This window comes from Longispora urticae (assembly GCF_053902585.1).
Genome location: NZ_JAQZSH010000042.1, coordinates 282,502 through 378,298, shown reverse-complemented (window position 1 = coordinate 378,298; position 95,797 = coordinate 282,502). Strand labels below are relative to the sequence as shown.

The window sequence follows — 95,797 nt, the reverse complement described above, 5'->3', positions numbered from 1 at the left end:
CGGGACGACGCGGCACGTGCCGCGTCGTCCCGGCCCCGGCGCCGCGCTATTCCGCGTAGGGCTGGTCCGTGCCCTGGTCGCTGTAGCCGAGGCTCCAGATGTAGCCGTCCGGGTCGGCGAAGGAGCCGCCGTAGCCGCCCCACGGCAGGGCGCCGGCGGGCTGGAGGATCGTGGCGCCGGCCTGCTGGGCCTCCGCCATGATCTCGTCGACCCGCGCCTCGGTGCGCACGACGTACGTCAGGACCAGCCCGCTGAAGCCGCTGCCCTCGGGGCTCGTGCCGACCTGGCCGGCCAGGCCCTCGCGGCTGTAGAAGCCGACCGGCGAGGCGCCGTCGGAGGCGAAGAACACCGAGATGCCGTAGTCCTTCTCGATCTTCCAGCCGAGCCCCTCGGTGTAGAACTGCTTGGCCCGGTCCATGTCCCGGACGCCGAGGAGAATTGAGCTGACGTGCGCTTTCATGGACTGCTCCTTGGCTACGCGCGAGTCGTATTTGATCTTGACACTAACGGTACCGACGCGTGCCCTGCAAGATCCATCGCGGACGAGCCACCCTCGGCCGCACACCCGAACGGGCGCGGCCGCCCGCGCCCCACGAACGCCGCCGACCACCCGACCCACCAGGCACCCCAGTGCCTCCGCCCCAGGCCACGCCCCACCGTAACCATCAAAGCTCTCGGTTCTTGATCTAACACGAAGTGGCCCGCCGAGGACGGCGCTGGCAAACGAAAGAAGCACCCGCCAGGGCAGAGCCCTGCGGGTGCTTCCTTCGTGCAGTCCAGCGTCGTTCTCAGCGGGTCCAAACGGCCTAGGCGCCGGCGGCGGACTTGAGCTCGGCGACCCGGTCGGTGCGCTCCCAGGTCAGGTCCGGCAGCTCGCGGCCGAAGTGGCCGTAGGCGGCGGTCTGCTGGTAGATCGGGCGGAGCAGGTCCAGGTCGCGGATGATCGCGGCCGGACGCAGGTCGAAGACCTCCTGGACGGCCTTCTCGATCCGCTCGACCGGGACGACCTCGGTGCCGAAGGTCTCGACGAAGAGGCTGACCGGGTGGGCCTTGCCGATCGCGTAGGCGACCTGGACCTCGCAGCGCTCGGCCAGGCCGGCGGCGACGACGTTCTTGGCGACCCAGCGGGTGGCGTAGGCGGCGGAGCGGTCGACCTTGGACGGGTCCTTGCCGGAGAAGGCGCCGCCACCGTGCCGGGCGTAGCCGCCGTAGGTGTCCACGATGATCTTGCGGCCGGTGAGGCCGGCGTCGCCCATCGGGCCACCGATCTCGAAGCGGCCGGTCGGGTTGACCAGGAGGCGGTACCCGTCGGTCTCCAGGCCCAGGGCCTCGATCTCCGGCGCGATGACGTGCTCGCGGATGTCCGGGGTGAGCAGCGACTCGAGCGAGATGTCCGGGGCGTGCTGCGAGGAGACGACCACGGTGTTCAGCCGGACGGGGCGCAGGCCCTCGTACTCGACGGTGACCTGGGTCTTGCCGTCCGGGCGCAGGTACGGCACGGTGCCGTCCTTGCGGACCGCGGCGAGGCGGCGGGCGAGCCGGTGCGCGAGGGCGATCGGCAGCGGCATCAGCTCGGGGGTCTCCGAGCAGGCGAAGCCGAACATCATGCCCTGGTCGCCGGCGCCCTGGAGGTCGAGCGCGTCGCCGGACTCGCCGGACCGGTTCTCGATGGCGGTGTCGACACCCTGCGCGATGTCCGGCGACTGCGCGCCGATCGCGATGTTGACCCCGCAGGAGGCCCCGTCGAAGCCCTTCTTCGACGAGTCGTAGCCGATCCGCAGGATGGTCTCACGCACGATGGACGGGATGTCCGCGTACGCCGAGGTGGTGACCTCGCCGGCCACGTGCACCTGTCCGGTGGTGATCAGCGTCTCGACCGCGACCCGGCTCTTCGGGTCCTGGGCGAGCAGCGCGTCGAGGATGCCATCGCTGATCTGGTCAGCGATCTTGTCCGGGTGACCTTCGGTCACAGACTCGGACGTGAACAGACGGCGTGCCACAGCTCTCCTAGCGGGGTTTGTTGGGTTTGGGGAAGTCTAGCTCCGTGCGCTGACCGTGGCCTAGCAGCCTCGTCAGACCTGAATCTGTAATCCCTACCACAGCGGTAGGACAATATCCCACACCGCGTCGGCGATGTCCTCTTTCGGCGCCGCCGACATGGTCGTCTCTTTTCCGTCCCGTGTGAGCACCGTGACCGCGTTGTCGTCGGTGCCGAAGGCCTTTCCGTTTCCGACCTCGTTCACGACGATGAGGTCGGCGTTCTTGCGGGTCAACTTGCCGCGCGCGTTGCGCACGAAGTCCTGTGTCTCCGCCGCGAAAGCGACGAGTAGGCGACCGGGCCGGCGGTCGGCACCCAACTCCGCGGCGATGTCGGGATTATTCGTCAGTTCGATGACGGGCGCTATCCCGTCGACGGTCTTCTTGATTTTCTGTTCCGCGTATTTCGTCGGTCTGAAGTCGGCGGGCGCGGCCGCCATGACGACGACATCGGCGTCCTCCGCGTGTTCCAGCACCGCGGTGCGGAGTTCGGCGGTGGAGCCGACCCGGACCACGTCCACCCCGGCAGGGTCGGGCAGGGAGACGTTGGCGCTGATCAGGGTGACCCGCGCCCCCCGGGCCACGGCCGTGCGCGCGAACGCGTAACCCTGCTTGCCGCTGGAGATGTTGCCCAGGTAGCGGACCGGGTCGAGGTGCTCGCGGGTGCCGCCGGCCGTGACGAGGACGTGCCGACCCGCCAGGTCCGTGGCGACCCGGCCCCGCAGCAGCCGCAGGGCCACCGCGAACAGCTCGGTCAGGTCGGGCAGCCGGCCCTTGCCGGTGTCGGAGCCGGTCAGCCGGCCGACGGCGGGCTCGACGACGACCGCGCCCCGGGCCCGCAGGGTGGCCACGTTGGCGACGGTGGCCGGGTGCTCCCACATCTCGGTGTGCATCGCCGGGGCGAACATCACCGGACAGCCGACGGTGAGCAGGGTGTTGGTGAGCAGGTCGTCGGCGAGGCCGTGCGCGGCCTTCGCCAGGAGGTCCGCCGTCGCCGGGGCCACGATCAGCAGGTCGGCCTCGCGGCCGATCCGGACGTGCGGCACCTCGTGCACGTCGTGGAACGGGTCGGCACTGACGGGCTGGTGCGACAGCGCCGCCCAGGTGGGCGCGCCGACGAACTCCAGGGCGGCGGCGGTGGGCACGACCCGGACGGAGTGGCCCGCCTCGGTCAGCAGGCGCAGCAGCTCGCACGCCTTGTAGGCGGCGATACCGCCGGCGACACCGAGGACGATCCGCACCCGTGCACCTCCTGGAAAGAAAATGACGAACCCCGTGACCCTATTGGATCACGGGGTTGAGCATCGCAGGCGCCGCCGCGAGGCGGCATCCCGCGATCGCGGGGGTCTCAGCCCTCGGTCGGCTCGGCGGTCAGCAGGCCGGCGTTGATCTCCCGGAGGGCGATCGACAGCGACTTCTCCTGCGGGGTGGTCTCGACCAGCGGGCCCACGTACTCCAGCAGGCCCTCGCCCAGCTGGCTGTAGTACGCGTTGATCTGGCGGGCGCGCTTGGCGCCGAAGATCACCAGGGCGTACTTCGACTGGGTCTTGTCGAGCAGCTCGTCGATCGGCGGGTTGGTGATGCCTACGGGGTTCGCAACGGTTCCAGACAAAGCGGATCAACCTCTGGATCGACGGTGACTCACGGGAGTCTTGGATGAGGAATCGAGCAATTGTATCAACTCGGCCGCGGCCTTCTCGACGGAGTCGTTGACGACCGTCACGTCGAACTCGGCCTCGGAGGCCAGTTCCTCGCGGGCGTGCTCCAGGCGGTGCGCGATCGTCGCCGCGTCGTCGGTGCCCCGGCCCCGCAGGCGGCGCTCCAGCTCGTCCCAGCTCGGTGGGGCGAGGAACACCAGCAGCGCCTCCGGCATCGTCAACTTGACCTGCCGGGCGCCCTGGAGATCGATCTTGAGGAGGACGGGTACGCCCTCGGCCAACCGGGCGAGCACCTGCTTGCGCGGGGTCCCGTACCGGTTGCCGGCGAACTCCGCCCACTCGAGCAGCTGCCCCGTTTCGAGCAGCCGGTCGAACTCGGCGTTGTCGACGAAGAAATAGTGATCTCCGTCGACCTCGTACGCGCGCCGCGGCCGGGTGGTCACCGAAACCGACAGCCAGAACTCATGCGGGTGGCTCCGGACCCACTCGATCACGCTGTCCTTGCCGACCCCGGAGGGGCCGGAAAGGACCAGCAGTCGAGCGTCACTCCACCCGGCCGGACGTGCGTCTTCGTCAAAGCTCACTAGGTGTTTCTAGCAACCGCTCACTTGCCGGCTGCGGGGAACTCCCCCAGAAGTGCTTTGCGCTGCTGCTCGCCGAGGCCCCGCAGGCGGCGGGAGTCGGCGATCTTCAGGCGCTCCATGATGGCGGTGGCGCGGATCTTGCCGATGCCGGGCAGTGCTTCGAGCACCGCCGACACCTTGAGCTTGCCGACGACGTCGTCGGCGTCAGCGAGCTCGATGACCTCACCGAGGGTCTTCTCGCCGCGCTTGAGCTTGTCCTTCAGCTCAGCGCGTGCCTTACGGACTACGGCGGCCTTCTCCAGCGCGGCGGCGCGCTGCTCGGGGGTGAGCGTGGGGAGCGACACCAGGTCTCCTTTGGTCGAGGAACAGGCGAAAGGTGGTTCCAGCGCTGGAAACCTAGTGGCCAAAGGCCCATTCCGGCAACGTAGCCATGCGTGATCAGTTAAGTACGGAGAGATATTCTGGAGGAATTTCGGGGCAAACCGTACTTATCGGGCGTAAATTTTTGGTCGTTTCTCTTCGGTCACAGGGCGGCGCGGCAGGCCTCGAGGGCCCGGTCGGCGGCGTCGCGCAGGCCCGTCACGCTGGGTCCATGGCTCAACACCTCGCGGGAGTACGAGGGCACGACGCCCGCCGTTGCCGCGCCGAAAATGCGCCGAAGATCCTCGGGACGGCCACCCTGGGTACCGAGCCCCGGGACGAGAATTGGACCGTTAAGTCCGGAAATATCGTGTGCAGTCTCCCCGATTGTCGCGCCGACGACGACTCCGAACGAACCGAGCGGTACCGCACCGGCATTGAGCTCGGCCACTGCGTCCACCATCGTCTGGGCCACGGTGACCCCCTCGGTGGTGATCGCGTGCTGGACCTGCGGACCCTCCGGGTTCGAGGTCAGGGCCAGCACGAACACGCCCCCACCATGGGCGGCCGCAGTGTCAATTATCGGACTCAACGAGCCGAACCCCAGGTAAGGGCTTACCGTCACGGCGTCCACGGCCAGCGGACTACCGGGTTCCAGGTACGCCTTCGCGTACGCGGCCATGGTCGAACCGATGTCGCCCCGCTTGACATCGAGGATCACCAGTGCCCCGGCCGCGCGCGCGTCCCGGACGACGCTCTCCAGGACCGCGATCCCCCGCGCGCCGTGCCGCTCGAAGAACGCCGACTGGGGCTTGAGGGCCGCGACCCGGCCCGCGAGGGCCTCCACGACCGTCCTGCTGAACTTCTCGAGGCCCACCAGGTCGTCGTCGAGGCCCCAGTGGGCCAGGAGCTGGCTGTGCGGGTCGATGCCGACGCACAGCGGGCCGCGCTCGTCGAGGGCGGCGTGCAGCCGGGTACCGAAGGACTCCATGCGTGTCTCCTAGACGTGGTCGGTGCCGGGCGGGCCCCGCGGCCCGCGCCGGTCAGGAGGTCGGGCGGGTGGCCACTGCCCTGTTGATCGCGCGGACCAGGGGCGGGCCGTGGTAGATGAAGCCGGTGTATAGCTGTAGCAGGCTCGCGCCCGCGTCGAGCATCCGCAGCGCGTCGTCCGGGCTGCCGAGGCCGCCGACGCCGATGATCGGCAGCGTGCCGCCGGTCTCCTTCGCGACGAGGGCGACCACCTCGCGGGCCCGCTCGGTCAGCGGTCGGCCGGACAGCCCGCCGGCCTCGGCGCCGAGTGCCTGGTCGGACGGGGCGAGGCCGCCGCGGCCCAGCGTGGTGTTGGTCGCGATCAGGCCCGCGACGCCGTGTTCGGCGCACACCTCGAGCAGCTCGCCGATCGCGTGGTCGGTGAGGTCCGGGGCGATCTTCACCAGGATCGGCTTGTCCCCGCGCAGGGCCTTGAGGATGTCGCCCAGGGCGGCTTTGTCCTGGAGTGCGCGCAGGCCAGGGGTGTTGGGCGAGCTCACGTTGACCGCGAAGTAGTCCCCGTAGCCCTTTAGAGCCCCGTAGGAGGCCGCGTAGTCCTCCGCGGCGGCTTCCAGGGGTGTCACCTTGGACTTGCCCAGACTGATGCCCAGCGGGACGCTGAGCGGCCCGAGCCTGGCCAGACGGCCTGCGAGCGCCTCGGCGCCGGCGTTGTTGAAGCCCATCCGGTTGACGATCGCCTCGGATTCCCGCAGGCGGAACAGCCGCGGCCGGTCGTTGCCGGGCTGGGCGTGCCGGGTGACCGTGCCGACCTCGACGAAGCCGAAGCCGAGCGCGGGCCAGGCCGGCAGCGCGTGGCCGTCCTTGTCCATGCCGGCGGCCAGGCCCACGGGTGACGGGAATCTCACCCCGAAGAGCGTCCTAGGAGCCTGGACCGAAAAGAGCTTTCGGAGGGTACGCACCATCGCCGGTCGCCCCGCCAGTGCCGCGAGCCGGCGCATGGTCCACTCGTGCACCCGCTCGGCGTCGCCGCCCTGGAGGCGGAACAGGACGGGGCGCACGGTCTTCTCGTAGATCACCGGGACACTCCCCCGCCGGCCGGAACGCCGGGGGCGGCCGGGGCCGACCGCCACGCGACGGGGGCGGCGGCATGGGTGGACCGGAGGCCGACCGGAGCCGTGTTTCCGCTGGCCAGGGCCCGGGCGGGCCCCGTACGGGGTGCCGTCGTCCGGGCAGCGTGGGGCCCGGGGCCGGCGGGGAACCCGCCGACCCTCGTACCCGTCGTCACGCCTTGGCCTTCAGCGCCGCGTGCAGGGCCTGGAGCGGGCGGACCCGCAGTTCGCCGTGGATCAGGGCCTCGATGCCCATCACCGCCGCCGCGGCGGCCTGCACCGTCGTGATGCACGGGGTGTCGGTGGCGACGGCGGCCGAGCGGATCTCGTAGCCGTCGACCCGGGCCCCGGAGCCCGCCGGGATGTTGATGACCAGGTCGGCGTTGCCCGCCTCGACGAACTCGACCGCGTGCATGACGCCCTCGACCGCGTCGAGGTGCTTCGGGATCACCTGGCACTCGATGCCGTGCCGGCGGAGCATCTCGGCCGTGCCGGCCGTGGCCACCAGGTCGAAGCCCAGGTCCGCGAGCCGCTTGGCCGGGAAGACCATGGCGCGCTTGTCCCGGTTGGCGACCGAGATGAACACCGTGCCGCTGGTGGGCAGGGAGCCGTAGGCGGCGGCCTGGGACTTGGCGAACGCGTGCCCGAAGGCCACGTCGATGCCCATCACCTCGCCCGTGGACTTCATCTCGGGGCCGAGCAGGTTGTCGACGCCGCGACCGGAGGGGGTGCGGAACCGCTTGAACGGCAGCACCGCCTCCTTCACCGAGATCGGCGCGTGCGGGGGCAGCTTGCCGCCGTCCCCGGTCGCCGGCAGCATGCCCTCGGCGCGCAGCTCCGCGATCGTGGCGCCCAGGGCGATCCGCGCGGCGGCCTTGGCCAGCGGCACGGCCGTCGCCTTGGACACGAACGGCACGGTCCGCGACGCGCGCGGGTTGGCCTCCAGGACGTAGAGGATGTCGTCCTTGAGCGCGTACTGCACGTTGAGCAGGCCGCGCACCCCGATGTCGCGGGCCAGGGCCTCGGTGTGCCGGCGGATCTCGGCGATGTTGGCGTCCCCGAGGGTGATCGGCGGCAGGGCGCAGGCCGAGTCGCCGGAGTGGATGCCGGCCTCCTCGATGTGCTCCATGATGCCGCCGAGGAACACCTCGCCGTCCGCGTCGCAGAGCGCGTCGACGTCGACCTCGATCGCGTCGTCGAGGAACCGGTCGACCAGGACCGGGTGCTCGGGCGAGATGTCGGTGGCCCGGGAGATGTAGGCCTCCAGCACGGAGTCCTCGTAGACGATCTCCATGCCGCGGCCGCCGAGCACGTAGGACGGCCGGACGAGGACCGGGTAGCCGATCTCGTCCGCGATGGCCTTGGCCTCGGCGTACGAGGTGGCCATGCCGTACTTCGGCGCCGGCAGGCCGGCGCGGGCCAGCAGGGCGCCGAACGCGCCGCGCTCCTCCGCCAGGTGGATCGAGGCCGGGGAGGTGCCGACGATGGGCACGCCCGCGTCCTCCAGCCGCTGGGCCAGGCCGAGCGGGGTCTGACCGCCGAGCTGCACGACCACGCCGACGACCCCGGGGCCGCCGCCGGCCGCGCCGGAGGCGTTCTCCGCGTGGATCACCTCCAGGACGTCCTCGAAGGTGAGCGGCTCGAAGTACAGCCGGTCGGCGGTGTCGTAGTCCGTGGACACCGTCTCCGGGTTGCAGTTGACCATGACGGTCTCGTAGCCGGCCTCGCGCAGGGCCATCACGGCGTGCACGCACGAGTAGTCGAACTCGATGCCCTGGCCGATCCGGTTCGGGCCCGAGCCCAGGATGACCACCTTGGGCCGGTCGCTGGGCGCGACCTCGTTCTCCTCGTCGTACGTCGAGTAGTGGTACGGCGTGGCCGCCGCGAACTCGGCCGCGCAGGTGTCCACGGTCTTGTACACGGGACGCAGGCCCAGGCGGTGCCGCAGGAGGCGGACCCCGTCCTCGCCGGCGAACTCGGGGCGCAGCTCGGCGAGCTGGCGGTCGGACAGGCCGGCCCGCTTGGCGGCGCGCAGCAGCTGCTCGTCGAGCACGGGCGCGGCCTGGATCTCGGCGCGCAGCTCCACCAGGTACAGGATCTGGTCGATGAACCACGGGTCGATCCCGCCGGACGCGTCGCGCACCTCCTCCACGCTGTGCCCGGCGCGCAGGGCGGCCTCGACGGTGTAGAGCCGGCCGTCGTGCGGGATGCGGAGCTTGTCGAGCAGGTTGCCCTCGACCGGCGGCCCGGTCCAGAACCCGGCCCGCTTCTCCTCCATGGAGCGCATCGCCTTGCCGAGCGCCTCGGTGAAGTTGCGGCCGATGCTCATCGCCTCGCCGACGGACTTCATCGTGGTGGTCAGCTCGGCGTCGGCCCCGGGGAACTTCTCGAACGCGAACCGCGGGATCTTGACGACCACGTAGTCCAGGGTCGGCTCGAAGGCCGCCGGGGTCTCCTTGGTGATGTCGTTGGCGATCTCGTCGAGGGTGTAGCCGATGGCCAGCTTCGCGGCGATCTTCGCGATCGGGAAGCCGGTCGCCTTCGACGCCAGCGCGGACGACCGCGACACCCGCGGGTTCATCTCGATGACGATCAGGCGCCCGGTCTCCGGGTGCACCGCGAACTGGATGTTGCAGCCGCCGGTGTCGACGCCGACCTCGCGGATCACGGCGATGGCCAGGTCGCGCATCCGCTGGTACTCGCGGTCCGTGAGCGTCATGGCCGGCGCGACGGTCACCGAGTCGCCGGTGTGCACGCCCATCGGGTCGATGTTCTCGATCGAGCAGACGACCACCACGTTGTCGTTGCGGTCGCGCATCAGCTCGAGCTCGTACTCCTTCCAGCCGAGCGCGCTCTCCTCGATCAGCACCTCGTGCACCGGGGAGGCGGCGAGACCCGCGCCCGCGATCCGCTCCAGGTCCTCGTGCGTGTGCGGCATGCCCGAACCGAGGCCGCCCATGGTGAACGACGGCCGGACGACGACGGGGAGCCCGAGCTCCTCCACCGTCGACCGGACCTCCTCCATGGTCTTGCAGACCCGGGAGCGGGGTACGAGGGGCTCGTCGCCCCAGCCCAGGGCCGCGCCCGCCTTGGCGACGATGCCCTTGAAGATCTGCCGGTCCTCGCCCCGGTGGATGGCCTCCATGTTCGCGCCGATCAGCTCGACGCCGTACTTCTCCAGCACGCCCGCCTCGTGCAGCGCCACGGCCGTGTTCAGGGCCGTCTGCCCGCCCAGGGTGGCCAGCAGCGCGTCGGGGCGCTCCTGGGCGATGATCTGCTCCACGAACTCGGGCGTGATCGGCTCGATGTAGGTGGCGTCGGCGAACTCGGGGTCCGTCATGATCGTGGCCGGGTTCGAGTTGACCAGGGAGACCCGGATGCCCTCGGCGCGCAGTACCCGGCAGGCCTGGGTGCCCGAGTAGTCGAACTCGCAGGCCTGGCCGATCACGATCGGCCCGGAGCCGATCACCATGACGTGCTTGATGTCCTCGCGCTTAGGCATTGTTCCTCGTCCCTTCGATCAGCTCGACGAGACGGTCGAACAGGTAGTCGGCGTCGTGCGGGCCCGCCGCGGCCTCGGGGTGGTACTGGACGGAGAACGCCGGCACGTCGAGGCACCGGAGCCCCTCGACCACGTCGTCGTTGAGGCAGACATGGCTGACCTCGACCCGGCCGAACTCGGTGTCGACCACCTCGTCCAGCGGCGCGTCGACCGCGAAGCCGTGGTTGTGCGCGGTCACCTCGACCTTGCCCGTGGTGCGGTCCATGACGGGCTGGTTGATGCCCCGGTGGCCGTACTTGAGCTTGAAGGTGCCGAAGCCCAGCGCCCGGCCGAGGATCTGGTTGCCGAAGCAGATGCCGAACAGCGGCAGCTTGCGGGTCAGCACCTCGCGGACCAGGGTCAGGTCGGCCGTGGCCGGGTCGCCCGGGCCGTTGGACAGGAAGACCGCGTCCGCACCCGTCGCCAGGACGTCGGCGATGGTCGCCGTGGCCGGCAGCACGTGGGTCTCGATGCCGCGCTCGGCCATCCGGCGCGGGGTGTTGCTCTTGATGCCCAGGTCGATCGCCGCCACCGTGTAGCGCTTGTCGCCGACGGCCGGGATGACGTAGGGGGCGCTCGTCGTGACGTCGGCGACGAGGTTCGCGCCGGTCATCTCGGCGGACGCGCGGACCTTCGCGAGCAGCGCGTCCACGTCACCCGAGACGCTGGAGATGCCGACCCGCATCGCGCCGCGTTCGCGCAGGTGCCGGGTGAGCGCCCGGGTGTCGACGCCGGCGATGCCGACGACGCCCTGCCGATCCAGCTCGGACTCCAGGGACCGGGTCGAACGCCAGTTGGAGGGCACCCGGGCCGGGTCGCGGACCACGTAGCCGGCGACCCAGATCCGGGAGGACTCGTCGTCCTCGTCGTTCCAGCCGGTGTTGCCGATCTGCGGGGCCGTCATGGCGACGACCTGCCGGTGGTAGGACGGGTCGGTCAGGGTCTCCTGGTAGCCGGTCATGCCGGTGGAGAACACCGCCTCGCCGAAGGTCTCGCCCACGGCGCCGTAGGCCTGGCCGCGGAAGGTGCGGCCGTCCTCGAGTACCAGGATCGCGTCAGTCACTTCTGAGCCTTTCCGTCGAGCACGGTCGCCTCGCCGCGCAGGAAGGTCGCGACGACCCTGCCGGGAAGTTCCATTCCGGTGTACGGGGTGTTCCTGCTCCGGCTCGCCAGCGCCGCCGGGTCGACCGTCCAGCGCGCGGCCGGGTCGACCAGGGTCAGGTTGGCGGGCGCGCCGGGCACCGGGTCGTGGCCGTGGCCGGTGAGGCCGGCGATCCGGGCGGGGGTGCGGCTCATCCGCTCGGCGACGAGGTCCCAGAGCGCGGGGCCCTCGGCGCGGTCGCCGAGCACCTCGAGGGTGATCGACAGCGCCGTCTCCAGCCCGAGCATCCCGGGCCGGGCCCGGGCCCACTCGCATTCCTTGTCCTCGGTCGCGTGCGGCGCGTGGTCGGTGGCCACCGCGTCGATGACGCCCTCGACCAGGCCGGCGCGCAGCGCGTCGATGTCGCTCTGGGTCCGCAGCGGCGGGTTGACCTTGTTCACCGGGTCGTAGGTGCACGCCCGGGTGTCGGTGAGCAGCAGGTGGTGCGGGGTGACCTCGGCGGTGACGTTGACCCCGCGCGCCTTGGCGTGCCGGAGGATCTCGACGCTGCCGGCGGTGGAGACGTGGCACACGTGCAGCCGGGAGCCGACGTGCTCGGCGAGCAGCACGTCCCGGGCGATGATCGCCTCCTCGGCGACGGCGGGCCAGCCGGTCAGGCCGAGCTTGGCGGACTCGACGCCCTCGTGCATCTGCGCGCCGACGGTGAGCCGGTGCTCCTCGGCGTGCTGGGCGATCACCCCGTCGAAGGCCTTCACGTACTCGAGGGCCCGTCGCATGAGGCGCGGATCGTGGACACAGAACCCATCATCGGAGAACATCCGCACCTTGGCCGGCGAATCGGCCATCGCGCCGAGTTCGGCGAGCTGCTCGCCGGCCAGGCCGATGGTGACGGCCCCGATCGGCTGGACGTCGACCAGTCCGGCGGCGGTGCCGAGCCGCCAGACCTGCTCGACGACGCCGGCCGTGTCGGCCACCGGGTCGGTGTTGGCCATCGCGCACACGGCCGTGTAGCCGCCGAGGGCGGCGGCCCGGGAGCCGGTCTCCACGGTCTCGGCGTCCTCGCGGCCGGGTTCGCGCAGGTGGGTGTGCAGGTCGACGAGGCCCGGGAGGGCGACGAGGCCGGTGCCGTCCACGGTGACGTCGGCGGTCTGCCCGGCGCCGTCGTGCACGAGGCCGTCGCGCAGCAGCAGGTCCGTGGGCGCGGCGCCGAGCACCGAGACATTCTTGATCAGGTACGTGGTCACTGGGTGCCTTTCGTGCACTGCGGCGGGGCTGACGGGTTCACTCGACGCGCTCACAGCGACCTGCCGCCCAACAGCAGGTAGAGGCAGGCCATCCGGACGCTGACGCCGTTGGCGACCTGCTCGACGATCGTGGAGCGGGGTGAGTCGGCCACCTCGGGGGCGATCTCCATGCCCCGGATCATCGGACCGGGATGCATAATTATTGCATGCTCTGGAAGAAGTTTCATCCGGCGGACGTCGAGGCCGTACCGGCGGGCGTACTCGCGGGTCGAGGGGAAGTACGCCTCGGTCATGCGTTCGCGCTGCACCCGCAGCATCATGACCACGTCGGAGTCGGGGAGCGCCGCGTCGAGGTCGTACGACAGCTTCGCGGGCCACTCCTTCGCCCCGACGGGCACCAGGGTCGGCGGGCTGACCATGGTCACCTCCGCGCCGAGGGTGGTGAGCAGCAGCATGTTGGACCGGGCGACTCGGCTGTGCAGCACGTCGCCGACGATGGTGACCCGCAGCCCCTTGAGCGTGCCGAGCCGCGAACGCATCGTGTACGCGTCGAGCAGGGCCTGCGTCGGGTGCTCGTGGGTACCGTCGCCGGCGTTGATGATCGAGCCGTCGACCCACTGGCTCAGCGTGGTGGGCGCGCCGGACGCGGGGTGGCGGACCACGACGCCGTCGATTCCCATCGCCTGGAGGGTCAGGGCGGTGTCCTTGAGGCTCTCGCCCTTCTCCACCGAGGAACCCTTGGCCGAGAAGTTGATCACATCGGCGGACAGCCGCTTGGCCGCCGTCTCGAACGAGACCCGGGTGCGGGTGGAATCCTCGTAGAACAGGTTCACCACGGTCCGGCCGCGCAGGGTGGGGAGCTTCTTGACCTCCCGGGACGCCATCGCGGCCATCTCGGTGGCCGTGTCGAGGACCAGGGTGGCGGCATCGAGGTCGAGGTCCGCCGCGGACAGGAGGTGCTTGATCATCAGATGTTCCCGGTGAGCAGGACGGCGTCGGTGCCGTCGATCTCGGCGAGGGAGACCCGGACACTCTCCGACAGGGAGGTGGGGATGTTCTTGCCGACGTAGTCGGCGCGGATCGGTAGCTGGCGGTGGCCCCGGTCGACCAGGACCGCGAGCTGCACCTGCCGGGGGCGGCCGAGGTCGCTGAGCGCGTCGAGGGCGGCCCGGACGGTGCGGCCGGAGAAGAGCACGTCGTCGACGAGAATGACCCGTTGGCCGTCGATGCCGCCGGGCGGCAGGTCGGTGGGGCCGACGGGGCGGGCGCTGTGCAGCCGCAGGTCGTCGCGGTAGAGGGTGATGTCGAGGGTGCCGTGCGGCACCGCGATCCCCTCGAAGGCGTGGATGCGCTCGGCCAGCCGGCGGGCGAGCGGGGTGCCCCGGGTGGGGATGCCCAGCAGGACGGTGTCGGCGGCCCCGGAGGTCTTCTCCAGGATCTGGTGCGCGACCCGGTCCACGATCCGGGTGATGTCGGACGCGGAAAGAATTTCCTTCACGTCTGACATTTCGGGCATAGTTATCTTATCCATATCAATCAAACCGCCTTCCCCGCCTCACGGGACGGGTCGTTAAAGGTTGTCTGGCGCGCTCGAGCCTAACAACTGCCCGGCAGAACTCAACGGGTGGGTAACAACCACTTGACCGAGCCCACAAAGAGCCGTACCGTCACGCTCCGTAGCGATGAACTGGGGAGCGTCCCCGGGCAAGTGACTGGGAGTGTCCGCATGCCCTCTGAGTACGCGAAGGCCCTCGGCTCTCGGCTCCGCTCCATCCGGCAGCAGCAGGGGCTGTCCCTGCAGGGTGTCGAGGAGAAGTCGAGCGGTCGGTGGAAGGCCGTGGTTGTCGGTTCCTACGAGCGCGGCGACCGTGCCGTAACTGTCGCCCGCCTGGCAGAACTCGCCGAGTTCTACCGGGTTCCGGTCGGCGAGCTGCTGCCGGACGGTAGCAGTGTCCGCCATGAGCAGGCCAACAAGATCATTCTCGATCTTGAGAAGTTGTACGAGCACACCGCCGACGAGCTGACGGTGGTCGCCCGGTACGCCCGGGGGATCCAGCAGCAGCGTGGCGACTACAACGGCCGGGTGCTGTCCATCCGCGCCGACGACCTGCGCACCCTCGCCGTCGTGTTCGACACGACCCCGTCGGGCCTGGTCGAGCAGCTGAACGAGTTCGGCGTGCTGGTGGCCGACCCGCGTTCGCTGATGCAGAACCAGGGTGGCCAGAACTAACGCAATACCGGCCAGGTATCCTGAAAACGCCTGAACCGGGCACCGCGAGACATCCCCCCGTCTCGCAGTGCCCGGTTCAGTTTTTTGTTGGGGCCCTGGATGGTCCGGGTAGGTGAGTCCGGGGCGGGTTCGTCCGAGGAGAGAAGAGCCTTTGACTCTCCTCGGACGACCCCGCCCCGGACCGTACCGGTCGGCGCGTGGGTTGCCGGGGCTTCCGCGGTGGTGTGGGCGGCGCGGCCGGGTGAGTCGGGTCGGGGCGGGTTCGGTGGGAGAGAGTCGAACGCTCTTCTCTTCCAACGAACCCGCCCCGACCGTGCCGGACGTCGCGTGCGCGCCCTTGTACTACCAGCGGCCGGAATAGTCGGATATCCGACCCAGGACGCCGTTGATGAAGCGCGGGGAGTCGTCCGTGGACAGCTCCTTGGCCAACTCGACCGCCTCGCTGATCGCGACCGGCGCGTCGATGCCGTCGCCCCACATCAGTTCGAACACCGCGATCCGCAGCAGGTTGCGGTCCACGGTCGGCATCCGGTCCAGCGTCCAGCCCTCGGCGTACGTCGAGATCAGCTCGTCGATCTCCTCGCGCTTCTGGGCGACGCCCTCCACCAGGGCCACCGCGTACTCCGAGAACTTCGGGGCCTCCGGCTCGCGCAGCGAGATCTTCTGCCGCGCGGTCAGCACGCCGAGCATGCCGATCTGCCGGATGTCCGCCTCGTACAGCACGTCCAACGCGCGCCGGCGCGCCTTGCGGCGCGCCGGGTTGTACGCGGGGTCGTGGGAGGACTCAGGCACGACCGAGGTACCGCTTGTCACGGGTGTCGATCTTGACCTTCTCGCCGATGCTGATGAAGAGCGGGACCTGCACCTCGGCGCCGGTCTCCAGCGTCGCCGGCTTGGTGCCGCTGGTGGAGCGGTCGCCCTGCATGCCCGGCTCGGTGTAGGTGACCTCGAACAGCGCGCTGGTCGGCAGCTCGATGAACAGCACCGCGCCCTCGTGGGTCGCCACGGTCACGACCATCTCGCCGAGCAGGAAGCCCGCGTCGTCGCCGACGATCTTGCCCGAGATGTGCAGCTGCTCGTAGCTGGACGTGTCCATGAAGACGAAGTCCTCGCCGTCCGCGTACAGGTACTGCATGTCGCGCTTGTCGACGGTCGCGGTGTCGACCTTGATGCCCGCGTTGAAGGTCTTGTCGACCACCTTGCCGGACAGCACGTGCTTCAGCTTGGTCCGGACGAATGCCGGGCCCTTGCCGGGCTTGACGTGCTGGAACTCGATGACGGTCCAGAGTTCGCCATCGAGGTTGAGGACGAGGCCGTTCTTGAGCTCGTTAGTGGATGCCATGCCTCGTTACGTCCTCTTTCGTATGGGTTGACTACTTCGGTACGGTGGCCGCTGATGGCCGTCGGACAGTCTACCGGCTCGGCGTGAGCGACCCGCCACCGCCAATCTGGGCGAACCGCTCCAGGGCGAACCGCATGCCGTCCGGCCCGACGGCGGTGGCCCGGCTGAACGGGAACTCCAGCTGGTACACCGCGTAGAGGAGCATCACCACCATCATGGTGACCGTCACGACCATTGTCGCGTGCGCGAGCCGGCCGGGCACCCCGAACAGGTAGGCGAACGCGACGAAGAGTACGGCGCCGCCGATCAGCGCGAACCACAGCACCGGGTTGACCCCGCCCTCGACCGACGCCAGCCGGGTACCCCGCGCGGTGACGACCTCCTTGAGCTTGTCGGCCGTCTCCTGGTACCGGCGGGAGGTGACCTGGTCCGCGGACTTCAGGCCCTCGACCTCGACCCGCAGGTCGTCGAGGATCTGGTAGCCGGTCGGGGACACCGCCTCGCGGGCGGACATCCGGGGCCACTCGTCGTCCACGACCGCGTTCGCGTACTGCCGGCTGAGCGCCTCGATCCTCGCGCGCTGGGGCTCGGGGGCGTGGTGGCCGACCCAGTAGACCTCGACGAGGGCGTTGGCCTCCTTGTACGAGTTGTCCTCGGCCTCGTTCATGGTGTCCCAGACCGCGATGACGATGAAGGCGAGCATCACCGCGTACAACACGCCGATGATCTCGAAGAACGCGCCGGTGACGTCGTTGTGCTGGGCGCGGAGCTCGGAGGAGAGATAGCGGTGCTGGAGGTAGACGAGCACGCCGGCCACGACGCCCGCGCCGACGACCCACAGCAAACCTTCGAGGTAGATGTTCACGCTGAGCATTTTGGCGTAATAAAGTACCAGAATCATGTTTATTATCTGGTTTTCGCCGATTTTTATGCTGGGCAGCATCGTGGTCGACGGGACGCCGGCCGAACTGCCCTGCGCCCACCTCGTGTACGCGGCCACCCCGTACACGGACTCGACGCTGGTCTGGCCCGACGGGCACACCACCCGGACCGGGTACCAGCTGAACGCGCTCGCCGCCGACGGGCCCCGGATGCACGCGCTGGCCATCCGGCACGGCGGCGCGGCGTTCGGCGACGGCGCGCACCTGGTGACGATCGAGCCGGACGGCACGGTCCGCGACCGGGGCACGGTCGGCCCCCGGTTCGACGAGTCCTACGCGGGCGCGATGGTCGCCGGGCACTACCACGTGGCCGCCGAGGGCCGGATGTACGTGCTCGACCCGGGCACCGCCACCGTGCTCGCCAGCGCACCCATGGACGTCACCGCGACCGTGGGTGACTGGGAGTACGACCCGACCGACGGCGGGCTGTACGGGGTGACCGCCGAGGGGCACGGGCCCGCGCTCCTGCTGCGCACCGACCCGGGCACCGGGAACACCCGGACGGTGGGCCGGCTGCCCGAGTCCGCGTACGGGTCGGCGTTCCTCGGGCCCGACCGGACGCTCTACACCCTCGCGAACAACGACGCCGGCAGGTCGAGCTGGTACGCCGTGCCGCTGGCCCGGCCCGCCGACACCGCGAAGCTCGGCGCGGGACCGCAGGCGGCCACGAGTGACGCCACCGGGTGCGCGCCCAAGGCGGCTCCGGGGACGCCCGCGGCGACGCCCAAGCCGAGTCCGTCGCGGCGGGCCGCTCCCCCGCCGGCGGCCGTCGCCGCGCAGGCGCCGCCGAGCGCCACGCCGCCGGCCAGGAAGAGCCCGCCACCGCCGCCCCCGCCGCTGCCGTTCGAGCCCGTGGCGGCCCCGACGGCGCACACGCCCGTCGAGAGTTGGACGACGAAGCACTGGATCGCGTTCATGGTGTTCGCGTTCGGGGCGACCGGGGTGGGGGCGCGACGGCTGCGCGCCAGGTGACCTCGTACCCGGAGAAGGGTGTTCCGGGTGTGACCCGGTGGCCGCCGGGCCGGGGCGGCTAGGCGCTGAGGGGCTTCGGCCGCCGGCTGGCCAGGTGCAGGAGGGCCAGCCGGTAGCCGTCCACGCCGAGGCCGACGATGACGCCCGTGGCGACCGCCGAGATCACCGAGTGCTCCCGGAACGCCTCCCGGGCGTGGATGTTGGAGATGTGCACCTCGACCAGCGGGCCGGTGAGCTGCGAACACGCGTCGCGGACCGCGATCGAGTAGTGCGTCCACGCCGCGCCGTTGAGCACCACCGCCGCGCCCTCGTCGGCCGCGTCGTGCAGCCAGCCGATCAGCTCGTGCTCGGCGTTGGTCTGTCGGACCTCGACGTCGAGGCCGAGCTCCTTGCCCGTCGTCTCGCAGAGGGCCACCAGGTCGGCGTAGGTGGTGGAACCGTAGATCAGGGGCTCGCGGGTGCCGAGCCGGTTCAGGTTCGGCCCGTTGAGGACGTAGACCTTCGTGGAACCGCCGTGGGAGCCCGTCATGTCCGCCCGATGCTCGCTCACGCCGCCACCTCCGCGTAGGCCGCCTCGAGGAGTTCCTCGGACGGGCCCGTCATGATGGCCGGCTTCGCCAGGCCGTCGAGGACCACGAACCGCTGGGTCGCGCCCTGCGCCTTCTTGTCGACCCGCATCGCGGCCCGCAGCTCGGGCCAGGCGTCCGACGGGTACGCCGTGGGCAGGCCCAGTCCGTCCAGCACCGTCCGGTGCCGGTCGGCCGTCGGCGCGTCGAGCCGGCCGTCGAGCCGGGCCAGCGCGGCGGCGAACACCAGACCCACGGAGACCGCGTGGCCGTGCCGCCAGCGGTAGTTCTCCCGGTTCTCGATCGCGTGCCCGAGGGTGTGCCCGTAGTTGAGGAACTCGCGGCGGCCCGTGTCGCGCAGGTCGTCCACGACCACGTCGACCTTCACCCGCACCGAGCGTTCGACCAGCTCCGGCAGGTGCCTGCGGTAGTCGTCGGCGATCAGGTCCAGGATCACCGGGTCCGCGATGAACCCGCACTTGGCGACCTCGGCCATGCCGTTGACCAGCTCCGGCTCCGGCAGGGTGTCCAGGGTCGCCAGGTCGCACAGCACCAGGGCCGGCGGGTGGAACGCGCCCACCAGGTTCTTCCCGGCGGCCGTGTTCACGCCGGTCTTGCCGCCCACGGCCGCGTCGACCATGCCCAGCAGGCTCGTCGGGACCTGCACCACCCGGACGCCGCGCAACCAGCACGCCGCCACGAACCCGGCCAGGTCGGTGACCGCCCCGCCGCCGACCCCGACCACCAGGTCCCGGCGGGTGAAGCCGGCCGCGCCGAGCCGGGCCCAGCAGTCCTCCGCCGTGGTGATGGACTTGCCGTGCTCGGCGTCCGGCACCTCGATCAGGGTGACCTTCGCGTCGATCCGGGCCGCGATCCGCTCGGCGTGCGCGCGCAGCGGGGCCGCGTACAGCACGGCCGCCTGGTCGGCCTTCGGGAGTTCGACCGGCAGGTCCCGGCCGATCCGCACCTCGTAGTCGTCGCCGACCGGGATCGTCGTCACAGGGCCGACAGCTCCTTCAGGGCACTCGTGATCATCGCGACGACCTCGGCCGGGGGTACGGCGGCCGGCACGATCACGTCGGCCACCTCCTCGTACAGCGGGCGGCGCTGGTCGAGCAGGAACCTCAGGGTCGCGCGCGGGTTGGACATCAGCAGCGGCCGGCCGCCCTGGAGGCCGACCCGGCTCACGGCCGTGGAGAGGTCCAGCTCCAGGTAGACGACGACGTGCGCCATCAGCAGGGCCCGGGTCTCCTCGGCCAGCACGGCCCCGCCGCCCAGGGCCAGCACGCCCGGGTGGCTGCCGAGCGCGTCGGCGACGGCCCGCCGTTCCAGGGCGCGGAAGACGTCCTCGCCGTCGTCGACGAAGATCTCGGTGATCTCCTTGCCGGTGGCGGCCACGATGTCGGCGTCGGTGTCGCGGAAGGTCACGCCGAGCGCCTCGGCGAGGGCCTGGCCGACCGTGGTCTTGCCGGCACCGGGGGGGCCGACGAGGACGCAGACGGGGCGGGTGGCGCCCGCCCCGGGCCCGCTCGCCGAGCCGTCCACCGGCTGTGCGGCCGGGCCGGTCACGCCAGGCCGTCCAGGTAGCCGGCGACGTTCCGCCGGATCTCGGCCACCGAGTCGCCGCCGAACTTCTCCGCCGCCAGGTCCGCGAGCACCAGCGCGACCATCGCCTCGGCGACGATCCCGGCGGCCGGCACGGCACAGACGTCGGACCGCTGGTTGATCGCGGTCGCCGCCTCGCCGGTCGTGGTGTCGAACGTGGCCAGCGCGCGGTTCAGCGAGGAGATCGGCTTCATCGCGGCCCGGACCCGGACCGGCTGCCCGTTGGACATGCCGCCCTCGATGCCGCCCGCGCGGTCGGTCTCCCGCCGCACGCTGGTCGCGTCGGTGCGGCCCTCGGCGGCCGGGTACATCTCGTCGTGGGCCACGCTGCCGCGCGACCGGGCCTGGGTGAAGCCGTCGCCGACCTCCACGCCCTTGATCGCCTGGATGGACATCAGGGCGGCGGCCAGCTTCGCGTCGAGCCGGCGGTCCCACTGGGTGTGGGTGCCGACCCCGACGGGCACGTTGTAGGCGAGGACCTCGACGATGCCGCCGAGGGTGTCCGCGTCCTTCTTCGCCGCGTCGATCTCGGCGACCATCCGCGCGCTCGCCTCGGGGTCGAGGCAGCGCAGCGGGTCGGCGTCGAGCCGTTCCTCGTCGGAGGGCAGCGGGAGCACCCCGGGCTTGGCGGCCACGGAGCCCAGCTCGACGACGTGCGAGACGATCTCGATGCCGTACGCCTGCTTCAGCAGCGCCTTGGCCACCGTGCCGATCGCGACCCGGGCGGCCGTCTCCCGGGCACTGGCGCGCTCCAGGATCGGCCGGGCGTCGTCGTGCCCGTACTTCGACATGCCGGCCAGGTCGGCGTGCCCCGGGCGGGGCCGGGTCAGCGGCGCGTTGCGGGACTGCGCGGCGAGCTCCTCGGCGGGCACCGGGTCGGCGGCCATCACCGTCTGCCACTTCGGCCACTCGCTGTTGCCGACCCGGACCGCGAAGGGACTACCCAGCGTCACGCCGTGCCGCAGCCCTCCGATGATCTCGATGACGTCGCGTTCGAAGCTCATCCGGGCGCCGCGGCCGTAGCCGAGCCGGCGTCGGGCGAGCTCCCGCTCGATCTCGGCACTCGTCAGCTCGACCCCGGCGGGCACCCCCTCGAGGATGGCGACCAGGGCGGGACCGTGGGACTCTCCAGCAGTAAACCATCGCAGCACACGCCGAGTCTTTCACGCGGCGGGAACGGTCACCATGGCGGCTCCGTGGCGTGTTCGCGCGATTCTCAGCCTCTGGGACCGGGGGCGGCCCGAGCTGCGCGGATCCGGCCGCGAACCGGGTCAACAGGTGGCCGGGCCGGGCCCGGCGGGTCGGGGCCGGACCAGGCCGGATGCGACCGGCGCGCGGGTCCGGGTGGCGGCGCGGGCGCCGGGATCCGAGCCGGGCGGGGCGGGGACGGGCCGACCCGTCAGAGGGGCACCGTGAGCGCCGCCAGGGTGCCGACGAGCATCGCGGGGCCGTAGGGGGCCGGGCCGGGCGGGCCGGCGAGCCTGCGGGTCACGGCGTGCGCCGCGCCGAGCACGAGGGCGAACAGCACCCCGGCCGCGACGGCGCGCCAGGACACCCAGCCGGTGGCCAGGCCGAGGAGTCCGCCGAGTTTGACATCGCCGAAGCCGAGTCCGCCGGCCGCGCAGAGCAGGCCGTAGCCGAGCAGGCAGCAGGCGGCGGCGAGCAGGGCGCGCGGCGCTCCGGTGGGGGCGAGAAGAGCCAGGGGCAGGGCGATCGTCGGGTACCCGGGGAGCACGAGCGCGTCGGGCAACCGGAGCGCGGCGAGGTCCACCCTGGCCAGCACCAGGCCCAGGCATGCCAGGGCGGCGTAGCAGGCGATGAGCGCGAAGGCGTGGCCGGCACCCGGGGCACCCGTACCCGTCAGGAGGGGTTGCCCGAACTCTTCCGGCCATCCGACCGGGTGCCCGGCGAGCTCCGGCACCGGGAGGCGGGCCGTCAGGGCGGCGAGCGCCCCGGCGAGGACCGCCGCGCCGACCAGCCGGGTCCGCCACGTGGCCGGCGTCGGGCACCACGGGTCGGCTGCGCCGGTCAGGACCGGGCCGACCAGGACGCCGAGCACCACCGCCACCCAGATCACCGTGCGTTTCTACCGAACAGGCGCAATGATTTCATGATCAATATCACAACGTGCAACCTTGTCATGGTGACCTAGCGTTTAGGCGCTGGAATCCCTCATCGACAGGAGTCACCGGCATGACCCCATTCACCCGGCTCCGGCTGGCCGCGGGCACCGCGCTCGTCGCCATGGCCGCGACCCTCGCGGTGACGTCGCCCGCGGGCGCGACGACGGACACTCCCCCGGCACAGACGCTCACCTGGAGCACCTGCGCGGACGGGTACGAGTGCGCCACCGCCGCCGCCCCCCTCGACTACGACCGGCCGCGCGGCGAGCAGATCTCGCTGTCGCTGATCCGGATGCCCGCCACCGACCCGGCGCGCAGGATCGGTTCCCTGTTCGTCAACTTCGGCGGCCCCGGCGCGTCCGGCGTCGACCGGCTCCAGTGGCGCGGCCACTGGGACTGGCTGTTCTCCCCCGAGCTGCGCGCCCGGTTCGACGTCGTCTCCTGGGACACCCGGGGCGTCGGCCGGAGCACGGCGATCCGATGTTTCGAGACGAAGGCCGAGCAGGAGGCGTACTTCAACGCCGTCCCCGCGTTCCCGGCCACGGCCGCGCAGGAGCCCGCGTTCTACGCGCAGGCCGCCGACCTCACCACGCGCTGCAAGGAGCGCGGCGGTGACCTGATCAACCACCTGTCCACGGCCAACACGGCCCGCGACCTCGACGTGATGCGCCGCGCCGTCGGCGACGAGAAGCTGAGCTACCTCGGCCTGTCGTACGGCACGCACGTCGGCGCGACCTACGCGAACCTGTTCCCGAACAAGTTCCGGGCGCTGGTCCTCGACGGCGCGCTCGACTTCCAGGGCAGCGCCACCGGGCACGGGATCGAGGGGCTGACCAAGCCGATCGACACCCGCCAGGACGTGCCGCGCGGGCTGGCCGAGACGTTCGACCAGTTCCTCACCCAGTGCCAGACGGCCGGCCCGGAGCGGTGCGCGTTCGCCAAGGGTGACGTCGCTCCGAAGGCCCGGTTCAAGGCGTTGACCGACCGGGCGCGGGTCGCGCCGATCGTGCTCGACGGCGAGAGCTGGTCGTACACGACGATCATCAGCACGGTGCAGGGCAACCTGGCGCACCCGCTGTGGTGGAAGGACCTCGGGATCCTGCTCGACCGGCTCGCGAACGTCCAGCCGGCCGCGCGCGCGTTCGGGGCGGTGCGGGAGGCGACCCCGAAGCTGGGTGAGCAGTACCTGGACAACCGCAGCGAGGCGTACTTCGCGATCAACTGCACCGACAGCGTCTCGCCCCGCAACACGTCCACGTACAGCCGGCTCGCGGAGCCCGAGGACCGCCGGGTGCCGTACTTCGGCCGGATCGGCGTCTTCGGCTACATGCCGTGCGCCACCTGGCCGGGCCGGGACACCGACCGGTTCATGGGTCCGTGGAACACCCCGACCGCCGCGCCGATCCTCGTGGTGAACAACCGCTACGACCCGTCCACCCCGCTGCACGGCGCGCAGGACGGCACCGCCGAGCTGGCCAACGCGCAGCTCATGGTGATCGAGGGCGCGGGCCACACCGGCATGTACACGCCGAGCACCTGTGGCGAGAAGGCCAAGCGGGACTACCTGTTCACCGGTGTCCTGCCGCCGAAGAACCTGGTGTGCGCGGCGGACGACAGCCCGTTCTAGCCGCACGGACGCCGCGAGCCGACCCCACCGGGCCGGTTCGCGGCACGCCCCCGGAGCTGCGAGGCCCGACGCCGGTCGTTTTCGGCGCGCGGGACGCGTACCCGTCGCATGGTTTGGTGTTCTTCTGAGGCCCGTCCACAGGTCGTGGGCGGGCCTCAGCCCCGTGCGGCGACCGCCGCGTCCAGGGCCGCGCGCATCGGCGCCCTCGGGGCGGGCACCCCGGTGAACAGCGCGAACTGCAGGTACGCCTGGGCAGCCAGCAGGTCCAGCCCGCTCACCACCCGGCAGCCGGCGGCCAGCGCGGCGGCCGCGAGCGGGGTCGGCCACGGGTCGTAGAGCACGTCGAAGACGACCGTGTCGCGGTGCGGCTTGAGCTCCGCGAGGGTCCCGGCGGCGCCCTTCGGCACCGTGGACACGATGACGTCCGCGTGCGCCGCGTCGGCCACGTCCTCCCAGTGCGCGGCGACGATCCGCACGTCCAGGGCCGCCGCGACCGGCAGCAGTTCCGTCACCGCCTCGGGACGGCGCGCGTAGACCGTGGCCCGGGCGCCCAGCGACGAGGCCGCCGCCAGCGCCGCGCGGGCCGTGCCCCCGGCGCCCAGGATCGCCATCTCCGCGGCCGCCACGCAGCCCACCTGGGCCAGCGCGTCGACCGCGCCCGGCGCGTCGGTGTTGTCCAGGAACCGGGTGCCGCCGCGCAGCACCAGGGTGTTCGCCGCGCCCAGCACCCGGGCCAGCGGCGTGACGTCCCGGCCGACGGCGAGCGCGACCTCCTTGAGCGGCATGGTCAGCGACAGACCGGCCCACTCGGGCCCCAGACCGTCCACGAAGGACGCCAGCTCGTCCTCGCCGACGTCGACCGCCGCGTAGGACCAGTCCAGGCCGAGGGCCGCGTAACCGGCGTTGTGCAGGACAGGGGACAGCGAGTGGCCGACGGGTCGGCCGAGCACCGCGGCCCGCATCAGCACGCGGCTCCGGTGAGAACCCCCGCCTGGCACGCCCTGCGCCGGTTCGCGTCGTGCTCGGCGAGCGTGACGGCGAACGCGGAGTGGCCCTCCTTGTCGACGGCCACGAAGTACACCCACTCGCCGGCAGGGGGTTCGATCGCGCCCTTCAGGGCCGCCGCCCCCGGGTTGGAGATCGGCCCGCCCGGCAGACCGCGCACGCTCTTCACGTTGTACGGGCTCTTCGGGTCGTCCATCTCTGCCGCCGTCAGGTCCGAGGAACTCTTCGACGGCTTGCCCTGCTTGATCAGCCAGTAGTTGGCCGTCACGTCGAACTCCAGAGGCATGTTCTTCTTGTACGCCCGGTTGTACGCCACCCGGGCCACCTTCCCCAGGTCGTCCGCGTTGCCGGCCTCCACCTGCGCGAGCGAGGCCACGATCAGCGCCTCGAACGGCGAGATCTGGCGCTCCTTCTCGGCCCGGGCGATGAACCCGCTGGACTCCATCTCCGCGTTGAACCGGGCGACCAGCTTCGTCAGGATCGAGGTCGCCGTGAAATTGGGCTCGAACTCGTAGGTGTCCGGGAACAGGAAGCCCTCGATGGACTTCTCCACCGGCTTGCCGTCGTTGCGCTTGAACCAGAACTCGGGCACCCCGAGCGCGACCGGGTCCTTGGCGACGGCCTCGAAGTCGGCGGCCGGGATCTTCGTGGCCTTCTCCAGCTCCGCGAACGTGCCCTTGAACGTCAGGCCCTCGCGCAGGGTCACCCGGGTGGTGATCTTGTTGTTCAGGTCGAGCAGCGCGGTCACCGCGTCCTTGGCCCGCATCTGCTTGCGCACCCGGTACGTGCCCGGCTGGAAGGACGTGCCCTTCGGGTTCTCCTTCGCGGCCTCGACGAACGCCTTGGCGCTCTTCACCACGTCGGCGGTGTAGAGGGTGTTGGCGATGTCGGCCACGGACTGGCCCTTCTTCACCGTGGCCGTGGTGTCGCTCGTGCCCCCGGTGGCGTAGTCGGGGGTGGCGAGCATGTCACTGATCTTGGTCGCGCCCCACCAGGCGCCCCCGCCCAGCACGAGCAGGATGACCACCGTGAGGATCAGCGCGAGCCCGCTGCGGCCCTTCTTCTTTCTGCGACGGCGGTGCCGGCCGGGGTCGACGTCCTCGTACAACCCCAGTTCGTCCATCATCCGCGTAGCCTCCGCTGAGCGTCGAGCCAACCCTGCAGGATCTCCACCGCGGCCGCCTGATCGACGACAGCGCGCTGGCGCTTCCCCTTGACACCCCGTTCTGCGAGCCTACGTCCCGCCACGACGGTTGACATCCGCTCGTCGGCCATGTGTACCGGGATCGACGGCAGGGCCTCGGTCAAGCGGGCAGCGTAGCCACGCACGGCGGCCGCCGCCAGTCCCTCTTTGCCGTTCAGGGCGATCGGCAGACCCACGACGATGCCTATCGCATCATATTCCTCGACCAGTTTGGCGATTTCCGCCAGATCGGTCGGCTTGTCCGTCTCCGACTGGTCCCGGGCCACGGTCACCACCGGAGTGGCCAGGATGCCGTCCGGATCGGAGCGCGCGACGCCGATCCGGACGTTCCCGACATCAATGCCGAGTCGGACGCCGCGCTGCCAACCGGTCCCGCTCAAGCCCGCTCCGCCACCAGCTTCTCGACCGCGTCGAGCAGCGCGCCGGCCTGGTCCGCCGGGATCCCGCCGCCCTGGGCCAGGTCCGCGTTGCCGCCGCCCTTGCCCGACAGCGCGCCCTTGACCAGGTCCCCGGCCGAGAGGCCCGCGATCTTCGCCGCCGCGTTCACCGCGATCACGATGGACGCCTTGCCGTTCGCCCGCGCAGTGACGGCCACCACGGCAGGCCGCTTCGGGTCGATCTTGCCCCGGACGTCCTGCGCCAGGGTCCGCACGTCGTTCGCGCCGGTGCCCTCGGGGGCCTCCGCGCCGACGTAGGCCACGCCGCGCACGTCCTTCGCGCCCGCCGCCAGGCCGCCGGAGTTCGCCAGGACCATCTGGGCCCGCAGCTTCTCCAGCTCCTTCTCGGTGTCCTTGAACTGGGCCATCATCTGCGCCACCCGGTCACCCAGCTGGTCGCTCGGCACCCGGAACAGCTCGGCGAGGCGCAGCACCAGATCCCGCTCGCGGGCCAGGTACCGGAACGCCTCGTGGCCGACCACGGCCTCGATCCGGCGCGAACCCGCGCCCACCGAGGACTCACCGGTCACCGCCATCGGGCCGATCTGCGCCGACCGCTCGACGTGCGTGCCACCGCACAGCTCGCGCGACCACTCGCCGCCGATCTCCACGACCCGGACGTCCTCGTCGTACGTCTCGCCGAACAGGGCGATCGCGCCCAGGTCCTTGGCCTTCGCGATCGGCATCACGTTCGCCGTGACCAGCAGGTCGCTGCGGACCGCGAGATTGGAGACCTCCTCGATCTCGCTGCGGGTCTCCGCCGACAGCGCGCCGCGCCAGGAGAAGTCCAGCCGCAGGTAGCCGGGACGGTTGTACGAACCCGACTGCAGGGCCGCCGGGCCGAGCACCTGGCGCAGGGCCGCGTGCACCACGTGGGTACCCGAGTGGGCCTGGCGCGCGCCGATCCGCCACTCGGCGTCGACGGCCGCGTGCACCTTCTGGCCCACGTGCAGCTCGCCGTGCAGGACCCGCACCTGGTGCGAGACCAGCTTCTTCACCGGCCGCTGCACGTCGAGCACCTCGGCCTCGACATCCGCGCCGACCAGCCGGCCCGCGTCGGAGTCCTGGCCGCCGGACTCGGCGTAGAACGGGGTCCGGTCCAGGATCACCGTGACGACCTCGCCGGGGGCCCCGTGCCGGGTCGGCAGGCCCTCCTTCAGCATCGCCAGGATCGTCGCGTCGGACTCCAGCGTCGAGTACGCCACCCAGTCGGTCGGGCCGTGCTCGTCGAGCACCGACCGGAACGCCGAGAGGTCCGCGTGCCCGCTCTTGCGCGCCGCCGCGTCGGCCTTCGCCCGGGTCCGCTGCTCCAGCATCAGGGCCTTGAAGCCCTCCACGTCCACGGACAGGCCCTGCTCGGACGCGATCTCCAGGGTCAGGTCGATCGGGAAGCCGAACGTGTCGTGCAGCTGGAACGCCTTGGAGCCCGCGAGCTTCTCGCCGCCGGCCGACTTGGTCTCCGTCAGGGCCAGGTCCAGGATCGTCGTGCCCTGCCGCAGGGTGGACAGGAAGGCGTCCTCCTCCGCGTAGGCGTACCGCGCGATCCGGTCGTAGTCGCTGGCCACCTCGGGGTAGCTCGGGGCCATGCAGTCCCGGGCCACCGGCAGCAGGTGCGGCATGGCCTGGCCCTCGAAGCCCAGGAGCCGGATCGAGCGGATCGCCCGGCGGAGGATGCGGCGGAGCACGTAGCCCCGGCCCTCGTTGCCCGGGGTCACGCCGTCGCCGATCAGCATCAGGCCGGTGCGGACGTGGTCGGCGATGACCCGCAGCCGCACGTCGTCGGGGTGCGACTCGGAGGCCACGTGGCTCTTCGACGCCCCGTACCGCTTGCCGGCGAGCTCCTCGGCCTTCTCGATCAGCGGCCGGACCTCGTCGATCTCGTAGAGGTTGTCGACGCCCTGCAGGACGGAGGCGATCCGCTCCAGGCCCATGCCGGTGTCGATGTTGCGCGCCGGCAGCTCCCCCAGGATCGGGAAGTTCTCCTTGTCGGTGCCCGGGCCGCGCTCGTACTGCATGAAGACGTTGTTCCAGATCTCCATGTAGCGGTCCTCGTCGACCTCCGGACCGCCCTCGCGGCCGTAGGACGGGCCGCGGTCGACGAAGATCTCCGAACACGGGCCGCACGGGCCGGGGATGCCCATCGACCAGTAGTTGTCCTTCTTGCCCCGGCGCACGATCCGCTCCATCGGCAGGCCGACCGTGCGGTGCCAGATGTCGATGGCCTCGTCGTCGTCCAGGTAGACCGTCGCCCAGAGGGTCTCCGGGTCCAGGCCGTAGCCGCCGTCGGTGAGGGACTTCGTCAGCAGGTCCCAGGCCATCGGGATGGCCTCGGCCTTGAAGTAGTCGCCGAAGGAGAAGTTGCCGTTCATCTGGAAGAACGTGCCGTGCCGGCTGGTCTTGCCGACCTCGTCGATGTCGGGGGTCCGGATGCACTTCTGCACCGAGACCGCGCGCTTCCACGGAGCTGCCTGCTGGCCCAGGAAGTAGGGGACGAACTGCACCATGCCGGCATTGATGAACAGCAGGTTCGGGTCATCAATCGCTGGCAGCGGTGCGCTGGGCACGACCGTGTGCCCGTTCGCCTCGAAGTGGGCCAGGAACCGGCGCTTAATCTCCGCGGTCCGCATCAGTATTCTTCGCTTTCCTCAGTGTCATCGGTGATCAGAAGGCCGTGCGCGATGGCGTCGGCGATCTCCGCCTCGCGCTCGGCCGCGCCCTCGCGGACGTCCTCGACAAAGCTACGCACGGAATCGAGCAGCCCGCCGGCGGACTGCCCGAGGTTACCCGCGATGCCGGCCGGCGTGAACGCGTGCGCGGTCCGGGTCAGCTTGCGCACGACCACCACCCCGACGGCCACCCCGACGCCCAGCCACAGCAGTCGCTTGAACATCTCAGCCCTTCCTGGCGGCCTTGCGGCGCGACTTCAGCTCGTCGCGCACCTCGCGGTCCTCGTCGGCCGCGCGGCGCTTGGCGGCGGCCTTGCGGAAGCCGTAGCCGAGGGCGGCGACCTTGACCAGCGGGTTCGCGACGGCCGCCGACACCAGGGTGCTCACGTTCGCCACGTTGGCCGTGAGCTGCGAGGCGTGGCTGGTGATCGTGTCCACCCGGGCGAGCTGCTCGTTCACCCCGTCGAGGGTGACCTGCACCTGGCCGAGGGCCACGTTGACGTTGTCGACCGTCGTGTTGACGTTGCCGAGCAGCGGGCCGGTCCGGTCGGTGAGGTCCGTGAGCGCCCGGGTCGCCGCGTCCACGGTGTGCCGGAGCCTCAGGATCGGCACCGCGAGGGCCGCCACCAGACCTACGAATGCGACGGCCGCGATCAGGGCCGCGACCTCTCCGAACGACACTGGGGTCCCCCTTCGTGACAAACCTCTCGGGCTGACCCTATCGCCTACCCCGTGAGGGCCTGCGTTAGGCCTTGGCGGACACGCGCGGGTGGGCCGGGGCGCACGGGATGCGCGGCCCGGGCCTTCGCGGGGCGGGTGGCCGGGACCCCGCGTGGTGCGTGGCCGGGGCCGGGCGGGGCTGGTGGCCGTGCCGGGTGCGCGCCCGGGCCTTCGGGGGCCCCTGCCGGGTGCGCGACCCGGGCCTTCGCGGGCCCGCGCCGGACGGGCGCTAGCCCTTCGCCGACACCACGACGGTCAACGTGATCGCCGGGGTCGCGTCCGGCGTCGCGCTGTCGTTGCCGCTGCCCGACACGGTGATCAGCAGGTCGTCGGCCGTCCAGCAGCCGTCCTTCGTCGGGTTCTTCCCGCAGGTCGGGCCGCCCTCGTGGAACCGCCAGCCGGCGCGGTCCAGCGCCTGCGAGTACGCCGACTCGGCCTCCGCCGCGCGCCGGGGCACGCCCACGTACGTCCGGACGAGGTTGTCGCCCTTCGTGGTGTCGGCGGGCTTGCCCAGCCACTCGGGGGCCTCGACCTTGGCCAGCGCGTCGGCCGCGCCGCTCGGGCCGCCTGCGCAGCCGGTCAGGGCCAGGGCCGCCACGGACAGGGCGACCAGGAACTTCGTGCGCACTAGGAGTCTCCCCGGGAACGGATGATGGTCCGCAGCTTGTCGATGCGTTCGGACACCGCGCGCTCGGCGCCGTGCGTGGTGGGCCGGTAGTAGTCGCGGCCGACGGTCTCGTCCGGCGCGTACTGCTGGGCGACGACGCCGCGCGGGTCGTCGTGCGGGTAGCGGTAGCCGGCGCCGTGGCCGAGGCCCTTGGCGCCCGCGTAGTGCGCGTCGCGCAGCGCCGGCGGCACGTTCCCCGTCCGGCCGGCCTTGACGTCGGCGATGGCCTCGAAGATCCCGGTGGTGACCGTGTTGGACTTCGGGGCCGTGGCCAGGTGCACGACGGCCTGGGCGAGGTTGAGCTGCCCCTCGGGCAGGCCGATCAGCTGCACGGCCTGGGCGGCGGCCGTGGCGACCAGCAGGGCGGTGGGGTCGGCCATCCCGACGTCCTCGCTGGCGAAGATCACCAGGCGGCGGGCGATGAACCGGGGGTCCTCGCCCGCGACGAGCATCCGGGCGAGCCAGTGCAGGGCGGCGTCGACGTCGGAGCCGCGCATGCTCTTGATGAACGCGCTGGTCACGTCGTAGTGGCCGTCGCCGTCACGGTCGTAGCGGACGGCGGCGACGTCGATGGCGGCCTCGATCGTGGCGAGATCGATCGTCGGGGTACCGGCCGGGGCGGGGCCGTCCGGTGCCGGGCCCGGGGCCAGCGCCGCCGAGGCCGCCGCCTCCAGGGCCGTGAGCGCCTTGCGCACGTCGCCCCCGGCCAACCGCACCAGGTGGTCGCGTGCCTCCGCCGTCAGGGTCACCGCCCCCGCCAGCCCGCGCTCATCGGTCAGCGCCCGGTCCACCAGCGCCCCGACCGCCACCTCGTCCAGCGGCTTCAGGGTCAGCAGCACGCACCGGGACAACAGCGGTGAGACGACCGAGAAGTACGGGTTCTCCGTGGTCGCGGCCAGCAGCGTGACCGTCCGGTCCTCGACGGCGGCCAGCAGCGAGTCCTGCTGGGTCTTGGTGAACCGGTGCACCTCGTCGATGAACAGCACCGTGGCCCGCCCGGTGCGCCGCCGGTCGGCCTTGGCCGCGGCGATCACCTCGCGGACGTCCTTGACCCCGGCCGACAGCGCGGACAGGGCGACGAACCGGCGCTGGGAGGACCGGGCGACCAGGTGCGCGACCGTGGTCTTGCCGGAGCCGGGCGGCCCCCAGAGGATCACCGACATCGGCGAGTCGCCGCTGACCAGCTGGTGCAGCGGCGCGCCGGCGGCGAGGAGGTGCTCCTGCCCGATCAGCTCGTCGATGGCGCGGGGTCGCATCCGGACGGCCAGCGGGGCCCCCGGCGGCACGTCCGCGAAGTCGTTCGAGGACGCCGAGGCGGAACCTCCGGGCTCCGACAACTCGAACAGCGCGTCCACGCCGCAGACCTTACCGCCGGGGTCCGACGGAACCCGGCGAATGTCCGGTTCGCGGTGACGCCGCTCACGGGTACGGTCGGGGCGTGGAACCCCGCATCCTTGCCGACGCCGCCGCCGTGCGCGCCGCGGACGACTCCCCCTACCTGCGGCTCATCCTCCAGATGGACGGCCCCGTCACCGGTTACGCGTACGAGGGCTCCGTGCTCGTCGTCGGCCGGCCGCCCGGTCGCGACCCCCGGGCGCACGCCGTGGGCGACCCGGACACGTGCACGGCGCTGGTCGACTTCGTCCGGGCCGCCGGGGAGCTGTCCGCCGGGAACTGGGTCAACGGGCCGCGCGGGGTGGACCCCGGCTTCGAGGGCCGGGTGCACGAGTGGGACTTCCGGTGGACGGAGTCCGCGCCCGCCGACCGGCCGGGGGCTCCCGACGCGGTCCGGGCCGACCCGGGGGACGCGGTCCGGCTCGACCCGGCCGACGACGCGGAGATCAACGCCGTTCTCGATCTCTCGTTGCCGGAGAGTTCGGTCCGGCCGGGCGACGCCGACGCGGTGGCGTGGTACGGGATCCGGGTCGCCGGCCGACTCGCCGCGGTCGCCGCCGACGTGTCCCCGCCCGGGTTCGGGGTGGTCTCCGGGATCGCCGTGCACCCCGCCCACCAGGGCCTGGGGCTGGGTGGGGCGCTGACGACGGCCGTGACCCGGGTGCTGCTCGCCGAGCACGGGATCGCCGGCCTCGGGGTGTACTCGGACAACTCCCGGGCCTCCGCGCTGTACGAGCGGCTGGGCTTCCGGGCGGTGTGCCCGCGGACCGCTGGCATGTTGGCATCGTCCGATTCGCGTGTTCGGGGGCCGATACCGGGCTAGGCTGGAGGGCAAGTCACGCGGTAGCAACAGAAAGGCCGGGTCAATGGCCGAAGGTACAGTGAAGTGGTTCAACGCCGAAAAGGGTTTCGGCTTCATCACTCCGGACGACGGCGGGCAGGATCTCTTCGTGCACTTCTCCGCTATCGCGAGCCAGGGCTATCGCAGCCTGGATGAGAACCAGCGGGTCGAGTTCGATGTGGGCCAGGGTCAGAAGGGCCCGCAGGCGGAAAACGTTCGCGCGATCTGACGGCAGTCAGCTCCTCCCCGCCGTGAGACCGCGCCCTATGGGTTGCGGGAGGCAGTGATGGTTGAGCGACGCACGTTGAGCATTGTGGACTGGCACGCTGACGGTAGCGCGTCATCCGCTTTCTGGGCGATCACGGTCGAACAGCGCGCCCAGGTGGAGGCCATCCTCGGACGGTCCTCCGACGTGAACGGACTGGTGACGGCGGCGCAGGCCGAGCAGGCCCGCGAGGCGACGAGCGGGTGGCTCTCCTGCGCCAACGACACGCGGCTGTAGATCTGGATCAGGCCGCCAGTTCCCGGACACCCCGGAGCCTGGTACGCAACAGGTCCTGAGCAAGGCTGATGTCGAGGCGGATCTCCCCCGGGCACGCGGACGGGGCGGGTCCGCCTCGCAGTCTGTCCGCCGCGATCCCGAGGCGCGCGGCGAGCAGGTGGCCGAGTTCGTAGCGGCTGACCGCGTCGGGGCCGGCGACGTTGAGGACGCCCGCGTGGTCGTTGACGGCCAGCTCCAGCACGGCCGAGGCCAGGTCGGACACGTGCACCGGGCAGCGCAGTTCCTCCGTGAACAGGATGCCCTCCCGGCGGCCCTCGGCCAGTTCCCGGATCATCTGCTCGTGGGCGCTGTCGCCGTCGCCGAGGATCAGGGAGTTGCGGACGATCGCGGCGTCGGCGTGCACGGCGTGCACGGCGGTCTCCGCCGCCGCCTTCGCCGCCCCGTAGGCGTTGACCGGCTCCGGGACGGCCTGCTCGGTGTAGGGCTCGGTGCGGCCCGCGAACACGGCGTCGCTGGACACGTGCACCAGGCGGGCGCCGACGGCCGCGAGGGCCACGTTGGCCGTGCCGTCGGCGGTGACCGCCCACGAGTTCTTCGCGAACGCCGTGTGCACGACCGCCGTGGGGGCGGCCTCCTCGACGAGCGCCGTGACGGCGACCCGGTCGGTCACGTCGAGCCGGTGCCAGGTGACGCCGGCGATCTCGGGGACCTGGGACTGGTAGGTGCCGACGACCAGCCAACCGGCGGCGACCGCCTGGCGGGCCACCTCCCGGCCGAGGAAACCGGACGCGCCCGTGATCAGAAGAGTGTCCACGGACTCAGACCCTAAACCCTCCCGAGGGGTACGAGACGGCAGCCGCCCGCCGGAACCGGTCGCCGAGGTGCCGGCGGGGTCCCGGGGGCGGCTGCGCGCGTACCCGGAAAAGGGGTGTTTCTAGGCCTTCTTCGGGGGGCCGTCCACGCCGGCCTCCAGGCGCTGCACGGCCGTGATCGGGGTCGGCGCGCCGGTCAGCGGGTCGTAGCCGCCGCCCGACTTCGGGAACGCGATCACGTCGCGGATCGTGTCCGAGCCGGCGAGCAGCATGCAGACCCGGTCCCAGCCGAACGCGATCCCGGCGTGCGGCGGCGGGCCGTAGTTGAACGCCTCGAGCAGGAAGCCGAACTTGTCCGCGGCCTCCTCCTCGGTGATGCCCAGCAGGTCGAAGACCCGGCGCTGGACGCTGCCCTTGTGGATACGGACCGAGCCGCCGCCGATCTCGTTGCCGTTGCAGACGATGTCGTAGGCGTAGGCCAGCGCGCCGTCCGGGGACTCCTCGAACTTCGGCTCCCACTCCTCGTTCGGCGAGGTGAAGGGGTGGTGCACGGCCGTCCAGCCGCCGCCGTCGATCTGCTCGAACATCGGGGCGTCGACCACCCAGCAGAACGCCCACGCCGACTCGTCGATCAGGTTCGACCGCTTGGCGATCTCGATCCGGGCCGCGCCCAGCAGCTCCTGGGACGCCCGGCGCTCGCCGGCGGCGAAGAACACCGCGTCGCCCGGCTTCGCGCCCGCAGCGTCGGCCAGGCCCGCGAGGTGCGCCTCGGACAGGTTCTTGGCGACCGGGCCCCGGGCCTCGCCCGTCTCGGCGTCGAACAGCACGTACGCCAGGCCGCGCGCGCCCCGGGACTTCGCCCAGTCCTGCCAGCCGTCGAGCTCCTTGCGGGTCTGGGCCGCGCCGCCGGGCATGACGACCGCGCCGGTGTACGGGGCCTGGAAGACCCGGAACTCGGTGCCCTGGAAGTAGGTGGTGAGTTCGACCAGCTCCACGCCGTAGCGCAGGTCGGGCTTGTCCGAGCCGTACCGGTCCATCGCGTCGTGCCAGGTGATCTGCGGCAGCGGCCGGGGCATCTCGTAGCCGACGAGCTCGCGCCACAGGGCGGCGGCGATCGACTCGCCAAGCTCGATGATGTCCTCCTGGGTCACGAAGGACATCTCGATGTCGAGCTGGGTGAACTCCGGCTGGCGGTCCGCGCGGGAGTCCTCGTCGCGGTAGCAGCGGGCGATCTGGTAGTACCGCTCCATGCCGGCGACCATCAGGAGCTGCTTGAACAGCTGCGGGGACTGCGGCAGCGCGTACCACGAACCGGGCTTGACCCGGACCGGCACCAGGAAGTCGCGGGCGCCCTCGGGGGTCGACCGGGTCAGGGTCGGGGTCTCGATCTCCACGAACTTGCGCTCGTTGAGCAGGTCGCGGGCGATCCGGTTCGCGTCCGAGCGCATCCGAAGCGCCTTCGCGGGGCCGGAGCGGCGCAGGTCCAGGTAGCGGTAGCGCAGCCGGGCCTCGTCGCCGACCTCGACGTGGTCGTCGATCGGCAGCGGCAGCGGGGCGGCCTCCGACAGGATGACCAGCTCGGTGACGTTCAGCTCGATCTCGCCGGTGGGCAGCTCGGGGTTCTCGTTGCCGGCGGGGCGGAGCTCGACGGTGCCGGTGACCTTGACGCAGTACTCGTTGCGCAGACCGTGGGCGGCCTCGTCCTCACCGCGGAACACCGCCTGGACGAACCCGGAGGCGTCCCGGAGATCGATGAAGATGACACCGCCGTGGTCACGGCGCCGGGCGACCCAGCCCGCCAGGGTCACGCGCTCGCCGACGTGCGTGGAACGCAGCGCCCCGGCCTCGTGGGTGCGGATCACAGAGCTTCTCCTTCGTCCGTTTTCGTCGCGCAACATTCTCGCAGAGCGCCGGGGGCGGGCCGGCGGGGCACCCCCGGCGGCAGCGCGCGGACCGGCCGGGCCGACGGGAGGGACACCGGCCGTGCCTCACCTGCGCGGCCGGCCGGCCGTCCCCTGGTGGCCAGCCCGCTTCCCCGGGGCGGGCAACTCGGCCGTTGTCCGACGGCAGTATGGGGCGAAATCCTACAATCGGGGCAGAACCACGCGGCCCCGAGGAGCCCAGATGGATCTCAGCGCGTTCTACGGCGTCGTCGCGGGCATCAACTTCACCCTGCTCGGGCTGTGGTGGGTGGCCGCCAAGGACCGGCCGGACATGTCGGTGCGGGACTCGGCGGGGCGGCGGATGGCGTACCTCGTGTCGCTGCAGTTCGTCGTCCCCGGCACCGTGTCGCTGCTGTCCCAGGTCGCCCCGGACGTGCCGACCCTGTGGCGGGCCTCGTTCACCTTCGCCGGGCTGGCCGGCGCGCTCGGCATCGCGCTGCTGGTCCCGGCGCTGCGGAAGTCGACCGGGCAGCCCCGGACGGCCCGCGCGCTGCTGTGGGGGGCCGTGCCGGTGTACCTGGTGGTCGCCGCCGTGGCCGCGATCCCGCCGCTCGGGGACGCGATCCGCGGGAACCTGACGAGCCTGCAGGTCGAGGCGATCCTGCTGTGTCTGCTGGTGTTCCTGGGGGTGCAGTCGGCGTGGGTGGTGGCGATGGCACCCAGGGAGCCGGGGCCCACCTCGGCGGGTCCCGGCAAGGTCGGTCCGGGGCCGGACGCCAGGGCCGGCGGCTGAGCCGGCCCCGCGTCCCTCCGCGCTACGCCACCGTGGGCCGCAGATCCCCCGCCGGAGGCGCCCACGTCGCCGGGTCGGCCGCCGCCTGCTCCCCGCTGCGGATGTCCTTCACCGTCTGCTCGTCCCCGGGGAACCACACGAACGGGATACCCCGCTTCTCGGCGAACTTGATCTGCTTGCCGAACTTCGCCGCCGCCGGGGCGACCTCCACCGGGATCCCCCGCCCGCGCAGCGCCGCCGCGATCCGGTTGCACGCCGGCCGGTCCTCCTCCGCCGGCAGCGCGACCAGCACGCACGTCGGGGTCGGCCGGCTCACGGTCAGCGCGCCGGAGCCGAACAGGACGCCGAGGATCCGGCTCACCCCGATCGACAGGCCGACGCCCGGGAAGGTGTCGTTGCCGGACTGGGCGAGGGTGTCGTACCGGCCGCCGGAGCACACCGAGCCGTACTTCTCCCGGCCCTCGATGAACGTCTCGTACACGGTGCCGGTGTAGTAGTCCAGGCCCCGGGCGATCCGCATGTCCGCGACGAGCAGGCCCGGCGCGTGCTCGGCGGCGGCGTCGAGCACGGCGGCCAGCTCCTCCAGGCCCTCGTCGAGCAGCGGGTCGCTGACGCCGAGCGCCCGGACGGCGTCGGCGAAGGAGCTGTCCGGCGTCGAGATGTCGGCGAGCTTGAGGCACGCGGCGGCCTGCGCCCCGGTGGCCCCGGCCTGCTCGGCGAGCATCGCGGTCACCTTGTCCGGGCCGACCTTGTCCAGCTTGTCGATCACCCGGAGCGCGGCCATCGGGTCGGTCAGGCCCAGGCCCCGGTAGAAGCCCTCGGAGAGCTTGCGGTTGTTGACGTGCATCGTGAACCGGACCGGCAGGGTCGCCAGCGCGTCGGCCACCACGACGGGCAGCTCGGCCTCGTAGTGGTTCGGCAGCGTCTCGCGGTCGATGATGTCGATGTCGGCCTGGTAGAACTCGCGGTAGCGGCCCTCCTGGGGGCGCTCGCCCCGCCAGCACTTCTGGATCTGGTACCGGCGGAACGGGAACGTCAGCTTGCCCGAGTTCTCCAGCACGTACCGGGCGAACGGCACCGTCAGGTCGAAGTGCAGGCCCAGCCCGGAGTCGGAGGAGTCGGCCCCCTCGGCCTGGAGGCGGCGCAGGACGTACACCTCCTTGGAGGTCTCGCCCTTGCGGAGCAGCTGGTCCATCGGCTCGACGGCGCGGGTCTCGATCGGCGCGAAGCCGTGCAGTTCGAAGGTGCCCCGGATCCGGTCGAGGACGGTCTGCTCGATGATGCGCTGGCCGGGCAGCCACTCGGGGAAGCCGCTGAGCGGAGTCGGACGGGTCATGTCGGGTGCTCTCTCTCGTTTCACAGTCTTCGCCGTGCCGGGTCGCGGCCCGCACGGAAGGGTCGCCGTCCCCGCGGAAAGGACCAACGACGCGGACGGGTACTAGAAGCCGGTCCGCCGGGTGTCCGGCGCGGCCAGGCCGGTCAGGTAGGGGTTCGACACGCGCTCGCGGCCGATCGTGGTGCGCGCGCCGTGGCCGGGCAGGCAGACCGTCGCGTCGTCGAGGGTGAGCAGCCGGTCGCGCAGGCTGGCCATCATCGTCGCGGAGTCGCCGCCCGGCAGGTCGGTGCGTCCGATGGTGCCCTCGAACAGGACGTCGCCGGTGAAGCAGACGGGTTCGGCGCCGAGGGTCCGGTACAGCACCGACCCGCCGGTATGGCCGGGCACGTGGTCGACGGTGAACGCCGTACCCGCGAGTTCCAGCACGTCGCCGTCGGTGACCAGGCGCGGGTCCTCCAGGCCGGTGTAGGTCCGGCCGGGGCCCACGAGCTGCGCGAGGCTGATCGGCAGGCCCATCGTCGGATCGTCGAGCAGCCCCACGTCGGCCGCGTGCACGTACGCCGGCAGGTCGCGGGCCGCGCACAGTTCCGCCGCCGACCAGACGTGGTCGAAGTGCCCGTGGGTCAGCAGGACGGCCACGGGGGTGAGCCGGTGTTCGGCGAGGAGCGCGTCGAGGTCGGCCAGGACGCCGAGGCCGGGGTCGACCACCACGCACGTGCCGCCCGGCCCGTCGCCGGCGGCAACGTAACAATTCGTGCCGAGGGCGGCGGCGGGAAACCCGGCAATAAACACGTAAAGGGTCCTTCTGGGCGAGGTGACGGCTCCGCCGTAGAGCCTACCGAGCCTGTCCGGACGGTCGCACGGAGATACAGGTTGACCCGGTACCCTATCGAACCGACCCGACCGTACACTCGGGCGGATGTGACCTACGGCACGGATCGACCGTGCCCACCTTGGGGAGGGAGCACACGTGGCTTCCAGCAGAGACCGGCAGCGCCAGCTGGCCCGGGCGAAGCTCGACCGACAGACCGCTCGGCGGACTGCGCACGCCCGTCGACGGCGGCAGATCCGTGCCGGCGTCGCCGGCGGGATCGCGCTGCTCGTCATCATCGTCGGCGCGTTGTGGATGGGCGGGGTCTTCGACAAGAAGCCCACGCCGCCCGCCGCGATCGGCGACTGCACCTGGCAGCCCAACACGGCTCCCACCGTGAAGGACGTCGGCAAGCCGCCGACGACAGGGATGGCGAAGGCCGGCGTCGCGCCGACGGTGATCACCACGAACCTCGGCGCGATCTCGGCCGAGCTGGACGTGGCGAAGGCCCCGTGCGCGGCGGAGAGCTTCCGGTACCTGGCGAGCAAGAAGTACTTCGACAACACGGCCTGCCACCGGTTGTCCCAGGAACAGCTGTTCGTCCTGCAGTGCGGCAGCCACAACGCGGAGGGCACCGGTGAGCCCGGCTACACCTACGCCACCGAGAACCTGCCCCAGGCGCCGGTGCCGGACCCGACCGCCAGCGCCCCGCCGTCTCCGACGGTGACCTATCCGGCGGGTACGATCGCCCTGGTCAACAAGGGTGCGAACACCAACGGCGGCCAGTTCATGATCTTCTACAAGGACACGCCGGCCAGCCCCGCGTACGCCATCGTCGGCAAGGTCACCAAGGGTCTCGAGCTGATCACAAAGGCCGCCGAGGCGGGTGCCGTGGACTCCAGCGGTGCCAAGGTGAATGACGGCAAGCCGAAGAACGACATCATCATCCAGACCCTGACCGTCGCGAAGCCGACCGAATCGGCCACCTGAGCGACAGAGGAGCAGTTCACGTGAGTTCTCAGCGGGAGCGCGTGCAGCGGGACGCCGCGCGCGCCAAACTCCAGCAGGGCATGACCGTCAAGGCCGAAGCCGCAGCGAAGCGTCGCAAGCTGCAGGCCGCGATCGGTTCCGCGATCGCCCTCGTCCTGGTCGTCGGCATCGGCATCTGGGTGGGTATCGCCGTGTTCGGCGGCGAGAAGAAGAAGGACGACACGGCCAGCCCGGGGGCGACCCCGTCGGCCGGCGCGAACGCCTGCAACTGGCTGCCGGAGGAGAAGAACGGCAACCCGAGCCTGCGTGACGTCGGCACCCCGGCGAAGGGCGAGCCCCGCACCGGCACCCGGACGATGGACATCACGTCCGGCGCCGGCGAGGTGTCCTTCGAGCTCGATGTCGCGAACGCGCCGTGCGCGGCGGCCAGCTTCGCGTTCCTGGCGGAGAAGAAGTTCTTCGACAACACGAAGTGCCACCGCCTGACCACCGAGGGCATCTTCGTGCTCCAGTGCGGCGACCCGTCGGCGTCCGGCATGGGCGGCCCGATGTACAAGTTCGCCGAGGAGAACCTGCCGACCGGCAAGAAGCCGACCTACCCGGCCGGCACCCTGGCCATGGCGAAGACCAACGCGCCGAACTCCACGGGCAGCCAGTTCTTCATCGTGTACGCCGACACGGACCTCCCGGCCAGCTACACGGTCGTCGGCAAGGTCACGAAGGGCCTCGACCTCGTCAAGGCCGTGGCCGCCAAGGGCGCGACGAAGGACGGCAAGGACGCGACGGACGGCGCTCCCAAGGAGCCGTTCGAGATCAAGTCCCTGAAGGTCGGCCCCGCGTCGGCCGCGGCGTCCCCGTCGCCGAGCGCCGGCGCCAGCCCGACCGCGGCGCCGTAACACCAGGTCACACCGCACGAGAAGGGGGCGCTCCGGGATTTCCCGGAGCGCCCCCTTTCACACCCTGAGACGGGTACGCGTACCCGTCGGATCTGCCTTTGTCGTCCGCCGCCAGGCCAGGACGGTCGCCCGGCACCCGGTCACCGCCGACGGGGCCGCGCCGGCCCGGCGACGCACGCACCGCCGTCGGGGCCGCACCACCCCGCCGGGGCGGGCACCACCGCGCCACCCCGGCCGCCGTGGCCGGACCCGGGAAGGTCAGGCCCCGGACGTCACCCGGTAGGCGTCGTAGACCCCGTCAACGCCACGCACAGCCCTCAACAGGTGCCCGAGGTGCTTCGGGTCGGCCATCTCGAATGTGAACCGGCTGACGGCCACCCGGTCCCGGGTCGTGGTCACGGTCGCCGACAGGATGTTGACCTTCTCCTCGGACAGCACCCGGGTCACGTCGGCGAGCAGCTTGTGCCGGTCGAGCGCCTCCACCTGGATCGCGACCAGGAACGTCGACCCCGCCGACGGCTTCCAGGTCACCTCGACGAGCCGTTCGGGCTGGCTGCGCAGGTCGTCGGAGTTCACGCAGTCCTGGCGGTGCACGCTCACCCCGCCGGACCGGGTCACGAAGCCCATGATCTGGTCGCCGGGCACCGGGGTGCAGCACCGGGCCAGCTTGATCCAGACATCGGAGACACCGTGCACGACGACGCCCGGGTCGTACTGGCCGCGCGAGCGCGACACCCGGGTGGGCAGGGCGGTCTCGGCGACATCCTCGACCAGGCCCTCCTCGCCCCCGTAGCCGGCGACGAGCTTCTGCACCACGGACTGGGCGGACACCTGGTGCTCGCCCACCGCCGCGTACAGCGAGGAGACGTCCTGCAGGTGCAGGTCGCGCGCGATCGTGGTCAGCGAGTCGAGGGTGAGCATCCGCTGGAGCGGCAGGCCCTGCTTGCGCATGGCCTTGGTGATCTGCTCCTTGCCGTCCTCGATCGCCTCCTCGCGGCGCTCCTTGTTGAAGTACTGCCGGATCTTGGTGCGCGCACGGGGGCTCTTGACGAAGCCGAGCCAGTCCTGGGTCGGGCCGGCCGTCTCCGACTTCGACGTGAAGATCTCGATCACGTCGCCGTTGTTCAGGGACGATTCGAGGGGTACGAGCTTGCCGTTGACCCGCGCGCCGATGCACTTGTGCCCGACCTGGGTGTGCACCGCGTACGCGAAGTCGACCGGCGTGGACCCCTTGGGCAGGGCGATGACGTCGCCCTTGGGGGTGAAGACGTACACCTCCTGGCTGGAGAGGTCGTAGCGCAGCGCGTCGAGGAACTCGCTCGGGTCGGCGGCCTCGCGCTGCCAGTCGAGGAGCTGGCGCAGCCACGCCATCTCGTCGATGTGCGCGGGCGGCCCGACGATCGTGGCGCCCTTGGTCTCCTTGTACTTCCAGTGCGCCGCGATGCCGTACTCCGCCGTGCGGTGCATCGCGTAGGTGCGGATCTGCATCTCGACCGGCTTGCCGTTCGGGCCGATCACGGTGGTGTGCAGCGACTGGTACATGTTGAACTTGGGCATCGCGATGTAGTCCTTGAACCGGCCCGGGACGGGCTGCCAGTTCGCGTGGACGACGCCGAGCGCGGCGTAGCAGTCGCGCACGGTGTCCACCAGGATCCGCACTCCGACCAGGTCGTAGATGTCGTTGAAGTCGCGGCCCCGGACGATCATCTTCTGGTAGATCGAGTACAGGTGCTTGGGGCGGCCGGTGACGCTCGCCTTGATCTTCGAGGTGCGCAGGTCGGTGTTGACCCGGTCGGTGACCTGGACCAGCAGGGCGTCGCGCTGGCCGGAGTGGTCCTGCACGAGCCGGCGGATCTCGTCGAACCGCTTCGGGTACAGCGTGCCGAAGGACAGGTCCTCCAGCTCCCACTTGATCGTGTTCATACCGAGGCGGTGGGCCAGGGGCGCCAGGATCTCCAGGGTCTCGCGGGCCTTCTGCTCCTGCTTGGCCTGCGGCAGGAACGTCAGGGTGCGCATGTTGTGCAGCCGGTCGGCGAGCTTGATGACGAGGACGCGCGGGTCCTTGGCCATGGCGACGACCATCTTGCGGATCGTCTCCGCCTTGGCCGCGTCGCCCAGCTTGACCTTGTCCAGCTTCGTCACGCCGTCGACGAGCAGCGCCACCTCGCCGCCGAAGTCGCGCCGCATCTCCTCCAGGGAGTAGGGCGTGTCCTCGATCGTGTCGTGCAGGAGCGCGGCCACCAGGGTCGTGGTGTCCATCCCGAGGTCGGCGAGGATCGTCGCCACCGCGAGCGGGTGCGTGATGTACGGGTCACCGGACTTGCGGTACTGCCCGGTGTGGTAGCTCGCCGCCACGTCGTAGGCCTGCTGGAGGAGGCGGACGTCGGCCTTGGCGTGGCTGGCGCGGTGGGTGGCGACCAGCGGCTCGAGGACCTCGCGGACCTGGGTGCTCTGCCACGGCGCGTTGAACCGGGCGAGCCGGGCCCGGACCCGCCGGCCGGTGGGCACGTTGCCGAGGCCGGGGCGGACGCCGCTGGCCTCCTCGCCGGGGACCACGGGTTCCTCGGTGGCCACGACGTTCAGCACGGATTTTTGCCCGTTAACGGCGGAGGTGTCCGTGGGACCTGGCGGGACCGGCGCGCCGGAACCCGCCACGGAACCCTCCGCTGGGGATGTGACGTCGCTCGACAACCGCCTGCTCCTCGCCATGAGATCTCTCAGGACGTCTCATCGTAGCCCTTGAGCGTCCCTCACTCCCCCGCGTCGTACCCCAAGCTACGTCAAACCGTCAGGAGGGCATGCACCGGGCGCGGGGCCAGGCGCTCGCGGCCGGGCAGGAAGCCGAGTTCCAGCACGACGCTGAACCCGCTCACCACGCCGCCGGCCCGCTCCACCAGGCCCAGGGTGGCCTCCGCCGTACCGCCCGTGGCCAGGACGTCGTCCACGACCAGGACCCGGGTGCCCGGGGCGAACGCGTCGGCGTGCACCTCGAGGGTCGCCTGGCCGTACTCCAGGTCGTAGGAGGCCGACAGCACCTCGCGGGGCAGTTTCCCCGCCTTACGGACCGGGACGACGCCCTTGGTGGTCGCGTACCCGATCGCGGCGGCGAGCAGGAAGCCCCTGGCCTCCATGCCCGCGACCACGTCGAAACTGTCCGCGCCGTGGAACGCGACGATCTCGTCCACGACGGCACGGAACACCGCGCCGTCCCCGAACAGCGGGCTCAGGTCCTTGAACAGGATGCCCGGTTTCGGGAAGTCCGGCACGTCGGCCACCCGGCTGGAGACCAGCCGGGCGGCCTCGGGACCGCTGTCCCCCGTGAATGCCACCAACTACCGCTTCCGGGGCCGGCTGACCGGACGCTGACCCGGCTTCGGGGCCAGGGTGCCGCCGTCCGCCGCGAACACCGGGGTGCGCGGGGTCGGCACGCCGTCCTCGCCCTTCTCGGCGATGCTGGCCCGTCGGGCGAGCACCCGCTGGGTGTGCGCCACGACCCGGGGCTCCTTCTCCTTCAGCCAGCACAGAACCGGCGTGGCGAAGAAGATCGAGGAGTAGACCGCCGCGCCCATACCGATGAACAGCACGAGGCCGAGGTCCTTCAGGGTGCCCGCGCCGAGCAGGCCGGCGCCGATGAACAGCAGGCCGCCGACCGGGAGCAGCGCGACCAGACCGGTGTTGATCGAGCGCATCAGGGTCTGGTTGACGGCCAGGTTGGCCGCCTCCGAATACGTCATCGTGTTGCGGGCCAGGATCCCGGCGGTGTTCTCCTGGACCTTGTCGAACACGACGACCACGTCGTACAGCGCGAAGCCGAGGATCGTCAGGAAGCCGATCACCGTGGACGGCGTGATCTCGAAGCCGACCAGCAGGTACACGCCGGCGGTGAGCGTCAGGTCCAGCACCAGGGAGGCCACCGCGCCGATCGCCATCCGCCACTCGAACCGGATGATCAGGTACCCGATCACGATCGCGAGGAAGACCCCCAGACCCGTCAGGGCCTTCGAGGTGACCTGGCTGCCCCACGCGCCACTGACCTGCGTGTCGCTGATCTTGGTCACGTCGATGCCGAACTTCTTCGCCAGCGCCGTCTTGACCTTGAACGCCTGGTCCGGGTTCAGCGACGTCGTCTTGACCTCGTAGCTGGTCTCGCCGCCACCGATCTTCACGGCCGCCAGGGTCTTGCCCTTGGGGTCGACGTCCGTCACGGCCTTGGTGATGGCCGACTCGACCTCGTGGGCCGTGCCGACGCTGGCCGGCACCTGGAACTTGTTGCCACCGGTGAAGTCGATGCCCAGGTGCGGGCCCTGGAACACGAAGCTCAACACGGCGATCAGGAGGACGACACCGGCGACGGTGAACCAGACCTTCTTCCTGCCGATGATGTTGAGGCCGGCGTTACCGCTGTAGAGCCGGTTAGCGAGACCGGAACCAGCCATGTCACGCCTCCTTCGGGTTGGTGCTGACGGGGAGGTCGCCCTGCTCGGTGGGCTTCTGCAGCACCCGGCCGAGACCACTCACCCGGGGGGAGAGGAACGCCTTGGTACTGGCGAAGGCCGCCATGATCGGGTGTCGGAACAGGAACACCACCATGAGGTCGAGCACCGTGGCGAGACCCAGCGCGAACGCGAAGCCCTGCACCGTGCCGATCGCGAAGATGTAGAGCACCACGGCCGCGAGGATCGAGATCGCGTTCGCCGAGATGATCGTCCGGCGGGCCCGGGCCCAGGCGCGCGGCACGGCGCTCCGGGGACTGCGGCCCTCGCGGATCTCGTCCTTCAGTCGTTCGAAGTAGATGACGAACGAGTCGGCGGCGACGCCCAGCGAGACGATGAATCCGGCGATGCCGGCCAGCGTCAGGGTGAAGCCGATCTGGCGGCCGAGGAGCACCAGGGCGCCGAAGACCAGGATCGCCGACATGATCAGGCTCAGGAAGATGACCGAGCCGAGCAGCCGGTAGTAGAAGAACGAGTACAGGATGACCAGCAGCATGCCGATGCCGGCCGCGAGCAGACCCGCCTTGAGCTGGGCGGAGCCCAGGGTCGGCGAGATCGTCTGCGCCTGGCTCTGCTCGAAGGTCAGCGGCAGCGAGCCGAACCGGAGCTGGGCGGCCAGGTTGGTGACGTCCTCACGGCTGAACGTGCCCGTGATCTGCGCGTCGCCGTTGATGACGCCCTGGATCGCCGGGGCCGACACGACGGTGTTGTCCAGGACGATCGCGACCCGGTCGGTACCGTTCTGCGCGGCGGCGTTCTGGCCGTTGTTGTAGGCGAGCTTCGTCAGCTCGGTCCACTTGTCCTGGCCGGCGCCCTTGAACTTCATGTTGACCTTCCACCCGGTGTCGTAGGACCCGGTGGCGTCGGCCACGTCGGTGCCGAGCACCTTGGCGACGTCCAGGACGTACTTCGTCCAGGTGGTGGTCTTCTTCTTGGTCTTCGGGTCGGTGCTGGTGTCCTTGCCACAGGCGACGACCTGCTGGTCGATGGCCTGCACGGCACCGGGCGCGCGCTCACCGAGCTGCTTGCACGAGATGTTGTAGATGCCGAACTGCATCTTGAGCGGCAGCGCGTCGACCTGGGCCCCGGTCAGCTTGCCGAACGGCTTGAGCTGGTTGTAGACCTCTTTTTCCTTGCCCTGGAACTGGGTGGCGTCGGCGACGAGGGCCTCCGCGAGCGCCCAGTTGCTGTCGCCCACGGCGGCCTTGGCGGCAGCGAGGTCGGTGGCCCGGCGCGAGGCCAGGTCCGGGTCGACCTTCGCGCTGGGGCTGGGGGCCGGGCTGCCCGAGGGGGCGGCGCTGGCGGACGGGGCCGCGCTGGGCGACGCGCTCGCCGACGGGGTGGCGCTCGGGGCGGCACTCGCCGACGGGGTCGGGGACACCGCCGCGCTGGGGCTGGCGGAGGTCGACGGGCTCGCGCTCGGCGCCGGGGAACCGGACGCGCTGGGCGACGGCGACGGGGTGGCGTTGACCGCGGCCTCGTCGATGTCCGGCGTCGAGGTCACCACCTGGCGGAACCGGAGCTCCGCCGGGGCGACCAGCGCGCGGAAGCCGTCACCGGTCTGCGCGCCGGCGATGTTGACGACGATGTTGCGGTCACCCTCGACGACGACCTCGGGCTCGGCGACACCGGTCGCGTTGACCCGCTGCTCGATGATGTTGCGGGCCTCGTCGAGCTTGTCCTTGGCCGGGGGCTTGCCGTTGTCCGTCTTCGTCTGCAACGTGATGCTCGTGCCACCCTGCAGGTCGAGGCCGAGCCGGGGCTTGAGCCGGTCGGTGATCGAACCGGAGCCGGTTCCGAATACCAACGCGAAGAGCACCGCTGTGATGCTCAAGAGCGAGATGAAGTACCACTTCACCCGCAGCTGTCCTTGTGGTGCTGCCACGGCTGTCCCGTCTCCCTGCAATGTCGTCGCCGGCGCAGGCCGGCCCAGGCCGCATGTCCGGCCAATACTGGCCGGACATGACTATTCAGTATCCGCGGCCACTCGGGAAGAGTCCCTCCCCGAATCCACGGGAAAACGTTACTTAGCGGAGTCGCCGTCGCCGGTTTCGTCAGCGATGGACTCGTTGGAACCGTCCTGCTGGGTGACGACGCGACCGAAGGCCTGCCGTGCGTACTTCGCGTCGACACCCTCGGCGATACGCAGCGTCATCGTCTCGTCATCAAGAGCGACCACGGTGCCGTACAGGCCGCCGATGGTGACGATCTCGTCGCCGATCCCGATGTTGCGCTGCTGCTCCGCCATCTCGCGGCGGCGCTTCTGCTGCGGGCGGATCAGCAGGAAATACATCCCGACGATCAGGGCTCCGAACATGATCAGCGGGAAGAGGCTGCTGCCGCCAGAGCCTTCTGCTGCGAGAAGCACTTGTATTGCCTTCCGGTCACGCGCGATGAGTTGGATCGCGGGGGAGTCTAGTCGGCGCCGTGGAACACACCGGTAGTGGCGTGGGTCACGGTCCGATCACGGATCAGATCCAAAGATATCCGGAACGTCGATCCGGGTCTGCGCCGCCCCGAACGCGCTGTCCGGCGGCTGGAGTCCCAGGTGCCGCCAGGCGGCCGGCGTGGCCATCCGGCCCCGGGGTGTCCGGGCGAGCAGACCGGCCCTGACCAGGAACGGTTCGCACACCTCCTCGACCGTGTCCGGCTGCTCCCCCACGGCCACGGCCAGGGTCGACAACCCCACCGGCCCGCCGCCGAACGAGGTGACCAGGGCACGGAGCACCGCGCGGTCGAGCCGGTCGAGCCCCAGCTCGTCGACGTCGTACACCTTCAGGGCCGCCTGGGCCGCCGCGAGGGTGACCTTGCCGTCGCCGCGGACCTCGGCGTAGTCGCGGACCCGGCGCAGCAGCCGGTTGGCGATCCGGGGTGTGCCCCGCGACCGGCCGGCGATCTCCACGGCCCCGTCGTCGGTGACGTCCACGCCGAGGATCCGGGCCGAGCGGTGCAGGATGTGCCGCAGCGCGTCGGGCTCGTAGAAGTCCAGGTGCGCGACGAAGCCGAACCGGTCGCGCATCGGGCCGGTCAGCAGGCCGGCGCGGGTGGTGGCCCCGACCAGGGTGAACGGCTCCACGTCCAGCGGGATCGCGGTGGCCCCCGGGCCCTTGCCGACGATCACGTCGACCCGGAAGTCCTCCATCGCCGAGTACAGCAGCTCCTCGGCGGGCTTGGCGATCCGGTGGATCTCGTCGATGAACAGCACGTCGCCCGGCCCGAGCCCGGTCAGGATCGCGGCCAGGTCGCCCGAACGCTCGATCGCGGGGCCCGACGTCATCCGCAGCCCCGTGCCCAGCTCGGCGGCCACGATCATGGCCAGGGTCGTCTTGCCCAGGCCCGGCGGCCCGGACAGCAGGATGTGGTCGGGCGGCGAACCCCGGCGGACCGCGCCCTGCAGCAGCACCTGGAGCTGCTCGCGCACCCGGTGCTGGGCGATGAACTCCTCCAGCCGCTTCGGCCGGACGCTGGTCTCGGCGGCGAGGTCGGCGTCCGTGGCGTCGGGCGACACCAGCATCGAGCCGTCGTCGAAGTACTCGTCGGTCATCGGGAGCACCACGAGGACGAAGACCGTTCGACGGGTACTCCGCCGGGAGCGGTCGGGCCGGTGGCCGGACGACCGGCGGGGGTACCGTGGCCGGCGCGGGCCTGACGGTCCACGACGGTCCGACGGTCGGCCGTGGTCAGGCGGCCGGAGGCGGCACGACGGCGCGCGGCGGCTCCCCGGTCGACTCCCGTCGGGCGTGCCAGGGTGGAGGTCCCCGCTGCGGCGGCCGTTTCCCGGGTCACCTGGTCCGCCCGAGCATCCGGATCGCCTGCTTGAGCAGCACCGGCACCGGCGGCGGGTCGGCGCTCTTGTCGAGGGAGTCGTGCACGGCGGACACGGCCGACTCGGCGTCCCGGGCGATCCAGCCCAGGCCGATCAGCGCCTGGCGGACCTGCTCCTGCCACACGTGCGCCCCGCCGACGGTGGTCACTCCCCCGTCGCCGAGGACCGCGACGGCGCCGATCTTGTCCCGCAGCTCCAGGACGAGGCGCTCGGCGCCCTTCTTGCCGATCCCGGGCACCCGGGTCAGCGCGGCCGTGTCGGCGGTGGCGATCGCGACCCGCACCGCGTCGGGGCTGTGCACCGCGAGGATGGACTGCGCGACCCGCGGCCCGACCCCGCTCGCGGTCTGGAGCAGCTCGAACAGGGCCTTGGCGTCGTCGTCGGCGAACCCGTACAACGTGAGGGAGTCCTCGCGGACCACCAGGCTCGCCGCCAGCCGGGTCTGCGCGCCCACCCGCAGGTCGGCGAGGGTGCCCGGCGAACAGTGCAGCGCGAGGCCCACCCCGCCGACCTCGACCACGACCGTGTCCGACCCGATGGCCGTCACCTGGCCCCGCACGCTCGCTATCACCGTCGGACTCCCGTCTGTGTCTGTGCACCGGCCGGCCGCGCCCTGGGGGCCGACTGCGCGGTCTTCGCGGCGCGGATCGCGGCGGCGATCCGGGCCTGGGTGCCACCCTTCCAGACGTGGCAGATGGCCAGCGCGAGGGCGTCGGCGGCGTCCGCCGGCCGGGGGGCGGTCTTGAGCTGGAGGAGCTTGGTGACCATGGCCGTGACCTGGGCCTTGTCGGCGGTGCCGGAGCCGGTGACGGCGGCCTTGACCTCACTCGGCGTGTACGTCACGACGGGCAGGCCGGCCCGGGCGGCGGTCACGAGCGCGACGCCCGACGCCTGGGCCGTGCCGATGACGGTGCCGACGTTGTTCTGGCTGAAGACCCGCTCGACGGCGACCTGCTCGGGCTGCCAGGCGGCCACGGCGGCGGCGATCCCGTCGGAGACGGCGAGCAGCCGCAGCGCCAGATCCAGGTCGGGATCGGTGCGGATGACCTCGACGTGCACGAGTCGGCAGGGCCGGCCCGGCAGGCCCTCGACGACGCCCACGCCGCACCGGGTCAGCCCGGGGTCGACTCCTAGAACCCGCACGCCTCAGCCCTCTCCCGACGAACACCTGTTCGGCAAAACCTACCGTAGGGTACTGACATGCGCCTCATCGAACACGCCTTCAGCGTCCCGGGCGACGCGCCGAACCACTATGTGGAGACACTGCGCACGCCCGACATGTCCCTCGGGACATACTCGATCCGGACCGGCGGCACGGACGACCAGTCGCCGCACCGCGAGGACGAGGTCTACGTGGTGACGGCCGGCCGGGCGCGGATCGTGACGTCGGACGGCGAGGCGGACCTGGGCCCCGGTTCGGTGGTGTTCGTGCCCGCGAACGAGGAGCACCGGTTCACCGACGTGTCCGAGGATCTGACCCTGCTGGTGGTGTTCGCCCCGCCCTACAGTGGAGCCAGCTGACGAGGGAGGACGCGTGGAGACACTGCTCATCACGGGTGCGGCCGGCAACATCGGCGCACTGCTGCGGCCCCTGCTGGCCCGGCCCGGCCGGGTGCTGAGACTGTTCGACATCGCCCCGGTGCCCGACCCCGGGCCCGGCGAGGAGGTCGTCGCCGGTTCGGTGACCGACCCGGCCGCGCTGGCCGCCGCGAGTGCCGGCGCCGACGCGGTGCTGCACCTGGGCGGGCTCAGCCAGGAGGCGCCGTGGGCGGACATCCTGGCCGTCAACGTCGAGGGCACCCGCAACGTGCTGCAGGCCGCCGCCGACGCGGGTGTGCGCCGGGTGCTGCTGGCCTCCTCCGGGCACGCGGTGGGCTACCGGACCCGGGACGAGGCCCCGTTGCCGGCCGACGCCCCGCCGTTGCCGGACGGGTTCTACGGCTGGAGCAAGGCGGCGTTGGAGTCGCTGGGCGCGCTCTACCAGCGGCGGTACCCGGAGATGACGGTGTTCTGTCTGCGGATCGGCGCGTGCTTCCCGCAACCCGACGACCCCCGCGCACTCACGATGTGGCTGTCCCCCGCCGACGCGGCCCGGCTGGTCGAGGCGTGCCTGAGTACCGAGGAGACCGGCCTGCACCACGTGTGGGGGGTGTCGGCCAACACCCGGGGCTGGTTGAGCCACGCGGGCGGCGAGGCGATCGGCTACCACGCCCGGGACGACTCCGAGGCCTGGGCCGACCGGGTCGGGACCCTGACCCCCGAGGACCCCGACTACCACGTGCTGGGCGGCCCGTACGGCCGGCTGCCGCTGGGGGTGCGGCCGTGACCAGGGTCGACGTGATGATGTGGCCCACCGCGCCCTGGGCCGAGGCGCGGGCCGACTGGCTGCTGGCCGAGGAGCTGGGCTTCGGCCGCGCGTGGCTGTTCGACCACGTGGCCTGGCGGGACCTGCGGCCGTGGTTCGACGCGTACGCGACGCTCGCCGCCGCGGCCGCCGTGACCTCGCGGATCGGGCTCGGCACCATGGTCACCGCGCCCGGGTTCCGGCATCCGGTGACCACCGCCAAGGCCGCGCTGGCCGTCGACGACATCTCCGGCGGCCGGTTCACGCTCGGGGTCGGGGCGGGCGGCAACTCCAGCGACGTCCGGGTCACCGGCGAGGGGCCGTGGCCGCCCCGGGAGAAGGCCGACCGGTTCGCCGAGTGGGTCGACCTGGTGGACACGCTGCTCAGTACCGAGGAGACCACGCACCACGGGAAGAACTGGTCGGCGGAGAACGCCTGGACCGGCGGGCGGCTCCCCCGGATCCCGATCGCGGTCGCCGGCACCGGGCCGCGCGGGATCCGGCTGGCCGCCCGGCACGCGCAGACGTGGGTCACCCAGGATGTCGGGGACGTTCCGGCGCAGGTGGAGCGGCTCGACGCGGCGTGCGCGGAGACCGGGCGTGACGTGCGGCGGCTGATCCTGCTCGGGACCGGGGACACCAGGCCGCTCGCCTCGGTGGAGGCGTTCCGGGACTGCGTGGGCCGGTACACCGCGATGGGTTTCTCGTCCTTCGTCGTGCACTGGCCACGCGCCGAAGGACACTTCCAAGCCGATTTCCGGGTACTGGAGGCCGTGGCGGCCGAGTTCAACCCGGTCGGGTGACGGGGCTCCCCGCGGCCCCGTGACGGTTCGGCGCGCCCCGGGTGACCCGGGACGCGCCGATGGAGCCCGCTGCTACCCGCCCGCTCAGGCGTCCAGCTTCTCCATGACCTCGTCGGACACGTCGAAGTTGGCGTACACGTTCTGCACGTCGTCGCTGTCCTCGAGGGCGTCGATCAGCTTGAAGATCTTGCGGGCGCCCTCCTCCTCGAGGGGGACGTTCATGGTCGGCACGAAGCTCGACTCGGCCGACTCGTAGTCCACGCCGGCGCCCTGGAGCGCGGTGCGCACGGCGACCAGGTCGGTCGGCTCGGAGACGACCTCGAACTCGTCGCCGAGGTCGTTGACCTCCTCGGCACCGGCGTCGAGCACGATCTCCAGGATGTCGTCCTCGGAGCGGCCCTGCTTGCCGATGATCACGATGCCCTTGCGGTTGAACATGTACGCGACGCTGCCCGGGTCGGCGAGACTGCCGCCGTTGCGGGACAGCGCGGTGCGGACCTCGGCGGCCGCGCGGTTGCGGTTGTCGGTGAGGCACTCGATCAGGACCGCGACGCCGTTGGGGCCGTAGCCCTCGTACATGATGGTCTGCCAGTCGGCCCCGCCGACCTCGGCGCCCGAGCCACGCTTGACCGCGCTGTCGATGTTGTTGTTGGGGACCGAGCTCTTCTTCGCCTTCTGGATGGCGTCGAACAGGGTCGGGTTGCCCGTGGGGTCACCGCCGCCAGTGCGCGCGGCGACCTCGATGTTCTTGATGAGCTTGGCGAACATCTTTCCACGCTTGGCATCGACGACGGCCTTCTTGTGCTTCGTCGTCGCCCATTTTGAGTGGCCGCTCATCTGTCGCTTTCCTCCGTCGTCTCGACTAACGCGCGGCGGCGCGCACCATCTCGACGAAGAGAGCGTGTACGCGCAGGTCCCCCGTCAACTCCGGGTGGAACGCCGTCGCCAGCAGGGGGCCCTGCCGCACCGCCACGATCGTACCGTCAGCGTCCCCGCCCGTGATCCGCGAGAGCACCTCGACGCCCTCGCCGACCGATTCGACCCTCGGCGCGCGGATGAACACCGCGTGGAACGGGTCGCCCTCGATGCCCGTCAGCTCCACGTCCGCCTCGAACGAGTCCACCTGCCGCCCGAACGCGTTGCGCCGCACGACCATGTCGATCCCGCCGAAGGTCTGCTGGTCCGGGCGGCCGTCGAGCACCCGCTCCGCCAGCATGATCATGCCGGCGCAGGAGCCGTACACGGGCATGCCGGCCTTGATCCGCTCCCGGATCGGCTCCAGCATCCCGAAGATCTCGACCAGCTTGCTCATGGTCGTGGACTCGCCGCCGGGGATCACGAGGGCGTGCACGGACGCCAGCTCCTCGGGGCGGCGGACGGGCCGGGCCAGCACGTCGCACTCGGCCAGCGCGGCCAGGTGCTCGCGGACGTCCCCCTGGAGGGCGAACACACCAATGATCAAGTCTCCACTCACGCTGCGAGCTTAGTGGCCGCGTCGGCGGGGGCCGGAGCGGGCCGGGTGCCGGTGTGCGGGTTGACGTGACTAACGTGCTTAGCTACAGTCCTTAGCTAAGAACGTTAGCGAGAGAGGCGGGACATGAGCTTCATTGTTTTCACCCTGCTGTTCGTCCTGCTCGGCGGCTGGCTCGACCGCTGGGCCACCCGTACCCCGAAAGGCGCCCTCTGATGTTCGCCGGACACTTCGCCCTCGCCGCCGCGACGCGGACCACCGACCGCACCGCACCGCTGTGGGCACTCATGCTCGCCACCCAGCTGCTCGACGTGTTCTTCGTGATCCTGTTCCTGGCGGGCAAGGTCGAGTACGCCGACGAGGTGCACGCCGGCTACGGCGGCCTCTTCATCCACGCCGACTACACCCACTCCCTGGTCGGGGCGCTGACGATCGCGGCGGTCGGCGGCGGGCTGGCCGCGTGGCGGTGGGGGCGGCGCGGCGGGCTGCTGTTCGGCGGGCTCGTGTTCAGCCACTGGATCCTCGACCTGCTCGTGCACCGGGCGGACCTGCCGATCCTGCCCGGAAATCCCGGCGGGCTGCCGACGTTCGGGTTCGGGCTGTGGCGGATCGGCTGGCTCAGCGCCGTCGTGGAGGGCGCGCTGATCGTGGCCGGCACCGTGGCGTACTACCGGTCGGTGCGCCGGCGCGGCGGGGCACGCCGGCGGGCACTGGTCGCGGCGGCATCCATGGCGGGGCTGCTCGCTCTGGCCCTCGCCTCGGACCTGCTCGCCCTGGAGTAGACCCGGTGCCGGCCCGCCGGATCGGGATGTGCCGTCGAGGCACGGCGACCGGACCGCGAGCCGGACCGCGCGACGGACAGGGGGCGCGACAGCACCGGCCCCGGAATTTCTCCGCCACCTCAGATCGGAGACTTCCGGTGCCGGAAGCGGCCACGGGCCACTCACATGGCCGGCAGGCCCGGCCGCACCACCCGGCCTGGTGGCCACAGGGCGACTTCGCGGGCAACGGGGGCCGGGTCGGCGCGCAGGAGACGAACCGATCGGGCGCCGCGCGAGGCCGGGGGCGGGGATGCGCGTCGGGACGCCGAAATCGGTCGGGCTAGGGGAGCTGACGCGGGGCGGAACCCGGAATCGGGCGGGCCGGCGGCGTACCCCTCTGCTGTGTTCTTGAACGGAAGAAGCCCTCCCGAGGAGATCGGGAGGGCTTCTTCGCGGAGGTGACTACCAGCCGCGCTCGGCGAGCCGGTGGGGCTGCGGGATCTCCTCGACGTTGATGCCGACCATGGCCTCGCCGAGGCCGCGGGACACCTTCGCGAGGACGTCCGGGTCGTCGAAGAACGTGGTGGCCTTGACGATCGCGGCGGCCCGCTCGGCCGGGTTGCCGGCCTTGAAGATGCCGGAGCCGACGAAGACGCCCTCGGCGCCGAGCTGCATCATCATCGCGGCGTCGGCCGGGGTGGCGATGCCGCCCGCGGTGAACAGGACGACGGGGAGCTTGCCGGACTCGGCGACCTCCTTGACCAGCTCGTACGGGGCCTGGAGCTCCTTGGCGGCGACGTAGAGCTCGTCCTCGGCCAGGGTGCTCAGGCGGCGGAGCTCGCCACGGATCTTGCGCATGTGGGTGGTGGCGTTGGAGACGTCACCGGTGCCGGCCTCGCCCTTGGAGCGGATCATGGCCGCGCCCTCGGTGATCCGGCGGAGCGCCTCGCCGAGGTTCGTCGCGCCGCAGACGAAGGGGACCGTGTAGGCCCACTTGTCGATGTGGTTGGCGTAGTCGGCGGGGGTCAGCACCTCGGACTCGTCGATGTAGTCGACACCGAGGGACTGCAGGATCTGGGCCTCGACGAAGTGTCCGATGCGGGCCTTGGCCATCACCGGGATCGAGACGGCGTTGATGATGCCGTCGATCATGTCGGGGTCGCTCATCCGGGAGACGCCACCCTGGGCGCGGATGTCGGCCGGGACGCGCTCGAGGGCCATGACGGCCACGGCGCCGGCGTCCTCGGCGATCTTGGCCTGCTCAGCGTTGACCACATCCATGATCACGCCGCCCTTGAGCATCTCGGCCATGCCGCGCTTGACGCGGGCGGTACCGGTGACGGCGGTCTCAGTCACGTTCGTGCTCCTTGCTGAGGGGAATAGGGATCGTCAACCTCATGGTACGTCCCAGCCCCCGGGAACCCGCCCGGCGGTGTGAGAGGCCTCACGTGCCCAGCGTGGGTTCCTCGATGTCGAAATACGTGGGTTTGGGATACTTACGAGCCAGGCGGAGCATCCGAACGATGTTCCGGCGGCGCGCGGCCAGGGCGTCGCGGACCAGATCGTCGTGCACCTGGCGGGCCAGGGCCACCCGGCGGCTGGTGGTGACGACGTCAGCCATGGCGTCGGGGTCCCAGTCCAGGGCGCGGAGCTGGCGGGTCAGGTCGTTCTCCGCGCCGGAGCGGTCGTCGGGGCCGGCGGCGAGGGCCGTGCGGGCCGCGTCGCGGAGCTCCGGGAGGCCGCCGTTGGCCAGGCCGGTGGCGGCGACCGCGCGGCGGACCAGCTGCGCGTCGAGGGCGGCGGCCGCGGCGGCGGCCCGGTCGTGCAGGCGCTCGACCCGCGCGGCGAGCCAGGTCACGTAGGACGCCACCAGCACCACGGCGAGGACTACGACGACGACCCACCACATGAGGCCGGATCCTATCCCCCGGGCGCAAGGGGACGGGGGGACGGCTCGCTACGGCAGCCCGGCGAGCCGCGCGTCCAGCTCCGGATCGTCCCCGGTCACGACCCCGGTCGTCGCCGCGATGGCCGTGGCGTACACCTCCAGGATCCGGCGGGCCACCACCGGCCAGTCGTAGTGCGCGACGGCCCGGCTCGCGGCCTCCGACAGCGCGGCGCGCCGCCCCGGGTCGTCGAGCAGGTCGCCCAGTTCGGCGGCGAGGGACTTGGGGTCGCCCACGGTGAACAGGGCGCCGGCGCGGCCGTCGTCGAGTACCCGGCGGAACGCGTCGATGTCGCTGGCGAGCACGGGGGCCCCGGCCGCCATGGCCTCGGTCAGGATCATGCCGAAGGACTCGCCGCCGGTGTTGGGAGCCACGTACACGTCGACGCTCTTCAGCATGCGGGGCTTGTCCGCCTCGGAGACCTTGCCGAGGAACGTGATCCGATCGCGGACCAGGTCGGGCAGCTCCACCTCGGACAGGTCGCCCGGCCCGGCGAGCAGGAGCCGCAGGCCGGGGCGGTCGGCGGCGAGCCGGGCGAACGCCTCGACCAGCACGTCGAAGCCCTTGCGGGGTTCGGTGAACCGGCCGAGGAAGCCGACCGCGCCGCCGGTACCGGGCCAGCCGGGCAGCGGCTCCGCGCCGGTGAACGCGGCGACGGCCACCCCGTTGGGGATCTCCACCGCTCCCCCGCCGAGGTGTTCGACCTGCACCTTGCGGGCCAGGGCGCTCACGGCGATCCGGGCGGTGATCTTCTCCAGGATGAGCTGGAGGATCGGCGCCCCGGCGGCCATGGTCCGCGACCGGGTCATGGCGGTGTGGAAGGTGGCGACGACGGGGCCGCGCGCGGCGAGGGTGGCGAGCATGGACAGGCTCGGGGTGACCGGTTCGTGCACGTGCAGGACGTCGAAGGAGCCCCGGGCCAGCCAGCGCCGGACCCGGGCGGCGGAGATGGGGCCGAAGGTCAACCGCGCGACGGATCCGTTGTACTTGACCGCCACCGCCCGCCCGGCCGACACCGCGTAGTCCGGCAGCCCGTCCTCGTCCTCGGCGGGGGCCAGCACGCTGACCTCGTGCCCGAGCGCCATCAGCGCCTCGGCGAGGTCGCGGATGTGGAACTGGACGCCGCCGGGCACGTCGAAGGAGTACGGGCAGACGATGCCGATCCTCACGACGGGTCCAGCCACAGTTTCTGGAGCATGTGCCAGTCCTCGGGGTGCTCGGCGATGCCCACGGCGAGCGCGTCGGCGACCGACTGGGTGAGCACCTTGACCCGCTCGGCGAGGGTGCCGTCGGCGGGTACGGGCAGGGGTCCGACGAGCTTGCCGCAGGCGGCGTCCGGCTCGTACCACATGGACACGGTGTAGAGGGGTGCCCCGGTGCGCAGCGCCAGCAGGGCGGGGCCGGCGGGCATCCGGGTCCGGCCGCCGAAGAAGGTGACCTCGACGCCCCGGCGGGACAGGTCCCGGTCGGCGAGCAGCGGCACGAGGTGCCCGGCCTGGACCCGTTCGACGAGGACCTCGACGGGCGGCCGGTCGCCGCCGCGTTCGGGGATGATGCTCATGCCCAGACTCTCGCGGAACTCCAGGAACTTCCGGTAGAGCCCTTCCGGTTTGAGTCGTTCGGCGACGGTGGTCAGCGGGATCCCGCTCGCGGCGGCCCAGGCCCCGGCGGCGTCCCAGTTCCCGCCGTGCGGCAGAGCCACGACGGCGCCCTCGCCGGCCTTGCCGTGCTGGATCAGCGTCTCGCCGCCCTCCAGGCGGAACCCGTCGAGGATCTGGGCCCGGCTGCGCGACGGCAGGCGGAAGGCCTCCATCCAGTACCGGGCGTAGGAGCGCATGCCGGCCCGGACCAGCGCGTCGATGTCGGTGCCGGGGGCGGCGACCCGGCGGAGGTTGGCCTCCAGGCGCTGTACCCCGGGGCCCCGGCGGCGCGCGGCCCGGTCGGCGCCGGCCCGGAACAGCCCGGAGGCGACGGGGCCGGGCAGGGCGCGGACGATCCGCCAGCCGGCCGTGTAGCCCCACTCCTGCGGGGTCACGACGCCTGCCTGTACACGTGCGCGATCCGCTGCCACACCGTGATGCCGGACAGCGCCACGAGGAGCCAGAGGACGACGTCGAGGCCGTAGGGCACGCCCAGGCCGGCGAGCAGGCCGCCGATCCCGATCAGGATGAGGCGCTCGGGGCGTTCGGCGATGCCCACGTTGCAGGTCATGCCGAGGCCCTCGGCGCGCGCCTTGGCGTACGAGACGACCTGGCCGAGGATCAGCGCGAGCAGGGCGGCCGCGGCCGGCCACGGGTGCCCGGTGGTCCCGAACCAGTAGGCGAGCGCGCCGAAGATCGCGCCGTCGGCGACCCGGTCCATGGTCGAGTCGAGGAACGCGCCGAACCGGCTGGCGGTGCCCTTCGCCCGGGCCATGGCCCCGTCGATGAGGTCGGTGAGACAACTGAGGGTCACGATGACCAGCCCGACGAGGAAGTGGCCGCGGGCGACGAAACCGACGCATCCGAGGACCACGCCGAGGGTGCCGGCGACGGTGACCGTGTTCGGGGAGATGCCGGCGCGCACGAGGGCGGAACCCACCGGGTCGAGGACGCGCGCGAGCCGGGCTCGGCCGAACACACTGAGAAGCTTTGCCATGTCGGGTGACACGATACGGGCCGGGTAGCGTCAAGGGTTGCGCTACCCGGCACTTCGGGTATGGAATCGGACACAGAGTAGTGGCAACGGTCACACTCCGTGGATCTAGGGCGTGAAGAGCAAGGCCCCGGCCCGGGCCGGCAACGGCGGCGGCCGAGCGCCCATGAAGCAGGGAGAATTCGCATGGCCCAGAAGAGCCAGGAACGTGGGGTGACCGGCGCCGCGCCGGTGGCGGAGCGGCCTGACGTCGTCCGCAGTGTCGTGCTCGTCGGCCACTCCGGCGCGGGGAAGACCACGCTCGTCGAGGCGCTGCTCGCCGCGACCGGCACCGTCGCCCGCGCCGGTTCCGTGACCGAGGGCACCACGGTCACCGACAACGACCCGTCCGCCGTCCGCCAGCAGCGGTCCGTCAGCCTGTCCTGCGCGCCGCTGGTCTACCAGGGCGTCAAGATCAACCTCCTCGACACTCCGGGGTACGCCGACTTCGTCGGTGAGCTGCGCGCCGGTCTGCGCGCCGCCGACGCCGCCCTCTTCGTCGTGTCCGCCGTCGACGGCATGGACGCGGCGACCGTGGCCCTGTGGGAGGAGTGCGCCGCCGTCGGGATGCCGCGCGCCGTGGCCGTGGCCCGGATGGACCACCACCGCGCCGACTTCGACGAGATGGTCGCCCTGTGCCAGCGGGTGTTCGGCGACGGCCTGCTGCCGCTGTACCTGCCGATGCACGGCGACGACGACAGCGTGGTCGGGCTGCTGAGCCTGATCACCCAGCGGGTGTTCGACTACTCCGCCGGGCACCCGGCCGTCATCAAGGAGCCGGACCCGCAGCACGTCTCCGCGATCGAGGAGGCCCGCGCCGAGCTCATCGAGGGCATCATCGCCGAGAGCGAGGACGAGACCCTGATGGACCGGTACCTCGCGGGCGAGGAGATTCCCGTCGAGACCCTGGTCGAGGACCTGGAGACCGCCGTCGCCCGGGGCACCTTCTATCCCGTGATCCCGGTCTGCGCGCCGACCGGCCTGGGCCTCGACGTGCTGCTGGAGGTGCTGACCAGCGCGTTCCCGTCGCCGCTGGAGCACGACCTGCCCCCGGTGACGACGCTGGACGGCAACCCGGTCGAGCACCTGACCTGCGACCCGGACGGCCCGCTCGTGGCGGAGGTGGTCAAGACGACCATCGACCCGTACGTGGGCCGGGTGTCCCTGGTCCGGGTGTTCTCGGGCACCCTGCGCCCCGACACCGCGCTGCACATCTCCGGGCACGGGCTCGCCGAGCGCGGGCACCCCGACCACGACGCGGACGAGCGGGTGGCGCACCTGTTCAGCCCGCTGGGCGCGTCGCTGCGCGAGGTGGCGTACTGCGTGGCCGGCGACCTGTGCGCCATCACGAAGTCCACGACGGCCGAGACCGGGGACACGATCTCGGCGAAGGACCGGCCGCTGCTGGTCGCGCCGTGGGAGATGCCGGAGCCGCTGCTGCCGATCGCGATCGTGGCCCGCAGCCGCGCCGACGAGGACAACCTGGCGAAGAACCTGGCCCGGCTCGTCGCCGGCGACCCGACCCTGCGGCTGGAGCGCAGCGCGGAGACCCACCAGCTGGTGCTGTGGTGCATGGGCGAGGCGCACGCCGACGTGGTGCTCGACCGGCTGCGCACCGGCGGGGTGGAGCTGGAGACGGAGCCGGTCAGGGTCGCGTTCCGGGAGACGTTCGCCGCCGCCGCCAAGGGGCACGGGCGGCACGTGAAGCAGTCCGGCGGGCACGGGCAGTACGCGGTGTGCGACATCGAGGTGGAGCCGCTGCCGCAGGGCTCGGGCTTCGAGTTCGTGGACCGGGTGGTCGGCGGGGCGGTGCCGAAGGCGTACATCCCGAGTGTGGAGAAGGGCGTCCGGCACCAGCTGACCCGGGGCCTGGTCACCGGCAACGAGGTCGTGGACCTGCGGGTCACCCTGGTCGACGGCAAGGCGCACAGCGTGGACTCCTCCGACGCGGCGTTCCAGACGGCCGGCGCGCTCGCGTTGAAGGACGCCGCCGAGAAGTCCCAGATCTCGCTGCTGGAGCCGGTGGACGAGGTCCGGATCGTGGTGCCCGACGCGTTCGTGGGCGCGGTGCTCAGCGACCTGTCCCCCCGGCGGGCCCGGGTGCTGGGCAGCGAGCCGGAGCTGACCGGCGCGCCCGAGCGGACCGTGGTGCGGGCGGAGGTGCCGGCGACGGAGCTGCTGCGCTACGCGGTCGAGCTGCGCGCGATGACCTCGGGCACGGGCACGTTCCAGCGCACCTTCTCGCGCTACGACCCGATGCCGCCGAACGTGGCCGACCAGGTCCGCAAGGCCCACTCCACCCACTGAGACAACCCTCGGAGGGGTACGGCCGGGGGCCGGCCCGGCGCGCGCCGGCCCGGCCCGGATGGTCGGCCCGTGCGCGTCGGGACCGTGCCGGCACTGGTCGGGCTCGCGCCTGGCCGGTTCAGCGCTGCCGGGCCTCCTGGACCGCGTCCGGCAGCCCGGGCTTCGGCGACGGCCCGACCTGCTGGTACCGGTCGAACCCGAGCTCCCAGTCCGTCCACCCGTCGCCGGCGCCGACCTTCACCTCGGTGCCCGCGACGGTCACCATGTCGCCCCGGTGCGCGAGCCGGAACAGCCACGTCGCGTTCTCGGTGGACATGTTCACGCAGCCGTGCGACACGTTGCGTTCGCCCTGGTCGCCGACGGACCACGGGGCGGCGTGCACGAACTCGCCGCCCCAGGTGAGCCGGAGGTCCCAGTACACCGTGGTGCGGTAGCCGTCGGCGGAGTCGACCGGCACCCCGAACGTGCTGGAGTCGAACACCATCGACTCGGCCTTCTCCATCACGACCAGGTTGCCGCTGGACGACGGGGTGCTCGGCTTGCCCAGGCTGACCGGGATGGTCCGCAGCGCCTCCCCGTCGCGGGTGACCGTCATCTGCTTGGTGCCGTTGTCGACGACGAACCGCTGGTCGGGGCCCACGGTCACGGAGGCGGACCGGTCGGCCTCGCCGTACCAGCCGCCCATGTCCAGCCCGCCGATCCCGGCCCGGACGTCGATCCGGGTGCCCGTCCGCCACGGCACCTGGGGCCGGTAGTGCAGTTCGTGCGCGCTGAACCAGTGCCAGCCGCCGACCTGGGGCGGGTCGGAGCGCACCGACACCCGGCGCTGGACGGCCTCCCGGTTCCCGTCGGCAACGTCGCGGGCCAGTTCGACGACGACGGGCATGCCGACGCCGACCGTCTCGCCGTCGGCCAGGTAGAGCCCCGAGCCGGCCGTGTTGCCGGGCCGGCCCATGGTGCGGAACGAGCTGGTCGCCGTCGTCTTCTGTCCGTCGGACCGGGTGGCGGTGACCGTGGCCGTGTAGGTGGCGTCGTAGTCCAGCTGGGCCGCCGGGACCCAGCTCGCGCCGTCCGGGTAGGGCGCGCCCCCGACCGGGCCGCCGGGGCCGGTCAGGGTCACCAATCCGGTGGCCGCCCCGGTGATCGCGGTGCGGATCTCCGGCGCCGTGGACACCCCGGTCGCGCCCGGCGCGGGGCTGGTCACGGCGGCGGTGACCGGGCCGGCCGGCGGGGCCACGCTGGGCGCGGCGACGTAGCGGGCCTCCTGGGCCGTGCAGCCGCCCAGGACGAGCACCAGACCGAGAACCATGCCTTTGGCCATAAAACGCACGGTACAACTAAACGGGTCTTTTTCAGTGCTGAACGGGCTGTTGCCTGGCCGCGAGGAGCTCCGAGAGGGTGACCAGCTTCAGGCCCCGGGCCCGGATGCCGTCGATGATCGCGCCGAGGTGGTCGATGGAGACCAGCCGCAACGGGTCGCCGACGTCGTGGGCCAGGATCACCGCGCCCGGGCGGACGCCCTCGACGATGTAGCGGACGTTGCCGGCCGGGTCGTCCTTGTAGAACTTCTCGCGCATCTGGTGCGACCACAGGGCCACGTTGTAGCCCAGCGCGTTGGCGGCCAGCAGGGTACTGCCGCCCAGGTGCCCCCACGGCGGCCGCATCAGCCGGGGCGTCTTCCCGGTGTACTTCACGATCGCGGCGTGCGTGCGGCGCAGCTGCGAGGTGACCCCGTCGAAGTCCTGCTCGGCGAGGTCCGCGTGGCTCCAGGTGTGGTTGCCGACCTCGTGCCGGTCCAGCCGCCCCTCGACGAGCCCGTGGTACTTCCTCACCCGCTCGCCGACCATGAAGAACGTCGCCGGGCACTCGGCCCTGTCCAGCGCGTCGAGCACCTTCGGCGTGTACTGCGGCCCCGGCCCGTCGTCGAACGTCAACGCGACCAGCGGCTGGTCGGTGTTCACGTGCCAGGTGACGCTCTGCTGGCCGTCGTCGGCCCAGATGTTGCGGTCGCTGCCCGGCGCGTAGCCGCCGCCGATCGGCTGGCGGTCCGGCCCGAACCACCGGGGCAGTTTCTCCGCGCCCACCACCGTGGCGGCACCCGCCACCGCCCCGCCCGCCGCGAGCAGCGTGCCCCGCAACAGCCCCCGTCGTGTGATCCCCACCCGTGCGCCCCCGTCCGTTCGTACCCCGAGAATGGTTTCACGGGTGCGCAGGGGTTGACATCCGGGATTTACCCCAGGGAATTCCATGCCTCTACGAGAAGTTTGCGCGTTTCGGGCAGAAGCTGGGGGATGACCTTCGTCTGTCCCACGATCGGCATGAAGTTCGCGTCGCCGCTCCACCGGGGCACCACGTGCTGGTGCAGGTGGGCCGCGATCCCGGCCCCGGCCGCCGAGCCCTGGTTCATGCCGATGTTGAAACCGTGCGGGTTCTGCGCCAGCCGGAGGGCCCGCATCGCCTTCTGGGTGAACTCCGCCAGCTCCACGGCCTCGGCGGGCGTCAGGTCCGTGTAGTCGGCCACGTGCCGCCGGGGACAGACCATCAGGTGCCCCGAGTTGTACGGGTACAGGTTGAGCAGCGCGAACACGTGCTCGCCCCGGACGATGATGTTGACCTCGTCGTCCGGCCGGGCCTGGGACAGGCAGAACGGGCAGCCCTCGGGGCCGTCGCCGACGGGGTTGTTCTCCCCACCGGCCACGTAGGCCAGCCGGTGGGGAGTCCAGAGTCGCTGCAGCCGATCGTCCGTCATGCGCCCGATCCTATGGCCTGTGCCGCCGGACCGCCCGGGGCGAGGGTGCTTCGCGCACGTCCGGAGAAACGACGGGCACCGGGCGGAAACGACGGTGCCCGGGTCCGCGCGGGACCCGGGCACCGTGCGGGAGAGCTACGCCTCGACCTCGGCCGGGGCCGACGGACCGACGTTGGTGCGCGACCGGACCACCTCGGCGACGTGCGCCACGGCCTCCGCGAGCGGGACGGCGTTGCGCTGCGACCCGTCGCGGTACCGGAAGGACACCGTCCCGCCGTTCGCGTCGTCGTCGCCCACGATCGCCATGAACGGGATCTTCTGCTGCTGCGCGGTGCGGATCTTCTTCTGCATCCGGTCGTCGGAGGCGTCCACCTCGGCCCGGATGCCCTCCTTGCGCAGGAGCGCCACGAACTCCTCCAGGTACGCCACGTTCTCGTCGCGGACCGGGATGCCGACCACCTGCACGGGGGCCAGCCAGGCCGGGAACGCGCCCGCGTAGTGCTCGGTGAGGACGCCGAAGAACCGCTCGATCGAACCGAACAGCGCCCGGTGGATCATGACGGGGCGCGGCCGGGTGCCGTCGGGGCCGTTGAACTCCAGCTCGAAGCGCTGCGGGAGCTGGAAGTCGACCTGGATGGTCGACATCTGCCAGGTCCGGCCGATCGCGTCGCGGCACTGCACGGAGATCTTCGGGCCGTAGAACGCGGCGCCGCCCGGGTCGGGCACGAGCTCCAGGCCGGAGGCGTCGGCCGCCTCCTGCAACGCGGCGGTCGCCTCGTCCCAGTCGGACTGCTCGCCCACGAACTTCGGCGAGTCGTCGCGGGTCGACAGCTCCAGGTAGAAGTCGTCGAGGCCGTAGTCGCGGAGCAGGTTGAGCACGAAGTCCAGCAGGCTCTTGAGCTCGCCGGCCATCTGCTCCTTGGTGCAGTAGATGTGCGCGTCGTCCTGCGTCATGCCGCGCACCCGGGTCAGGCCGTGCACGACGCCGGACTTCTCGAACCGGTACACCGTGCCGAACTCGAACATCCGCAGCGGCAGCTCGCGGTACGACCGGCCGCGCGACCGGAAGATCAGGTTGTGGAACGGGCAGTTCATCGGCTTGGCGTAGTAGTCGGCGCCGTCGAGGTGCATCGCCGGGTACATGCCGTCCTTGTACCACTGCAGGTGGCCGGAGATCTCGAACAGCGAACCCTTCGCGATGTGCGGGGTGTTCACGAACTCGTAGCCGGCCTGCTCGTGCCGCAGCCGCGAGTAGTTCTCCATCTCGCGGCGGATGATGCCGCCCTTCGGGTGGAACACGGCCAGCCCGGAGCCGATCTCCTCGGGGAAGCTGAACAGGTCCAGCTCCGCGCCGAGCTTGCGGTGGTCGCGCTTGGCGGCCTCCTCCAGCAGGCGCAGGTGCTCCTTGAGGGCGTCGCGGGTCGGCCACGCGGTGCCGTAGATGCGCTGGAGCTGCGGGTTCTTCTCCGAACCGCGCCAGTAGGCGGCGGCGGTGCGCATCAGCTTGAACGCCGGGATGTGCCGGGTGGTCGGCAGGTGCGGGCCGCGGCACAGGTCGCCCCAGCAGCGCTCGCCGGTCTTGGCGTCGAGGTTGTCGTAGATGGTCAGCTCGCCGCCGCCCACCTCCATGACGTCCTCGTCCACGTCGCCCTTGATGTCGACGAGTTCGAGCTTGAACGGCTCGTCCTTGAGCTCGGCCTTGGCCTCGTCGAGGGTGCCGAAGACCCGGCGGGAGAACTTCTGCCCCGACTTGATGATCTCCTGCATGCGCTTGTCGAGCTTGGAGAGGTCCTCGGGGGTGAACGGGGTGGTCACCGAGAAGTCGTAGTAGAAGCCGTTGAGGACCGGCGGGCCGATCCCGAGCTTGGCGTCGGGGAACACGTCCTGGACGGCCTGGGCGAGCACGTGCGCGGTCGAGTGCCGCAGGACGTTGAGCCCGTCCTTGCTGTCCAGGGACACCGCCTCTGCCCCGGTGTCGGTGTCGGGGACCCAGGACAGATCCTTCAGGACCCCTTCGTCGGTACGCAGCACGACGATCGCCTTCGGGCCCGTCATCGGCAGCCCCGCGACCTCGACAGCCTCCGCCGCCGTCGTCCCGGCCGGGACCAGAACGCGTGGAGGTGCGTCGGCCTTGACGGCTGGGTTCGGTGCGGACACTGTGAGCTCCTTCGGACGGGTGCCCCAACCGGGTGCCGGGACCTGCCCGAAATGCTATCTGCCACGCTCCCGCGCGGAACGGGACGCCCCCGGTGCGGTCGGCGGCGTCCCGTGTCGTGCTCCGTGTCTACTCCGTGACGGAGGCCCCGCGTCCGGCGTCCAGCTGCTCCTGGCGGGCGACGGCGGCGGCGCGCCGGTAGTCCGCGCCGAGCACGGCGGCGACCTCGGCCGGGTCGGTCAGGGACGGCACCGGGTCGCGGAACAGCGGGGCGACCGAGCCGCGCAGGACCGGCTCGACGATATTGGCGTACCCGACGTGTCCGTTGCGGTTGGGGTGGTAGGACTCGCTGATCGGGTTCGACAGGCCGTTGAGCCACTCGCTGCTGGAGCACACCGCGTGCCCGGTGAACGCCGACCGGGAGTCGACGAACGCGAACCCGTGGGCCGACGCCCGGCCCGCGGTCGTGGTGGCCAGCAGGTCGGCGGTGCCGTTGAGCGCGGAGGCCTCGGCGGCGGAGATCCGGGCGAGCGCGTTGCAGGACTCGCCCTGGAACAGCCGCGGGTAGCCGACGACCACGACCCGGGCGCCCGGGGCCCGGGACCTGATCTGCGCGTACAGGCCGTCGAGCCGGCCCGGCAGGGTGTTGCGGATGAAGTTGTTGGCGTTGTTGATCTCCGTGGTGCACGTGTAGGGCCACGGCTTGGCGCACTGGGTGATCACGTCGGCGAACCCGGCGTCGTTGCCGCCGACGGAGACGGTCACGTAGGCGGTGGTGGAGTTCAGCGCGCCCAGCTGGTTGTTCTGCACGTCGGCGACCCGCGCTCCGCTGCACGCGACGAAGGTGAGGGTCGCGCCGAGCCGCCCGGAGTCCAGCGTCGGGTAGGCGTGCTTGGAGCGCTGGCAGCCGCCGGAGTCGGCGTAGTACTCGCGGGTGCCGACGCCGGAGGAGTAGGAGTCCCCCAGTGCCGTGTACCCGGGGCCGGCGGCCTGGGCGGGCAGGGCCGTGGCCAGCAGGGTGCCGGCCGCGAGGAGGAGGGTGACGAGGGGTCGACGGAGGCGCATGTGATCTCCTTGGACATTGAAGATGCCCAATATGCTCCCAGCCCGCCGGCACCCCGGTGGTATGGAAAGGGTTAAACGTTGCCGTACGGGTTCACAACGTTAATCAGCGACACGGCCTTGACCAGCTCCGCCACGCCGGCGTCCATGTCGATCTCGGTCTCGAAACCGCGCGAGCGGATCTTGGCGTAGGACACCTCGTAGTCGCGTTTGTCCTCGTCGGACCCCGTCTCCGCGAAGTACAGGTAGTAGTCCACGTGCTCCAGGATCTTGCGGGCGACCTCGGCCTTGGTGAAGTTCATCCGCTCGTGGCCCACGTTGTACACGTCGTCGCGCATGGTCGACCAGTTGTCCAGGGTGAACAGGATCGCGCGCGCCATGTCGTGGACGTGCACGAAGGTGCGCTTGAAGCCGCCCTCGTAGACGATCAGGCTGCGGTCGTGCACCGCCTGGTAGGCGAACGTGTTGGGCATCAGGTCCAGGCGCATCCGGGGGCTCGCGCCGAACGCCGTCGCGTACCGCAGCGCCACCGCGTCGCCGGCCGCGAGCACCAGCTTCTCCCCCTCGGCCTTCGTCTCCCCGTACAGCGTGATCGGGGCCCGGGGGGTGTCCTCGTGGCACAGGTAGTCGGGGACCGCGCCGTAGACGCTGCCGGTGGACGCGAACACGAGGCGCTGGCCGGGGCGGCGGGCGGCCACGACGTTGCGGGTGCCCTCGACGTTGGTGGCGACGGCGACGTCCGGCTCCTTCTTGCACGCCGGGTAGCCGACGATCGCGGCCAGGTGCACGATCACGTCCATGCCCTCGACGGCCGCCGCGACCGTGTCCGCGTCGCGCACGTCCCCCTGGACCAGCTCGAATCCGGGGTACCGGGCGCAGCCGAGCAGCCCCTGCCCCCCGAACCGCAGCGTGTCGAGCACCCGGACGGCGTGCCCGTCGGCGAGCAGCAGGGGAACCAGGGTGGAGCCGACATATCCGGCCCCTCCGGTGACGAGGATGCGCATCCGGCAGACACTACCGCCCGGGCGGCGCGGCCCCCACGGACCGCGCGGGCGTCACGGCCGGGTGCGCCGCCACGGCCGCGCGGGCGTCACGGCCGGGGCGGCCTCGGGGCCCGCGCCGCCGGTCGGACGGCCAGCACCTGCAACCACCCGCGCCCGTCCCCGTGCCGGATCGCCCGGGAGTCCCCCACCGCGAGCCCGGCCCCGGACACCAGCTTCCGCACCCCGGCCAGGGAGTACCGGGCGAAGAACCGCTCCCCCGCCTCCGGGTACGGCCCCGCCTCCCACGCCTCGCCGTCGCCGGCCTGCACGCTCAGCGCCAGCACCCCGCCCGGCCGCAGCACCCGGCCGATCTCGGCCACTGCCCGGGGCGCGACCGCGTACGGCAGGTGCAGGAGCGACGCGATCGACCAGACCCCCGTGAACGACGCGTCCGCGAACGGCAGCCGGAGCATGTCCCCGCACACGAGCGGCCCGGCCACCAGCCCGGCCGCGTGGTCGAGCATCCCGGCGGACAGGTCCAGGCCGACCACCCGGGCGCCGCGCGCCTCCCAGAAGGCCATGTCCCGGCCGGCCCCGGAGCCGAGGTCGAGGACGGGACCGGCCGCGCCGCCGACCCGGGCGAAGTCGTCGGCGAGCGTGACGAGGGCCGGGGGCATGTGGCCGTGCAGGCGGGCGTAGGCGTCGGCGACCTTGTCGTACACGGCGCGGGTGCGGTTGCTGGCGTCTTCCATGCCCGCCATTAAACAACGGATGACCGGGAAATGGCGTACGGATCATTACCGTCCAGAATGGAATCCGTATCCGGTGAGCCCGATCACAGCGTCGGCTTTACGCTTCCCACATTAACTGCGAGGCGTGTTTACTAAAAGCTGTCGACCGGCCGGCAGTGTGGCAGCCCGGACGACCTCGCATCGATTCCCACTTATTCAGACCCATATCCAGGGGGTCTTCCTTCAGCATGTCCGCGACGACGCTCCTGCCCGCTCCACCCGACGATGACGAGCTCTACTCGTATTTCGGACCGCAGCGCCGCTGGGTGCTCCTGTCCGTACTCTTCTCCTACATATTCACTGCCGTCACGCTATTCCTGTTCGCGCTGCGGCATCCCGCGCTGTGGGTGTTTCTCGCCGTGCTGGCGGTCAACGTCGCGGGCTGGGGCCTGTCCCTCGTGGACGGTCAACGCCAGCGCCGGCTGACCCGGGCCTCGCACGAACTGCTGGTCCGGTCGTGGACGCCCGCGACCGTGCCGGGCGTGGACGTCTTCCTGCCCACCTGCGGCGAACCGCTCGACGTGCTCGACAACGCCTACCGGGCGGTGTCCGCGCTCGACTGGGACGGCCCGCTCACGGTGTGGGTGCTCGACGACGGCGACCGCCCCGAGGTGCGCGAACTGGCCCTGGGGCACGGTTTCCGGTACGTGGTGCGGCCCGACCGGGGCTTCCTGAAGAAGGCCGGCAACCTCAACCACGCGTTGACGGTGAGCGGCGCCGAGCTGATCGCGATCCTGGACGCGGACTTCTGTCCCCGGCCGGACTTCCTCCGGCACCTCGCCCCGTACCTGGCCGATCCGGCGGTCGGGATCGTGCAGAGCCCGCAGTTCTTCGACACCGATCCGGAGATGAACTGGATCCAGCGTTCGGCGGGCTCGGCGCAGGAATGGTTCTTCCGCTGGCTGCAACCGTCCCGCGACGCCGACAATGCGGCGATCTGCTGCGGGAGCAACGCGCTCTATCGACGATCGGCCATCGCCGAGATCGACGGATTCGCGAAACTCGAACACAGCGAGGACATGTACACCGGTCTGGAACTGCTGAAACGCGGATACCGCACTCAGTATGTCCCGATCGTGCTCGCGAAGGGTTTGTCGCCGGACGCATTGCCCGCGTACATCAACCAGCAGTACCGGTGGGCGATGGGCAATCTGCACCTGCTGCACGACCGGGATTTCCACCGGATGTCCGCCCCGTGGCGGTTCAAGGTGTCGTACTGGAACGGCATTCTCAGTTATGTCCTGACAGCGGTGAACGCGTTCGCCGCCCCGCTGCCGCCGATCATCATGATGCTGCTGTATCCGGAGGACATCCGGCCCTGGCACGTGCTGCCGATCATCCTGCCGGTGTGGATGTGGTTCGTGCTGCTGCCGATGGTGTCCACCACGCACTGGCGGGTCGAGGTGATCCGCTCGCACCTGCTGGTCAGCTTCGCCGCCGGGGCCGCCCTGGTGCACACCCTGCGCCGGCGCAGCGCCACCTGGGTGCCCACCGGCACCGGGACCGGGAGGTCGAGGCTGTCGACCACCGTGGCCCGGGTCGCGATCGGCTGGCTGTCGGCCACGACGCTGCTGTCCTGGGTGGGGCTGGGCTACGACCTCGTCCGGTTCGGCGGGCGCGACCACTGGGCGATGGCCGGTTACGTCGCGCTCACCTCGTACCTCACAGTGCCTCTGATCCTCGCTCTGCTCCGACCGATGCTCACCCGTAGGGAGTCGTCATGACCACTGTCTCCGCAGGCCGCCGCAGGACCACCGGCTACGGCTGGCCCGAGGGCCTGGCCGCCACCCTGGTGCTGGCCACCCTCGCCCTGATCGCCTCCGGCCTCGTCGACCCGATGCTGCCGTGGACACGGTGAGGCCGGCCGGGCCCGCGCAGGGCCCCGCCGGGCCCGCCGTGCGGCCCGGCTTCCGGCCCGACATCGAGGGGCTGCGCGCCGTCGCCGTCCTCACCGTGCTGGGCTTCCACGCCGCCGTGCCGCACCTCGGGGGCGGCTACGTCGGCGTGGACGTCTTCTTCGCCATCTCCGGCTTCCTGATCACCGGCCTGCTCGTCGCGGAGCTGGGCCGCACCGGCCGGGTGTCCCTCGCCGAGTTCTACGCCCGCCGGGCCCGGCGGATCCTGCCCGCCGCCGGGCTCGTGCTGGTCGCCACCGCGCTGGCGAGCTGGGTGCTGCTGCCGCCGCTCCGGCAGCGCGACGTCGCCGCCGACGTGCTCGCCGCGGCCCTGCACGTCGGCAACTGGCGGTTCGTCGCCACCGAGACCGACTACCTGCACGCCGGGGACCCGAGCCCGCTGCTGCACTACTGGTCGCTCGGCGTCGAGGAGCAGTTCTACCTGCTCTGGGCCCCGGTGCTGGCCCTCGTGGCGTATCTGGCCCGGCGCCGGCCGCTGCTGGTCGTGGCCGGGGTGCTGGTGGCGGGCACGGCGGCGTCGTTCGCGCTGTCGCTGCACTGGACGCAGGAGTCGGGGCCGCTGGCGTACCTGTCCTCGCCGTCGCGGGCCTGGCAGTTCGGGGTGGGCGGGCTCGCCGCCCTGGCCGCGCCGTGGGCCGCCCGAGTGCCGGTATGGGTGCGCGGGTTCCTCGGGGCGGCCGGGCTGACCGCCATCGGGGCCTCGACGGTGCTGTTCACGAGCCAGACCCCTTTTCCGGGTACCGCCGCCCTCGCGCCCACCCTCGGCGCCGTCGCCGTGCTGCTGTCCAACGCCGGGCCGACCCGGTCCCTGCTGGTCTGGGCCCCGGTCCGGCTGATCGGCCGGCTGTCGTTCGCCTGGTACCTGTGGCACTGGCCCGTCCTGGTCCTCGCCGAGGCCGCCCAGGGCCCGCTGGACTGGCCGGTGAAGCTCGCCCTCGTCCTGGGCGCCGGCCTGCCCGCCGCGGCCACCCTGTGGCTCGTGGAGCGCCCCGTGCGGTTCTCCGTGAGCATCTCGGCGTTCCCGCGCCGGGGGCTGGCGATCGGGGCGGCGGCCGTCGTGCTGCCGCTGATCGCCGGGCTGCTGCTGGGCACCGACGCGGTGCGCGGGCTCGGGGGCGGCGGCGGGCGGGTGCCGTCGCTGGCGGAGTTCACGGCCGCCGCGACGTCGGGGGTGCCCGGGGTCCGGGGGCCGGTGGTGCCTCTGCCGGCCGCCGCGCGGGTGGACTACGGGCCGCTGCCCGGGGAGTGCCTGGTCGCGCCGGCGGCGGTGGAGAGCCCGCCGTGCCGGTTCGGGGCCGGGGCGGGGGCCGTCTCCGGCGACCGGATCGTGCTGCTCGGGGACTCCCAGGCCGCGCAGTGGTTCCCCGCCGTGCTCCAGCTCGCCGGGCGGCGCGGCCTGGGCGTGGAGGTACTCACCAAGCAGGGCTGCCCCCTGGCCACCGTGGGCGTCATCAACCCGCAACTCGGCCGCGAGTACCGCGAGTGCGCCGAGTGGCGCAGGCACGCCCTCGGCCGGGTCAACGCCTGGCCGAAGCCCAAGCTCGTCCTGCTGGCCTCCCTCAACGCCTACGTGCCCGACCCGCAAGCCGGCTGGGACACCACCCTCATGGGGCTCAAGGACCTCAATGTGGGGTACCTGCGGGCCACGCCGCTGCCCGGGCGCGACATCCCGACCTGCGTGTCCGGGGCCCTGGACGACTGGCGGGCCTGCCAGTTCCCGCGCGCCGCCGCGCTGCGCCCCGACCCGCTCGCCGAACGGCCCCCCGCCGGGGTGCGGGTGGTCGACGTGAACGACCTGCTCTGCCCGGCCGGGCAGTGCCCTGCCGTCATCGGCGGCGTGCTGCTCTACCGCGACGACAGCCACCTGACCGCCACCCTGACCACCCTGCTCGCGCCCCGGATCGACCAGCTGCTCGAACAGCGCGGCCTGCTCGGCGGCACCGGCTGGCAGCAGGTGTGGCGGGACGACTTCGACGGCACGGCACTGTCCACCCGCGACTGGCTGTACGACCTCGGGACCTGCTATCCGGGTTGCCCCGCGCCCAACTGGGGCACCGGCGAGGTCGAGACCATGACCGCCGAGGCGGTGACCGTGGCCGGCGGGCGGCTCGCGATCACCCCGACCCTGAGGGACGGGAGGTGGACGTCGGGGCGGATCGAGACCCGGCGCGCCGACTTCGCCACCCCCCGGGCGGGCACGCTGCGGGTCGAGGCGTCGATCCAGCTCCCCCAGGTCGACCCCGGCAACGGCGCCGGGTACTGGCCGGCGTTCTGGATGCTCGGCGACCGGCTCCGCGACGGGTACACCGGCTGGCCGGGCGTCGGGGAGCTCGACATCGTCGAACAGCTCAACGGCCGGCCCTCGGTCCTCGCCACCATGCACTGCGGGGTCTACCAGGGCGGGCCGTGCGCCGAGCCGAAGGGGCTGGGCGGGGGCGAGCGGCCGTGCGCGGCGTGCGTCACCGGATTCCACACCTACGCGGTGGAGCTGGAGGCCGCCGAGGTGCGCTGGTACGTCGACGGGGCGCTCACCCAGACGGTCCGGGCCGACAGTGTGGACGCGGCCACCTGGCGACAGGCCACCGACCACGGGTTCTTCCTGATCCTGAACGTGGCGGTGGGCGGCACGATGCCCGGCGGGCCGAACGCGGCGACCGTGTCGGGGAAGCCGATGCTGGTCGACTGGGTGTCGGTGACGAGCCGGGCGGGCGGCGGCTGAGACAGGAGCCGCCCGGGTCCGGTGACCGGGCCCGGGCCTGCCGCGCCGGGCGTCCGGTGCGGGCCCGGGACCACCCGCCGAACCGGGCCCGGGCCCCGCGTCAGGCGGTCGGCGCCCGGCTGATCAGTTCCGCCCGGTTGCGGACGCCCAGGCGGCGGAACAGCCGGGTCAGGTTCGCCTCGACGGCCTTCACCGACAGGTGCAGCACCCCGGCGATCTCCCGGTTCGTGGCCCCGGCCCGGACCAGCTCGGCGATCCGCAGTTCCAGGTCGGTCAGCGGGCCCTCGGGCGCGTCGAGGCGGGCGAGTTCCGCCTCGGCGTACCGCAGGTAGGGCACGCACCCGGCGAGGGTGTAGCGCTCCACCGCGTCCTGCAACGCCGCCCGGGCCGCCGCGCGCCGCCGGGCCCGGCGTTCCAGGGCGGCGAGGGTGAGCAGCGCGCGGGCCACCTCCAACGGGTACGGGTGCTCGGCGGGCAGCTGGGCGCGCAACGCGTCGGCCGCCGCCCGGGGGTCGCCGGTCACGCCGTCGAGCAGGATCCGGGACCGGGTCAGGCCCAGGGTGACGACGTCGCGGCCCAGCCGGTTCGCCTCGGCCCGCGCCTCGCCCAGCAGGCCGGCGGCCTCGGCGGTCGCGCCGGTCAGGATCAGGCACTCGGCGAGGTCGGCGTCGACGAGGAACATCGCCGGGTCGGTGTACCCCTGGCGGTGCAGCAGGGACCGGCTGCGGCGCTGGCTGCGCGCGGACGCCTCGTACCGGCCGAGGAGCCATTCGGCCCGGCCGCGCAGGCCGAGCGCGTAGGCCAGCCACTCGACGGCGTCGGTGCGCGCCCAGGCGGAGGCGGCGGCGTCGAGGAGCTCGAAGGCGCGCTCGGCGGTGCCGCCGTTGAGTTCGGCCGCGCCGCGTTGCAGCAGCTCGCCGAGCCGGTCGGACTCGAGTTCCGCCCGGAGCCGCCCGCCGTACTGGCCCGTGGCGTGGGCCTCGGCGCACCGGCCGGCCCGCTCGTACAGGCCGGTGGCGGTGAACAGCAGGTCGCACAGGTCCAGGGTCCGGCCGGCGCGTTCGGTGTCGGCCCGGAGCCGTTCGTGGGTGCCGAGGGCCCCTGCGACGTCCCCGGACCGGACCTGCGCCACGGCCTGGATCTGCCGCATGAAGATGGTGGCCTCGGTGAGGGGCTGGCCGTGGGCGAGCGCGCAGCCCCGGTCGAGGATCTCCAGGGAGCCCTGCGGGTCGCGGTGCAGCTGGTGGGCGAGCCGGGTCGCGATGGCCTCGACCTCCAGTTCCTCGTCGGCGGCGTCGCGGGCGAGTTGTTCGATCCGGTCCAGCCCGGACGGTCCGACCCGGACCCCGGTCTCGCGGAACGTCTGGTAGGCGCGGGCCAGCAGCACCCAGCCGGTGAGCCGGGGGTCGCCGGTGGCGTCGATCTCTGCCGCGTCGAGCAGGGTCTTGACCTCGGCCGGGTCCTGGCCGGGGAGGCGGGCGAGCAGCAGCCGCGCGCCGACCCGGTCGGTGTGGTCGGGGCCCCGGGTGACGGCCAGGCACGCCGAGCGGACCTGGTCGGGCAGGCCGGCGGCGTGCGCGTGCCGGGCGGCGGCGAGCAGGCGGTGCGAGACGAGGAACGGGCCGTCGGGGTCCGGGGACTGCCCGGCACCGGAGAGGTCCGTGTCGCCGAAGTACCCGAATGATCCGTTGATCTCCCCCGACATCTCCGGGGTGTGCTCGGCGGCCAGTCGGCACAGCTCGGCGGCGGTGCCCGGCGCGCCCCGGGCGAGGGCCACCTCGGCCGCCGCCTCCAGCGCCCGGGCGAGCGCCGGATCGGGTCCCGGGGTGGCCAGGGCCCGGTGCCGGACCCGTTCGACCGGGTCGGGGACGAGGTCGGCGAGCCGGGTGTGCGCGGCCTGGCGCTGGGCGGGGGTGGCGTCGGCGTAGACGAGCTCGCCGAGCAGTGGGTGGCTGAACCGCAGCTCCCCGCCCGGTGACAGGCCGAGCACGCCGGTGGCCAGGCCGACGGCCAGCCCCGGGTCGTCGGTGGGCAGCAGTTCGCGGCCGGGGCGGGCGGCGGCGGCGACCAGGAGCAGCGCGGGCATGGCCTGGACGGGCAGTTCGGCCAGCCGGGCGGACAGCAGCGGGCGGAGCCGGTCGGGGACGGGCAGCGGCTCGTCGGGGCGCACAGGTTCGCCCCGGCGGCGCAGGGCCCTGCCGAGCTCCAGCGCGTACAGCGGGTTGCCGCCGCTGGACGCCCGTACCCGGCCGAGGGTGTCGCCCGTCAACGGCATGTCGAGCCGGTTGCGCAACAGTTCACCGAGGACGGTCTCCGGCAGGCCCTCCAGCGGGATCTCCGTCATCTGCGGCGGGAGCAACTCGATGGCGAGGGGTTCGGAGCCGGGTTCGACGCGTTCGGTGACGAGCATCCGGACGGGCAGCGTGCCGAGCCGGCGGGCCGCGAAGGCGAGCACCTCGGCGCTGGCCGGGTCGATCCAGTGCGCGTCGTCGAGGACGAGCAGCACGGTGCCGCGCAGGGCGAGCCCGCGCAGCAGTTCGAGCACGCCGAGCCGGATGGCGAGCTGGTCGGTGGCCGCGCCGGCGAGGGGCGCGCCGCGCAGCAGGGCCGTCTCCAACGCGGCCCGCAGGTGGCCGGGCAGCGTCGGCGGGTCCACGTCGAGCACGCCGCAGAACAGGTCGCACAGCGTCAGGTGCGGCAGTCCGGCCTCGACGGCGGAGGGCGTGCTGCGCAGGACGAGCTGCCCCTGGGCGGCCGCCTCGGCGCCCAGTGCCTCCACGACCGCGGACTTGCCGATGCCGGCCGGCCCGTACAGCAGCACGCCGGCCCCCGTGTCCAGCTGGGCCCGGCACCGTTCGAGAACGTCCTCGCGCCCCAACAGGGTCGGTTGATCGCTCATGCGGGACAGTGTGCGCTTCCTCCCGGGGTACGCGAAAGACCGGCAGGTCCGGACGGCGCCCACCGTCCGGACCCGCCGGTTCATCCGGCGGCCTCTCCTACGTCAGCGACACGTCGTCGACGAGGAAGGTCGTCTGCAGGTACTGGTCCTCGGTGCCCAGGAACTTCAGCGTGACCGTCTGGCCCCGGTACGCGCTGAGATTCACGGTCTTCTGGACATATCCGGCACTGGCGTTGGCGTTCGAGTACGTCGCCAGTGTCGTGTTCCCCACCTGCACCTTGAGGGTGTCGTACGCGGTGGAGCCGGACTCGGCCGTGGAGATCTTCACCCAGAAGGTGAGGGTCCCGGCGGCGTTGGAGGGGATGGTGACGCTCTGGGACAGGGTCTCGGTGTTCGCCGAGCCCACGCCGTTCATCCAGGCGTACCACGTGCCGCCGTGCGGTACCTGCTGCGTGCTGTTCGTGATGTCCTGCGCGGACTGGGTCCAGCCGGTGACGCCCGACTCGAAGCCCGGGTTCGCGATCAGGTTGCCGCCGGGGCCCGTGGTGGGGCCGACGGTCGGCGAGGTGGTCGGCGACGCCGTCGGGGACGAGGTCGGGCCACCGGTCGGGGTGCTCGTCGGCTGCGGCACGGCGGTGCCGACGCTGACGGCGGCCCAGGCCACGGACGTCTGCCAGTACTCGACGGACGAGGCGCCGTAGAGGTCCTTGGCCGCGTTGAGGGACGCGGTGCGGGCCTGGGAGTAGTTCGTGGTCGAGCCCATGTAGGTGGTCAGGGCGCGGTAGAAGATCTTCGCGGCCTTGTCCCGGCCGACCCCGGCCACGGTGGAGCTGTTGCACGTGGTGCCGTTGTGCGCCCGGCCACCGATCGTCTTCGTGCCGCTACCCTCGGCGAGCAGGTAGAACGCGTGGTTGCCGATGCCCGAGGAGTAGTGCACGTCGAGGCTGCCGACGCCGGAGTACCAGCAGCCCTTGCTGACCCCGTCCGCGGTCGGGTTGTCCATCCGCCGCATCGCGCCGGAGCCGCCGACGTTGAAGCCGATCTTCTCGCCGATGTAGTAGTCGCCCGCGTCGTTGGCGTTGCCGGCGTTGAACTCCACCATCGTGCCGAACACGTCACTCATCGACTCGTTGAGCCCGCCGGACTCGCCCTGGTACTGCAGGCCGGCCGTGTTGCTCGTGACCCCGTGGGTCAGCTCGTGCCCGGCCACGTCCAGCGAGGTCAGCGGCAGGTTGCCGTTCTGGGAGCCGCCGTCGCCGAAGGACATGCAGAAGCAGTCGTCGTTCCAGTACGCGTTGACCAGGCTGTTGCCCACGTGCGCGTACGCGGTCGCGCCGACCCCGTCGCCCCGGATGCCCGAGCGGCCGTGCACGTTCTTGTAGTAGTCCCAGGTGCGGGCCAGGCCGTAGTTGACGTCCACGCCGGCCGTCGCCCGGTCGGAGTTGGCGCCGCTGCCCCACGCGTTGTCCGCGTCGGTGTAGGCGACCGCGTTCTGGCCCGGGTTGGTGTCCGGGCTGTTGCGCGAGTCCATCACCTTGGTGTTGCCCCGGACCGGGTCCGTCATCGTGTACTGCGAGCCCGACTGGGTGGTGTCGAGGCTGACGGTGCCGTTGTGCTGGCCCTTGCCCGAGCCGACGGCCGAGTGGATCAGCTCGTAGGTGGTGATCAGGGCGCCGGTCTGCGCGTCGGTGACGACGGCGGACTTGGCGTAGTGGCCCTCTGCGTCAGTACCCTCCACAGTGCTGCGGTAGGCCAGGGTCGGAGCGCCGTCGACCGCGTAGACGACCAGCTCGGGGCTGGCCTTGCCCGCCGTGATCCCGGCGACCGCCCCGGTGGCCCGCGAGGCTGCCGCGGGGCCGCTGACCTTCGGCGTGGTGCTCGGCACGGTCACCGTGGCGTTGACGGCCTTCTGGGTGCTCCGGACGGCCCCGCCGGGGGCGCGGTGCACGATCAGGTCGCCGCCGACGACCGGCAGGCCCGCGTAGGTGCGGTCGTACCGGACGTGCCGGGAGCCGTCGGAGTCCACCACGACGTCCTTGACGACGAGCTTCTCGCTCGCGCCGAGCCCGAGGGCACTGGCGGTGGCGACGGCCTCGTCCTGGCCGACCCGGAGCGCGGCGGCCCGCGCCTCGGGGGTGAGCGCCCTGGCGGTCACCAGGGTCTCGCCGCCGGCGCCGGTGCCGGCCTGCGCGAGGCCGACCCCCGTCACCGCGACGGCGACCACGGCCACGCCGATGGCGACCGTCATCTTCCTGCTGGACATCTTGTTCCCTTCACCGGGTCGGGTGAGGGGATTCGATCTAGATCCGACCCGGTGAACGGACGTTAAGGGGACTTTCCCGTTCGGAACAACGGCACAAGGGAGTAGGCAAGGGGCCGGCAAGGGCCGACCGTTTACACGGAGTCGGCGACCTGGGCAGCGGAGTCTGCGACCGGGTCGGCGGGGTCGGCGACCGGGGCGGGGAGGCGCGCCGACCACCAGGTGAGGGCGGCGGCCCCGGCGGCGAGCGCGGCGCACAGTCCCCACAGGACGCCGGGCGCGCGGGCGTAGACGGCGGCGCCGAGCGGGGCGGACAGCAGGGTGCCGCTGGTGGCGAGTCCGACGTAGAGGCCCTGGTAGCGGCCGACGAGTTCGGGGGCGGCGGCGTCGACCGCGTGCGCGTTCGCGGTGGTCTTGTAGAGGATCTCCCCGGCTGTCAGCACCACCATGCCCGCGACCACCACCCAGGCGGCCGGGCTGGCCCCGAAGAGCGCGAAACCCACCCCCACCAGGAGGTACCCGGTGCCGATGATCCCCAGGGACGGCAGCCGGCGCAGGACGAGGGTCACCGGGATCTCGCACACCAGGATCAGGCCGGAGCCGATCGCGATCAGGGCCGCGTACAGGCCGACGGGATGGCCGTGGTCGCGCAGGTACACGGGCAGGGTCGAGTAGAGCTGGCGGTAGACGAGGTCGACGGCGACGATCGCGGGCAGGAAGGTGAGCAGCCGGCGGTCGGCGCGCAGGCTCCGCCACAGGGAGGCGCGCCCGTGCCCGGCGGCTCCGGCTCCGGCTTCGGTGCCGCGCCCGGCCCCGGCCCGTCGCCCGGAGTCCCCCGCACTCCGGGCGACGGTCGGCTCCCGGGGCAGCAACCGGATGGTCACCGCCCGGACCAGCAGGGTCACCACCCCTTCGATCACGAACATCCAGGTGTACGAGTACGCGGCGAGCACCGCGCCCAGCGGCGGCCCGAGCACGCACCCGGCGTTGAACGCGGCCCGGCTGACGGCCACCGACCGGCGGCGGTCACCCTCGGGCACGGCGAGGGCGACGAGCGCGCCCTGGGACACGCCGAGGGTGGCCCCCGCGTAGCCGAGGACGGCCATGTGCGCGGCCAGCAGCGCCGACGGCAGCCACGGGACGGCGATCATGCCCAGCCCGACGACCGCCGAGGTGACCACCAGGGTCCGCCGGTGCCCGAACCGGTCGCCGAACCCGCCGCCGGTGAAGTTGCCGGCGAGCACGCCGAGGCCCAGGGCCGCGCTGACCGCCGCCGCGTGGCCGAGGGACAGCTGCCGGGGGCCGGTGAGGTAGAGGAACAGGTAGATCGACACGAACGCGCCGATCGCGTTGACGAACCGGCCGCCGGCCAGGACCCAGACGAGGCGGGGGATGTCGCGCACCGGGGCACCTCCGAGTAAGTCTCTTTTGGGAACTGACCCTAGACTGGACCCCATGGACCGCACAACCCGGCTGCGGGACCCCGCCTGCGCCATCGCCCAGTCCCTCGACGTGGTCGGCGACTGGTGGAGCCTGCTGGTGCTGCGCGACGTGGCCCGGGGGCTGCACCGGTTCGAGGAGCTGCGGTCCTCGCTCGGCGTCTCGCGCAAGGTGCTCACCGAGCGGCTCGGCGGGCTGGTCGGGCACGGGGTGCTGGAGCGGCGGCCGTACACGGACCGCCCGCCCCGGTCGGAGTACGTGCTGACGGAGCTCGGCCGGGGGCTGCTGCCCGTGCTGGTCGCGCTCCAGGACTGGGGGGACCGGTGGCTGATGGGTGACGGGAGCACGACGGCCACGGCCGCGCCGGACTCGGCGGAGGCGCGTCGGGTGCACTCCCTCGTCGGTACCCGGATCCCGGCCCTGGAGGGCTTCGACCCGGTCGCCACCACCCCCTGGACGGTGCTGTACTGCTACCCCGGCACCGGCCTGGGCGCCGCGGGCGTCCCCGGCGCGGCCGGCTGCACCCTGGAGTCCTGCACGTACCGCGACCGGCTGGGCGAGTTCGCCGCCCTCGGCGCGACCGTGCACGGGGTGAGCACCCAGACCCCGGCCGAGCAGGCCGCGTTCGCCGCCGCCGAGCGGATCCGGTTCCCGCTGCTGTCGGACTCCGACCTCGAACTGGCCACGGCGCTGCGGCTGCCCACCTTCCGGGCCGCCGGCACCGCCCGGCTCAAGCGGCTCACGCTGGTGGTGGACGCCGCCCGGACCGTGCGCGGTGTGCTCTACCCCATCCCCGACGTCACCGGAAGCGTGGAGGACGCGCTCGACCTGGTGCGCCGGTTGACACTTCCGCACGACCGTGCGCAGAATGGGCCCCATGAGCAAGGGTGAGCTGACCAAGCAGGCCGTGCTGGAGGAGGCGACCACCATCGCCGCCCGGCTCGGCCTGGAGGGGCTGACCATCGGCTCGCTGGCCACCAGCATGAACATGTCCAAGAGCGGGCTGTTCGGCCACTTCCGGTCCAAGGAGGCCCTGCAACTGCAGGTCCTGGCGCACGCCCGGGAGAACTTCACCCACCTCGTCCTGCGGCCGGCCCTGGCCGCCCCGCGCGGCGAGCCCCGGCTGCGGGTCATGCTCGACCGCTGGCTGGACCTGGGGCTCACCTTCGCCGCAGGCTGCCTGTTCGTGTCGGCGGCGACCGAGTTCGACGACCGGGAGGGCCCGGTCCGCGAGCAGCTCGTGCACGACCACCAGGACATGCTGGACTCCGTCGCGCAGATGTTCCGCGCCGGGATCTCCGAGGGCACCTTCCGCGCGGACGCCGACGCCGAGCAGTTCGCGCACGACGTCAACGGCGTGATGCTGGGCTTCTACCACGCGTTCCGGCTGCTGCGCGATCCGCTGGCCGAGACCCGGGCCCGGCGCGCCTTCGACACCCTCCTGAACAACGCCCGACCCTAGACCCCTTTTGGAGTACGCCATGGCTGAGGTCTCGTTCGCGAAAAGCACGATCGTTCGTTCTCTTCGAGTGACGTTCCGCACCCTGGAGAAGGTCGCCCCGCCCGCCGCCGTCCGGCTCGCCGAACGGCTGTGGTGCACCGTCCCGCGCGGCCCGGTCCGCCCCTTCGACGTGCCCGGCGAGCGCTTCGTCGTCCCCGTCGACGGCCGGTCGGTGGTCGTCGAGTCCTGGGGCGAGGGCCCGATCGTGTACCTGCTGCACGGCTGGGGCGGCTGGCGCGGCCAGTTCGCAGCGTTCCGGCAGCCGCTGCTCGACGCCGGGTTCCGGGTGGTGGCCCTCGACGCGCCCAGCCACGGGGACTCCGACGCCGGCTCGTTCGGCAGGGGGCGCGGGCTGCTGCCCGAGTTCACGGTCGCCCTGACCCGGGTCGTCGAGGCGGTCGGGCCGGCGCACGCGGTCGTCGGGCACTCCCTGGGCGGGGCCGCCGCCGCCATCGCGGTCCTCGACGGCCTGCGCGCCCGGCACCTGGTCCTCGTCGCCGCGATGGCCGACGCGATCCCCTACACCCGGGACTACGCGGCGACCTTCGGCTTCTCCGAGCGGACCCGGGTGGCCTTCCTGGAGCGCCTCGAACTGCGGGTCAAGCGGCGGATGAGCGATTTCGACATCCCGGCCCGGGCCCGGGCGGCCGTGTCGCCGCTGCCGGCCGCGCTGCTGGTGCACGACGTCCGGGACAAGGAGGTGCGGCACTCCGACGCGCAGACGCTGGTGGCGGCGTGGCCGGGGGCCCGGATGCGGTCGACCGACGGACTCGGGCACCGGCGGATCCTGCGGGACCCCGGGGTGGTGGCCGAGGTGGTGGCGCACCTGGTGGGGACGCCCGCCGCCCGGCCGGAGAGGGCCCGGGAGGACGTCAACGCCTGAGGCGGGGCTCCGGCCGCCCGACCGGCCCCGCAGGCCCGTGGCCGGGCTGTGACGGGCCGCGCCCGGGCCTCGGGGTGGCCGTGGCAACCTTGCAATATGTGACAACGATGGCCGCGATCATGCACGGAAACTGCGTGAATACGCAGGGGTCACGCGCATTGGTGCACGCAGTTGCTCGTTTCCAGTCAAGTATTGACATGAATGCTCAAGCGTTCGTCCAATGACGCCATGACTTCCCCTCGAAGACTCCGCCTATTCATCGGAGCGCTGCTCGTCGGCGGCGCGCTGAGCGTGGTTCCCCTCTCCCCGGCGGCCGCCGCCACCGCCGGGGACGTGACCGGGTTCAGCAAGTCCGGCAACACGTACAACATCACGACGTCGGGTACCGCGAAGGCCAGAGTGGTCTTCGCGCGGGCCGACATCTTCCGGGTGCAGGTCGCGCCGACCGGGACGTACGACGACCCGGCCGGCACCGACATCACCATCAAGACCGACTTCGGGTACACCGCGCCGGCGTTCACCGACGAGGGCACGTACTACAAGGTCGCCACCAGCTCCGTCACACTCCGGGTGAACAAGACCCCGCTGCGGTTCTCCGCCTACAAGGCCGACAACACGACGCTGCTGTGGTCGGAGAGCGCCGCGCTCAGCTGGACGGGGAGTGCGACCACCCAGTCGCTGACCCGGGGCGCGGACGAGCAGTTCTACGGCACCGGGCTGCGGCTCGGCGAGTGGGCACTGCGCGACAAGACCGTACCCGTCAAGATCGACAACCACTGGAACGAGAACGACAACGCCTCCCCGGCGCCGTTCTACATGTCCACCAACGGGTACGGCGTCCTGCGCAACACCTGGTCCACCGGCTCCTACGCGTTCACCGGCCCGTCGGCCCTGACGCACAACGAGAACCGGTTCGACGCGTACTACTTCGCCGGCAACGGACCCGGAGACCTCAAGGGCGTCCTGAACGCCTACACCGACGTGACCGGCAAGCCGTTCCTCGCGCCGATGTGGGGCTTCGAGCTCGGCAACGCCGACTGTTGGAGCACCTGGAACACCGACCCGGCGCGCGGCCCCGTGAACCGGGCCGGGCACGGGCACACCCCCGACGTGGTCGCCTACGCCACCGACGCCCGCGCCAAGGACATGCCCTCGGGCTGGTTCCTGCCGAACGACGGCTACGGCTGCGAGTACGAGGACCTGACCCAGACCGTGGCCGACCTGAACGCCAAGGGCTTCAAGACGGGCCTGTGGACGGAGCGCACCCTGGGCAACATCGCCACGGAGGTCGGCGTGTCCGGCACCCGCGCGGTGAAGACGGACGTCGCCTGGGTCGGCGGCGGCTACAAGAACGCGTTCACCGGCGTCAACCAGGCCGTCGCGGGGATCGAGGACAACTCCGACGCCCGCCGGTTCGTCTGGACCGTGGACGGCTGGGCCGGTACCCAGCGCAACGCCGTGGTGTGGACCGGGGACACCGAGGGCGACTGGGACAACATGCGCTGGCACGTGCCGGCCATCGCGGGTGCCGGGCTGTCCGGGCTCAACTACGCCTCCGGCGACGTGGACGGCATCTACGGCGGCTCGCCGGACACCTACGCCCGCGACCTGCAGTGGAAGGCGTTCACCCCGGCGTTCATGACCATGTCGGGCTGGGGCGCGCAGAACCCTTCGGCCGGCTACAACGACAAGCAGCCGTGGCGCTTCGACACCGCGCACAACGACATCAACCGCAAGTACCTGCAGCTCAAGATGCGGCTGATGCCGTACATGTACACGATGAGCCAGAACGCGAGCGTCACCGGCACCCCGGCCGTGCGCGCCATGGTCCTGGACTACCCGAACGACCCGGTCGCCCGGGGCAACCAGACGTCGGGGCAGTTCCTGTCCGGCGACTCGTTCCTCGTCGCCCCGGTGGTCACCAACACGACGACCCGCGACGGCATCTACCTGCCGGCCGGCACCTGGACCGACTACTGGACCGGGACCGTCTACCAGGGACCGACCACGATCAACAACTACAGCGCTCCCCTGAACACCCTGCCCCTGTTCGTCAAGGGCGGCGCCATCGTCCCGATGTGGCCGCAGATGAACTACACCGGTGAGAAGGCCGTCTCCACGCTGACGTACGACCTGTACCCGCGCGGCAACTCCTCCTTCACCCTGTACGAGGACGACGGGATCACCCGGGCGTACCGCACCGGCTCCTCGGCCACCCAGGCCGTGACGATGACCGCCCCGACCACGGGCACCGGCGACATCACGGTCAACGTGGGCGCGTCGGTCGGCTCCTACACCGGCAAGCCGTCCTCCCGGGGCTACGAGTTCACCACCCACCTGGCCGGCGCGCCGAGCACGGTGAAGCTGGGCTCGACCACGCTGACGCAGCAGTCCTCCAAGGCCGCCTACGACAGCGCCGCCACCGGCTGGTACTTCGACGGCAAGGTGCTGTGGACGAAGGTCGGCTCGCAGTCGGGCGCGTTCGCGGTGACCCTGACCGGGGCGACCCTGCCCGCGGCGACCACCCCGCCGACCGGCTCGCAGCCCATCCCGAAGTCGGGCTGGTCCCTGCAGTACGTCGACAGCCAGCAGAACACCACCGGCAGCGACGCGGCCACCAACGCGTTCGACGGCAACACGTCCACCATGTGGCACTCGGTCTGGAACGGTGGCACGCTGCCGCACGAGATCCAGGTGAACCTGGGGGCGTCGTACAAGGTGGACTCGCTCAAGGTCCTGCCCCGCCAGGACGGCGGCGTCAACGGCCGGATCGGCTCCTACGAGATCTACGTGTCGGACTCCGCCAGCAACTGGGGCACGGCCGTGGCCACCGGCACCTTCGCCGACGACGCTACCGAGAAGACGGTGACGTTCGCGCCGAAGATCGGCCGCTACATCCGGCTCAAGGCGACCACCGAGGCCGGCAACCGCGGGCCGTGGACGTCCGTGGCGGAGCTGTCCGCCACCGGCACGGTGCCGCCGGCCCTGCCGACCGCCGGCGCCCTCGTGCACCAGACGTCGTCGAAGTGCGCGGACCTGCCCGCCGGGGCGACCGCTCCGGGGACGCAGCCGACGCTGTACAGCTGCAACGGCGCCGCGCACCAGCAGTGGGCCTTCAACGCCAACGGCACGCTGACCGGCAAGAACGGCGTCTGCCTGGACGGGACCGCGGCGGTCGTGGCGGTCCAGAACTGCTCCGGCGCCGCCGGCCAGCAGTGGGTGCAGGCGTCCGACGGGACCGTGACCGGCCTGGGCGGCAAGTGCCTGGCGCCGGTGGGCAACGGCACCGCGAACAGCACGAAGCTGGAGCTGGCGACATGCTCCGGGGCTGCCAACCAGAAGTGGACCGTGCAGCCGTAGGACACCGGGTGCCGGGTCCCTCCTCCCCGGCACCCCACCCGCCGCGCCGCCGGCCCCTCGGTGACGCGGACCCCTCGGGGAAGTCGTCGGTCCGCCGCCCCCGGCGACCGGCGGCTTCCCCGCAATGCTTTCCCGGCACGGCGCCGCCCGGGGCCGTGCCGGGGCGAGAGTTGGGGCGGCCGGGCCAGGCGAGGGGCCCAGCCCGGCCGCCCCGCACCCTGCGACCGCCTTCACGTGCCGGCTTGACGAGTGCGCCGGACGACCGCACGCTGGTGGCGGGACCGAAATCGCCAGGGGTGCCGGTGGCGTTCCGTACCTATCCATGATCATGGCCGGCTGGTAACTGTCCGAACAGTGGCCTAGCATATGACGTACTACATAGAATCGGGCCTTCGCGACACCAGGTTCCCGACTCTCAGGTGGTAACGTCTGGTCACCTTGGCGAACGGAGAACCCTGTGGTGAGCGAGCACGACCTCCCCACGCTCCGGCTGCCGTCCGCAGCCCGGCGCACCCTCCGTGAGGAAGTCACCGCCGCGTTGCGCGCCGCCCTGATCTCCGGTGAGCTCCGCCCGGCCGTGGTCTACTCGGCCGCCACCCTCGCCAGCACGTTCGGCGTCTCGGTCACGCCCGTCCGCGAGGCCCTCCTCGACCTGGTCAAGGAGGGCATGTTCGAGGTCGTCCGCAACCGGGGCTTCCGGGTCACGGCGCTGTCGGACCGCGACCTCGACGAGTTCCTCGAGATCCGCGCCCTGATCGAGGTCCCGATGATGCGCCGGGTGATCGAGCAGGCCAGCCAGCCCGCGCTCACCGCGCTGCGCCCCATCGCCGACGAGATCGTCGCGGCGGCCGAACGCGGCGACCTGATCGCCTACATCGACGCGGACCTGCGCTTCCACCTCGGCCTCCTCGCGCTCGCCGGCAACCAGCACCTGGTCAGCGTCGTCAACGACCTGCGCACCCGCTCCCGGCTCTACGGCCTGACGGAGCTGCACGAGCGCGGCGGCCTGGTCGACTCGGCCCGCGAGCACCACACGCTCCTCGACGCCATCGCCAAGGGCGACGCCGAGGAGTCCGAGAAGATCATGACGTTGCACATCAACCACGTCCGCACGATCTGGGCCTCCTGAAACCCTATTTTTGGGTACGCACGGAGCAGGCTCCCCGCCTCAGGTCCACCCTGTGACCGACGGCGGTCCGCCCGCCCGGTAGCCGGCGACCGTCCGATGTGTTCGTCAACGAACGAACATGTTCGCCGCCTATCCCCACGCATCCGCCCAGCGGGCCCGGGAAGTCCGGCCGGTCGTCGGACAGTGGGGCGCGGAACGGGTCTGCGACGATGTCGGCGTGCATCCTGACGACCAGATCGACGAGACCGTCCCGGCCCAGCTCGTGGAGCTGTTCGCGGACTGGAACGACGGGCGCCCGCTGAAGGTCGTCGCGTGCGTGTGCGCCGGCTGCGGCGGGCGCGCTTTCGTGGTGCGCCTGGACGACACCGAGGGCGCGGCGGAACGCGAGTGCGTGGCGTGCGGCGGCCGGGTGTTCCTCGCGGACAGCGGCGAGTACTGGGACGAGGCCGAACCCGACGAGGCCGAGTGCCCGTGCGGCGGCGGCGAGTTCGAGGCGGCGGTCGCGTTCACCCTGGGCGAGGACGGGACGGTCCGGTGGGTGACCGTAGGGCTGCTGTGCCGGCGGGACGCGTTCGCGGGCGTCTACACCGACTGGAAGATCGACTACACCCCCACCGACCACCTGCTGACCTTGGCCTGATTCCCCTGGTCACCGGCGGCTGACGCCGCAGCTGCTCCAACGGGCCGTCTCGGGACGTCGGCCGACGACCATCGTCACAGGTTGCCGGCCACCACAGCCGGGGCCGGGTCCGGCCGCACGCGGTCACGCCCGCCACGCCCTCGCGCGCTGGTACGGCCCCTGTGCCACGGATCCGCCGTCCACCGACAGGCTCGCCCGGGCAGCCACGTAGAACTGGTCCCGGGCGGTGTCGGCTCCCTCGGTCGCCAGGTCCCAGGCGTCCTTGTCGAACGCCGGCAGTGTGCGGGCCATCCGCTCCACCTGGACGATCGCCGCCCACCAGTTCCGGGCCGCCACGACGGTGGCCTCGTCGCCGAGCAGGAGCATGGACTCCCATTCCCGGGTACGCCGCAGGTCGGTCGCGGCGAGCGTCTCCAGTCCGACGGCGTAGTCCATGACCTGCGTGGTCGTGCCGCCCCGGTGTGCCGCGGTCATCCTGAGCGCCACGGCGTGGATCTCCTTCAACACCGCCGCGTACGTGACGTACGTGTCCAGCCGCCGCGCGTCCCACCGGACCCGCTGCTCCCGACGCCACTTGGCCCGCTCGTTGAAGCGGGTCGTCAGCAGGGTCCCCAGCCCGCCGACGACGACGCCCATCAGGCCGATCAACGCCGGAAGCTGGTCCAGAACCTTCGTCATACCGTCAACCTATCGACCACCCGCCAGCTGGAGTGTCCGCACGGGGTCCGCGACCGGGCGGCACCGCGCCCAGGACCGCGCCACCGCCGACGCCGTCCTGGTCACCGGCGTCTTCGGATCGGTGGGATCGCCGACGAGATCCCGCCCCTGCCAACCTGCTCGACCGCGCACCGGGCCCCGGAACGGCGTGACCACGGAGTGGAACACACCCGGTGGGGATCATCGCAGCGCAGAGGTGTGCCCCTCGCGGGGCGAGGGGCACACGTTGGTCTTTCGGGCCCCGGGTCAATGGGGGCCTGTCGCTGTTAGATGCGGGGCGTGCCGCCGTAGTAGCCGCCGAGATCGTTGCGGTACGTGTCGGTGTCACGGGTGTTGGCGTCGTAGCCGGGGGCGTCCTTGATCTGGTCCTTGGTGCGGGAGACGTAGACCTTCTCCTGGCCGGTGTCGACGCGCTGGATGACGCCGGCAGGCAGGAGGACCTTGGAGCCGAAGATCCACGGGCCGGTGTCGACGACCACATAGCTGCCGCCGACCTCGTGGGTGGCTTCGTCGATCTTGCCGATGCTGCCGTCGGTGGCTTCGACGTGGTAGCCGGTCAGGTTGGCCAGGCCCGGGGTGTAGCCGCTGTCCTTGCCGTAGTTCCAGGCGTCGAAGGTGGCGTTCGGATCCGCGTTCGTCATGAGTCTCCCTGCTGGGGTTGCCTATCGGATGAGTAGTCAGTACCCGTGCCGTCCGGCTCTCAACCCCTCGGGGGTGTCTACGTGAAGATGCTGACGCCGCCGGGGCCGACGAGCAGGCCCACGACGATGAGCACGACGCCCCACAGCACCTGCTTGCGGAAGAGCGCGAAGATGCCGGCGACGACCAGGACTACTGCGAGGATCCACAAGAGAAAAGTCATGCCCCTGGAGTTCCCTCAACGGCCGATCTTCAACCCTGCACCTCCGTTGGCCACGGCTGCGTGGTGGTGTCCCTGCCCCTCGAAGGGACACCACCACGCAGCCCGGCCCCGGGTTCACGGACGCGTGAGACCCGTTCGCAGCTGGGCCAGGGAGAGTTTCAGGAGTCGGGAGACGTGCATCTGCGAAAGGCCGACTTCGGCGGCGATCTGGCTCTGGGTCAGCTGGTCGTAGTAGCGCAGGGTGAGGATGCGGCGTTCCCGGAGCGGCAGGCAGGCCAGTCGGGCGAGGAGCGGCTGGTGCGACAGGTCCTCGTCGACGGCCTCGTAGCCGGGGTCGGCGGCGCCGAGGAAACCGCCCAGGTCGACGGCCTCGCCGTCGGCTCGCAGTACCTCCAGCGAGGCCGGGTGGTAGGCCTGGGACGCACCGAGGGCGAAGCGCAGGCTCTCGACGGTCACGTGCAGGTGGGCGGCGAGTTCGGCGGGGGTGGGCCAGTGGCCCAGTTGTTGTCCGAGTTCCCCTGTGGCCACGGCGACGGCGCGGGCCAGTTCCTGGGCGGCGCGGGGGACGCGCATGCCCCAGGTGGTGTCGCGGAAGTGGCGTTTGAGGGTGCCGAGGATGGTGGGGGTGGCGTACCCGACGAAGGGGATCTGGCGGGTGGGATCGTAACCGTCGACGGCTTTGATCAGGGCCAGGCATGCGACCTGGATCAGGTCGTCGAGCGGTTCGCCGCGCAGGACATAGCGCAGCGCGAGCCGGCGGGCCAGCGGCAGGTTGTGCTCGATCGCGCGGGAACGCAGCCCGGCCCGGTCGGGGTGGCCGGTCGGCAGCGCACGCAGGTCGCGCAGAAGTTCCTCGGTGTTCACCGGTGCCGCCTCGCGCCGTCCGGAGGCCAGTGGGCGGGACGCGGCTCGCGGGGCGGGTACGAGGGTGAGCCAGGGCCTGGCGGGCGACAGGGTCTCCGGCGTGACCGGCGTCGGTGGTGGTGCGGGGAGAACGGTCATGGGAATCATCGCCCTTGGGGGGACACGCCGCGGTGTGTGTGCCGGCAGGGCCGGAACCTCAGGTGAGATCGCCGGTGTGCTGGTCGTGACCGCGGGGTCTGGGCGGTGAGGTGAGCCGGCGCGAACGCTGACGGGCGCGTGTGCACCGAAATCTGATCCGAGACCAACCCTACGCCAATACCGCTAAGGCGCAAGCGCCCCGATGCGCCAGCCCCGATCGGCCGGGCGCGTACGGGTTCAGAGTGTCTCGGATCCGTCGACGACGGCGCGGGCGAGTTCGGACAGTCGGCGGCTGCTGGACCGGGCGGTGGTGCGCAGGAGCGTGAACGCGGCATCCATGTCCAGGTGGCGCCGCTCGGCCAGTACCCCCTTCGCCTGTTCGATGATGATCCGGTTGTTCAGTGCGGTCTGGAGCTGGTCGGCGAGGGACTCGCGGTGGCTGATCGCGCGGGCCTGCAGGATGCCGATGGTGGCCACGTCGGCGAGTGCCTGCCCGAGCCGGAGCGTGTCGGCGTCGAGGGCGCCGGGGGCGGTGTCGAACAGAGCGAGGGCTCCGATGACGTCGTCGCGCAGCCGCATCGGGAGGGCGTGCACGGATTCGAACCCGATCGCGCGGGCGTCGGTGGCGAAGCGCGGCCACTGCCATGCGACGGCGTCCAGGTCGGGCGCCGCGACCGGCGCGCCGGTGCGGAAGCACTCCGTGCACGCCCCTCGTACGCCTGCTGGAGGAGCTCGTGCAGTTGGGTCTGTTCGGTGGAGGTGGCCACCACCCGCAGCACGCCGCGCTGGTCGGTCAGCAGCACCCCGGCGGCGGCGACGTCGAGAACCTCGGCGCACCGGACGGTGACCTGGTGCAGGAAGTCGACCACGTCGAAGTCGTCCACGAGGGTGTCGGCGAGTTCGACGAACGCCTCGGCCACCAGTCGGTCACTCATGATCGTTCACCTCTGTCGCGGGTAGTTCGGCTGGGACGCTCGATGGGTTGGGGCGTTGACCGTGCACGGGGTCACTTCCCATTCTCGCCGCCCGGCGGCGGATCGGGTTCGAAGCGCAGCCGCCGTTCGACGACGTCACGGGCCACGTCACCGAGACGCCGGTCGGCGGCGTAGGCATAGGCGCGAAGGCGGGCGAAGGCGGTCTGGGCGCTACTGCCCAGCTGCACGAGGATCATGCCGGTGGCCTGGTGCACCTGCGCGTGGTGGGCGGTGTCGTCGTCCTCCTGCCAGGCCAGGTCGGCGGTCTCCGGCCGGGTGTCGTCGGCCGCGTCGAGAAGCAGGGTGCCAGCGGCCTGGGCGAACGCCAACGCGTCGGCCAGCTCGTGCGCGCTCAGGTCCCCGGGTGACCTGCGGTACAGGGCCAGGACACCGAGTTCGATCGCGCCGATATGGATGGGGAGGACGAAAACCGCCCGCGCGCCACTGCCCAACGCGGCGGGCGTGAAAGCCGGCCACCGGGCGGCACACACCGGGGTGTCCAGATCCACGACGAGTACCGGCCCGCCGACCGTGAACGCGTCGACGCAGGGCCCCTGGCCGTAGGACAGCTGCCACTCCTCCAACTCCGCGGCGATCCGGTCTGTGGAGTGCACGGCGTCGCGGACGGTCGCGTCGACCATCACCGTCACCGCCGCCCCGTCCACCCCGGCAGCCGCCACCGCGGCCGAGCACACGTGGGCCATCGTGATCGGCGCACCATCGGAATGACCACTGATCCGCATCCACGCCCGCAACACCCGGTCAGTGGTCGGCACGACTGCACCACCCCGGCCCGGCCCCGGGGCGACACCGGAAACCCCTGGCGACACGGGTACCGCCACGGCAACGTTCGTTGGTCGAATGCACAGCGCGCACAGGTCCTCCCGATCTTGGTGCTCAGCACGTCACCGGGGATCAGGGGCAACCGTCATTCACCAGTCTAGATGTCGAACGTCATGCCACACCCATACCCACCCCGCGAACCCGGCCAAACGCGGGTTCGCCTTCCCCGCACATCGCCTCAAACGACAGGCTCCACCGTCAACGCAACGGAGAGGTGCGGCCAGGTGGCGCGGGCCAGCCGGATCAGGTCGTTCGCGGGCGGCTCCGGTGTGCCGGGTACCGGGTCGGGGAGGAAGCGCACGGTCGTACCCGTCGAGTTGTCGCTCTGGATCGGGATTAGGTCCGTGATGGGGAGGCCGTGTTCGTAGCGCTGGGACCACGCCCTACCGAGGCGGTGGTTGGTGTGCACCAGCCACGCGCTGAGGGCCGCGACGACCGACATGCCCCGCCGGGGGTGGCCGTCGGGGAGCAGTGGGGCGTCGGGCTGGTCGAAGAACCGGAGGTCCTTGGTCGCCATGACGGGCTTGCGGACGGGCCGGCCCTGGTCGTCGTACCGGGTGTCGGTCCCCCGGCCGTTGTCCGCCACGGACACCGAGCCGTCGGCGTGCAGGGTGACCAGGCACCGTCCCGAGCCGGTGTGCTCGGCCTCGTCGGCGGCGTAGGCGAGCACCTCGAGGATGAGGTGGGCGACGTCCGGGGCGAACCGCGACGGGTCGCGGCGGATCCCGTCCAGGTGCCCGGTGTCGACGGTGCCGGCCCAGTCGTGCGTGGTGTTCCGCCAGGAGTTGGTCACGGTCCGATTGTGCCAGCCCGTTCGGGCACCGGCCCGGCCGCCGACCGGCTCAGGCCGCCTCGGCCTCGAAGAACCGCAGCAGCGCACCGCGGAGCACCGTCGCCCGGGCATTGGTCGCCGGGGAGTACGCGACCGTGTCGTCCTCCAGTAGCCCCAGGCCGGCGAGCAGCAGGTTCATGTCGTCCTCGTCGGCGGCGAACACGTACCCGCCGTCGGGGGTGTATTCGATCGGCTTCATCGTCAGCCTCGCGGGGTCAGAGGGCCAGGAGGAACAGCGACCAGTCGTTGAGGACGTGCGCGCCGGTCGACACCCACAGGTTCTTCGTCTTGATGTACGCAGCCGTCAGCACCACCCGGGCCGCCCCGATCCCGATCAGCGCCTGGGCGACCTGCCAGTCGTAGGTGGGCAGGTGCACCGCGCCGAACATGAGCGCGGTGAGCAGCCAGGACAGGAGTACCGCCCGCTTGCGGCCCAGGTTCCTGCGGGTGTGCAGCCAGGTGAGCAGGGCGAGGAACGGCAGGATGGTGAGGACCTCCTCGCCGAGGAGCTGCGGCAGGGTCTTGAGGAAGAACATCACCTTCCCCGCGGTGTCGAGGTCGTCGATGCCCTCGATGGCGGGGTTGGCCTTGGTCCCGAACACGACCGCGACGATGCCGCCGACCACGAACGTGACCACCAGGTTCAGCAGCCAGAACCCGACCATCCAGCCGACGTCGCGCAGCCGGACCCGGCGGAACAGCGCGGTCCAGTGCCCCGGCGCGGCCCAGGCGAACACGGCCAGCGGGAGGGCGACGAACACCAGAGCCGGAATCAGCTGGGTGTACGTGCCGTTCAGGGCCTTGACCGGCGCGATCAGCACCGCGAACGCCACGGCCACGGCGATGACGACCAGCCACCATTGGCGGGCGGTGAGCGCGACGGGCCGGCCGTTGTAGAACGGGAAGTCGGTACCCGGGTCCTCCCACCGCCACCGGTCGCCCCCGGACGTGCCCTCAGCCACCGCGCGATCCTCCCCGAGTCCACTCATGAGGGCCATGCTTCCACGCGCCCGGCCCGCCGGTGTCCGTTTTCTCCGCGCAAGGAAGATCCGACGGGTACCGGGGTCACGCCTCCGCCCCGGCGCCGAGGGTCGGGCGGATCACAATCCGGCACGCGTGGACCGCAACCCCGCCCTGACCAGGGGTATCGTCCCTGAGCCACGCCCCAGCACCCGAAGGACCGTCATGTCAGCGCCCAGCGAGCCCGGTCCCGAGCCGACCCCGTCGGAGGGCCACCAGCCCACGTCCCCGGATCCGTGGTCGGCCCCGAGCGGGTCCCCGGCCCCGGACAGCCCCTCGGACGCGTCCCCGGCGGTCAGCGCTCCCCCGGCGACCGGCGGGCAGCCGGCGACCGGCGGCTTCCAGATCCCGGGCGGCGCCCACCCGACCGGCCCGCACCCGATGCCCGCCGGCCCCATCCCGGCCTACCCGCGGCCCCCGGCTCCGAACAGCAACCGCACGCTGTTCATCGTCCTCGGCGCGACCTTCGGCGCGCTCCTGCTGATCGGCGCGTGCTGCGTCGCCGGGTTCCTGGTGCTCCGGTCCCGCGACGACGCCTCCGACCGGCGTCCGGGCCCGCCCGGCGCGGCCGACACCCGCACACCGTTCTCGTGGCCGACCCCGACGGCCAGTCCGTCGCCGGCCACGGTCGGGCTGAACACGCCGGTCCGGGACGGGGTCTTCGAGTTCACCGTGACGAAGGTGGAGTGCGGGGTGCCGGAGGTCCGCTCCGGGGTGCTCGACCAGCAGGCCAAGGGCCAGTTCTGCCTGGTCGACATGAGTGTGAAGAACATCGGCCAGCGGCAGACGTGGTACATGTCGTCCAGCCAGCGCGCCTTCGGCCCGGACGGGACCATGTACGGCCTCGACTACGGCGCGGCCCTGCTCGTCAACTTCGAGCACGACAACTTCGGGATCACGGAGTACAACCCGGGCGTCGGGTCGAGCGGGGTGCTGGTGTTCGACATCCCGAAGACGGCCACCCTCACGCACCTGGAGCTGCACGCGTCCCCGGGGACCGTCGGCGCGAAGGTCACGATCAACTGACCTTCTCCGGGTACGTGGCGGATCGGCTCCAGCGGCGGCGACCGCGCCCGTCGCCGGCAGCCCGCACGTGGCCGCCGGTGACCGAGGCGGTCGCACCCACATGGCCACCGTGCGGCGTACCCGCCTCGGGGCCGCGCGGCAAAACCCGGCGACGTCGGCGGCCCTCCCCGCGATAATGGCCGACGTGGATCAGGTCGAGGTCGTCGTAGCCCACAAGGAGCGCACGACCCTGCGCGTCGGCGACGTGTTCCTGAAGGTCGACGCCGACCACACGCGTACCGCCATCGAGGTCGAGGCCATGGCCCTGGCGCCGATCCCGACCCCCCGGGTGCTGTGGCGCAACCCGCCCGTCCTCGCACTCGCCGCCGTCCCCGGCTCGGCACTCGGCCGCCTCGGCGAGCCGTCCACCGCGTCACCGGCG

General features: G+C 71.8%; 91 protein-coding genes and 1 pseudogene (1 of these 92 cut by a window edge). 25 read left to right on the top strand and 67 right to left on the bottom strand.

Annotated features, from left to right (window positions below):
• Positions 1-46: 46 nt before the first annotated feature.
• From PT931_RS31440 to pyrR, 13 genes are all read right to left on the bottom strand, one after another.
• A complete protein-coding gene (locus PT931_RS31440) occupies positions 47-460 on the bottom strand; it encodes a VOC family protein (protein ID WP_456249333.1) in 414 nt (137 codons plus the stop codon).
• A 346-nt stretch (positions 461-806) separates the two neighbouring features.
• A complete protein-coding gene (gene metK / locus PT931_RS31435) occupies positions 807-2,000 on the bottom strand; it encodes a methionine adenosyltransferase (RefSeq protein ID WP_456249332.1) in 1,194 nt (397 codons plus the stop codon).
• Positions 2,001-2,093: 93 nt separating this feature from the next.
• Positions 2,094-3,278 carry a bifunctional phosphopantothenoylcysteine decarboxylase/phosphopantothenate--cysteine ligase CoaBC gene (gene coaBC, locus PT931_RS31430; protein ID WP_456249331.1) on the bottom strand — a complete coding sequence of 395 codons (1,185 nt, stop codon included), beginning with the start codon at positions 3,276-3,278 and terminating at the stop codon, positions 2,094-2,096.
• 107 nt (positions 3,279-3,385) lie between these two features.
• Positions 3,386-3,649: a DNA-directed RNA polymerase subunit omega gene (gene rpoZ / locus PT931_RS31425; RefSeq protein ID WP_197008199.1), complete on the bottom strand. Its 264-nt coding sequence runs from the start codon at positions 3,647-3,649 to the stop codon at positions 3,386-3,388.
• 6 nt (positions 3,650-3,655) lie between these two features.
• The gene (gmk, locus tag PT931_RS31420; RefSeq protein ID WP_456249330.1) at positions 3,656-4,279 is read right to left on the bottom strand and encodes a guanylate kinase; all 624 of its coding nucleotides are present in this window, start codon (positions 4,277-4,279) and stop codon (positions 3,656-3,658) included.
• A gap of 20 nt (positions 4,280-4,299) precedes the next feature.
• Positions 4,300-4,623, bottom strand: coding sequence for an integration host factor, actinobacterial type (gene mihF, locus PT931_RS31415; protein ID WP_363732812.1), 324 nt, complete (start codon positions 4,621-4,623; stop codon positions 4,300-4,302).
• Between the two features lie 179 nt (positions 4,624-4,802).
• Positions 4,803-5,630 carry an orotidine-5'-phosphate decarboxylase gene (pyrF, locus tag PT931_RS31410; protein WP_456249329.1) on the bottom strand — a complete coding sequence of 276 codons (828 nt, stop codon included), beginning with the start codon at positions 5,628-5,630 and terminating at the stop codon, positions 4,803-4,805.
• Between the two features lie 52 nt (positions 5,631-5,682).
• Positions 5,683-6,705, bottom strand: coding sequence for a quinone-dependent dihydroorotate dehydrogenase (locus PT931_RS31405; protein WP_456249328.1), 1,023 nt, complete (start codon positions 6,703-6,705; stop codon positions 5,683-5,685).
• A gap of 205 nt (positions 6,706-6,910) precedes the next feature.
• Positions 6,911-10,240 (bottom strand): carbamoyl-phosphate synthase large subunit, encoded by a 3,330-nt coding sequence (gene carB, locus PT931_RS31400; protein ID WP_456249327.1) that lies wholly within the window; start codon positions 10,238-10,240, stop codon positions 6,911-6,913.
• Positions 10,233-11,342, bottom strand: coding sequence for a glutamine-hydrolyzing carbamoyl-phosphate synthase small subunit (gene carA, locus PT931_RS31395; protein ID WP_456249326.1), 1,110 nt, complete (start codon positions 11,340-11,342; stop codon positions 10,233-10,235). Before carA ends, carB begins: the two co-directional genes overlap by 8 nt.
• Complete coding sequence (locus tag PT931_RS31390; RefSeq protein WP_456249325.1) at positions 11,339-12,625, bottom strand: dihydroorotase; 1,287 nt, start codon at positions 12,623-12,625, stop codon at positions 11,339-11,341. Before PT931_RS31390 ends, carA begins: the two co-directional genes overlap by 4 nt.
• A 50-nt stretch (positions 12,626-12,675) precedes the next feature.
• A complete protein-coding gene (locus PT931_RS31385) occupies positions 12,676-13,593 on the bottom strand; it encodes an aspartate carbamoyltransferase catalytic subunit (RefSeq protein WP_363732797.1) in 918 nt (305 codons plus the stop codon).
• Positions 13,593-14,141 (bottom strand): bifunctional pyr operon transcriptional regulator/uracil phosphoribosyltransferase PyrR, encoded by a 549-nt coding sequence (gene pyrR, locus PT931_RS31380; protein WP_372445296.1) that lies wholly within the window; start codon positions 14,139-14,141, stop codon positions 13,593-13,595. Before pyrR ends, PT931_RS31385 begins: the two co-directional genes overlap by 1 nt.
• Positions 14,142-14,351: 210 nt before the next feature.
• Between pyrR and bldD the strand changes: the two genes are divergently transcribed.
• Positions 14,352-14,855 (top strand): transcriptional regulator BldD, encoded by a 504-nt coding sequence (bldD, locus tag PT931_RS31375; protein WP_363732791.1) that lies wholly within the window; start codon positions 14,352-14,354, stop codon positions 14,853-14,855.
• A 342-nt stretch (positions 14,856-15,197) separates the two neighbouring features.
• Here the strand turns inward: bldD and nusB are convergent, their stop codons facing one another.
• The 3 genes from nusB to PT931_RS31360 all read right to left on the bottom strand — a co-directional run bounded on the left by nusB (position 15,198) and on the right by PT931_RS31360 (position 17,062).
• Positions 15,198-15,647 (bottom strand): transcription antitermination factor NusB, encoded by a 450-nt coding sequence (gene nusB / locus PT931_RS31370; RefSeq protein ID WP_456249324.1) that lies wholly within the window; start codon positions 15,645-15,647, stop codon positions 15,198-15,200.
• Positions 15,640-16,197 carry an elongation factor P gene (gene efp / locus PT931_RS31365; protein WP_363727812.1) on the bottom strand — a complete coding sequence of 186 codons (558 nt, stop codon included), beginning with the start codon at positions 16,195-16,197 and terminating at the stop codon, positions 15,640-15,642. Before efp ends, nusB begins: the two co-directional genes overlap by 8 nt.
• A 70-nt stretch (positions 16,198-16,267) precedes the next feature.
• Positions 16,268-17,062 carry a bestrophin-like domain gene (locus PT931_RS31360; RefSeq protein ID WP_456249323.1) on the bottom strand — a complete coding sequence of 265 codons (795 nt, stop codon included), beginning with the start codon at positions 17,060-17,062 and terminating at the stop codon, positions 16,268-16,270.
• Between the two features lie 64 nt (positions 17,063-17,126).
• Between PT931_RS31360 and PT931_RS31355 the strand changes: the two genes are divergently transcribed.
• On the top strand, positions 17,127-18,110 hold the full coding sequence (locus PT931_RS31355) for a DUF6923 family protein (protein WP_456249322.1): 984 nt from the start codon (positions 17,127-17,129) through the stop codon (positions 18,108-18,110).
• Between the two features lie 58 nt (positions 18,111-18,168).
• On the opposite strand, the gene aroQ is transcribed toward PT931_RS31355, so the two are convergent.
• The 5 genes from aroQ to PT931_RS31330 form a co-directional block, all read right to left on the bottom strand.
• Positions 18,169-18,639 (bottom strand): type II 3-dehydroquinate dehydratase, encoded by a 471-nt coding sequence (gene aroQ / locus PT931_RS31350; RefSeq protein ID WP_456249342.1) that lies wholly within the window; start codon positions 18,637-18,639, stop codon positions 18,169-18,171.
• A 17-nt stretch (positions 18,640-18,656) separates the two neighbouring features.
• Positions 18,657-19,676, bottom strand: coding sequence for a 3-dehydroquinate synthase (gene aroB, locus PT931_RS31345; RefSeq protein ID WP_456249321.1), 1,020 nt, complete (start codon positions 19,674-19,676; stop codon positions 18,657-18,659).
• The gene (locus tag PT931_RS31340) at positions 19,673-20,221 is read right to left on the bottom strand and encodes a shikimate kinase (protein ID WP_456249341.1); all 549 of its coding nucleotides are present in this window, start codon (positions 20,219-20,221) and stop codon (positions 19,673-19,675) included. The genes aroB and PT931_RS31340 overlap by 4 nt, the downstream gene beginning before the upstream one ends.
• A 20-nt stretch (positions 20,222-20,241) precedes the next feature.
• Positions 20,242-21,432, bottom strand: coding sequence for a chorismate synthase (gene aroC / locus PT931_RS31335; RefSeq protein ID WP_456249320.1), 1,191 nt, complete (start codon positions 21,430-21,432; stop codon positions 20,242-20,244).
• Positions 21,433-21,680: 248 nt separating this feature from the next.
• Positions 21,681-22,358, bottom strand: a complete 678-nt coding sequence (locus PT931_RS31330; RefSeq protein ID WP_456249319.1) for a prepilin peptidase — start codon at positions 22,356-22,358, stop codon at positions 21,681-21,683.
• A gap of 116 nt (positions 22,359-22,474) precedes the next feature.
• Between PT931_RS31330 and PT931_RS31325 the strand changes: the two genes are divergently transcribed.
• Positions 22,475-24,031: an alpha/beta hydrolase gene (locus tag PT931_RS31325; protein ID WP_456249318.1), complete on the top strand. Its 1,557-nt coding sequence runs from the start codon at positions 22,475-22,477 to the stop codon at positions 24,029-24,031.
• Between the two features lie 155 nt (positions 24,032-24,186).
• On the opposite strand, the gene PT931_RS31320 is transcribed toward PT931_RS31325, so the two are convergent.
• From PT931_RS31320 to PT931_RS31285, 8 genes are all read right to left on the bottom strand, one after another.
• Positions 24,187-24,993, bottom strand: coding sequence for a shikimate dehydrogenase (locus PT931_RS31320; RefSeq protein WP_456249340.1), 807 nt, complete (start codon positions 24,991-24,993; stop codon positions 24,187-24,189).
• On the bottom strand, positions 24,993-26,162 hold the full coding sequence (gene mltG / locus PT931_RS31315; RefSeq protein WP_456249317.1) for an endolytic transglycosylase MltG: 1,170 nt from the start codon (positions 26,160-26,162) through the stop codon (positions 24,993-24,995). The genes PT931_RS31320 and mltG overlap by 1 nt, the downstream gene beginning before the upstream one ends.
• Positions 26,159-26,620: a Holliday junction resolvase RuvX gene (gene ruvX, locus PT931_RS31310; protein ID WP_456249316.1), complete on the bottom strand. Its 462-nt coding sequence runs from the start codon at positions 26,618-26,620 to the stop codon at positions 26,159-26,161. Before ruvX ends, mltG begins: the two co-directional genes overlap by 4 nt.
• Positions 26,617-29,304, bottom strand: a complete 2,688-nt coding sequence (gene alaS / locus PT931_RS31305; protein ID WP_456249315.1) for an alanine--tRNA ligase — start codon at positions 29,302-29,304, stop codon at positions 26,617-26,619. Before alaS ends, ruvX begins: the two co-directional genes overlap by 4 nt.
• The gene (locus tag PT931_RS31300; RefSeq protein ID WP_456249314.1) at positions 29,304-29,567 is read right to left on the bottom strand and encodes a hypothetical protein; all 264 of its coding nucleotides are present in this window, start codon (positions 29,565-29,567) and stop codon (positions 29,304-29,306) included. Before PT931_RS31300 ends, alaS begins: the two co-directional genes overlap by 1 nt.
• 1 nt (position 29,568) lies before the next feature.
• Positions 29,569-30,024, bottom strand: a complete 456-nt coding sequence (locus PT931_RS31295; protein ID WP_197008172.1) for a DUF948 domain-containing protein — start codon at positions 30,022-30,024, stop codon at positions 29,569-29,571.
• 268 nt (positions 30,025-30,292) lie between these two features.
• Positions 30,293-30,691 (bottom strand): hypothetical protein, encoded by a 399-nt coding sequence (locus tag PT931_RS31290; RefSeq protein WP_456249313.1) that lies wholly within the window; start codon positions 30,689-30,691, stop codon positions 30,293-30,295.
• Positions 30,691-32,085, bottom strand: coding sequence for a replication-associated recombination protein A (locus PT931_RS31285; protein ID WP_456249312.1), 1,395 nt, complete (start codon positions 32,083-32,085; stop codon positions 30,691-30,693). Before PT931_RS31285 ends, PT931_RS31290 begins: the two co-directional genes overlap by 1 nt.
• Positions 32,086-32,168: 83 nt before the next feature.
• Between PT931_RS31285 and PT931_RS31280 the strand changes: the two genes are divergently transcribed.
• From PT931_RS31280 to PT931_RS31270, 3 genes are read left to right on the top strand one after another with little or no spacing between them, the layout of a single operon-like run.
• The gene (locus tag PT931_RS31280) at positions 32,169-32,948 is read left to right on the top strand and encodes a GNAT family N-acetyltransferase (RefSeq protein ID WP_456249311.1); all 780 of its coding nucleotides are present in this window, start codon (positions 32,169-32,171) and stop codon (positions 32,946-32,948) included.
• 43 nt (positions 32,949-32,991) lie between these two features.
• On the top strand, positions 32,992-33,195 hold the full coding sequence (cspE, locus tag PT931_RS31275) for a transcription antiterminator/RNA stability regulator CspE (protein WP_363727796.1): 204 nt from the start codon (positions 32,992-32,994) through the stop codon (positions 33,193-33,195).
• A 57-nt stretch (positions 33,196-33,252) separates the two neighbouring features.
• Entirely contained in the window at positions 33,253-33,468 is a 216-nt protein-coding gene (locus PT931_RS31270; RefSeq protein ID WP_363727795.1) for a hypothetical protein, read from the top strand.
• 7 nt (positions 33,469-33,475) lie between these two features.
• Here the strand turns inward: PT931_RS31270 and PT931_RS31265 are convergent, their stop codons facing one another.
• Together PT931_RS31265 and aspS are read right to left on the bottom strand one after the other, a co-directional pair.
• Positions 33,476-34,282: an SDR family oxidoreductase gene (locus PT931_RS31265; RefSeq protein ID WP_456249310.1), complete on the bottom strand. Its 807-nt coding sequence runs from the start codon at positions 34,280-34,282 to the stop codon at positions 33,476-33,478.
• A gap of 120 nt (positions 34,283-34,402) precedes the next feature.
• Positions 34,403-36,142: an aspartate--tRNA ligase gene (aspS, locus tag PT931_RS31260; RefSeq protein ID WP_456249309.1), complete on the bottom strand. Its 1,740-nt coding sequence runs from the start codon at positions 36,140-36,142 to the stop codon at positions 34,403-34,405.
• Positions 36,143-36,404: 262 nt separating this feature from the next.
• Between aspS and PT931_RS31255 the strand changes: the two genes are divergently transcribed.
• On the top strand, positions 36,405-36,956 hold the full coding sequence (locus PT931_RS31255; RefSeq protein ID WP_456249308.1) for a hypothetical protein: 552 nt from the start codon (positions 36,405-36,407) through the stop codon (positions 36,954-36,956).
• Between the two features lie 22 nt (positions 36,957-36,978).
• Here the strand turns inward: PT931_RS31255 and hisS are convergent, their stop codons facing one another.
• Both hisS and PT931_RS31245 read right to left on the bottom strand, forming a co-directional pair.
• Positions 36,979-38,292, bottom strand: coding sequence for a histidine--tRNA ligase (gene hisS, locus PT931_RS31250; RefSeq protein ID WP_456249307.1), 1,314 nt, complete (start codon positions 38,290-38,292; stop codon positions 36,979-36,981).
• 102 nt (positions 38,293-38,394) lie between these two features.
• Entirely contained in the window at positions 38,395-39,084 is a 690-nt protein-coding gene (locus PT931_RS31245) for an MBL fold metallo-hydrolase (RefSeq protein ID WP_456249306.1), read from the bottom strand.
• A 178-nt stretch (positions 39,085-39,262) separates the two neighbouring features.
• Here PT931_RS31245 and PT931_RS31240 point away from each other — a divergent pair, with 178 nt between their 5' ends.
• Both PT931_RS31240 and PT931_RS31235 read left to right on the top strand, forming a co-directional pair.
• Positions 39,263-40,093: a peptidylprolyl isomerase gene (locus PT931_RS31240; RefSeq protein WP_456249305.1), complete on the top strand. Its 831-nt coding sequence runs from the start codon at positions 39,263-39,265 to the stop codon at positions 40,091-40,093.
• Between the two features lie 20 nt (positions 40,094-40,113).
• A complete protein-coding gene (locus tag PT931_RS31235; RefSeq protein WP_456249304.1) occupies positions 40,114-40,989 on the top strand; it encodes a peptidylprolyl isomerase in 876 nt (291 codons plus the stop codon).
• 258 nt (positions 40,990-41,247) lie between these two features.
• On the opposite strand, the gene PT931_RS31230 is transcribed toward PT931_RS31235, so the two are convergent.
• The 8 genes and pseudogenes from PT931_RS31230 to ruvC all read right to left on the bottom strand — a co-directional run bounded on the left by PT931_RS31230 (position 41,248) and on the right by ruvC (position 50,451).
• Entirely contained in the window at positions 41,248-43,680 is a 2,433-nt protein-coding gene (locus PT931_RS31230) for a RelA/SpoT family protein (protein ID WP_456249339.1), read from the bottom strand.
• 89 nt (positions 43,681-43,769) lie between these two features.
• Complete coding sequence (locus PT931_RS31225; RefSeq protein ID WP_456249303.1) at positions 43,770-44,318, bottom strand: adenine phosphoribosyltransferase; 549 nt, start codon at positions 44,316-44,318, stop codon at positions 43,770-43,772.
• Positions 44,254-45,425 (bottom strand): annotated as a pseudogene (gene secF / locus PT931_RS31220) (protein translocase subunit SecF); the annotation flags it as partial. The gene PT931_RS31225 and the pseudogene secF, both read right to left, overlap by 65 nt.
• Before the next feature lies 1 nt (position 45,426).
• The gene (gene secD, locus PT931_RS31215) at positions 45,427-47,367 is read right to left on the bottom strand and encodes a protein translocase subunit SecD (protein WP_456249302.1); all 1,941 of its coding nucleotides are present in this window, start codon (positions 47,365-47,367) and stop codon (positions 45,427-45,429) included.
• 138 nt (positions 47,368-47,505) lie between these two features.
• Positions 47,506-47,850 (bottom strand): preprotein translocase subunit YajC, encoded by a 345-nt coding sequence (gene yajC, locus PT931_RS31210; protein WP_456249301.1) that lies wholly within the window; start codon positions 47,848-47,850, stop codon positions 47,506-47,508.
• Positions 47,851-47,946: 96 nt separating this feature from the next.
• A complete protein-coding gene (gene ruvB / locus PT931_RS31205) occupies positions 47,947-49,026 on the bottom strand; it encodes a Holliday junction branch migration DNA helicase RuvB (RefSeq protein ID WP_456249300.1) in 1,080 nt (359 codons plus the stop codon).
• A gap of 238 nt (positions 49,027-49,264) precedes the next feature.
• Positions 49,265-49,879 (bottom strand): Holliday junction branch migration protein RuvA, encoded by a 615-nt coding sequence (gene ruvA, locus PT931_RS31200; protein ID WP_456249299.1) that lies wholly within the window; start codon positions 49,877-49,879, stop codon positions 49,265-49,267.
• Positions 49,876-50,451, bottom strand: coding sequence for a crossover junction endodeoxyribonuclease RuvC (ruvC, locus tag PT931_RS31195; protein WP_456249298.1), 576 nt, complete (start codon positions 50,449-50,451; stop codon positions 49,876-49,878). Before ruvC ends, ruvA begins: the two co-directional genes overlap by 4 nt.
• 57 nt (positions 50,452-50,508) lie before the next feature.
• Between ruvC and PT931_RS31190 the strand changes: the two genes are divergently transcribed.
• The 3 genes from PT931_RS31190 to PT931_RS31180 are packed head-to-tail and all read left to right on the top strand — an operon-like array spanning position 50,509 to position 52,455.
• Positions 50,509-50,829, top strand: a complete 321-nt coding sequence (locus tag PT931_RS31190) for a cupin domain-containing protein (protein WP_456249297.1) — start codon at positions 50,509-50,511, stop codon at positions 50,827-50,829.
• Positions 50,830-50,842: 13 nt separating this feature from the next.
• Positions 50,843-51,634, top strand: a complete 792-nt coding sequence (locus PT931_RS31185; protein WP_456249296.1) for an NAD-dependent epimerase/dehydratase family protein — start codon at positions 50,843-50,845, stop codon at positions 51,632-51,634.
• Entirely contained in the window at positions 51,631-52,455 is an 825-nt protein-coding gene (locus tag PT931_RS31180; protein WP_456249295.1) for an LLM class flavin-dependent oxidoreductase, read from the top strand. Before PT931_RS31185 ends, PT931_RS31180 begins: the two co-directional genes overlap by 4 nt.
• 84 nt (positions 52,456-52,539) lie before the next feature.
• On the opposite strand, the gene PT931_RS31175 is transcribed toward PT931_RS31180, so the two are convergent.
• A complete protein-coding gene (locus PT931_RS31175; protein WP_456249294.1) occupies positions 52,540-53,292 on the bottom strand; it encodes a YebC/PmpR family DNA-binding transcriptional regulator in 753 nt (250 codons plus the stop codon).
• 25 nt (positions 53,293-53,317) lie between these two features.
• Positions 53,318-53,929 carry a pyridoxal 5'-phosphate synthase glutaminase subunit PdxT gene (pdxT, locus tag PT931_RS31170; RefSeq protein WP_456249293.1) on the bottom strand — a complete coding sequence of 204 codons (612 nt, stop codon included), beginning with the start codon at positions 53,927-53,929 and terminating at the stop codon, positions 53,318-53,320.
• Positions 53,930-54,141: 212 nt separating this feature from the next.
• On the opposite strand from pdxT, the gene PT931_RS31165 reads away from it, so the two are divergent.
• A complete protein-coding gene (locus tag PT931_RS31165) occupies positions 54,142-54,708 on the top strand; it encodes a metal-dependent hydrolase (protein ID WP_456249292.1) in 567 nt (188 codons plus the stop codon).
• A 441-nt stretch (positions 54,709-55,149) separates the two neighbouring features.
• Here PT931_RS31165 and pdxS read toward each other — a convergent pair whose 3' ends face one another.
• From pdxS to pgsA, 5 genes are all read right to left on the bottom strand, one after another.
• A complete protein-coding gene (gene pdxS, locus PT931_RS31160) occupies positions 55,150-56,043 on the bottom strand; it encodes a pyridoxal 5'-phosphate synthase lyase subunit PdxS (RefSeq protein ID WP_363727775.1) in 894 nt (297 codons plus the stop codon).
• An 88-nt stretch (positions 56,044-56,131) separates the two neighbouring features.
• Positions 56,132-56,596, bottom strand: a complete 465-nt coding sequence (locus tag PT931_RS31155; RefSeq protein ID WP_456249291.1) for a hypothetical protein — start codon at positions 56,594-56,596, stop codon at positions 56,132-56,134.
• A 48-nt stretch (positions 56,597-56,644) separates the two neighbouring features.
• Positions 56,645-57,802, bottom strand: coding sequence for a glycosyltransferase family 4 protein (locus PT931_RS31150; RefSeq protein WP_456249290.1), 1,158 nt, complete (start codon positions 57,800-57,802; stop codon positions 56,645-56,647).
• A complete protein-coding gene (locus PT931_RS31145) occupies positions 57,799-58,668 on the bottom strand; it encodes a phosphatidylinositol mannoside acyltransferase (protein WP_456249289.1) in 870 nt (289 codons plus the stop codon). The genes PT931_RS31150 and PT931_RS31145 overlap by 4 nt, the downstream gene beginning before the upstream one ends.
• Positions 58,665-59,270, bottom strand: coding sequence for a phosphatidylinositol phosphate synthase (gene pgsA / locus PT931_RS31140; RefSeq protein ID WP_456249288.1), 606 nt, complete (start codon positions 59,268-59,270; stop codon positions 58,665-58,667). Before pgsA ends, PT931_RS31145 begins: the two co-directional genes overlap by 4 nt.
• A 183-nt stretch (positions 59,271-59,453) precedes the next feature.
• Between pgsA and PT931_RS31135 the strand changes: the two genes are divergently transcribed.
• Positions 59,454-61,613 (top strand): elongation factor G-like protein EF-G2, encoded by a 2,160-nt coding sequence (locus tag PT931_RS31135; protein WP_456249287.1) that lies wholly within the window; start codon positions 59,454-59,456, stop codon positions 61,611-61,613.
• Between the two features lie 118 nt (positions 61,614-61,731).
• Here the strand turns inward: PT931_RS31135 and PT931_RS31130 are convergent, their stop codons facing one another.
• The 7 genes from PT931_RS31130 to PT931_RS31100 form a co-directional block, all read right to left on the bottom strand.
• On the bottom strand, positions 61,732-62,934 hold the full coding sequence (locus PT931_RS31130) for an Ig-like domain-containing protein (protein ID WP_456249286.1): 1,203 nt from the start codon (positions 62,932-62,934) through the stop codon (positions 61,732-61,734).
• Between the two features lie 31 nt (positions 62,935-62,965).
• Positions 62,966-63,775 (bottom strand): polysaccharide deacetylase family protein, encoded by an 810-nt coding sequence (locus PT931_RS31125; RefSeq protein WP_456249285.1) that lies wholly within the window; start codon positions 63,773-63,775, stop codon positions 62,966-62,968.
• Between the two features lie 68 nt (positions 63,776-63,843).
• The gene (locus tag PT931_RS31120) at positions 63,844-64,362 is read right to left on the bottom strand and encodes an HIT family protein (protein ID WP_456249284.1); all 519 of its coding nucleotides are present in this window, start codon (positions 64,360-64,362) and stop codon (positions 63,844-63,846) included.
• 135 nt (positions 64,363-64,497) lie between these two features.
• Positions 64,498-66,519, bottom strand: coding sequence for a threonine--tRNA ligase (thrS, locus tag PT931_RS31115; RefSeq protein ID WP_363727757.1), 2,022 nt, complete (start codon positions 66,517-66,519; stop codon positions 64,498-64,500).
• A gap of 127 nt (positions 66,520-66,646) precedes the next feature.
• Positions 66,647-67,582 carry an SGNH/GDSL hydrolase family protein gene (locus tag PT931_RS31110; RefSeq protein ID WP_456249283.1) on the bottom strand — a complete coding sequence of 312 codons (936 nt, stop codon included), beginning with the start codon at positions 67,580-67,582 and terminating at the stop codon, positions 66,647-66,649.
• A gap of 71 nt (positions 67,583-67,653) precedes the next feature.
• Positions 67,654-68,583 carry an NAD-dependent epimerase/dehydratase family protein gene (locus PT931_RS31105; RefSeq protein WP_456249282.1) on the bottom strand — a complete coding sequence of 310 codons (930 nt, stop codon included), beginning with the start codon at positions 68,581-68,583 and terminating at the stop codon, positions 67,654-67,656.
• Positions 68,584-68,669: 86 nt separating this feature from the next.
• A complete protein-coding gene (locus tag PT931_RS31100) occupies positions 68,670-69,314 on the bottom strand; it encodes a class I SAM-dependent methyltransferase (RefSeq protein ID WP_456249281.1) in 645 nt (214 codons plus the stop codon).
• Positions 69,315-69,541: 227 nt separating this feature from the next.
• Between PT931_RS31100 and PT931_RS31095 the strand changes: the two genes are divergently transcribed.
• From PT931_RS31095 to PT931_RS31085, 3 genes are read left to right on the top strand one after another with little or no spacing between them, the layout of a single operon-like run.
• Positions 69,542-71,077, top strand: a complete 1,536-nt coding sequence (locus PT931_RS31095) for a glycosyltransferase family 2 protein (protein WP_456249280.1) — start codon at positions 69,542-69,544, stop codon at positions 71,075-71,077.
• Positions 71,074-71,211 carry a hypothetical protein gene (locus PT931_RS31090; protein ID WP_363727747.1) on the top strand — a complete coding sequence of 46 codons (138 nt, stop codon included), beginning with the start codon at positions 71,074-71,076 and terminating at the stop codon, positions 71,209-71,211. Before PT931_RS31095 ends, PT931_RS31090 begins: the two co-directional genes overlap by 4 nt.
• Positions 71,199-73,988 carry an acyltransferase family protein gene (locus PT931_RS31085; protein WP_456249279.1) on the top strand — a complete coding sequence of 930 codons (2,790 nt, stop codon included), beginning with the start codon at positions 71,199-71,201 and terminating at the stop codon, positions 73,986-73,988. The genes PT931_RS31090 and PT931_RS31085 overlap by 13 nt, the downstream gene beginning before the upstream one ends.
• A 100-nt stretch (positions 73,989-74,088) precedes the next feature.
• Here PT931_RS31085 and PT931_RS31080 read toward each other — a convergent pair whose 3' ends face one another.
• The 3 genes from PT931_RS31080 to PT931_RS31070 form a co-directional block, all read right to left on the bottom strand.
• Positions 74,089-76,887 carry an AAA family ATPase gene (locus PT931_RS31080; RefSeq protein WP_456249278.1) on the bottom strand — a complete coding sequence of 933 codons (2,799 nt, stop codon included), beginning with the start codon at positions 76,885-76,887 and terminating at the stop codon, positions 74,089-74,091.
• Positions 76,888-76,984: 97 nt separating this feature from the next.
• Positions 76,985-79,150 (bottom strand): M4 family metallopeptidase, encoded by a 2,166-nt coding sequence (locus PT931_RS31075; protein WP_456249277.1) that lies wholly within the window; start codon positions 79,148-79,150, stop codon positions 76,985-76,987.
• A 131-nt stretch (positions 79,151-79,281) separates the two neighbouring features.
• Complete coding sequence (locus tag PT931_RS31070) at positions 79,282-80,550, bottom strand: MFS transporter (protein ID WP_456249276.1); 1,269 nt, start codon at positions 80,548-80,550, stop codon at positions 79,282-79,284.
• 52 nt (positions 80,551-80,602) lie between these two features.
• Between PT931_RS31070 and PT931_RS31065 the strand changes: the two genes are divergently transcribed.
• From PT931_RS31065 to PT931_RS31040, 6 genes are all read left to right on the top strand, one after another.
• The gene (locus PT931_RS31065) at positions 80,603-81,478 is read left to right on the top strand and encodes a winged helix-turn-helix transcriptional regulator (protein ID WP_456249275.1); all 876 of its coding nucleotides are present in this window, start codon (positions 80,603-80,605) and stop codon (positions 81,476-81,478) included.
• Positions 81,465-82,049, top strand: a complete 585-nt coding sequence (locus tag PT931_RS31060; RefSeq protein WP_456249274.1) for a TetR/AcrR family transcriptional regulator — start codon at positions 81,465-81,467, stop codon at positions 82,047-82,049. The genes PT931_RS31065 and PT931_RS31060 overlap by 14 nt, the downstream gene beginning before the upstream one ends.
• Before the next feature lie 67 nt (positions 82,050-82,116).
• Positions 82,117-82,971: an alpha/beta fold hydrolase gene (locus PT931_RS31055; RefSeq protein ID WP_456249273.1), complete on the top strand. Its 855-nt coding sequence runs from the start codon at positions 82,117-82,119 to the stop codon at positions 82,969-82,971.
• Positions 82,972-83,199: 228 nt separating this feature from the next.
• Positions 83,200-86,331: a discoidin domain-containing protein gene (locus PT931_RS31050; RefSeq protein ID WP_456249272.1), complete on the top strand. Its 3,132-nt coding sequence runs from the start codon at positions 83,200-83,202 to the stop codon at positions 86,329-86,331.
• Between the two features lie 460 nt (positions 86,332-86,791).
• Positions 86,792-87,460: a GntR family transcriptional regulator gene (locus tag PT931_RS31045; protein ID WP_456249271.1), complete on the top strand. Its 669-nt coding sequence runs from the start codon at positions 86,792-86,794 to the stop codon at positions 87,458-87,460.
• A 217-nt stretch (positions 87,461-87,677) separates the two neighbouring features.
• Positions 87,678-88,100, top strand: a complete 423-nt coding sequence (locus tag PT931_RS31040; protein WP_456249270.1) for a hypothetical protein — start codon at positions 87,678-87,680, stop codon at positions 88,098-88,100.
• Between the two features lie 123 nt (positions 88,101-88,223).
• Here the strand turns inward: PT931_RS31040 and PT931_RS31035 are convergent, their stop codons facing one another.
• From PT931_RS31035 to PT931_RS30995, 9 genes are all read right to left on the bottom strand, one after another.
• Entirely contained in the window at positions 88,224-88,778 is a 555-nt protein-coding gene (locus PT931_RS31035; protein ID WP_456249269.1) for a hypothetical protein, read from the bottom strand.
• A gap of 305 nt (positions 88,779-89,083) precedes the next feature.
• Positions 89,084-89,458 carry a PRC-barrel domain containing protein gene (locus PT931_RS31030; protein ID WP_456249268.1) on the bottom strand — a complete coding sequence of 125 codons (375 nt, stop codon included), beginning with the start codon at positions 89,456-89,458 and terminating at the stop codon, positions 89,084-89,086.
• Positions 89,459-89,535: 77 nt separating this feature from the next.
• Positions 89,536-89,679, bottom strand: coding sequence for a GPGG-motif small membrane protein (locus PT931_RS31025; RefSeq protein WP_456249267.1), 144 nt, complete (start codon positions 89,677-89,679; stop codon positions 89,536-89,538).
• Between the two features lie 114 nt (positions 89,680-89,793).
• Positions 89,794-90,681 (bottom strand): sigma-70 family RNA polymerase sigma factor, encoded by an 888-nt coding sequence (locus tag PT931_RS31020; protein ID WP_456249266.1) that lies wholly within the window; start codon positions 90,679-90,681, stop codon positions 89,794-89,796.
• Positions 90,682-90,918: 237 nt separating this feature from the next.
• On the bottom strand, positions 90,919-91,518 hold the full coding sequence (locus PT931_RS31015; protein WP_456249265.1) for an ANTAR domain-containing protein: 600 nt from the start codon (positions 91,516-91,518) through the stop codon (positions 90,919-90,921).
• 169 nt (positions 91,519-91,687) lie between these two features.
• The gene (locus PT931_RS31010) at positions 91,688-92,431 is read right to left on the bottom strand and encodes an ANTAR domain-containing protein (RefSeq protein WP_456249264.1); all 744 of its coding nucleotides are present in this window, start codon (positions 92,429-92,431) and stop codon (positions 91,688-91,690) included.
• 245 nt (positions 92,432-92,676) lie between these two features.
• Positions 92,677-93,291, bottom strand: a complete 615-nt coding sequence (locus PT931_RS31005; RefSeq protein WP_456249263.1) for a hypothetical protein — start codon at positions 93,289-93,291, stop codon at positions 92,677-92,679.
• 49 nt (positions 93,292-93,340) lie between these two features.
• The gene (locus tag PT931_RS31000; protein ID WP_456249262.1) at positions 93,341-93,529 is read right to left on the bottom strand and encodes a hypothetical protein; all 189 of its coding nucleotides are present in this window, start codon (positions 93,527-93,529) and stop codon (positions 93,341-93,343) included.
• Between the two features lie 16 nt (positions 93,530-93,545).
• Entirely contained in the window at positions 93,546-94,292 is a 747-nt protein-coding gene (locus PT931_RS30995) for a CPBP family intramembrane glutamic endopeptidase (protein ID WP_456249261.1), read from the bottom strand.
• A 223-nt stretch (positions 94,293-94,515) separates the two neighbouring features.
• Between PT931_RS30995 and PT931_RS30990 the strand changes: the two genes are divergently transcribed.
• Both PT931_RS30990 and PT931_RS30985 read left to right on the top strand, forming a co-directional pair.
• Positions 94,516-95,376, top strand: a complete 861-nt coding sequence (locus PT931_RS30990; RefSeq protein WP_456249260.1) for a DUF4352 domain-containing protein — start codon at positions 94,516-94,518, stop codon at positions 95,374-95,376.
• Between the two features lie 175 nt (positions 95,377-95,551).
• On the top strand, positions 95,552-95,797 hold the start of the coding sequence (locus tag PT931_RS30985; protein WP_456249338.1) for a phosphotransferase family protein. It continues 501 nt past the right edge of the window; only the first 246 of its 747 coding nucleotides appear in the window; the start codon lies at positions 95,552-95,554; its stop codon lies beyond the right edge, outside the window.

Coding starts and splice junctions, on each gene's coding strand:
- PT931_RS31095 (WP_456249280.1), top strand. CDS start 69,542: ATGTCCGCGACGACGCTCCTGCCCGCTCCACCCGACGATGACGAGCTC.
- PT931_RS31440 (WP_456249333.1), bottom strand. CDS start 460: ATGAAAGCGCACGTCAGCTCAATTCTCCTCGGCGTCCGGGACATGGAC.
- mltG (WP_456249317.1), bottom strand. CDS start 26,162: ATGATGGACGAACTGGGGTTGTACGAGGACGTCGACCCCGGCCGGCAC.
- carB (WP_456249327.1), bottom strand. CDS start 10,240: ATGCCTAAGCGCGAGGACATCAAGCACGTCATGGTGATCGGCTCCGGG.
- PT931_RS31050 (WP_456249272.1), top strand. CDS start 83,200: ATGACTTCCCCTCGAAGACTCCGCCTATTCATCGGAGCGCTGCTCGTC.
- PT931_RS31130 (WP_456249286.1), bottom strand. CDS start 62,934: ATGGCCAAAGGCATGGTTCTCGGTCTGGTGCTCGTCCTGGGCGGCTGC.
- PT931_RS31270 (WP_363727795.1), top strand. CDS start 33,253: ATGGTTGAGCGACGCACGTTGAGCATTGTGGACTGGCACGCTGACGGT.
- PT931_RS31060 (WP_456249274.1), top strand. CDS start 81,465: ATGAGCAAGGGTGAGCTGACCAAGCAGGCCGTGCTGGAGGAGGCGACC.
- PT931_RS31080 (WP_456249278.1), bottom strand. CDS start 76,887: ATGAGCGATCAACCGACCCTGTTGGGGCGCGAGGACGTTCTCGAACGG.
- PT931_RS30990 (WP_456249260.1), top strand. CDS start 94,516: ATGTCAGCGCCCAGCGAGCCCGGTCCCGAGCCGACCCCGTCGGAGGGC.
- PT931_RS31320 (WP_456249340.1), bottom strand. CDS start 24,993: ATGCGGGCCGCGGTGCTCGGCCGACCCGTCGGCCACTCGCTGTCCCCT.
- PT931_RS31120 (WP_456249284.1), bottom strand. CDS start 64,362: ATGACGGACGATCGGCTGCAGCGACTCTGGACTCCCCACCGGCTGGCC.
- PT931_RS31105 (WP_456249282.1), bottom strand. CDS start 68,583: ATGCGCATCCTCGTCACCGGAGGGGCCGGATATGTCGGCTCCACCCTG.
- PT931_RS31020 (WP_456249266.1), bottom strand. CDS start 90,681: ATGACCGTTCTCCCCGCACCACCACCGACGCCGGTCACGCCGGAGACC.
- PT931_RS31100 (WP_456249281.1), bottom strand. CDS start 69,314: ATGGAAGACGCCAGCAACCGCACCCGCGCCGTGTACGACAAGGTCGCC.
- PT931_RS31075 (WP_456249277.1), bottom strand. CDS start 79,150: ATGTCCAGCAGGAAGATGACGGTCGCCATCGGCGTGGCCGTGGTCGCC.
- PT931_RS31165 (WP_456249292.1), top strand. CDS start 54,142: ATGTTCGCCGGACACTTCGCCCTCGCCGCCGCGACGCGGACCACCGAC.
- PT931_RS31000 (WP_456249262.1), bottom strand. CDS start 93,529: ATGAAGCCGATCGAATACACCCCCGACGGCGGGTACGTGTTCGCCGCC.
- pyrR (WP_372445296.1), bottom strand. CDS start 14,141: ATGCCCGAAATGTCAGACGTGAAGGAAATTCTTTCCGCGTCCGACATC.
- efp (WP_363727812.1), bottom strand. CDS start 16,197: ATGGCATCCACTAACGAGCTCAAGAACGGCCTCGTCCTCAACCTCGAT.
- pgsA (WP_456249288.1), bottom strand. CDS start 59,270: ATGGCAAAGCTTCTCAGTGTGTTCGGCCGAGCCCGGCTCGCGCGCGTC.
- PT931_RS31175 (WP_456249294.1), bottom strand. CDS start 53,292: ATGAGCGGCCACTCAAAATGGGCGACGACGAAGCACAAGAAGGCCGTC.
- PT931_RS31325 (WP_456249318.1), top strand. CDS start 22,475: ATGACCCCATTCACCCGGCTCCGGCTGGCCGCGGGCACCGCGCTCGTC.
- PT931_RS31090 (WP_363727747.1), top strand. CDS start 71,074: ATGACCACTGTCTCCGCAGGCCGCCGCAGGACCACCGGCTACGGCTGG.
- PT931_RS31035 (WP_456249269.1), bottom strand. CDS start 88,778: ATGACGAAGGTTCTGGACCAGCTTCCGGCGTTGATCGGCCTGATGGGC.
- hisS (WP_456249307.1), bottom strand. CDS start 38,292: ATGACCCGTCCGACTCCGCTCAGCGGCTTCCCCGAGTGGCTGCCCGGC.
- PT931_RS31110 (WP_456249283.1), bottom strand. CDS start 67,582: ATGCGCCTCCGTCGACCCCTCGTCACCCTCCTCCTCGCGGCCGGCACC.
- PT931_RS31030 (WP_456249268.1), bottom strand. CDS start 89,458: ATGACGAACGCGGATCCGAACGCCACCTTCGACGCCTGGAACTACGGC.
- cspE (WP_363727796.1), top strand. CDS start 32,992: ATGGCCGAAGGTACAGTGAAGTGGTTCAACGCCGAAAAGGGTTTCGGC.
- PT931_RS31135 (WP_456249287.1), top strand. CDS start 59,454: ATGGCCCAGAAGAGCCAGGAACGTGGGGTGACCGGCGCCGCGCCGGTG.
- pyrF (WP_456249329.1), bottom strand. CDS start 5,630: ATGGAGTCCTTCGGTACCCGGCTGCACGCCGCCCTCGACGAGCGCGGC.
- PT931_RS31300 (WP_456249314.1), bottom strand. CDS start 29,567: ATGTTCAAGCGACTGCTGTGGCTGGGCGTCGGGGTGGCCGTCGGGGTG.
- aroQ (WP_456249342.1), bottom strand. CDS start 18,639: ATGACGGGCTCCCACGGCGGTTCCACGAAGGTCTACGTCCTCAACGGG.
- PT931_RS31025 (WP_456249267.1), bottom strand. CDS start 89,679: ATGACTTTTCTCTTGTGGATCCTCGCAGTAGTCCTGGTCGTCGCCGGC.
- ruvB (WP_456249300.1), bottom strand. CDS start 49,026: ATGACCGACGAGTACTTCGACGACGGCTCGATGCTGGTGTCGCCCGAC.
- PT931_RS31385 (WP_363732797.1), bottom strand. CDS start 13,593: ATGATCAAGCACCTCCTGTCCGCGGCGGACCTCGACCTCGATGCCGCC.
- PT931_RS31155 (WP_456249291.1), bottom strand. CDS start 56,596: ATGTGGTGGGTCGTCGTCGTAGTCCTCGCCGTGGTGCTGGTGGCGTCC.
- alaS (WP_456249315.1), bottom strand. CDS start 29,304: ATGCGGACCGCGGAGATTAAGCGCCGGTTCCTGGCCCACTTCGAGGCG.
- PT931_RS31355 (WP_456249322.1), top strand. CDS start 17,127: ATGCTGGGCAGCATCGTGGTCGACGGGACGCCGGCCGAACTGCCCTGC.
- PT931_RS31190 (WP_456249297.1), top strand. CDS start 50,509: ATGCGCCTCATCGAACACGCCTTCAGCGTCCCGGGCGACGCGCCGAAC.
- bldD (WP_363732791.1), top strand. CDS start 14,352: ATGCCCTCTGAGTACGCGAAGGCCCTCGGCTCTCGGCTCCGCTCCATC.
- PT931_RS31065 (WP_456249275.1), top strand. CDS start 80,603: ATGGACCGCACAACCCGGCTGCGGGACCCCGCCTGCGCCATCGCCCAG.
- PT931_RS31255 (WP_456249308.1), top strand. CDS start 36,405: ATGGATCTCAGCGCGTTCTACGGCGTCGTCGCGGGCATCAACTTCACC.